Annotated in this window: 83 protein-coding genes, 1 tRNA gene, 3 rRNA genes, 1 other RNA gene and 1 riboswitch (2 of these 89 cut by a window edge); of the genes, 61 read left to right on the top strand and 27 right to left on the bottom strand. The window is 53.6% G+C overall.

Annotation, left to right across the window (positions count from 1 at the left end):
• The 5 genes from ACXAGQ_RS05950 to metA form a co-directional block, all read left to right on the top strand.
• Positions 1-1,100, top strand: a 23S ribosomal RNA gene (locus ACXAGQ_RS05950) (it extends 1,788 nt beyond the left edge of the window).
• An 83-nt stretch (positions 1,101-1,183) separates the two neighbouring features.
• Positions 1,184-1,299 (top strand): 5S ribosomal RNA (gene rrf, locus ACXAGQ_RS05945).
• Positions 1,300-1,347: 48 nt separating this feature from the next.
• Positions 1,348-1,423, top strand: a tRNA-Thr gene (locus ACXAGQ_RS05940).
• A gap of 8 nt (positions 1,424-1,431) precedes the next feature.
• Positions 1,432-1,547 (top strand): 5S ribosomal RNA (rrf, locus tag ACXAGQ_RS05935).
• A 244-nt stretch (positions 1,548-1,791) separates the two neighbouring features.
• Positions 1,792-2,733: a homoserine O-succinyltransferase MetA gene (metA, locus tag ACXAGQ_RS05930; RefSeq protein ID WP_475252542.1), complete on the top strand. Its 942-nt coding sequence runs from the start codon at positions 1,792-1,794 to the stop codon at positions 2,731-2,733.
• 50 nt (positions 2,734-2,783) lie between these two features.
• On the opposite strand, the gene ACXAGQ_RS05925 is transcribed toward metA, so the two are convergent.
• Entirely contained in the window at positions 2,784-4,073 is a 1,290-nt protein-coding gene (locus ACXAGQ_RS05925; protein WP_475252540.1) for a cation:proton antiporter, read from the bottom strand.
• Between the two features lie 203 nt (positions 4,074-4,276).
• Between ACXAGQ_RS05925 and metH the strand changes: the two genes are divergently transcribed.
• Entirely contained in the window at positions 4,277-7,948 is a 3,672-nt protein-coding gene (gene metH / locus ACXAGQ_RS05920) for a methionine synthase (RefSeq protein ID WP_475252538.1), read from the top strand.
• Positions 7,949-8,027: 79 nt separating this feature from the next.
• Here metH and lysC read toward each other — a convergent pair whose 3' ends face one another.
• Positions 8,028-9,410: a lysine-sensitive aspartokinase 3 gene (lysC, locus tag ACXAGQ_RS05915; RefSeq protein ID WP_475252536.1), complete on the bottom strand. Its 1,383-nt coding sequence runs from the start codon at positions 9,408-9,410 to the stop codon at positions 8,028-8,030.
• 107 nt (positions 9,411-9,517) lie between these two features.
• Positions 9,518-9,705: riboswitch (Lysine riboswitch) on the bottom strand.
• Between the two features lie 256 nt (positions 9,706-9,961).
• Here lysC and ACXAGQ_RS05910 point away from each other — a divergent pair.
• Positions 9,962-11,080, top strand: a complete 1,119-nt coding sequence (locus tag ACXAGQ_RS05910) for a pyridoxal-phosphate-dependent aminotransferase family protein (protein WP_475252534.1) — start codon at positions 9,962-9,964, stop codon at positions 11,078-11,080.
• Positions 11,081-11,133: 53 nt separating this feature from the next.
• Here ACXAGQ_RS05910 and ACXAGQ_RS05905 read toward each other — a convergent pair whose 3' ends face one another.
• Both ACXAGQ_RS05905 and uvrA read right to left on the bottom strand, forming a co-directional pair.
• Positions 11,134-12,891, bottom strand: a complete 1,758-nt coding sequence (locus ACXAGQ_RS05905; protein ID WP_475254675.1) for a PglL family O-oligosaccharyltransferase — start codon at positions 12,889-12,891, stop codon at positions 11,134-11,136.
• Positions 12,892-12,994: 103 nt separating this feature from the next.
• Positions 12,995-15,823: an excinuclease ABC subunit UvrA gene (gene uvrA / locus ACXAGQ_RS05900; RefSeq protein ID WP_475252532.1), complete on the bottom strand. Its 2,829-nt coding sequence runs from the start codon at positions 15,821-15,823 to the stop codon at positions 12,995-12,997.
• A gap of 268 nt (positions 15,824-16,091) precedes the next feature.
• Here uvrA and ACXAGQ_RS05895 point away from each other — a divergent pair, with 268 nt between their 5' ends.
• The 6 genes from ACXAGQ_RS05895 to ACXAGQ_RS05870 all read left to right on the top strand — a co-directional run bounded on the left by ACXAGQ_RS05895 (position 16,092) and on the right by ACXAGQ_RS05870 (position 23,075).
• Positions 16,092-16,646, top strand: coding sequence for a single-stranded DNA-binding protein (locus ACXAGQ_RS05895; protein ID WP_475252530.1), 555 nt, complete (start codon positions 16,092-16,094; stop codon positions 16,644-16,646).
• A 223-nt stretch (positions 16,647-16,869) separates the two neighbouring features.
• Entirely contained in the window at positions 16,870-17,727 is an 858-nt protein-coding gene (locus tag ACXAGQ_RS05890) for a HesA/MoeB/ThiF family protein (RefSeq protein ID WP_475252528.1), read from the top strand.
• The gene (locus tag ACXAGQ_RS05885) at positions 17,728-18,450 is read left to right on the top strand and encodes a hypothetical protein (RefSeq protein WP_475252526.1); all 723 of its coding nucleotides are present in this window, start codon (positions 17,728-17,730) and stop codon (positions 18,448-18,450) included.
• Between the two features lie 32 nt (positions 18,451-18,482).
• Positions 18,483-21,035, top strand: a complete 2,553-nt coding sequence (locus tag ACXAGQ_RS05880; protein WP_475252524.1) for an efflux RND transporter permease subunit — start codon at positions 18,483-18,485, stop codon at positions 21,033-21,035.
• Between the two features lie 10 nt (positions 21,036-21,045).
• Positions 21,046-21,825, top strand: a complete 780-nt coding sequence (locus ACXAGQ_RS05875; RefSeq protein WP_475252522.1) for an outer membrane lipoprotein-sorting protein — start codon at positions 21,046-21,048, stop codon at positions 21,823-21,825.
• Positions 21,826-21,836: 11 nt separating this feature from the next.
• Entirely contained in the window at positions 21,837-23,075 is a 1,239-nt protein-coding gene (locus tag ACXAGQ_RS05870; protein WP_475252520.1) for a DUF1302 domain-containing protein, read from the top strand.
• Positions 23,076-23,161: 86 nt separating this feature from the next.
• Here the strand turns inward: ACXAGQ_RS05870 and ACXAGQ_RS05865 are convergent, their stop codons facing one another.
• Both ACXAGQ_RS05865 and ACXAGQ_RS05860 read right to left on the bottom strand, forming a co-directional pair.
• Complete coding sequence (locus ACXAGQ_RS05865) at positions 23,162-23,872, bottom strand: helix-turn-helix transcriptional regulator (protein ID WP_475252518.1); 711 nt, start codon at positions 23,870-23,872, stop codon at positions 23,162-23,164.
• 143 nt (positions 23,873-24,015) lie between these two features.
• The gene (locus ACXAGQ_RS05860; RefSeq protein WP_475252516.1) at positions 24,016-24,918 is read right to left on the bottom strand and encodes a LysR family transcriptional regulator; all 903 of its coding nucleotides are present in this window, start codon (positions 24,916-24,918) and stop codon (positions 24,016-24,018) included.
• A 251-nt stretch (positions 24,919-25,169) separates the two neighbouring features.
• On the opposite strand from ACXAGQ_RS05860, the gene csrD reads away from it, so the two are divergent.
• The 25 genes from csrD (at position 25,170) to tldD (ending at position 56,301) form a co-directional block, all read left to right on the top strand.
• On the top strand, positions 25,170-27,140 hold the full coding sequence (gene csrD / locus ACXAGQ_RS05855; RefSeq protein WP_475252514.1) for an RNase E specificity factor CsrD: 1,971 nt from the start codon (positions 25,170-25,172) through the stop codon (positions 27,138-27,140).
• A gap of 128 nt (positions 27,141-27,268) precedes the next feature.
• Entirely contained in the window at positions 27,269-28,762 is a 1,494-nt protein-coding gene (locus ACXAGQ_RS05850) for a PilN domain-containing protein (protein ID WP_475252512.1), read from the top strand.
• Entirely contained in the window at positions 28,759-29,394 is a 636-nt protein-coding gene (locus ACXAGQ_RS05845; RefSeq protein WP_475252510.1) for an MSHA biogenesis protein MshJ, read from the top strand. Before ACXAGQ_RS05850 ends, ACXAGQ_RS05845 begins: the two co-directional genes overlap by 4 nt.
• A complete protein-coding gene (locus ACXAGQ_RS05840; RefSeq protein ID WP_475252508.1) occupies positions 29,387-29,716 on the top strand; it encodes an MSHA biogenesis protein MshK in 330 nt (109 codons plus the stop codon). The genes ACXAGQ_RS05845 and ACXAGQ_RS05840 overlap by 8 nt, the downstream gene beginning before the upstream one ends.
• Positions 29,717-29,733: 17 nt before the next feature.
• Positions 29,734-31,410, top strand: a complete 1,677-nt coding sequence (gene mshL, locus ACXAGQ_RS05835) for a pilus (MSHA type) biogenesis protein MshL (RefSeq protein ID WP_475252506.1) — start codon at positions 29,734-29,736, stop codon at positions 31,408-31,410.
• 3 nt (positions 31,411-31,413) lie between these two features.
• Positions 31,414-32,256 carry an ExeA family protein gene (locus tag ACXAGQ_RS05830; protein WP_475252504.1) on the top strand — a complete coding sequence of 281 codons (843 nt, stop codon included), beginning with the start codon at positions 31,414-31,416 and terminating at the stop codon, positions 32,254-32,256.
• A gap of 3 nt (positions 32,257-32,259) precedes the next feature.
• On the top strand, positions 32,260-33,420 hold the full coding sequence (locus tag ACXAGQ_RS05825; RefSeq protein WP_475252502.1) for a tetratricopeptide repeat protein: 1,161 nt from the start codon (positions 32,260-32,262) through the stop codon (positions 33,418-33,420).
• A gap of 2 nt (positions 33,421-33,422) precedes the next feature.
• Entirely contained in the window at positions 33,423-35,138 is a 1,716-nt protein-coding gene (locus ACXAGQ_RS05820; RefSeq protein WP_475252500.1) for a GspE/PulE family protein, read from the top strand.
• A 26-nt stretch (positions 35,139-35,164) separates the two neighbouring features.
• Positions 35,165-36,385: a type II secretion system F family protein gene (locus tag ACXAGQ_RS05815; RefSeq protein ID WP_475252498.1), complete on the top strand. Its 1,221-nt coding sequence runs from the start codon at positions 35,165-35,167 to the stop codon at positions 36,383-36,385.
• A complete protein-coding gene (locus ACXAGQ_RS05810; protein WP_475252496.1) occupies positions 36,366-36,854 on the top strand; it encodes a hypothetical protein in 489 nt (162 codons plus the stop codon). The genes ACXAGQ_RS05815 and ACXAGQ_RS05810 overlap by 20 nt, the downstream gene beginning before the upstream one ends.
• 37 nt (positions 36,855-36,891) lie before the next feature.
• Positions 36,892-37,488 carry a prepilin-type N-terminal cleavage/methylation domain-containing protein gene (locus ACXAGQ_RS05805; RefSeq protein WP_475252494.1) on the top strand — a complete coding sequence of 199 codons (597 nt, stop codon included), beginning with the start codon at positions 36,892-36,894 and terminating at the stop codon, positions 37,486-37,488.
• A gap of 24 nt (positions 37,489-37,512) precedes the next feature.
• Entirely contained in the window at positions 37,513-38,040 is a 528-nt protein-coding gene (locus ACXAGQ_RS05800) for a prepilin-type N-terminal cleavage/methylation domain-containing protein (protein ID WP_475252492.1), read from the top strand.
• 111 nt (positions 38,041-38,151) lie between these two features.
• On the top strand, positions 38,152-38,688 hold the full coding sequence (locus ACXAGQ_RS05795; RefSeq protein ID WP_475252490.1) for a prepilin-type N-terminal cleavage/methylation domain-containing protein: 537 nt from the start codon (positions 38,152-38,154) through the stop codon (positions 38,686-38,688).
• Positions 38,672-39,361: a type IV pilus modification PilV family protein gene (locus ACXAGQ_RS05790; protein WP_475252488.1), complete on the top strand. Its 690-nt coding sequence runs from the start codon at positions 38,672-38,674 to the stop codon at positions 39,359-39,361. The genes ACXAGQ_RS05795 and ACXAGQ_RS05790 overlap by 17 nt, the downstream gene beginning before the upstream one ends.
• The gene (locus ACXAGQ_RS05785) at positions 39,361-40,107 is read left to right on the top strand and encodes a PilW family protein (protein WP_475252486.1); all 747 of its coding nucleotides are present in this window, start codon (positions 39,361-39,363) and stop codon (positions 40,105-40,107) included. Before ACXAGQ_RS05790 ends, ACXAGQ_RS05785 begins: the two co-directional genes overlap by 1 nt.
• Positions 40,097-40,531 carry an MshP protein gene (locus ACXAGQ_RS05780; RefSeq protein WP_475252484.1) on the top strand — a complete coding sequence of 145 codons (435 nt, stop codon included), beginning with the start codon at positions 40,097-40,099 and terminating at the stop codon, positions 40,529-40,531. Before ACXAGQ_RS05785 ends, ACXAGQ_RS05780 begins: the two co-directional genes overlap by 11 nt.
• Positions 40,521-45,326 (top strand): DUF6701 domain-containing protein, encoded by a 4,806-nt coding sequence (locus tag ACXAGQ_RS05775; protein WP_475252482.1) that lies wholly within the window; start codon positions 40,521-40,523, stop codon positions 45,324-45,326. Before ACXAGQ_RS05780 ends, ACXAGQ_RS05775 begins: the two co-directional genes overlap by 11 nt.
• 115 nt (positions 45,327-45,441) lie before the next feature.
• Entirely contained in the window at positions 45,442-46,485 is a 1,044-nt protein-coding gene (gene mreB / locus ACXAGQ_RS05770; protein ID WP_039464726.1) for a rod shape-determining protein MreB, read from the top strand.
• A gap of 40 nt (positions 46,486-46,525) precedes the next feature.
• The gene (gene mreC, locus ACXAGQ_RS05765) at positions 46,526-47,386 is read left to right on the top strand and encodes a rod shape-determining protein MreC (RefSeq protein WP_475252480.1); all 861 of its coding nucleotides are present in this window, start codon (positions 46,526-46,528) and stop codon (positions 47,384-47,386) included.
• Positions 47,376-47,864, top strand: a complete 489-nt coding sequence (mreD, locus tag ACXAGQ_RS05760; protein ID WP_475252478.1) for a rod shape-determining protein MreD — start codon at positions 47,376-47,378, stop codon at positions 47,862-47,864. The genes mreC and mreD overlap by 11 nt, the downstream gene beginning before the upstream one ends.
• A gap of 107 nt (positions 47,865-47,971) precedes the next feature.
• A complete protein-coding gene (locus ACXAGQ_RS05755) occupies positions 47,972-48,550 on the top strand; it encodes a Maf family protein (RefSeq protein WP_475252476.1) in 579 nt (192 codons plus the stop codon).
• Positions 48,551-48,558: 8 nt separating this feature from the next.
• Positions 48,559-50,028, top strand: a complete 1,470-nt coding sequence (gene rng / locus ACXAGQ_RS05750) for a ribonuclease G (protein ID WP_475252474.1) — start codon at positions 48,559-48,561, stop codon at positions 50,026-50,028.
• Positions 50,029-50,042: 14 nt separating this feature from the next.
• A complete protein-coding gene (locus ACXAGQ_RS05745; RefSeq protein WP_475252472.1) occupies positions 50,043-53,921 on the top strand; it encodes a YhdP family protein in 3,879 nt (1,292 codons plus the stop codon).
• 63 nt (positions 53,922-53,984) lie between these two features.
• A complete protein-coding gene (locus ACXAGQ_RS05740) occupies positions 53,985-54,809 on the top strand; it encodes a carbon-nitrogen hydrolase family protein (RefSeq protein ID WP_475252470.1) in 825 nt (274 codons plus the stop codon).
• A 43-nt stretch (positions 54,810-54,852) separates the two neighbouring features.
• Positions 54,853-56,301, top strand: a complete 1,449-nt coding sequence (gene tldD / locus ACXAGQ_RS05735) for a metalloprotease TldD (protein ID WP_475238171.1) — start codon at positions 54,853-54,855, stop codon at positions 56,299-56,301.
• 172 nt (positions 56,302-56,473) lie between these two features.
• Here the strand turns inward: tldD and yjgA are convergent, their stop codons facing one another.
• Entirely contained in the window at positions 56,474-56,998 is a 525-nt protein-coding gene (gene yjgA, locus ACXAGQ_RS05730; RefSeq protein ID WP_107299995.1) for a ribosome biogenesis factor YjgA, read from the bottom strand.
• A 170-nt stretch (positions 56,999-57,168) separates the two neighbouring features.
• Between yjgA and pmbA the strand changes: the two genes are divergently transcribed.
• Positions 57,169-58,512 (top strand): metalloprotease PmbA, encoded by a 1,344-nt coding sequence (gene pmbA, locus ACXAGQ_RS05725; RefSeq protein ID WP_475252468.1) that lies wholly within the window; start codon positions 57,169-57,171, stop codon positions 58,510-58,512.
• Positions 58,513-58,671: 159 nt separating this feature from the next.
• Here the strand turns inward: pmbA and mgtE are convergent, their stop codons facing one another.
• From mgtE to ACXAGQ_RS05665, 12 genes are all read right to left on the bottom strand, one after another.
• Positions 58,672-60,030, bottom strand: a complete 1,359-nt coding sequence (mgtE, locus tag ACXAGQ_RS05720) for a magnesium transporter (RefSeq protein WP_475252466.1) — start codon at positions 60,028-60,030, stop codon at positions 58,672-58,674.
• A gap of 208 nt (positions 60,031-60,238) precedes the next feature.
• On the bottom strand, positions 60,239-60,514 hold the full coding sequence (locus ACXAGQ_RS05715) for an HPr family phosphocarrier protein (protein WP_475252464.1): 276 nt from the start codon (positions 60,512-60,514) through the stop codon (positions 60,239-60,241).
• Positions 60,511-61,362 (bottom strand): RNase adapter RapZ, encoded by an 852-nt coding sequence (rapZ, locus tag ACXAGQ_RS05710; RefSeq protein WP_475252462.1) that lies wholly within the window; start codon positions 61,360-61,362, stop codon positions 60,511-60,513. Before rapZ ends, ACXAGQ_RS05715 begins: the two co-directional genes overlap by 4 nt.
• Before the next feature lie 39 nt (positions 61,363-61,401).
• Positions 61,402-61,851, bottom strand: a complete 450-nt coding sequence (ptsN, locus tag ACXAGQ_RS05705) for a PTS IIA-like nitrogen regulatory protein PtsN (RefSeq protein ID WP_475252460.1) — start codon at positions 61,849-61,851, stop codon at positions 61,402-61,404.
• 4 nt (positions 61,852-61,855) lie between these two features.
• Positions 61,856-62,143, bottom strand: a complete 288-nt coding sequence (gene hpf, locus ACXAGQ_RS05700; protein WP_475252458.1) for a ribosome hibernation promoting factor — start codon at positions 62,141-62,143, stop codon at positions 61,856-61,858.
• 26 nt (positions 62,144-62,169) lie between these two features.
• Complete coding sequence (gene rpoN, locus ACXAGQ_RS05695; RefSeq protein WP_475252456.1) at positions 62,170-63,660, bottom strand: RNA polymerase factor sigma-54; 1,491 nt, start codon at positions 63,658-63,660, stop codon at positions 62,170-62,172.
• A 108-nt stretch (positions 63,661-63,768) separates the two neighbouring features.
• The gene (gene lptB / locus ACXAGQ_RS05690) at positions 63,769-64,494 is read right to left on the bottom strand and encodes an LPS export ABC transporter ATP-binding protein (protein WP_475252454.1); all 726 of its coding nucleotides are present in this window, start codon (positions 64,492-64,494) and stop codon (positions 63,769-63,771) included.
• Between the two features lie 7 nt (positions 64,495-64,501).
• Positions 64,502-65,005 (bottom strand): lipopolysaccharide transport periplasmic protein LptA, encoded by a 504-nt coding sequence (lptA, locus tag ACXAGQ_RS05685; protein WP_475252452.1) that lies wholly within the window; start codon positions 65,003-65,005, stop codon positions 64,502-64,504.
• On the bottom strand, positions 64,992-65,549 hold the full coding sequence (lptC, locus tag ACXAGQ_RS05680) for an LPS export ABC transporter periplasmic protein LptC (RefSeq protein ID WP_475252450.1): 558 nt from the start codon (positions 65,547-65,549) through the stop codon (positions 64,992-64,994). The genes lptA and lptC overlap by 14 nt, the downstream gene beginning before the upstream one ends.
• Positions 65,546-66,097: a 3-deoxy-manno-octulosonate-8-phosphatase KdsC gene (gene kdsC, locus ACXAGQ_RS05675; RefSeq protein ID WP_475252448.1), complete on the bottom strand. Its 552-nt coding sequence runs from the start codon at positions 66,095-66,097 to the stop codon at positions 65,546-65,548. Before kdsC ends, lptC begins: the two co-directional genes overlap by 4 nt.
• On the bottom strand, positions 66,097-67,068 hold the full coding sequence (locus ACXAGQ_RS05670; RefSeq protein ID WP_475252446.1) for a KpsF/GutQ family sugar-phosphate isomerase: 972 nt from the start codon (positions 67,066-67,068) through the stop codon (positions 66,097-66,099). Before ACXAGQ_RS05670 ends, kdsC begins: the two co-directional genes overlap by 1 nt.
• A gap of 14 nt (positions 67,069-67,082) precedes the next feature.
• On the bottom strand, positions 67,083-68,051 hold the full coding sequence (locus ACXAGQ_RS05665) for a calcium/sodium antiporter (protein WP_475252444.1): 969 nt from the start codon (positions 68,049-68,051) through the stop codon (positions 67,083-67,085).
• 417 nt (positions 68,052-68,468) lie between these two features.
• Here ACXAGQ_RS05665 and mlaF point away from each other — a divergent pair, with 417 nt between their 5' ends.
• The 7 genes from mlaF to murA are packed head-to-tail and all read left to right on the top strand — an operon-like array spanning position 68,469 to position 73,092.
• Complete coding sequence (mlaF, locus tag ACXAGQ_RS05660) at positions 68,469-69,293, top strand: phospholipid ABC transporter ATP-binding protein MlaF (protein ID WP_475252442.1); 825 nt, start codon at positions 68,469-68,471, stop codon at positions 69,291-69,293.
• Positions 69,290-70,072 (top strand): lipid asymmetry maintenance ABC transporter permease subunit MlaE, encoded by a 783-nt coding sequence (gene mlaE, locus ACXAGQ_RS05655; protein WP_475252440.1) that lies wholly within the window; start codon positions 69,290-69,292, stop codon positions 70,070-70,072. The genes mlaF and mlaE overlap by 4 nt, the downstream gene beginning before the upstream one ends.
• A gap of 37 nt (positions 70,073-70,109) precedes the next feature.
• Positions 70,110-70,586 carry an outer membrane lipid asymmetry maintenance protein MlaD gene (mlaD, locus tag ACXAGQ_RS05650; RefSeq protein ID WP_475252438.1) on the top strand — a complete coding sequence of 159 codons (477 nt, stop codon included), beginning with the start codon at positions 70,110-70,112 and terminating at the stop codon, positions 70,584-70,586.
• Positions 70,587-70,598: 12 nt separating this feature from the next.
• Positions 70,599-71,243, top strand: a complete 645-nt coding sequence (gene mlaC / locus ACXAGQ_RS05645) for a phospholipid-binding protein MlaC (protein WP_475252436.1) — start codon at positions 70,599-70,601, stop codon at positions 71,241-71,243.
• Entirely contained in the window at positions 71,236-71,547 is a 312-nt protein-coding gene (locus ACXAGQ_RS05640) for an STAS domain-containing protein (protein ID WP_475252434.1), read from the top strand. Before mlaC ends, ACXAGQ_RS05640 begins: the two co-directional genes overlap by 8 nt.
• A 20-nt stretch (positions 71,548-71,567) precedes the next feature.
• Positions 71,568-71,825, top strand: a complete 258-nt coding sequence (gene ibaG / locus ACXAGQ_RS05635; protein ID WP_475252432.1) for a BolA family iron metabolism protein IbaG — start codon at positions 71,568-71,570, stop codon at positions 71,823-71,825.
• Positions 71,826-71,835: 10 nt separating this feature from the next.
• The gene (gene murA / locus ACXAGQ_RS05630; protein ID WP_475252430.1) at positions 71,836-73,092 is read left to right on the top strand and encodes a UDP-N-acetylglucosamine 1-carboxyvinyltransferase; all 1,257 of its coding nucleotides are present in this window, start codon (positions 71,836-71,838) and stop codon (positions 73,090-73,092) included.
• Between the two features lie 190 nt (positions 73,093-73,282).
• Here the strand turns inward: murA and degS are convergent, their stop codons facing one another.
• The 3 genes from degS to zapG all read right to left on the bottom strand — a co-directional run bounded on the left by degS (position 73,283) and on the right by zapG (position 76,456).
• The gene (degS, locus tag ACXAGQ_RS05625) at positions 73,283-74,350 is read right to left on the bottom strand and encodes an outer membrane-stress sensor serine endopeptidase DegS (RefSeq protein WP_475252428.1); all 1,068 of its coding nucleotides are present in this window, start codon (positions 74,348-74,350) and stop codon (positions 73,283-73,285) included.
• 175 nt (positions 74,351-74,525) lie between these two features.
• Positions 74,526-75,893 carry a Do family serine endopeptidase gene (locus ACXAGQ_RS05620; protein WP_475252426.1) on the bottom strand — a complete coding sequence of 456 codons (1,368 nt, stop codon included), beginning with the start codon at positions 75,891-75,893 and terminating at the stop codon, positions 74,526-74,528.
• A gap of 110 nt (positions 75,894-76,003) precedes the next feature.
• The gene (zapG, locus tag ACXAGQ_RS05615) at positions 76,004-76,456 is read right to left on the bottom strand and encodes a Z-ring associated protein ZapG (RefSeq protein ID WP_475252424.1); all 453 of its coding nucleotides are present in this window, start codon (positions 76,454-76,456) and stop codon (positions 76,004-76,006) included.
• 243 nt (positions 76,457-76,699) lie between these two features.
• Here zapG and zapE point away from each other — a divergent pair, with 243 nt between their 5' ends.
• The 8 genes from zapE to sspB all read left to right on the top strand — a co-directional run bounded on the left by zapE (position 76,700) and on the right by sspB (position 83,164).
• Positions 76,700-77,797, top strand: coding sequence for a cell division protein ZapE (zapE, locus tag ACXAGQ_RS05610; RefSeq protein WP_475252422.1), 1,098 nt, complete (start codon positions 76,700-76,702; stop codon positions 77,795-77,797).
• A gap of 285 nt (positions 77,798-78,082) precedes the next feature.
• The gene (rplM, locus tag ACXAGQ_RS05605) at positions 78,083-78,511 is read left to right on the top strand and encodes a 50S ribosomal protein L13 (protein ID WP_107300019.1); all 429 of its coding nucleotides are present in this window, start codon (positions 78,083-78,085) and stop codon (positions 78,509-78,511) included.
• A 15-nt stretch (positions 78,512-78,526) separates the two neighbouring features.
• Positions 78,527-78,919, top strand: a complete 393-nt coding sequence (rpsI, locus tag ACXAGQ_RS05600; protein WP_107300020.1) for a 30S ribosomal protein S9 — start codon at positions 78,527-78,529, stop codon at positions 78,917-78,919.
• 437 nt (positions 78,920-79,356) lie between these two features.
• Complete coding sequence (gene petA, locus ACXAGQ_RS05595) at positions 79,357-79,947, top strand: ubiquinol-cytochrome c reductase iron-sulfur subunit (RefSeq protein ID WP_475252420.1); 591 nt, start codon at positions 79,357-79,359, stop codon at positions 79,945-79,947.
• Entirely contained in the window at positions 79,947-81,212 is a 1,266-nt protein-coding gene (locus ACXAGQ_RS05590) for a cytochrome b (RefSeq protein WP_475252418.1), read from the top strand. The genes petA and ACXAGQ_RS05590 overlap by 1 nt, the downstream gene beginning before the upstream one ends.
• A complete protein-coding gene (locus ACXAGQ_RS05585) occupies positions 81,209-81,946 on the top strand; it encodes a cytochrome c1 (RefSeq protein WP_475252416.1) in 738 nt (245 codons plus the stop codon). Before ACXAGQ_RS05590 ends, ACXAGQ_RS05585 begins: the two co-directional genes overlap by 4 nt.
• An 85-nt stretch (positions 81,947-82,031) precedes the next feature.
• A complete protein-coding gene (sspA, locus tag ACXAGQ_RS05580) occupies positions 82,032-82,670 on the top strand; it encodes a stringent starvation protein SspA (RefSeq protein ID WP_475252414.1) in 639 nt (212 codons plus the stop codon).
• 2 nt (positions 82,671-82,672) lie between these two features.
• Positions 82,673-83,164 carry a ClpXP protease specificity-enhancing factor gene (gene sspB, locus ACXAGQ_RS05575; protein WP_475254674.1) on the top strand — a complete coding sequence of 164 codons (492 nt, stop codon included), beginning with the start codon at positions 82,673-82,675 and terminating at the stop codon, positions 83,162-83,164.
• A gap of 79 nt (positions 83,165-83,243) precedes the next feature.
• On the opposite strand, the gene ACXAGQ_RS05570 is transcribed toward sspB, so the two are convergent.
• Genes ACXAGQ_RS05570 through ACXAGQ_RS05555 form a run of 4 tightly spaced genes read right to left on the bottom strand, consistent with a single transcriptional unit; the run spans position 83,244 to position 86,578 of the window.
• The gene (locus ACXAGQ_RS05570) at positions 83,244-83,783 is read right to left on the bottom strand and encodes a BON domain-containing protein (protein WP_475252412.1); all 540 of its coding nucleotides are present in this window, start codon (positions 83,781-83,783) and stop codon (positions 83,244-83,246) included.
• A gap of 22 nt (positions 83,784-83,805) precedes the next feature.
• Entirely contained in the window at positions 83,806-84,396 is a 591-nt protein-coding gene (locus tag ACXAGQ_RS05565; protein WP_475252410.1) for a phosphoheptose isomerase, read from the bottom strand.
• A 3-nt stretch (positions 84,397-84,399) separates the two neighbouring features.
• Complete coding sequence (locus tag ACXAGQ_RS05560; RefSeq protein WP_475252408.1) at positions 84,400-84,768, bottom strand: YraN family protein; 369 nt, start codon at positions 84,766-84,768, stop codon at positions 84,400-84,402.
• On the bottom strand, positions 84,752-86,578 hold the full coding sequence (locus tag ACXAGQ_RS05555) for a penicillin-binding protein activator (protein ID WP_475252406.1): 1,827 nt from the start codon (positions 86,576-86,578) through the stop codon (positions 84,752-84,754). The genes ACXAGQ_RS05560 and ACXAGQ_RS05555 overlap by 17 nt, the downstream gene beginning before the upstream one ends.
• A gap of 61 nt (positions 86,579-86,639) precedes the next feature.
• On the opposite strand from ACXAGQ_RS05555, the gene rsmI reads away from it, so the two are divergent.
• The gene (gene rsmI, locus ACXAGQ_RS05550; protein ID WP_475252404.1) at positions 86,640-87,500 is read left to right on the top strand and encodes a 16S rRNA (cytidine(1402)-2'-O)-methyltransferase; all 861 of its coding nucleotides are present in this window, start codon (positions 86,640-86,642) and stop codon (positions 87,498-87,500) included.
• Between the two features lie 247 nt (positions 87,501-87,747).
• Here rsmI and ACXAGQ_RS05545 read toward each other — a convergent pair whose 3' ends face one another.
• On the bottom strand, positions 87,748-88,782 hold the full coding sequence (locus tag ACXAGQ_RS05545; RefSeq protein ID WP_475252402.1) for an IS110 family RNA-guided transposase: 1,035 nt from the start codon (positions 88,780-88,782) through the stop codon (positions 87,748-87,750).
• Positions 88,783-89,006: 224 nt separating this feature from the next.
• On the opposite strand from ACXAGQ_RS05545, the gene rnpB reads away from it, so the two are divergent.
• From rnpB to murF, 6 genes are all read left to right on the top strand, one after another.
• Positions 89,007-89,395, top strand: an RNA gene (rnpB, locus tag ACXAGQ_RS05540) — RNase P RNA component class A.
• A gap of 278 nt (positions 89,396-89,673) precedes the next feature.
• Positions 89,674-90,621, top strand: a complete 948-nt coding sequence (rsmH, locus tag ACXAGQ_RS05535; RefSeq protein WP_475252400.1) for a 16S rRNA (cytosine(1402)-N(4))-methyltransferase RsmH — start codon at positions 89,674-89,676, stop codon at positions 90,619-90,621.
• On the top strand, positions 90,618-90,938 hold the full coding sequence (gene ftsL / locus ACXAGQ_RS05530; RefSeq protein ID WP_475252398.1) for a cell division protein FtsL: 321 nt from the start codon (positions 90,618-90,620) through the stop codon (positions 90,936-90,938). Before rsmH ends, ftsL begins: the two co-directional genes overlap by 4 nt.
• A complete protein-coding gene (locus tag ACXAGQ_RS05525) occupies positions 90,938-92,716 on the top strand; it encodes a penicillin-binding transpeptidase domain-containing protein (RefSeq protein WP_475252396.1) in 1,779 nt (592 codons plus the stop codon). Before ftsL ends, ACXAGQ_RS05525 begins: the two co-directional genes overlap by 1 nt.
• A complete protein-coding gene (gene murE / locus ACXAGQ_RS05520) occupies positions 92,703-94,214 on the top strand; it encodes a UDP-N-acetylmuramoyl-L-alanyl-D-glutamate--2,6-diaminopimelate ligase (RefSeq protein WP_475252395.1) in 1,512 nt (503 codons plus the stop codon). Before ACXAGQ_RS05525 ends, murE begins: the two co-directional genes overlap by 14 nt.
• Positions 94,211-95,543 carry the 5' portion of a UDP-N-acetylmuramoyl-tripeptide--D-alanyl-D-alanine ligase gene (murF, locus tag ACXAGQ_RS05515; protein ID WP_475252394.1) on the top strand. 56 nt of this gene lie beyond the right edge of the window, so only the first 1,333 of its 1,389 coding nucleotides appear in the window; the start codon lies at positions 94,211-94,213; the stop codon falls past the right edge of the window. The genes murE and murF overlap by 4 nt, the downstream gene beginning before the upstream one ends.

Raw genomic sequence — 95,543 nt, 5'->3', positions numbered from 1 at the left:
GAAAGATGACGTATACGGTGTGACGCCTGCCCGGTGCCGGAAGGTTAATTGATGGGGTTAGACTTCGGTCGAAGCTCTTGATCGAAGCCCCGGTAAACGGCGGCCGTAACTATAACGGTCCTAAGGTAGCGAAATTCCTTGTCGGGTAAGTTCCGACCTGCACGAATGGCGTAATGATGGCCACGCTGTCTCCACCCGAGACTCAGTGAAATTGAAATCGCAGTGAAGATGCTGCGTACCCGCGGCTAGACGGAAAGACCCCGTGAACCTTTACTACAGCTTGGCACTGAACATTGACCCTACATGTGTAGGATAGGTGGGAGGCTTTGAAACCGAGTCGCTAGATTCGGTGGAGCCGTCCTTGAAATACCACCCTTGTAGTGTTGATGTTCTAACGTCGCCCCGTTATCCGGGGTGCGGACAGTGCCTGGTGGGTAGTTTGACTGGGGCGGTCTCCTCCCAAAGCGTAACGGAGGAGCACGAAGGTGGGCTAATCACGGTCGGACATCGTGAGGTTAGTGCAATGGCATAAGCCCGCTTGACTGCGAGACTGACAAGTCGAGCAGGTGCGAAAGCAGGTCATAGTGATCCGGTGGTTCTGTATGGAAGGGCCATCGCTCAACGGATAAAAGGTACTCCGGGGATAACAGGCTGATACCGCCCAAGAGTTCATATCGACGGCGGTGTTTGGCACCTCGATGTCGGCTCATCACATCCTGGGGCTGAAGTCGGTCCCAAGGGTATGGCTGTTCGCCATTTAAAGTGGTACGCGAGCTGGGTTTAGAACGTCGTGAGACAGTTCGGTCCCTATCTGCCGTGGGCGTTGGATGATTGAGAGGGGCTGCTCCTAGTACGAGAGGACCGGAGTGGACGAACCTCTGGTGTTCGGGTTGTGTCGCCAGACGCATTGCCCGGTAGCTAAGTTCGGAATCGATAACCGCTGAAAGCATCTAAGCGGGAAGCGAGCCTCGAGATGAGTCATCCCTGAACCTATAAGGTTCCTGAAGGGTTGTTGGAGACTACGACGTAGATAGGCAGGGTGTGTAAGCGTTGTGAGGCGTTGAGCTAACCTGTACTAATTGCCCGTGAGGCTTAACCATACAACACCCAAGGGGTTTTACGGACTCCACGAACACTTGGATGAGTGTCGAGAACATCAGCTTTTTAGATTGTAAGAATTTTGCTTGGCGACCATAGCATTATGGACCCACCTGATCCCATGCCGAACTCAGTAGTGAAACGTAATAGCGCCGATGGTAGTGTGGGGCCTCCCCATGTGAGAGTAGGACATCGCCAGGCTTCCAATTTCGGAAATTCGCAAACGCGGGTTTCGACGCAGAATTGCGTGCTGGTATAGCTCAGTTGGTAGAGCGCACCCTTGGTAAGGGTGAGGTCCCCAGTTCAAATCTGGGTACTAGCACCACGATTTTGTTCAGCGACAATAGCACAGCGGTACCACCTGATCCCATGCCGAACTCAGAAGTGAAACGTTGTAGCGCCGATGGTAGTGTGGGGCCTCCCCATGTGAGAGTAGGTCATTGCTGAACACTTCTTCAAAACCCAGCCTAACGGCTGGGTTTTTTCATTTCTGACGATAAATAAATCGTACCTCTTCCATACCTACCTTACTTCATGAGCATTTCTCACCTTTACGTGCCACATCATCTATTCTTTTAATCTTGTTTTGCTTGCACCTTGGTGTGATCTCTTATAGTTTTATTTAGAAATCTGGACGTCTAAACATCTCTGGTGAGAAAGAGCAGACGGAAAAACGTTTAAGGAGAAGCACCCATGCCGATTAAGATCCCTGACAAATTACCTGCAACCGATATCCTACGGGGAGAGAATATCTTCGTGATGTCGGAAGCCCGTGCATCGAGTCAGGAAATCCGTCCTTTGAAGGTGCTGCTGCTAAACTTGATGCCGAAGAAGATCGAAACGGAAACCCAGTTCTTGCGTCTGCTTTCTAATAGCCCACTGCAGGTTGATGTTGAACTGCTCCGTATCGATAATCGGCCGACCAAGAATACCCCGACCGAACACCTTGATACCTTCTACCGCCAGTTCGAAATGGTGAAAGACCGTAACTTCGATGGCTTGATTGTCACAGGTGCCCCGCTAGGCTTGGTGCAGTTTGAAGATGTGCTGTATTGGGAAGAAATCCAAACCATCATGAACTGGGCCAAAGAGCATGTGACCTCGACGCTGTTTGTCTGTTGGGCTGCACAGGCAGGATTAAAGTTGCTGTACGATTTGCCTAAACGTACCCGCAAAGAGAAGCTGTCAGGGGTGTATTGGCACCGTACCCATGATTGTCATAACCCTATCTTGCGTGGGTTTGATGATTCTTTCTTAGCACCACATTCGCGCTATGCCGATTTCTCGCCGGAATACCTAGCTGAGCATACGGATCTGGACATTCTTGCGACGTCTGAGCAAGCTGGGGTGTACTTAGCTGCAACAAAGGACAAGCGTAATGTCTTTGTTACTGGTCACCCTGAGTATGATGTCGATACCCTGCATAACGAATATACTAGGGATGCAGGAGAAGGAATGGAGCCGAGTATACCGGTGAATTACTATCCGGACGATAACCCGCAGAAGCCGCCGATTGCCAGTTGGCGCAGCCATGGCCACCTCTTGTTTGCGAATTGGCTTAACTACTGTGTTTACCAGCAAACCCCTTACGATTTGGATCACTTCTCGGAAGCCAACTTCACCACTGATGAATAGTTTGTTGTCGAATAAAAAAGACCTGCCGGAGCAGGTCTTTTTTATCGTAGCTATTTACTTGGGCTATTTTCGGCTTCCCACAATTTGGCTTTGTGGATCAGCGGGGTAATCGTCGAACCCTGAATCAATATAGAGAACACGACCACTGAGTAGGTCATCACCAGCATAATTTCCCGCACATCAATGTTCTTGTCAGGGATCACCATAACCCCTGCCGGTACTGCCATGGCCATCGCAAGGGCAAGGCCGCCGCGCAAGCCACCCCAGGTCAGGATCTTGACTGACATCGGGTTGTAGTCGCGGTAGCGGTTGAAGCCGATATAGGACAGTTTGATACTGAGGTAGCGGCTGAATAGCACTAGCGGTACGGCAATGACCATCAGCACCCAGTCTTCTTGGTGGAAGCTAAATTGCAGCATGCTCATACCAATCAACAGGAACAGCACGCCGTTGAGGAACTCATCGACCAATTCCCAGAAATGGTCGAGGTGATCTTCACTTTCCTTGGAAAAACCAATGTAGCGGGTCCAGTTGCCGATCATGATACCTGACACCACCATCGCCAATGGGCCAGAAACATGGATGACATCGGCAAACACGTAGCCAGCGGTCGGGATACCTAAAGTTAGCAGTAGCTCCATTGAGTGGTCATTGGTGGAGCTGATCAGGTAATGGAATATCAGGCCCAGTGCGAAGCCGTAGGCGATACCGCCTATGGCCTCCTGCAGGAACAGCTGGCCGACACCAAGAACGGTAGGGGCTTCGTTACCAAAAGCGATGGTAAATAGGGTAACGAAAATGACAAGGCCAAAGCCGTCATTGAATAAAGATTCGCCCTCAATCTGGGTAGAGATACGCTTTGGCGCATCGAGTTTTTTTACAATGGCGAGTACGGCAATCGGGTCAGTCGGTGAAATCAGCGAGCCGAAAATCAAACAATAGATCAAATCAAGCTGGATACCGAGCGCCTGGCAAATCCCCCATAGGGAAAACCCGATGAAGAAGGTCGAAAATAACGTGGCGGCAAGGGCCAGGGTGGTGATTTCCCACTTTTGATCTTCTAGGTGAGGCAGTTTGATCCCCAGGCCGCCCGCGAACAACAAGAAGCCCAGAATACCCTTGAGCAAGAAGTTCTCGAAGTTGATCTCGCCAAGTTGGCTTGCTGCAATGTCTTCTAAGTGGAACCAGCCATTATGGCCGGCAACAATGATGCCCAGAGATAGCACCAACGCCCCAGCAGTGATGGCGATAGTGGTCTGCATTTTTCCTATTTTACTGTTTACAAAGGCGATAAGCATTGCTGCTGCCGCCAGGAAACAGAGGGTGCTGTAAACTGACATCCAGTGACCTCGATGGTGTTTGAAAGTAAAGCTGAAAATTGTGTCAAAATATAAATCTATCGCTGCCCGATAGCTATCTTTAATTTCTTACAATGAGTTAAAAATTAATCAACGAAAAGCCCTTTAGACGTCTAGATTTCCATTTTTGCTATGGTAGGATGTGAATTAGCTGTAACAATAGATAAGGAAGTAAAGCGGTGTTGATGGGCAAGGATTTACTAAATAAGCGCTTGGCAGAGCAGATCCTGATCATTGATGGTGGCATGGGCACCATGATCCAGGATTATAAGCTGGAAGAGCAAGATTACCGTGGTGAGCGTTTTGCCGACTGGCACATGGATCTTAAGGGCAATAACGACTTACTGGTACTGACACAACCGCAACTGATCAAGGATATTCATGCCTCATACCTCGAGGCTGGTGCTGATATCCTGGAAACCAACACCTTCAACGCAACCACGATCGCGATGGCCGATTATGAGATGGAAGCGTTGAGTGCCGAAATCAACCTCGAAGCGGCCAAGCTTGCCCGTCAAGCGGCTGATGAGTGGACGGCAAAGACACCGGATAAACCACGTTTTGTGGCTGGTGTATTGGGCCCGACCAACCGTACCTGTTCGATTTCGCCAGATGTGAATGATCCCGGCTTCCGTAATGTTACCTTTGACCAACTAGTCGAGGCGTATTCCGAATCGACACGTGCTTTGATTGAGGGTGGCTCGGACATCATCCTTATCGAAACTATTTTCGATACCCTCAATGCCAAAGCCTGTGCCTTCGCGGTAGATACCGTGTTTGAAGAACTTGGCCGTTCGCTACCAGTAATGATCTCCGGTACGATTACCGATGCTTCCGGCCGTACGCTATCGGGCCAGACTACCGAAGCCTTTTACAATGCACTTCGTCATGTAAGGCCTATTTCCTTTGGCCTTAACTGTGCGTTGGGCCCTGATGAACTACGCCCGTATGTCGAGGAGCTTTCCCGTATTTCCGAATGTGCGGTATCTACCCACCCTAACGCAGGTTTGCCAAATGCCTTTGGTGAATATGATTTGTCACCTGAAGAGATGGCAGAGCATATTAAGGAATGGGCCGAAAGCGGCTTCCTTAACTTGGTCGGTGGCTGTTGCGGTACCACGCCAGAACATATCCGACAGATGGCTGAAGCAGTAGCTGAGGTTGCCCCTCGAGCCTTGCCTGATCTCCCTGTGTCCTGCCGTTTGTCCGGCCTAGAGCCGTTGACGATTGAAAAGGATACCCTGTTCGTCAATGTGGGTGAGCGTACCAACGTGACGGGCTCAGCCCGCTTTAAGCGTCTGATCAAAGAAGAGTTGTATGACGAGGCATTGGAAGTTGCCCGTCAGCAGGTCGAAAATGGCGCCCAGATCATCGATATCAACATGGATGAAGGGATGCTGGATGCTGAAGCATGCATGGTTCGATTCCTCAATCTGTGTGCGTCTGAGCCTGAAATCTCCAAAGTGCCTATTATGGTCGATTCCTCCAAGTGGGAGGTTATCGAAGCTGGCCTGAAGTGTATTCAGGGCAAGGGGATTGTTAACTCTATCTCGCTCAAAGAAGGCAAAGAGAAGTTCGTTGAGCAGGCCAAGCTGATCCGCCGCTACGGCGCCGCTGTTATCGTCATGGCCTTCGATGAAGTAGGGCAGGCGGATACCCGAGAGCGCAAGCTGGAGATTTGTACCAATGCCTACCGAATCTTGGTTGATGAAGTCGGCTTCCCGCCGGAAGATATCATTTTCGACCCGAATATCTTTGCCGTTGCGACAGGTATTGAAGAGCATAACAACTATGCCGTCGATTTTATTGATGCCGTCGGCGATATCAAACGTGACTTGCCGCATGCGATGATCTCCGGTGGTGTCTCGAACGTCTCTTTCTCGTTCCGTGGCAATAACTATGTCCGTGAAGCTATCCATGCCGTGTTCCTGTACCACTGTTTCAAGAACGGTATGGATATGGGTATTGTGAACGCCGGCCAGCTTGAAATTTATGACAATGTCCCGGAGAAGCTGCGTGAAGCGGTTGAGGATGTGATCCTGAACCGCCGTGACGATTCGACCGAGCGCCTGTTGGATATCGCTGCTGAGTATGCCAATAAAGGTGTTGGCAAGGAAGACGATGCCTCAGCACTTGAGTGGCGTACCTGGCCGGTTGAAAAGCGCCTTGAGCATGCATTGGTCAAGGGGATCACCGAGTTTATCGTCGAAGATACCGAAGAAGCCCGTCTCAATGCGTCCAAACCGCTCGAGGTGATCGAGGGGCCGTTGATGGACGGCATGAACGTGGTCGGTGACCTGTTCGGTGAAGGTAAGATGTTCCTGCCGCAGGTGGTGAAATCAGCCCGGGTAATGAAACAGGCGGTTGCCCACCTAGAGCCTTATATTAATGCTGCGAAACAAGCGGGTGCGACAAACGGTAAGATCTTACTGGCAACAGTAAAAGGCGATGTTCATGATATCGGCAAGAACATTGTTGGCGTAGTCTTGCAGTGTAATAACTACGAAATCATCGATCTCGGTGTAATGGTACCTTGCGAGAAGATCCTCAAAGTCGCCAAGGAAGAGAATGTCGATATCATTGGCCTGTCTGGCCTGATCACACCTTCTCTGGATGAGATGGTGCATGTGGCGAAGGAGATGGAGCGCCAGGGTTTTGATCTGCCACTGCTAATTGGTGGTGCTACAACCTCCAAGGCTCACACCGCGGTGAAGATTGAGCAGAACTACAGCCATCCTGTGGTGTATGTGAACAACGCCTCCCGTGCGGTGGGTGTGTGTACCTCGCTGCTGTCTGACGAGTTGCGCCCTGCCTTTGTTGAAAAACTGGATGCTGACTATGTCAGGGTTCGTGACCAGCATAGCCGCAAGCGCCCTAAGACTAAGCCGGTTACCTTGGATATCGCACGTGCAAACAAGGTGGCGATTGACTGGGATAACTATACCCCGCCGGCACCGCTGAAATCTGGTGTGCAGGTGTTTGATGACTTTGATGTTGCCACCCTACGCCAGTATATCGACTGGACGCCTTTCTTTATGACCTGGTCGCTGATGGGCAAATACCCAGCCATCCTTGATCATGAAGAGGTCGGCGAGGAAGCGCGCCGCTTGTTCAAAGATGCTAACGACTTGCTTGATAGGGTTGAGCAGGAAGGTTTGCTCAAGGCTCGTGGTATGTGTGCCATGTTCCCGGCCAATAGCGTCGGTGATGATATCGAGGTGTACACCGATGAATCGCGTACTGAAGTTGCCAAGGTATTGCACAACCTGCGCCAGCAAACCGAGAAACCGAAAGGCTTCAACTACTGCCTGTCGGACTACATTGCACCGAAAGAAAGCGGCAAGGCCGATTGGATTGGTGCCTTTGCAGTAACCGGTGGTATTGGTGAGCGCGAGTTGGCAGATGCCTACAAAGCAGCAGGCGATGATTACAACGCAATTATGATCCAGGCAGTGGCCGACCGTTTGGCCGAGGCATTTGCCGAGTATCTTCATGAGCAGGTCCGCAAGGATATCTGGGGTTACTCGCCGGATGAAGATTTGTCCAACGATGATCTGATCCGCGAGAAATACCAGGGGATCCGCCCGGCACCGGGTTACCCAGCGTGTCCTGAGCATACCGAAAAAGGGTCGCTGTGGGAGCTGTTGCAGGTCGAAGAAACCATCGGTATGTCACTGACAACCAGCTATGCCATGTGGCCGGGGGCATCGGTCTCCGGTTGGTACTTCTCCCACCCGGACTCGCGCTACTTTGCGATCGCCCAGATCCAGGATGATCAGCGTGACAGCTATGCTGATCGCAAGGGCTGGGATTTGGTCGAAGCCGAGAAATGGCTGGGGCCGAACCTTAATGGCTAATAGGTTTTCTCAACAATAAAAAAGGCGCTCATTGAGCGCCTTTTTCTTTTCTGAGAATCAGAAACTTATCTGTATCAGCTTACTCGAACAGACCGTGGTGCAGAACCTTGATCACTTCGCGTGACTCTTCTGTTTTCACTAGGAAGCACAGGTTGTGGGTGCTGGCGCCGAAGCAGATCATGCGCGGGCTGTAGTCATCCAGGCGACTGAATACCTGGGTTGCCGCGCCTGGGGCATCACCAAGCTCGTTGCCGATCAAGGCAACTAGGCAGAGGTCTTGCTCGACTTCCACGCGACACAGCTTGCTGAGTTGTTCCATTGCCGTGGCTGGCAGGCTAGGGGCACCACCACCGGTATCGGTTTGATCCAGGGTCAGTGACACGCTAACTTCCGAGGTAGTGATCAAATCAACCGAAATTTTATGCTCGGCCAGAATACGGAATACTTCTGACAGGAAGCCGTAAGCGTGGAACATATTCAGGCTGGTCAGGGTAACCATGGTCTGGTTGCAGCGCAGTGCCAAGGCCCTGAATTTCGGTGGCTCGCTGACTTTCTGGCGTATCCAGGTACCGCCTTGCTCAGGCGCTTTTGAGGAGCCGATGAAAACCGGGATCTGCTGGCGGACCGCTGGTAGCAGGGTCGAGGGGTGCAGGATCTTGGCGCCGAAATTGGCCATTTCAGAGGCTTCGCTGAAGCTGATCTCGCTGATTGGCTTGGCATTGGCAGTGATACGCGGGTCGGTCGTGTACATGCCCGGTACGTCAGTCCAGATCTCAAGGGTTCCGGCACTGATGGCCTCGGCTACAAGGGCGGCGCTGTAATCACTGCCACCACGGCCTAGGGTCGTGGTTTCACCGTTGCTGTCTGAGCCGATAAAGCCTTGGGAGACGATTACCGCCTCGCCTGCCAGCAGGGGCTGGAGCTTGTCATCAGCCAGCTGGCGGATGGTGTCGACTTCCGGGATGGCTTTGCCGAACTGGCTGTCGGTACGCATGACAGAGCGAATATCGAAACGTTGGGCAGTCGCCCCCATTTCGTTGAGAATTTGGGTAAATAAGTGCGTCGACAACAGTTCACCATGAGCAACCAGCTGATCGGTCAGCTTGGTCGATGGTGCTTCGGCGGCCTGTTCGGCTAGGCTTGCCACGTTATTGATAAGTTGTTCTATGTGGCCAGCAACAGTACCTGGCTGAGCCAGCTTGTCGATAATGTCCTGGTGGATAGAGGTCAATTTATGTAGCCGTTGGGAGCGCTGCTCGTTATCGGCAATTCCGTTTGCAAGTTCAACTAACAGGTTGGTAACGCCGGAACAGGCACTGATCAAAACTACTTTGGCAGCAGGGTTGTCCTTGATGATCGAGGCACTTCGGCTCATGGCGGCATGATCGGCTACGCTAGTACCGCCAAATTTCGCTACGGTTATCGGTGGAGGAACAGTAAAGTTATTTTCGACAAAGCTCACAACGAGTCTCCCAGTAATAAAGAGTATAAACGCAATTAACAGGGGGCTCGGGATGGTGATCCCGACAAAAGTCAGGAGAGCAAAACGGTAAGATGTAAACCGGTACAACAACCAGAAGCTCCCCATCTACTCATTACCATGATGAATAGATGACAGCCAGAAGGATTCAACCTTCGTAGCCGATACACCATGCCCCCTGTCATGCTGTATCTCGGCGTTACTCCCCCTCTCCAGACTGCTTCGGGGTGGGGCCCCGCAATCCTAGATACCTGGGTAACGCTCCTCTTCTGTCTTCACCTGGGGAAAACCTTTCCTCAGGATGAACAAAAAACGATCTACATTGAACCGGATTTGCAGGTATGTTGTCAATTACATAGAAATAAAATATGCATAAATTTTGCAAAAAATTGTCACAAATATTGAAGGAATCTATGTGCTAGAAGGTAGTTACGATTTGGTATAAGCATAATTAACCTATTGCTGATATAGTCAATCAGTACCTTACAATAACGATTGACTGTCCATGCTTACCGCCAGGGAGGAAAACAATAATGACCATTGGTAGCTTCTACCCACCACAACGAACCTTGATGGGACCCGGCCCGTCTGATATCTATCCGCAGGTACTGCAGGCGCTGAGCCGTCCGACCATCGGGCATTTAGACCCGCTATTCATCGGTATGATGGATGAACTCAAACAGCTGCTGCAATATGCCTTCCAGACCCAGAATACCTTTACGATCGCGGTCTCTGCCCCGGGCAGTGCCGGGATGGAAGCTTGCTTTGTGAACTTGGTCGAGCCTGGCGACAAGGTGATTGTCTGCCGCAATGGTGTGTTTGGTGACCGGATGCGTGAGAATGTCGAGCGCTGCGGCGGCGTTGCTGTGATGGTCGATAATAATTGGGGCGAGCCGGTTGATCCCGGTTTGGTCGCCCAGGCACTGGAAAGCAACCCAGATGCGAAAATCGTGGCCTTTGTCCATGCCGAGACCTCTACCGGTGCACTGAGCGATGCCGAGGCGATTGCCAAACTAGCCCGTGAGCATGACTGCCTGACAATCGTGGATGCGGTTACCTCGCTAGGTGGCGTCCCGTTGCTGGTGGATGAGTGGCAGCTGGATGCCGTGTATTCAGGCAGCCAGAAATGCCTGTCTTGTGTTCCGGGATTGTCGCCACTGACGTTCTCCGAAAAAGCGGTGGCTAAAATCCAGGGCCGCCAGGCCCCGGTACAGAGTTGGTTCCTCGACCAGAGCCTAGTCTTAGGCTACTGGAGTGGTGAAGGCAAGCGTAGCTATCACCATACTGCGCCGGTCAATAGCCTGTATGCCCTACATGAAGCTTTGGTATTGCTGCAAAACGAAGGGTTGGAAAATGCCTGGCAGCGCCACAAAGATGCCCACCTAGAACTTCGTGAAGGTCTGGAGCAGTTAGGCATTGAGTTTGTGGTGGATGAAGCCCACCGCCTGCCGCAGCTGAATGCGGTTTATATTCCTGATGGTATTGATGATGCCGAGGTAAGGAAGACCTTGCTCGAGCGCTATAACTTGGAAATTGGGGCTGGCCTTGGGGCTTTGGCAGGAAAAGCCTGGCGTATCGGTTTGATGGGGTACGCCGCCCGTAGTGAAAACGTTGCCTTGTGCCTGCGTGCACTGGAAACGACCCTGAAGTAATTCCGCCATGCTGGAATAATAAAAAGGCTACCGAGAGGTAGCCTTTTTTGTCATTAAGGTGCTGGTTTACCCGCTTCGCTATCTGCTGCTTGCGCCTCTTCTATGGCAGCCAAGGCAAACTGGTGTCCAGGGTAGAGATACTGTGCCTCATCGAGGATCTGGGCGGCATGTTGATCTTGTTCCAGTAGCTTATATGCAGTGATCAAGTTTTGGTATAGATCAGGGCGAGGCCATTGTTTGGCTTTTTGCTGGGCCCAGTTGATGTATTCCTGGATCAATACCGGGTTCTCGCTGGAGATGCCAAGCCGCAGTTGGGTGAGGTGCAAATCCCATTCGAAGCGGTTTTGCCACGCCCATGGATTGTTGACCCGCAGCAGGTAATCCACATTGGCCGGGTGGCTGGTTTCGTATTTGGTAAGCTGGGCACCTGAATAGAGGGTCGTCACCATAAAACCGGTAGTGATCAGCGGCACCATCAGCACCAGTGCCCGAATCGATAGGATATAGTCCATCCGCTTCTTGTAGTACTTGGCCGTCAGGTTATCGACCCAGTATATCAGCAGGATGAAAACCACCCAGTGGACCAGTGAATGATAGAACGGGTACTCCAGTTGGGAATGCAGCACGATAGGAAAAAACAGGCCGACGAGTGCCAGTTGGGTACCTTCCCTAGCTTTTTTGATTTTGAGGAACACGGCTGCTGCGGCTGCTAACAGTGCAAGCAAGGGAATAATCCCCCCTTCGGCAGCCCAGAATACCAGCTCGTTGTGCGGATGGGTGAGGGCAGGCATACCTGCTGGGTTGCTTGGATTTTCGTTGTGCCATCTGGCTGTCTGGGTAATGTAGCTGACCTCAAACGTGCCGTATCCGTAACCGGTCAAAGGTTCGGCGAGGAACATATTGACCGCTTGCGGGATATGCATCGCACGGGCACTGACTAAACTCAGGCGGTTTTCCTGAGGTGACCAACCTGCTGAGCTGTTGATGTGCCAGGAAACACTGAGCCCCAGAGCTATCATCAGCAACCACATTCGCCATTGTGCCTTGGCGGCAAAGCGGCGCAGATACGGAATCAACAGCAGGGTGCCGACCACGGCACCGAGCCAGCCTGTGCGCGAGCTCAGGACAACCAGCAGCGGCAGGGTGACAACCGGTGTCAATAGCAAGAAACATTGCTGCCAGCTCCACTTTCCCCGATACATAGGGATACGCGCCAGCAGGTAGCCAGAGAGCACTAGGCCGGTGGCGAGAAAGCTGGCCATGACGTTGGGCTGCTGGAAAATACCGTAGGGGCGGTTGGCGACGGTGTCGTAGCCGATAGGGTTGCCCGGTTCGAGGAGCATGAACTGTACCCAGCCAAAGCCTGATTGGATCCAGACGGCGGCAAGGACAAACCACAGCATTCGCTGGCGCCGCTTGTGGTTAAACGAAAATTGCTGTAAGCCAACGAAAAAGAGCAGGCCGGCCCACAAGCCAAGTAGCCTTGGCAGGCTCTGGCCGACATCGGCATTGGGGTAGAACACCGGAAGGGTAAGCAGGACGCAGCAAACAGCCAAGACAATGGTCAACCGCGAGTAGCGCCATACCCGCTGGCGGCAAATTTCCAATAGGCCAAAGGCAATGGCAAAGCTGAACGGGATCCAGCTCATCGTGTTGAATGAGAGCTCCAGCCCGGAGCCGCCGGGATTATGCTGGAAGTAATGAATCGCGAGCAGGAACAAGATCCCGAGAGACACCAAGAAGGGCTTTATCATCGGCTTGCTGATCCCTTTCTCGGCAAGGTTGGTGCCTTTTACATATAACACTGTCATGGTGGTTGCGCGGATCTCACTGTCGTAATCAAACAAAACCGGGCTTGAATGCAAGCCCGGTTTATCGTCGTCGCTTAGGTTGCCAGAGCTATTGTACTGGCGTTCACTCCGGCAGCAAAGGCTTGAGGAAGCGTGCAGTATGCGATCCTGCGATCTGCGCCACTTGTTCTGGCGTGCCAGTTGCAATGATTTCACCACCACCGCTGCCGCCTTCCGGGCCAAGGTCGATGATCCAATCGGCGGTTTTGATCACATCGAGGTTGTGCTCGATCACCACGATGGTGTTGCCGTGGTCACGCAGGCGATGGAGGACATTGAGCAACTGCTGGATATCATGGAAGTGCAGGCCGGTGGTCGGCTCATCCAGGATATACAGAGTCTTGCCGGTATCGCGCTTGGACAGTTCGCGCGCCAGTTTGACCCGCTGTGCCTCACCGCCCGACAGCGTAGTCGCCGCCTGGCCCAAACGAATGTAAGACAAGCCAACATCTATCAAGGTCTGCAGTTTTCTTGCAATAGCCGGAACCGCATCGAAGAACTCGCGGGCGTCTTCGACCGTTAGCTCCAATACTTCGTCGATGGTTTTGCCCTTGTAGCGTACCTCCAGCGTTTCGCGGTTGTAGCGCTTGCCCTTACAGGCATCACAAGGCACATAGACATCCGGCAGGAAGTGCATTTCTACCTTGATAACGCCGTCGCCCTGACACGCTTCACAGCGGCCACCCTTGACGTTAAAGCTGAAGCGGCCCGGTTTGTAACCACGTGAACGTGATTCCTGGGTGCCGGCAAACAACTCACGGATCGGGGTGAAGATCCCGGTATAGGTGGCCGGGTTAGAGCGTGGCGTACGGCCAATCGGGCTCTGGTCGATATCAATGACCTTGTCGAAGTGCTCGAGATCTTGGATATCACGATACGGCGCAGCCTGGCCTGATGTCGCCCCGTTGAGCTGGTGGTGGGCGATTTGGAAGAAGGTATCGTTGATCAGGGTCGATTTGCCCGAGCCGGATACCCCGGTAATACAGGTTAGCAGGCCGACAGGGATCTCAACATCAACATCTTTCAGGTTGTTACCTGTTGCACCGAGCAGCTTGACAGTTTTTTCTGGATCCATAGCTACCCGCTGCTCCGGTATCGCAATACATTTCTTGCCGCTGAGGTACTGGCCTGTCAGCGAGTCGCCGTTGGCGACGATATCGGCCAGCTTGCCTTCGGCAATCACATTACCGCCATGGACACCGGCTCCCGGGCCGATATCGATCACATGGTCGGCCATCCGGATAGCATCTTCATCGTGCTCGACCACAATCACGGTATTGCCGAGATCGCGCAGGTGGGTCAGGGTTTTGAGCAGGCGCTCGTTGTCGCGCTGGTGGAGGCCGATTGACGGCTCGTCCAGTACGTACATCACGCCCACAAGGCCTGCACCGATCTGGCTAGCCAAACGGATCCGCTGGGCTTCGCCGCCAGACAGGGTTTCTGCGCTGCGGGACAGGTTGAGGTAGTTCAGGCCGACATTGACCAGGAAGCTCAGCCTGTCATTGATTTCCTTCAGGACTTTCTCGGCGATTTTGGCTTTTTGCCCGGTCAGTGCCAGTTGCTGGAAGAAATCCATCGCTTCGCTGATGCTCATCTCGCTCACGGTCGGCAAGGTGGTATCGGCAATAAAGACGTTGCGGGCTTCAAGGCGCAGGCGCGAGCCGCCACAGCTGCTGCATGGTTTGGTCGAGACGAACTTGATCAGGTCTTCCCGTACCGAGTTGGATTCGGTCTCGCGGTAGCGGCGCTCCATATTATTGAGGATCCCCTCGAACGGATGGCGGCGTACCGTGATATCTCCCCGGTCATTGATGTACTTGAACTCGATATCGGTCTTGCCCGAGCCGCTGAGGATCACGCTTTGGACTTTTTTCGGCAGGCTATCGAATGGTGCTTCGACATCAAAGCCATAATGCTCAGCCAGTGACTTGAGCATCTGGAAGTAATAGAAGTTGCGCTTGTCCCAGCCGCGGATTGCTCCGCCAGACAGGCTCAGCTCGCCATTTTGTACCACGCGCTCAGGGTCAAAGAATTGCTGCACCCCCAAGCCGTCACAGGTACCACAGGCACCGGCCGGGTTGTTGAAAGAGAATAGGCGTGGTTCCAACTCCTGCATGCTGTAGCCACAGTGCGGGCAGGCAAAGTTGGCCGAGAACACGATCTCTTCATGCTCGCCGTCGGTCATCGGGCTGACAACCACGGTACCGCCAGACAACTCCAGTGCGGTTTCGAAAGATTCGGCCAGGCGCTGCTGCAGATCATCGCGGACTTTGAAGCGATCCACTACAACTTCGATGGTGTGCTTCTTGTGCAGTTCCAGCGGCGGTGGATCGGACAGATCACACACCTCGCCATCGATACGGGCGCGGATATACCCCTGCGCTGCAAGATTGGCCAAGGTTTTAACGTGTTCACCCTTACGCTCTTTGACGATCGGTGCCAGCAACATCATCTTGCTGCCTTCCGGCAGTTCGAGCACTTTGTCGACCATCTGGCTGACGGTTTGGGCGGCTAACTCTACATGGTGGGTCGGACAGCGTGGCTCACCGACACGGGCGTAGAGCAAACGCAGGTAATCGTAAACCTCGGTAATGGTTCCGACCGTAGAGCGCGGGTTGTGCGAGGTCGACTTCTGCTCGATGGAAATCGCAGGGGATAGCCCCTCGATATGGTCGACATCCGGCTTTTCCATCAGTGACAGGAACTGACGGGCGTAGGCCGACAGTGATTCGACGTAGCGTCGCTGTCCTTCGGCATACAGGGTGTCGAAAGCCAGAGACGACTTTCCCGATCCCGACAGGCCGGTGATAACAATCAGCTGATCCCGAGGCAGCGTGAGGGAAATGTTCTTGAGGTTATGGGTACGGGCACCCCTGACTTCAATGTTATCCATATCGATGAGCTTTATTGACTAATTTATGACTGCGGCATTATTGCACAGGGCTCAGAGCCTTGAAAGAAAAAGCTGTATAAAAACACAGTGAGCTGGTTATAATAGCACCATTGTGTGTCACTTCTTCGCGTGGCTGTTTGCTGTATTTTACTCGGATTCAACCCTGTTCGATCAGGGGTGAAGCATGATAGACTGCGCGATTAAGTATAAACTTTCAATAACGGTCGCTGGCCTTTTCCCAGCACCGATAATGAGATCGGAGTGAACTATGGCCAGTCGTGGCGTAAACAAAGTTATCCTTGTCGGTAACTTGGGTAATGATCCGGAAATCCGTTACATGCCAAGTGGTGGTGCAGTAGCAAATATTACCATTGCCACTTCTGAAAGCTGGCGTGACAAGAACACTGGCGAGCAGCGCGAGAAAACTGAATGGCACCGTGTGGCTCTATTCGGCAAGCTAGCAGAAGTCGCTGGTGAGTACCTGCGCAAAGGTTCTCAGGTATACATCGAAGGCCAACTGCAGACGCGTAAGTGGCAGGACCAAAGCGGCCAGGACCGCTACACAACAGAAGTTGTGGTTCAGGGCTTCAATGGCGTTATGCAGATGCTTGGCGGCCGTCAGGGCGGTGGCCAGGGTATGGGCGCACCAATGGGTGGCCAACAACAGCAGCAAGGTGGTTGGGGTCAACCTCAGCAGCCTGCAGCGGCACCTCAGCAGAACTTTGCCCCGCAGCAACAGCAACAGGCACCTCAGCAGCAGGCTGCACCTCAGCCTCAGTACAATGAGCCGCCAATGGATTTCGACGACGACATCCCGTTCTAAGCGAGCCGCGAACTAAGAGTCAGATTTGACTCCTAATCAGAAAACCCAGCTTCCATGCTGGGTTTTTTGTACCTGCCGTATCTGCCCATTCATCTTTTAGTTATTAACTTTCATGGCTTTACCTCTTTTTTGAAGATTTCACCTGTCCTTTTGGGCAGTTGAGGGCGAGCCCTATTTCGCTAACATCTTGCGAAAATAACAAACATGTCAGGTTAGGCTAAAAATGAAATTTGAAGAGTTCTACACGGAGTTTACGCTTCGCAATCACGGGTTTATTTCCGACCAATTACAACAACGTATACAACAGGCCAATGTGCTTGTCGCAGGGTGTGGCTCTACCGGGGGAGGTGCGATCGAACTTCTGGCAAGAACCGGCTTTATGACCCTCTATCTTGTAGATAATGGCGAATACGAGCTCAATAATATCAACCGCCAAAGGATGGATATCGAAGATATCGACAAGAATAAAGCGGCGGCGCATGCGGAAAAGGTTGCGAAGATAAACCCGAATCTCACCATAGAAGTTGATACTCAGGGGATCACTGCGGATAACGTTGAGTCATTTGTCTCCCGTTCGGAAATCATCGTAGACGGGGTCGATGTGACGACGACCAAAGGGCTTGAGGCAAAATACCTGCTGCACGAGACGGCCAAGAAGTACCGCAAACCCGTTATTTCCGGTTACGACATGGATGCCACCCAGTATGTCGCGATTCACGACTACCGAAATAGCGATGAACCTATCTTGCGCGGCCGGGTCAGTCTAGCAGATATCGCCCAGTTCGATCCGCTGACGATCTGCGTCATGCTGATCACGCCGGACTATTTGCCGCTAGGCATATTGGAAGAGCTCGAGCGTCATGAGAACAAACAAAAAGACTTTATTTCCCAGCTAGGTATTGCGGCCAATTTATTTGGTGTGATTGCTGTTGCTGCCGCGGTGAAAATACTCGATAACAAGCAGCCTGCCAGCGACATCTACATTGACATGTGGGAACAACTTGGGGTGTATCAGCCGCAAGACTTGGTGAAGCGCGATCTGTACCGCGATGTTTGGAGAAATAAGCTAGGGGCAAAATAAATGGAAAACTACCAATTGTTTGTTCTTGATCGAGTCAGTTACTCCGAGCTAAACACTTTTGAAGAAAATATTTTGGGGTCGTTGTTAACATTAAGAATAAAGGGCTATTTCGATTTCCACGGGCACAATGTGATGCCTGTGGACCCGCACGATCATTACTGTACCAATTTGCTGCTGTGCGAAAAAAAGGGTGATGAATATTATCCGCTCGCCTGTGCAAAAGTCATTAAATACAGTGATTGCGAAGCACGTGGATTGAAATTCCCGCCCGTTGATATTTTGGAAAACTCGCAAAATAAAGAAGCCTTGGCCAGCGTCAATAAACTGATAGCGGACGCCAGCGAGGCCGGGGAGGATATCACTTATGATTGCTCCTTTACGATTTGCCCTGGCAAAAGGGGCAACCATAACTCGGCTCAGGTAGCGAAGTACCTACTCGCGTCTTGGCTAAGCTACCACCATAACTGCGACATTAACCAGTTTATTCTCTCGGCGACAATCAAAACAAAAACAGACCGGACATTTTCCCGCCTAGGCTGCATTCCTGTCTGCAGTGATGCTTTTTATGAGCTCTACAGCATTAACTATGAGCAGGCATTGATGATGCACTTTGACGATTATTCTCCGCAGGCGAAGCGGTGGATAAAGGATGCCTGCACCCTGTGGGAAAACAGGATTGAAATAGGGCAAACCGAAACCAAAAAAGCACTCGATGTTGCCTGAGTCATGAATAGTGAAAAAGGAAAAGTAAAGAAATGGATATTTTGACCCGCTACTGCCAATTGGTCGCCGCGCGCTACCGGTTGTTTGTTGCCGGCGTCGTGATGATAACCCTAGCCATGGTTTATATGACGACACACCTCGGCATTAATGCGACGCCCTATTTTCTCGAGCCATCCCATCCTAGCCGGCTGGCCGATAAACATCTGAAGGAAACCTTTACCGGCAGTGGCGAAAACCTGATGGTTGCGACGGTGACCGAGCAGCCATCTATTTTCACCCCGGAATCTCTGGCAGAGCTGCACCGCTTCACGCTGGCGCTGGAGCAGTTGTCGCTGACAACTGCCGCAGATGCTGAGGCAGTGCATCAATACTTGGTTGAGTGGGAAGGGCTGGGTGCCTTGAACCAGGAGGCCAAGTCCCTGAAAGCCAGGCTGGAGACCTACCTGGGCGGCAGCCAGAGCGCGGCCCCGTTCAGTGCGACTGATTACAGCCAGCTCAAGCGCTTAAAGGATCAGCTTGGGCACAATGGTTTGCTGACACTTGAGCAGCAGGCTAGCTACAGCGATTTCTTGATCCGGGTTGCGCCGATCCACAAAGTACGTAGTATCGTGCGTATCGAAAGTGTGACGGCTAACGGCGACGAGCTGGATATTCACCCTATGATGTTCCAGGTGCCTGAAACTGAGGCTGGTATTGCGGCGCTGAAAGAAGAGGCGAATGCCAATCCGCTATTAAGGAATATCCTGTTCTCCGACAACCCTCAGGTTATCAACACCCTAGTTGAGCTAGCGATACCACAGGATGATGCGCCGAACATGCGCCGTATTTACAATGCGATTTCAGCCTTGGTTGAGCAAGATGGTTACAATAACAGCTACCACTTGGGCGGTCCCCCTGCCATTTTTGCCCAAACGTCGGCCACCATGGAGAATGACAGCAATACCTTTTTCCCGGTCGTTTTTGCGGTAGTGATGCTGCTGCTGTACATCTTGTTCCGAAATGTCAGGAATATGCTGCTGCCGGTGCTGGTCGCGGTGATCAGTGTGATCTGGACCATGGGCACGATGGCGATTTTTGGGGTGCAGCAAAATATCGTTAGCACCATGCTGCCTGTTTTTCTTATTGCCATTGGGGTCGCAGACAGCATCCACTTCCTGTCTGAATACCGCTCCCGAGCGCAGAAAGGCGAAGAGCGCCCTGTTGCTGCGGTCGTCGGCGTACTGTTCAGGCCGATGCTGATGACGTCGGTGACTACTATGGTCGGGTTCTTGTCCCTGACTTATACGCCGATCCGTTTTATTCAGGAATTCGGTATCTTTGTCGCTGTCGGGGTGGGTTACGCTTTTGTGATCACTATGGTATTGCTACCGGCACTTCAGTTCTGGCTCAAGCCGGAGAAGGTGACGAGCCTCAAGAAGTCCCCGCTGATGACGGGGTGGGTCAAGGGCAATGTTAACCTAGTCGTGAACCATCCGCGCCGTATTTGGTTTGGCGCTGCCCTTGTCTTTGTCTTCTCCGTCGCTGGGATCACCCGCCTTACCATCGACAATGAAATGATTGGGTATTTCTCCCCGACCACCAAGGTGTACCAGGACAATGAAGTCTTCAAGCATGACTTGGCTGGGGGCGGTGTGATTGAGTTTATCGTCTCGGCGGAGCAGGCGGATTACTTCAAGCAGGCTACTGCTGTCGAAGGGCTGGAGCTGGCATCGCAAAAACTCAAGGGCTTACCTTATGTGGGGGATGTCTATGATCTGCCCGCTTTCATGAAGCTGATGAACAAAGCGCTTCATGGTGATGATCCAGCGGCTTACCAATTGCCGCAGGGTGTAGAGGACATCTATGCCCAGTACCTGTTCCTGTACGAAAACAGCAACGGCGATGAAATCTTCAATGTGGTCAGCGAGGCCGGTGACGAAGCCAGGATCATCGTCTTTGTCCGCTCGGACAAGACCTCGGTGATGGATAACATTTCCAGCACAATTGTTCCGTTTATCGAGCAGCAGCTTCCCGGTGTCAGCGTAACGCCGGCCGGTTTCGGTGAAGTCCTGATCGCGACAAGGGATGAAATCATTTACAGCCAGATTTCCAGCCTCCTGCTGTCGTTTGGTTTTGTCTTCCTGGTACTTCTGGGGCTGTTCCGTTCGCTGGCTTATGCTGTGATAGGTATCGTCCCGTTGCTGCTGACGGTAACAATTAATTTCGCCATCATGGGCTGGAGCGGGCTGTTCCTCGATGTGGGGACGGCCATTGTCGCGCCGATTGCGATTGGCATCGGAGTGGACTACGCCATTTACTTCATCAATAGTTGCCGCCGGCAAGGGGCAGTTACTGCCGAAACCCTGCAGAATACCTTGAGCCACCTGTATCCGCCGATTGTATTTAATACCTTGGTGCAGGGCTGTGGCTTCCTGGTACTGGCCTTATCAAGCCACCAGGCATTGATCAACCTGGGGATCCTCGTGTCATTGACCATGCTGGTGACTGCCGTTGTCACTCTGCTGATGCTGCCATCGATCATGCTGTTGCTGTTTGGCGACAAGCAATCATCGGTAACGCCAGCCGAAGAAGCCACGGTATCTTGAGGAGAAAGGGATGCATAAGACAATAATCGCCGTTTGGTTTGGCATGTTTACGGCAGCTGCCCAAGCCGCCGATCCCAACGCATTGATGGAGAAGGTGAAATGGCGTGAGGACGGGGTGTCCCGTACCGCTGCAGTCACCCTGTGGCTGACTGATGACCGTGGCAATGAGCGTCAGCGGGAGGTGGCTTTCATTGAGAGGGATCGCGACAATATCCGCGAAACCAGGCTGCTGATCCAGCAACCACTCGATGTGAAGGGAACGGCAATCTTGCTCAAGAGCGATGCTGATAAGGTTTCTTCGGAGGATGATATCTGGCTTTATTTGCCAGCGCTGAAGAAGGTCAAGCGACTGTCGGCAGCGAATAAGCGAGGCCGCTTTGTGGGCTCTGAGTTCAGCTATACCGATCTTGAGTGGCTGCGGGTCGAGGATTTCAGCTACCAGCTCTTGGCTGAAGAGACCTGGCAGGGGGCGCCGGTATACAAGCTTGAAGCCTTGCCGGTGGCACCCGAAGTGATAAAGAAAACCGGGTATAGCAAGAAAGTACTCTGGCTGAACCCGGCCTACGACATGATTGTCAAAGCGGTCTACTTCGATGAGCGCGAGCGTGAGCTCAAGACCATGCAGGTGGATGAGATCAGCAAGCACCAAGGCTATTGGACGGCGATGGTACAAACCATCCATAACCTCCAGTCAGGCCGGACGACGAAGATGGTCGTCAATGAGATTGAGTATGACACTGCCATTCCAACCAAGCACTTCAAGCAGCAGAACCTAAAGCGTGCACTATGAGTGGATCAAGGATGCTGTTTTGTCGAAGCTTGTTCGTTGGCGTTGGATTGTGGGCAGCTGCTGCAGAGGGGGGAGAAGCCTGGCTGGAAGGCCAGTTTGATCTGAGGGCCGGCTACGGCACCAGTAGCCATCAATGGCAAGAGCAGAAAGCCCAGCTGCAGTTGGCCGCTCAATGGGAGAGCGATAGTATCGGTAGTTTCAGGCTCGCAGGGCTGGGGGTGTATGATCATGCCTACAGCCGTTCGCAGTATGATGGGACGCCGGCCGAGGATCTCCGCAACGACAGCGAGCTCAAGGAGGCCTACTGGCTTTACGAGGGGGATAACTATGCCCTGACACTCGGCAGCCAGCAAGTCACCTGGGGTGAGGCTGACTACTATCGGGTGCTGGATATCATCCACCCCCTTGATGTCCGCTATTACCTGCTCAATTACATCGATGATTTTGCGCTGGCCAAGCAGTCCCTGGCCATGGCTAACCTCGAATGGTTCGGTGACGAATGGACCCAGCAATGGCTGTGGATCCCTGAGTTCAAGGAGACGCTGCTGCCGCCGTCGATGAGCCGCTTCGCCTCCCCGAGCCTGGAGCAGGTCTATCAGGTTTCGCAGGGGCTGGCGGAGGATCAGCCAGCTGAATTCTCGTTCGAGGACTCATCTGCCGGGGTCCGGTTAAACCGTGGCTTCGACTGGGCGGATTTGGCTCTGTATGGCTACTATGGCTGGAATGGTGATCCGGTCATCGGCAGGGAAGTGACCTGGCAAAGGAGGACCATGCTTGGCCTATCCCTGTCACGCCCGGTTGGCTCATGGGTCTTGCGCAATGACAGTGCGGTATGGCTGGATGACGCGGTGGGTTTTGACGGCAGCCATATTGTCGAACGAGACCGTGCCCATATATTGCTCGGGGCTGACTTGGTGGAAACATCATACAGTGTCAGCCTGCAGGCTTACCAGGCATGGGTTATTGATCCTGCTCCGGATGCTCAGCTTCAGGTCCCAGCCCATGAGCTGGCTGTTTCCCTGTATGGTGATTACCGCTTGCTCGGTGATGATCTGATGCTGAGTGCGTTGGTATTGCATACTTTCGACACGGAAGTTGGCTTGGTGGAGCTCAAAACAGAATACCGCTTGCGGGATGACATGGTGCTGTCGGCGCTGCTGGATCTGTTTTGGGGCGACGGTGAGCACACCCTGCTGGGAGGCTACCAGGATCAGAACCAGCTGACGGCAAAGATCAGCTATTACTTCTAGTTGCCGGCTAGAATTAGCGGGAGGGTATATCATTCCTTAGCCCGCCAGTGTCAGGGTTGCGAGTGATAATGTTGCTCGTGCCGGGGTTAATGATCGATCAACCGGAACTGGATAGCTTTTGCCAGGGCATGGGTCCGGTTGGACGCGTTAAGCTTGTGGCATAGGTTCTTGATATGGAACTTGACGGTCCGCTCGGAAATCGACAGGATTTTGCCTATCTCCCAGGTCGATTTCCCTTCTTTTAGCCACTGCAGTACATCATATTCCCGCGGGGAAATCTTTTCGTCCAGCTCAAAGGGGCTGCGCCGGATTGCCTCATGTAAACTGGGCAGCAGGTATTTGACGATTTCGGAAAAAATTTCCGATGCCTCGTTACGGCTGCACTCGAGTGTCAATACGGTATTGGTACTTTTGCCGGGGGAAGAGAATGACGCGATCAGGTTCTCCTGCCCCAGGATACCAAAATCACACTTCCCCGTGTGGTTGAGCCAAAAGGGCTTCTGCTGGTTGAGTGCAAAGTAGAGATCTGGATTGTTGAGCAGATACTCCGGCGGGGCTGGATCTGTTTGTACATTGTACTGGGTGTTTTTGCTCACCACTTTCAGATCGTATGCCGATGGCCGTTGCGTGGCCTGTGTGTTGGATGCGAGATGAATTAATGTCGCCTTTTCAAAGGGAAGTAGCTTGTGCATGGTATCAAAAATTGCATTGAACTCTTCGTCTTTGTTGACATGCACAAGTGCCATATTCAAATCGAGAATCGCTTGCATCTCTGACTTTCTAATTTGCTGCTGCATGATAGACATCCTGTCTCTTTCGTTCCTGAGCCAATTATATGGCAAGGATGCATTGATAGAAGAGCGCAGCGGCGGCTGGCAAATGTTTCCTGCCTTTAAAAGCAAACCTTCCGACTGACTTCACAGTCTGTTGAAACTGATAATCATATTACCCTGCTGCTGGCATCTACCGGGTTGGACTTAGCCTTGATAAAGTCAATGAAGAGCTTGGTTTTAACATGGTTGTAGTCAAGTTTTGGGTAGTAGGCATAGGCTGAATTGACGGGTTGTTTTAGCTTAGGTAATACCGGCACCAGCAAGCCTTTGCTGAGCTCGCGTTTGACCGTGTTTTCCCCCGCTAGGATGATCCCCATGCCCGCCACGGCAGCGGCAACCAGCGCTTCCGGGTTTTGGGTGGTTAAGTTTCCCTTGAGCCGCAGGCGAATATCGTTTTCGAACAGGTGCTCCTGCTCGTGGCCGTGGGTGCCGTACATCAGGCAATTGTGCTGGGTGAGTTGCTCTGGTCTTTCAATTAGCGGCTTATCGTCTAGATAAGACGGAGAGGCATAGAAGCCATTGGTGTAGTTAAACAGCTTGGTGGCAATGTAGCTCGATGAATTGAAGTCGGCCAGCTCCTTGCTGATGAACACATCCAGGTTGAGATCCGGTAATTGGCCAGGGGTAATGGTATGCAGCTCGACCTGGATATTGGGGTATTCCTCGATAAACTCGGCCAGGTAGTTGACCAGCAGCCGGCTCCCTACGGCAAGCGGCGCGCCAATCCGCAACACCCCGCTTACTTCGCCATAGGTTGAGGTCGTTTCAGCAAGCATCTGCTGCCAGTCATCCAGCAGGCGGGCACTGCGCTGGTAGAACAGGCGGCCGGCATCGGTCATGGTCAGGCTGCGGGTGGTGCGCTTGAGCAACTGTACCCCTAACTGCTTTTCCAGCCAGGCGAGCCGTTTCGACAGCGCCGAGCTGGACGTGTTGAGCTTGGTCGCGGCCTGGGCGAGGGAGCCTTGGTCTACCACGGTGACAAAGCTTTTGGTACAGGTGATCCAATCCATGTTGTCAATTACCTTAATCGCGCTGGAGGGGTGCCGAAATTGCCTTTTCTCTACATTACCATGAGTTTATGTCCGTTCAGACTGTTTCTGAATCTGTTGGGTTTTAAAAAATTGTTAATTTGTCGACTTTGGCACTGACAGCATGATCAATAGAATGGTATTTTGCTTGCAATATACAACCGTACTTTGGCTTGGCGATGATGTCTGTTGGCAAGGTATCTGATTGACTAATTGAATATTTTTGGCTGCTTATGAGAAAAGCTTCAGGGATGCGCCTAACCAACCGGTTGGTTGCCTTCGTCACTTTAATTGTGATTTGCGCGATTTTCGTCATATTTATCGGCGGGGCGGTAAGTTTTCGCAAGTTGGGACAGGATTACCTCACCCATTACCTGGATGGGGTCGTGGAAGTGATCGATCAGGAGCTGGCCGATCCGCAAGGCTCCCAGGCCATTTCGCGTTGGCTGCCGAAATTGCTCAAGGCCAGCAATGTAGTCGAGCTGGAGGTAGGCAGCACGGCAGGCGTGGTGTATTCCTTCCAGGGGCTTCAGCCGCTGACAGACCGGAGTATTCTCCATGAGAGCCGGTATGATCTCGAGCACAACCCCGGCTTCACCGTGACCATGAAGTCGATCCCGCCCTATACCGAGTTTACTTATTCTATCGGGGCGATGTCTTCGATCAGCCTGGCGATTGCCATCATCATCCTCGGGCTGGTCTGGGGAATGGACTGGCTCCGCCGCCAGCTGCATGGCTCCGAATTGCTTGAGCACCGGGGGCGGCTGATCTTGGCTGGCCGGGTCGAGGACAACGAAGTGGGCGATGAGCGGGAATGGCCGGCGACTGCCAGCCTGGCGCTCGACAAGATGATTGCCGAGCTGAAAGATGCCCGCCAGGAGCGAAGCCGGTTTGATACCTTTATCCGCACCCATACCTTCCTTGATCAGCTGACTGGCGCGGCGAACCGGGTACTGTTCGACAGCCGCCTGCAGTCAATGCTGCAGGATCAGGAAACCCATGGTGCGGTGATCCTGATCCGTATTACCGACTGGGAGGAGCTGCTGGCCGAGAAGGGCAAAGCCGAAGCCGACGAGCTGATCCAGGATGTTGGCGGGATCTTGTCTAATTTGATCCAGCGCTATCCTGATACCGTGCTGTCGCGCTACTTCGATGCTGAGTTTGCCATCCTGCTGCCACAGCAGCCGGCCAAAGAGGTCAAGCAGTTCAGCCATGCGATGATGAATGCACTTGAGAGGCTGTCACCACCGGATCCCTTGGAGCCGGATAACTGGTGCCATATCGGTGTGACTTACTGTGCCAGTGGCGAACGCCGGGGCCGGATCATGGACGAGGCGGATATGGCCCTGCGCAGCGCACAATTGCAGGGCACCAATAGCTGGTATGCGTTCAAGAAGGATCAGCAGTTTGAAGATGCCCGTGGCAGCGTACGCTGGCGTACCCTGCTGGATGCGATCTTCAGCAGCGGCGGCCCGGTGTTGTACCAGCAGCCGGTTCAGCTGGTTGATGGCAGCCCGTTGCACCGGGAGCTGCTGTCACGGATCAGGGATGAGAATGGCATGCTGATCAAAGCCTCCCGTTTCCTGACCGCTGTCGAGCAGGTCGGCTTCAACGCTCGGATGGATCAATGCGTGGTGACTAAGGCGCTGCATATGCTCAAGAGCGAGCCTATCACCGAGTCGATTTCGGTTAACCTCAGCGTCGAGGCGCTGCTTGAGAAGAATTTCGTCAAATGGCTGCGGGATGAGCTGCTGCAGACCCCGCGTACGGTGCTCAACCGCCTGTCGTTTGAAATTCCTGAAGGGGGGCTGGTCAAACACCTCGATGCCATGCGCCCGGTGACCCGGATGTTGGTTGGGCTTGGCTGCAAGCTGGTGGTGGACCAAGCGGGAAGGACTATTGTCAGCACCCACTACATCAAAGATATCCGTGCCGACTACATCAAGCTGCACCGTAGCTTGGTGCGGGAGATCAACTTGCGCCAGGAGAACCAATTATTCGTCAGGAGCATGCTGGGGGCTTGTGCTGACTCCGATGTTCAGGTGATAGCGGTCGGCGTAGAAAATGCCAATGAATGGCAGGTTCTTAAGCAGTTAGGGGTAAACGGTGGCCAGGGCCGGTATTTCTCACCTGAAATTTCTGCAGAACATGAGTCTGAAAGTAAGAATAACACACGGAAATTGTTTGGAAAAAATACAAATTAGAGCAAAAAAATACTATTCATTAAGGGAATTATCATTATAATGGTCAAAATATTGACACAGTCTTGTCAAGAATTCTGAGTACCTGCAATTTTTCCTGATATAAGCCCGTTAATCCCAAGAAGCCTGAAATGATAGTAAATAAATTGTTTAGGAAGAAGACACATTCTCCTGCGGTGGGGATAGCGCTGTTCTCCGATAGCGTGGCCTTGGTGTATCAGGAAAATAAAACCTGGGTCACCGATGAGCTGCCTGTTTCCGGGCTTGTCGGGTGGCCAGATGCGATTAAGTCACTGACTGAAAAGCACCAGCTCAAAGGTGCGGAGCTGCGCCTGGTGTTGGGGCATGGCCTTTACCAGAGCATGTTGATTGATAAGCCGGAGCTGCCACGGGAGGAATACCCGACAGCCCTGCCGTTTTTGGTCAAGGAGCTGGTCAATGAATCACCGATGGAGCTGGTGGCAGATGGCTTTGTTGCACCGCTTAAAGATCGCCTGCAGGTGTTCTCGACCCAGAAAAAACAAATCGAACAGCTGGAAAAAGCCTGCCGTGAGGCTGGTTGTGAGTTGCTGTCTGTGTCTGCCGAAGAAGTGGTATGGGGGCAATTGACTGCCTTTGAGCGCAGTCAGTTGGTGCTGCACCGCCGCGGCAAGAGTAATTTGCAGCTATCGGCTTTCAAACAACAAGTGCTGTGCTTCCAGCGCCAGCTGCGCGGTTTCGGCGTGCCATTGCTGGCAGCGGATGAATCGCAGGCGTTGGAAAAAGGGCTGCAGCTTGACGGTTTGGCGCTGGAGCTACAGCGATCGCTGGACTTCCTCAGTGCCCAGCTGCGCGATGCCCCGGTCACCCAGCTGCTGATCTCTTGTGACGACGATGATGATGCCGAGTTGGCCCTAGCCCTGAGCCAACGCCTGAATGTTAAGGTTGAGGCGGTCACGCCCTGCCACCCGTCCTTGGTTAGCAATGCCACCCGTGTTGCCTATTGTGCTGTTATCGAGCCAGAGCATATCGGGATCAATTTCTACAGTGATGCCCTAAAGCCCAAACTCGACTTGCTGACCCTGCCCAATCTGGTAATGAGCTGGGTTGCGATCGGTGTGGTGCTGGGAGCGCTGGCGGGCTGGTTCAGCTGGCAGGGCTATCAACAGCAACAGGATTTGGCTGCAGAGCAGCAACGCCTGCAGCAGAAAACCACCGAGGTCGAAAGGGCCAAAGCGGCCTTGGCGAAGAAATTGCCGAGCCAGATCAAGGTCGAAGCCGCCAATGGCTTGGAGCAGCATCTGGCCGATAAAAGGGCTGCCCTAGAAGCCATTGCTTTGCATGACAGCAGCCTGCAGGTTGGCTATGCCGGCATGATGCAGCAGCTGTCGGCGGCAGCCAGTGGCGATATCTCCGTCCAGCACCTCAGGGTCAGAGGACCGCAGCTCAACCTGGAAGGCTTGGCCCGTACGCCGGATTCCGTGCCGGCCTGGCTGCAGCAGTTTAAGCAATACCCGTCGCTGTCGGACCGCCGCTTCAAATTGATGTCCCTGGGGCGGGATAAAAAGAATATCGTGACTTTCAAATTGCTGGCAGAAAGAGACCAGCCGCCAGTGCAGGCGCTGACCGCGGGGGGAGCACAATGAAACAGTGGCAAACCCTATGTGACAAATTTGACCTGCTGACCCAGCGGGAGAAGTGGCTGATCGCGATATCGGGCTGGGTGGCATTGCTGTTTGTCGGCTTTGTGGTCGTGATTGAGCCCCAGGTTAAAGCGCTGGATGCAGCCAGGGGCCAGCTTCAGTCGGTGAAAAACGCACTGGTGACCAACTCCAACCAGCTGCTGGTGATGGAGCGCAAGCTCAAGGCCGATCCTGATGCCGAGGTTGACGAGCAAATCACCTTGCTTGAGCAGCAAAGTGCTGAACTGGATGCCCAGCTGGATGGTCGGGTTGCGAGTTTGGTGACCCCGGCACAGATGTCGTCACTGATGGAAAAGGTGCTCCAGCATTCGCGTCAGCTCAAGCTGCTGGCGCTGGAATCCCTGCCCCCCGTCCAGTTAGTCGGCGGGGAAGACCAAGGCTACTACATTCACCCGGTCAGGCTGACATTACGTGGCCGCTATTTCGATTTGATCCGCTACCTCGAGCAGCTCGAAGCGCTGCCGGTCCAGTACTACTGGCGTAGCCTGGATTACAAAGTGACAACCTACCCGTGGGCCGATATCCAGCTGGAAGTCTACACACTCGGGGCAAGCGAGGATTTTATTGGTGGTTAGATTAGCAGTGATGGCTATGGCATGGCTGGTAATGTCATTGGCAGCGGCACAGGCGGCGCAGGATCCGACAGCGCCACTGGGCTGGCAGGCACCGGCAGCCAAGGCAGCGCCATCGCGGGCACGCCTGCCGCAGTTGCAGGGCATATTTTGCGATCAGGATGGCCAGGCATGCCGGGCGATTCTTAACAGTGTGTCGGTCGGGACCGGCGGGCGGATCAGCGGTTATACCTTGAGCCAGGTGACGGATGATTTCGTCATCCTGCAACGGGGTGGTCGGCAGTGGCGACTGGATATGTTCGCCGATAACGTAAAGTCAGAGTAGAACAAGAAGTGGTAAACATGCGTGGATTAATAATAGCCGTTGTCATGGCTTCCCTGGCAGGATGCTCGACCAATATGGGGCACCGTGACCCGGTGGAAATGAAAGGTGCCCTCAACCAGGCCGCCAACGAAGCGAACAGCCGGCCTCTGATGGACTTGCCGGCGGCAGTCAGCAATGATTTGATGCCGGGCCTTGACGGGATGGACTATGCCAGCCAGTCCGTGCTCGAGAAGCGCTTCCGGGTCAATGCCCGCAATGTCGAAGCCAAAGCGTTTTTCGGCAGCTTGGTGAAAGGTACCCCGTTCAACATGGTGATCCACCCTGAAGTTCAGGGTCGTATTTCCCTGACTCTGCGAGATGTCACTTTGGATGAAGTGTTGTCTGTGGTTTCCGACATCTACGGCTATAACACCACCCGCAAAGGCAATATTATCCAGGTTTTCCCCGCGACGTTGCGCACTGAAGTGATCCCGGTTGACTACCTCCAGCTACAGCGCCGCGGCGTCTCCCTGACCACGCTGACAACTGGCTCTATCACCAATAGTGATACTGGAAACTCGGGTAGCTCCGGTAATAGCTCGAACAGCAGCAATAACAACAGTAACAACAACAGCGGCAGCAACAATAACAGTTCGAGCACGACCACCGGTGGCACCACGATCCAGACCACATCAGAAAGTGACTTCTGGGCCCAGCTTGAGAAAGCGGTTCAGGCGATGATTGGCAGCGGCCAGGGCCGCAGCATTGTGGTCTCACCGCAGGCAAGCTTGATCTCGGTCCGTGCCTACCCGAACGAATTGCGCGAAGTTAAAGAGTTCCTTGGAGTGTCTCAAAAACGCCTAAAACGCCAGGTGGTGCTGGAAGCCAAGATCATGGAAGTCACCCTGAGTGATGGCTACCAGCAGGGCATCAACTGGAGCAATATCACCAAAACAATCGGTGGGACTGAGATTATTTTTGGCCGCGGTGACATTAGCAACGGCAATATCCCGACCTTGCCGGGGGCTGACCCGATTGCAGCCCTGCTCGGCGGCCAGACCAACATAACCATTTCTGATGGCAACTTCGATGCGGTTCTGAGCTTCTTGGATACTCAGGGTGACCTGAACGTGCTATCCAGCCCGCGCGTGACTGCGGCCAACAACCAGAAAGCGGTGATCAAGGTCGGTAGCGATCAGTATTTCGTGACCGATGTGTCCGGCGGTGAAGTTAACAGCGACGGCGGTACGGCCTCGCCGGATATCGAGCTGACGCCTTTCTTCTCGGGGATTTCTTTGGATGTAACGCCGCAGATTGGCGATGAAGGTAGCGTACTGCTGCATGTGCATCCTGCGGTGATCGATGTTGAAACCGAGATCCGTGACATTGCACTGGGCGAGACGTTCGGCACCTATCAGCTGCCGCTGGCCAAGAGCTCTATCCGCGAATCTGATTCGGTGATCCACGCCCGCTCCGGCGATGTGGTGGTGATCGGCGGTTTGATGAAATCAGCAACGTCGGATCAAGTATCGAAGGTGCCGCTGCTGGGTGATATCCCGATGCTGGGCCACCTGTTCCGCAACGTGAACAAGCTGCAGACCAAAACTGAGCTGGTGATCTTGCTTAAGCCGACCGTGGTTGGCGAACAAACTTGGCAGCAGGAAGTTGAGCGTTCCCGCGCGCTGATCAACGAGTGGTTCCCTGAAGAGGGCTAAACCATGTACCTCGGGCATTTCGCTATGGTGTCAGCGCCTTTTGGCCTGACACCCAACACCCACTTTTTCCATGCCTTGCCGCCGCACCTGGAAGCGATAGATACCACCTTGGCGGCGCTGGAAATGGGCGAGGGGATTATCCAGATCGCCGGGGAAGTGGGTACCGGAAAAACGCTGGTGTGCCGGATGCTCATCAACCAGCTCCCTGAGCATTTTGAACTCGCCTACCTGCCAACCCCGGCAGAGAGCGGCCCGGCGCTGCGGGTTGCCCTGTCCCGGGAGTTGGGCTTGGCAGGCGAGGGAGACAACAGCCTGTTGGCTGACCAACTGCAGCAGGTGCTGCTAGCCCGCAAGGCGGCTGGCAAAACCGTCGTGGTGCTGATCGATGAAGCCCAGGCACTGCCTGATGATGCCCTTGAGGCAATACGGCTGCTGGGCAACCTGGAAACTGAGCAGGAAAAGCTGCTGCACATCGTGTTGCTCGGACAGCCTGAGCTCGATAAGCAGCTGGCTCGACAAGAGCTGCGCCAGTTCCGCCAGCGCATCACCTTTCGCTGTGAATTAAGGCCATTGAACCTGGCTGAAACCGTCGCCTATATCGAGCATCGTCTGCAGACAGCAGGCGTCGATAAAGAAGTGTTTGCCCTGCCGCAGGGCAAGGCAATCTGGCAGGCCAGTGGTGGCATTCCTCGACTGATTAACCAGCTGTGTCACAAGGCGTTGATCGCCGCATACAGTGAAAACAAATTGACGGTTGGGCGTGATGAGGTACTCGTGGCTATCCGCGATACCTTGGGTGCGCGCCAGCCAAAATGGACATACCCGGTACTGTGGGGATGGCAATAAACCATGAGTGAACTGAACAAAAAGCTGAGTGCGCTAAGCCGCCAGCAGAGCCTACAGAAAGGTATGGCATACAGTGATATCAAACCGGCAACCATCAAGCCGGTAAAGCAATCCAACCTCAAACCCTGGGCAGCACTTGGCGTGCTGGGCCTTGGTGCTGTGATGGGTATCGGCGGCTGGCAGCTGTGGTCGAGTGACAATACTGTCGGTGAAGTCGTGATGGCGGTTAGCCCTGTGGCTCCAGCAGAAGCTGCTTCAGTGCCATTGGCCGAAGAGGCGCCGGTTATTGCAGAAGTATCCCTTGAAAAGGTTGAGCCCAAAACCACGGTAGTTGCTGCTAAACCAGTAGCCAAAGTTGAACCTAAACCCGCTCCCGTACATCAGCCAGCAAAAGCGCCTGTTGCCCAAGAGACTGTTGCTAAAGTGCCTGTTGCTAAGGTGACGGCTCCCAAAGTGGCTGTCGTTGAAGAGCCAGCTGTTTCCGAGCCAGCAGTGACTGCGAGTCATGGCACTGAAACTTATGAAATTAACGGTATGGAAATGGCGGACGGTGAAGAGAGCTTGATGATTGAAACCGTCGAACTCGATGCTGGCCAGCTGGCCCGTATTGAATACAAAAAAGCGGAAAAGGCGTTAAAACAAGGCGATAGCCGCAAGGCAATTAGCTACTTGGAGTCAGCCGTCAAATACAACCCGGAATGGATCACTGCCCGCCAGAAACTGGCAGCACTGTATTACGGCCGGGGGGAAACCCGCCGCGCAATGGCGTCCCTGCAGCAAGGTCTGGCGTTGGACTCGGGCCAGCCAGAACTGCGTTTGACCATGGCAAAACTACTGGTGAATGAATCACAGCAACAGGCGGCATTGAGTGTGCTCAGCCAGATGCCGCCTTATACCCATAGCGGTTATTTGGCGATGCGTGGCGCTTTGGCCCAGCAGCTTAACCAGAATGATCTGGCACTGAGCAGTTACCAGAACCTGGTAAAAGCCGAACCGTATGACGGCCGTTGGTGGCTGGGTCTAGGCGTTGCCCTCGAGCGCGGGCAGGACTTGGCGCAGGCCGAGGAAGCCTACCAGCAAGCATTGCGCATGGGGCAGATTTCCGGTGCCACGCAGCAGTTTATTCGCCAACGCCTAGCCGTGCTGGCAAAAAGTAAGGGGTAACAATGGCACTTCGACTACGTAAACGCCTTGGTGATCTGCTGATTGATGAGGGTATTGTCTCTCCGGACATGCTCGAGCAGGCGCTGGACAACCAGCAATCGACCGGGCGCAAGCTCGGCGATACCCTGATCAGTATGGGCTTTTTGAGCGAGCAGCAGATGCTGCAGTTCCTCTCCCGCCAGTTGGATATTCCCTTGGTGGATCTCAACCGTCTGACAGTCGATACCCATGCGGTGGCGTTGCTGGCTGAAGTGCATGCCCGCCGCCTGCGGGCGCTGGTGATCAGCGAGCAGGACGGCATGGTAAGGGTCGCCATGAGCGACCCGGCGGACTTGGCCGCGCAGGAGGCGGTCTACGATCAGCTTGGCCACTACCGTATTGAGCTGGTCATTGCTTCCGAGCGGCAGCTGATCACTGCTTTTGACCGCTACTACCGCCGAACCCAGGAAATCGTCTCTTTTGCCGAGCAGCTCCAGGCAGAGCACCAGCACCACTCGGAATATGCCTTTGGCCTAGATGACAACGGCAATGACGAAGTCACCGTTGTTAAGCTGATTAACTCGCTGTTTGAAGATGCTATTCAGGTCGGTGCGTCGGATATCCATATCGAGCCTGACAGTGATGTGCTGAGGATCCGCCAGCGTATCGATGGCGTGTTGCACGAGACCTTGCTCAAGGAGTCCGGTGTGGCATCGGCATTGGTGCTGCGCCTCAAGCTGATGGGCAGCCTGGATATCTCCGAGAAGCGCCTGCCGCAGGATGGCCGCTTCAACGTATCGGTGCGCGGCCAATCGGTGGATGTACGACTCTCGACCATGCCGGTTCAGCACGGCGAGTCGGTGGTCATGCGTTTGCTCAACCAGTCGGCGGGGATCCTCAGCCTTGAGCAGATCGGGATGCCGGAAGATATCCTTCTGCGCTTCCGCCGCCAGTTGCGCAGGCCGCATGGCATGATTTTGGTTACCGGCCCGACAGGCTCGGGTAAGACCACCACCTTGTACGGTGCACTCAGTGAGTTGAACCAGCCGGGCAAGAAGCTGATCACCGCCGAAGATCCGGTGGAATACCGTTTGCCTCGGGTTAATCAGGTGCAGGTTAACAGCAAGATCGGCCTGAGCTTCTCGTCGATTCTGCGTACTTTCCTGCGCCAGGATCCCGATATCATCCTAGTCGGTGAGATGCGCGACCAGGAAACGGTGGAAATTGGCTTGCGATCTGCTCTGACCGGCCACTTGGTCCTTTCCACCTTGCACACCAATGATGCTATCGACAGTGCCTTGCGGATGATCGACATGGAAGCGCCGGGCTATTTGGTTGCCAGTGCAGTACGTGCGGTATTGGCCCAGCGCTTGGTGCGTAGGGTCTGCAAGGACTGTGCGGCCGATCATGAGTTGGAACCAGATAAACAGCAATGGTTGATGGCCCGCTTCCCGCACCAGGCCGCAGCGACTTTCCGCAAAGGGCGCGGCTGCCAGACCTGTAATTTCACCGGCTACCGCGGCCGCGTAGGTGTCTTCGAGCTGCTGGAAATGCGCCCGGACATGATGGATGCCCTGCGTGCCGGTGATGCGGTGCATTTTAGCCAGATAGCCCGCCAGTCGCCGGGGTATAAGCCGCTGGTTGAATCGGCGATGGATTTGGCATTGCAAGGTGTTACCAGCCTTGATGAAGTGTTGCTGCTCGGCGAGGGCGATGAACACAACAGCTACGTGTTGTAACGGCAGCTAGGGCATAGGTGGTATAGATGGCAGTATTTAATTATCGCGGGCGAAGTGGCCAGGGCGGCATCAAGCGGGGGCAACTCGAAGCGGCTTCCCTGGACGCCGCAGCCGATATCCTGATGCGCCAGGGGATCATCCCGCTGGAAATCCGTGAAGGCAAAGCCAAGTCGGGTGGCCTGGATATCGACCGCTTGTTCAAGAGCCGGATCCCGCTCGAGGTGCTGGTGATCTTTTGCCGCCAGCTATATAGCCTGACCAAAGCCGGTGTGCCATTGCTGCGTGCCGTTCGCGGCCTGGGGCAGAGCGCCAGCCATCCTTTGATGCGTGAAACCCTGGATGCCGTGGTGATCGAGCTGACCAACGGCAAATCGCTGTCCGCTTCGATGAAAGAGCACCCGAGGGTGTTCTCCGAGCTGTTTGTGTCGATGATCAGCGTCGGTGAAAACACTGGCCGCCTGGATGAAACCTTGCTCCAGCTGGCACAGTACTTCGAGCAGGAGATGGAGACCCGCCGGCGGATCAAATCGGCGATGCGCTACCCGACCTTTGTGATCATCGCCATTACCTTGGCGATGGCCGTCCTTAATATCAAGGTGATCCCGCAGTTTGCCTCTATGTTCAGCCGCTTCGGCGTTGAACTGCCGCTGCCGACCCGCATCCTGATTGCCACCTCGAACTTCTTTGTCCATTACTGGCCTTTGATGCTGGGGGGCGTTGTTGTGACATGGATTGCTGTGAAGGTCTGGCGCCAAACCCCTGCCGGTGGCGAGAAGTGGGATAGATTCCGGTTAAAAGTGCCCATTGTGGGCGATATCGTTAACCGTGCCCAGCTATCGCGCTTTTCCCGCACTTTCTCACTCATGATACGCGCAGGTGTTCCCCTCAACCAGGCGATCCAGATGTCGGCGGAATCATTGGGTAATAACTACCTCGAAAACCGTTTGATCGAGATGAAAAACGGCATCGAGAGCGGTAGCAGTATTGCCGCCATGGCTCGCCAGTCTGGGGTATTCACGCCTTTGGTGCTGCAGATGATCGCTGTCGGCGAAGAGACCGGCCAGGTGGACGACCTGTTGCTCGAAGTCTCCGATTTCTATGACCGGGAAGTCGATTACGACCTCAAGACCCTGACGGCACGCATCGAGCCTATCTTGCTGTTTATCGTTGCGATTATGGTGCTGGTACTGGCACTGGGTATCTTCCTGCCGATGTGGAGCCTGCTTGATGTTGCGCGCGGTGGCTAATCTCAAATACTTCGGCCATGTGCGGTGGTTTTTGTGGGGCGGTGTCATTTTCTTGGTGCTCTGGGCGCTTCTCGTCGAGTGGCACCGGGTAAATGAAGAAGCCGAGCGCACAAGGGTCAAATTATTGGCGCAAACAATGAGCCGCAGTGCTTCCACATTACGCCAGAAATGGGAGCTGGAAAATAAACCGAGTTATTCCAAAGCGAATGGCATTGGGTACTCATTTACCCATAAAGGCTGGCCGATAATTATACGGAATGAGCATATTGATTGCGCTGGAATGTGGGACTTATTGTCTTCAAGGCAGAAACCGGTCGGTTATATAAGCCTTGTTGATAAAAAAAATGTGAGATCAGAGCGTTATAATTCGTGTTATTTCCAAATTACTGACGGAAAATGGCTAGCATTATTTTATGAAAATGAGACAATACACACCAACAGTTTTTTGACGCTTACCGAAAGGCGGTGACGTCGATTTGACAATAACAAAAAAAGGGTGAGTAAAGATGAAAAAACAAGCCGGATTTTCGTTGGTGGAATTGGTGATTGTCATTATCGTGGTCGGCCTGCTAGCTGTAGCCGCTCTTCCTCGGTTCCTGAACGTCACGGACGAAGCGAAAAAATCATCCATTGAGGGTGTAGCAGGTGGTTATGCCACTGCAGTACTGTCTGCCCGTGCCCAGTGGGAGGCGAATGGCCGCCCGACAGCAATCATTAACAACAAGAACGTGAACAGCGTGGACTATGACGGCTCGACCTTCATGCTGACAGCGGAACAAGACGGTGTCCGTGTGGGCTACCCGATCCATTACGGCAAAGACAACAGCGCCACAATCGGCGGCTTGAACAATAGCGAATGTAAAGTGTTGTTCGAGCAGCTAATGCAAAACCCTCCTCAGGTAGCAGTAATTAACGATCAAAATATCCTAAATGGTAAATACCAATATGCTGCCCGAAAAGATTCAAGTGGAAATAATGCAACCTGTACTTATTTCCAATTGGCATCGGCACCGGCTAATGCTGGCGGTGTTGAGCAAATTACATCGGCACACTCGTTTACCTATACGCCTAAGTCAGGCTCAGTTGTCGTTAACATTCAATAATAAAGTTGTATTTGGAGAAGTAGTATGAAACGTCAAGGCGGTTTTACGCTAATTGAAATGGTCGTTGTGATCGTAATTCTGGGCATCCTGGCAGTAACAGCGGCGCCTCGTTTTTTGAACCTGCAAGGTGATGCACGTAACTCTGCCCTTCAGGGCCTGAAAGGTGCGGCAAACGGTGCAGCTGGCATTGTGTACGGCAAGGCGGCGATTGAAGGTCTAGAAGCTGCTGATTCAGCAGAAACAGTCGGTGATGTTGAAACTATTTTCGGTTACCCGACAGCTAGCGAAAATGGCATCGTAGCCGCTATTGCCAACTTTGATGAAGACTGGGTTATTGTTGATGGTGCAGAAGGTGATGATCAAGCGGGAACTGAAATCAAGCTGACGTTGAAAGAATATGCTGGGAAGTCTGATATTCCTTACGCATGTTACCTAACCTACACTGCTGCAGAATCTGCCACAGTGGGCGCAGTAGTTTCAGTGACTCCTGAAGCTTGTAAGAAAGATAAGGTAACACCACCACCAGCAAATGGTGGTAACCAACAAGGCTAATAATACAAGCCATTATTCAAATAGCGCTCCCCGGAGCGCTATTTATTCAGGGCGTTAACCATGGTTATTTCCCTGAATAAATAGAGACCACAATAACCTTCCGGGTGATCCATGCCCCGTCAGCATTACGGAAAAAGCACCGCTAAAAGCACCGGCTTTACGCTTATTGAACTCATCATTGTTATCGTGCTGGTTGGTATCATCAGCGTGGTGGCCGCCTCGCGCCTGCTCGGCAGCAGTGCCTTCGATGCCACCCTGGCACGCGACCAGGCTATTTCCATCGCCCGGCAAATCCAGTTGGTGGGTATGAACAGCCCGGTAGACCCTGCCAACCCAAATAGCTGCCTTGCCCTTCAGATTAGCACCACCGAGTTTGGTTCAGATAATTGCGCCAGTAATAGCCAATCCACTCGCAAGCTGACTTTTGACAATGATAGGGTGAGGTTCGCCTTTTTTGATGGGGCTAACCCGCAAACTTCAGCGGCCATTTATTTCGATATGCTCGGCCGCCCTTCCGTCGTGAGCAATCAGCAATTACAGCGCATCTGTATTGGTGAAAATTGTAAGGTGACCATTACTTCGCGTAATGGAGAGCAGGCGAGTTTGTGTATCAATAGCGAGGGGTACATCAATGACTGCTCAATCTAACTCCCCCCTGCGGCAAAGCGGCTTCACCCTGATTGAAGGTATTATCACTATAGTGATCCTGGGTATCGCGATGGTGACCCTCACCAGCTTTTTATTCCCGCAGGTCGAGCGTTCGGCAGCGCCGTATTACCAGGCCCGCGCAGCTGCTATCGGTAATGCCTTCCTCAATGAAATCCTGTCGCGCAAGTTCGATGAAAATTCAGACCCGTTTGACAATAGCGTGGTGCGCTGCGGTGAAACCCATAAAGGCCAGCTTTACGCCTGCACCGAGCCTGGGGAGTTTGGCGTTTGGCCGCGGGATAATAATGAATACGAAAAGTATGAGCACCCAATCACAGGCAATGTGCACTGGTTGTTGAAGACACGTATTGCCAATGATGTCGATGATTTCCACGGCTGCTGGGGCGACAGTGAGTTATGTGATGACCGCTACAGCTTTACCCAATTTCCGTGGCGCGGCGTGATAGAGAACATCACCGGTGAAGATATAGATAAAGAAAGCGAGACCTACAAAAACATCACCGTCAGCGTCGAGGTGAGCTATGACGCCCGCTTCAACACAACTTACCCAGAAGACACGCCTTTCCCCCATCAGCACAAGCGTATTGTGGTGGAGGTCGATACTGGTCGCCACGGCAAGTTTGATTTTGTCGCCTACCGGAGTAACTACTGATGGCTAGTTGGACTTCAATCAAGGCCAGCAGGGGCTTTACGCTGATGGAAATGGTCATCGCGCTAGTGATCCTCGGTATTCTTGCGCTAGCCATTGGCAGCTACCTTCAGCTTGGGGCGAAAGGCTATGTCAGCAGCGTCAGCCGCGATCGCGTCCAGTCCCAGGCCCGTTTTGCCCTCGAAAAAATGACCCGTGAAATCCGCCACGCAGCGCCCAACAGCCTGGCTTCTTCGGGAAGTTGCATCAGCTTTTACCCGATCCACCTGGCCGGGTTTACCCTTGGTGATACCCAAACTCTCACTGTTGAGTTAGTGCCCACTATCGGAAAAGCCTTAGAATGGCAGGCGATCACCAGCGATGACAACCTAGCCATCGCCGCTGGGTTGGGCAGTGCCGCCGACTATGCCGCGCAACCCTATAAAATCGGCCGGGTGGATGCCGGGCCGGGTGGCAGCGGAACCGTACGGGTGAGTGTTTCCGCACCGCTCGACAACCGCTCTCCGGCTAACCGGGCTTATGCCTACGGCCTGCCGGTTTCCTACTGCCTGGAAGCCGGCGTGCTGCGGCGCAAAACGGCAGGCTCTTCAGTGGCCATTGCCGAGCAAGTAGCAGGCTTCGATGTGGTGGTGAGTGGCACCGGGTTGGAAAGCAACAGCATGGTGCACATAACGTTGGCGTTCCACGATAGCCGGACGGGTGAAAATTTCAGCTACGAGCACACAGTGCAGGTGATCAATGTTTTATAGCAGGCAGCGCGGCAGCGCATTGGTGATATCGCTGTTTATTATTACGGTCATGGGAGCCTTTGCCGCTGCCATGATCCGCATTGACTGGTCTGGTCAGGATACCACTGCCCGCGAGGTGTTCTCGATCCGCGCCTGGTACGCGGCGCACTCAGGCAACGAAATTGTCTTGGGCAAGCTATTCCCGCTTGGGCAAACAACATCTGACCCTCAAGCCTGTGATCAAACATACGACTTAGACCAGCAGGCTGGGTTATTCTCATGTCAGACATTACAGGTCAGTTGTAAAACTCATAGTTACAAAGAAAACGGCCAGCCAGCCAATAAATATCAATTAGAAAGTACGGCAACTTGCGGCACTGGGCAGTTTAAAACCACCCGCACCCAAGAAGTGTGGGCAAAGGATCTGAATAATAATGAACAGTAACTCGATATTTCGTCTTGGGCTGTGGCTTGCCTGCTGCTTGTTTTCAACGGTTGCCAACAGTGCGATAGATTTTAAGCAATGCCCGTTTACCGGCCCAGCCCAAACGTGGGCCAATAGCGGTAAAGCCAAGATCGATGATGATGATGCCCGTATATTTGGTGCTGTTGATGGGAAGTACTTAGGTTTCAAGCATGTTGATTCTGAAGATGATAGCTGTAATGGACAAAGGGAGTGTAAAGCCAAGTCCAGCCTGATGGTTAGCAAGCCGAATTTTATTAACTTTTCGGAAGATAAAAATGAGCGAAAGTTCGAGTCTGATGGCGAGCTGACCAATGATAAGCGCTATAAAAAAGTTGAAGTACTTAAGTCGGCAGCGGTAACGCTCCGCGCTGGGGAGTACTGGGTTGATGAGTTCGTCATAAAAGAGAACTCGACGCTATATATTTCGGGGAAAGTTACCCTGAATGTCAACAAGCTGATTCTAGATGACTCGGCGAGAATCAACCACTCGGCATCACCATCAGGGTTTATCATTATCGCTCATAAAAAAGACGGTGTCGTGGAGCTGAAAACAGAGCGTCGACAAGCGTTCAACGCGTACATTTTTGCAGACAAAGAAGTGAAAATTTCTGGCGATACTAAGCTTCGTGGCTCTGTTACTACAAAATACCTAGAGGTAAAGGAAGATGCTTGGCTGACTGCAGATTTAAGCGGTTGTGATGAGAAACCGCTGCCACCGGAATACAACGAAAACGCCCAATTCGAATTCGGCTCGGCCTATTGCTCGTCTGATAGCTGCAGCTTTGAGTTGCACAAAAACTACCTCTATGAGCCGGTAGTGATTTTGATGCCGACTATCGGCAAGCAGGCGGATAATGCCAATGGCGAAAGCCCGGACAGTGATGCGCCGGCCTCAGCCTTTGTCACCGACATTGATTTGAGCAAAAAGCAGGTGAGCTTTGATATTCGCAAGCCCGAGCGGGTTGCCGGCAGTGTCCAGCAAATGACCAAGGTAGATTACTTGGTTGTGGAGCCGGGTATCGCCGATTTCAATGGCCGCACGGTGGTAGCTGGCTATGTCGAAACAGACAAGCAGGTCTATATCAACGGAGGGGGCGAGTCCAATGAGTCGGCATGGGCTTCAGTGTCGTTTGCTGATTTTGGCTTATCAACACCTTTCAGTTCCAGCCCTGTTGTCTTGGCGCAGGTACAGTCTGACCGCAATAACAAGTGGCTGACTGCCGCGATGCGCGGGCAGGACAAGATGACGCAACTGTCGAGCAACGCGGGGACCGAACTCTCGCTGGAGTTGTCACGCTCCCGGGAAGGAACTAGCTACCAGGCTGAAAAGATAGGGTTTGTTGCGGCACTAGCAGGAAGCGGCCACATTGATGGCTTCAATTATCATTTCGGCCGCCTGACCACACCGCATGTCACCGGCAATAAGCCACTCGAGCAAGGCTGTTCGACTTTCCATGATCTCCAGGTTGAGAGCATATCTGGGGTGGTCGCCAAGAAAATGGAGCGAAACGGCGGCCATGGTGGCTGGCTGCGGCGTTGTCGCATAAACACCAACCAAGCCAGTTTCGTGGTGGACGAGGATCACCTAGAACGCAGCCATTTGCCCGAAGTTGTGGGTTACTTTGCCGTTGACCAGGATTACCAGCTGCCCGAACACTGTGAGTTTTTCCCCGGTGCCGCTCAGGCCCACGGTTCGTCAGGTAAAATTGAAATTCATAATCACTCCTTCGTTCATCAGCCTGGTAATGTGTTCAAGCTGGGCTTTACCGACATCAACGATGGCTCCGGTCTGGGGGATGCTTCCTGCCGGACAGACAGCACCTCCTGGAAGTGTGAGATCAACCCGGGCGGCATGGTTGGTTCGATAACCCTACCGAGTTTTCCCGGCGGGGGGATCAGCCGCTCTTATTATGATGGCAACACGTACGAGTTGTCATCGGAGGATGTATACAGCCGGTTGGAAGCCGGTTCGACGACCGTATTGCAGCTGAACAAATCTGGTGATTACTGGATCCGTAACCTGACCTTAAATGGAAATGCCAAGTTAGAAGTGGCGAGTGGCATCAAGATCCGGCTGTTTGTCGATCAACTGCAGACAAATATAGATTCCTCAATCAACCACAGCGGCGAGCCAGATAATTTCATTTTGATCGGGGTGGGCAGCAATTCCAGAATCCACTTGACCGGGTTAACGACCTTTAATGGGATGGTATATGCGGAAAATGAAGTCAGGCTTAATTCCAAGTTCACGTTTGATGACGACATCTCGAACATGCCTGCCACCATTACCGGGGCGGTGACCGCCAAGCATATCTTTATGTCCGATCAGAGCAACATTCGTGCTGGCGGGCAGTGCTTTACCCCAGTTGAGCCTGAATATCAGGTTGTTGCGCTCGATCCCCAGGACTTGTCCCTAACCTGCGATAGGCAATTAGTACGGTTCCAGGTACAGGATAAGTCAGGCCAGCCCGCTGGCAGCTACAGTGGCAAGGTCAATGTATCGACCAACCTCAATACGGCCAACAAAGCCTATTGGTACCTGCAGCAGGAGGGCGGGGAGAGCGGCAAGCTGGATGTTAGCCAAACGCACGCCTTCTCCGTTGATAGCAACGGTATCGTTTCGCTGTGGCTGCAGAGTGATGCCGTCGGCACCATAGTCGCGACCGCAAGCCTGTCGGTTGATGCCGATGAGAATGACTCCGGGCGGTACAGCTTTGTGCCGTTCAAGTTTGATATCAACAGCGGCCATATCCCCGCTGTTGCTGGCAAACCGACCGATATCACGATTACCGCGAAATCTTGTAGTGATACAGACGGGGCAAACAAGGATAAAGTCGCTGTCGGTTACGAAGGCAACAGAACCCTGAAGCTTTCGACGGCCTACATTGCGCCAAGCCAAGGGCTGAGCAGCAGCAATAGCCATCAGCTGGAGCTGAGAAAGCCGGTCATTAATGACCTGGACAGCGGCTGGAGCGTTGAAGAGGTAGAGCTCAACTTTGACAAAGGAGTTGCTGATGCCCAGCTACGTTACCTGGATGCGGGCAAGACGTCGTTAACCATCCATGACCCTAATTGTACCTTGGACAAAGGCTGTGAAATCTTGCCGCAGGGCCAACTGTTGAGTAAAGCCAGTATCGGTGACTGGACCCGCTTGGAGGGTACCCAGTCGGTTTGGTCACGCCCCTATACTTTTGCCTTGTGTAATGCAGGGGAGTACTCAATTGAGTCGGCAACGGGTACCGCATCAACCGGCAATGCCTTTATCCCTGCGGGCAAGGAATTCAATGCCAAGGTGAAGCCTGTTATCTGGCTCAAGGACGATTTGGATAACAGTGATATCGATGACAATGGCAACGCCACAGCGATGGTGGATAGCCGGAGCTTATGCCAGAGGGCAGTTACCCAGAATTTTTACGCCAGTGATGCCCCGCAGGCTACGGTGGCGCTTTCTATTCCTACCGGGGACGGTGTAAGACCACACTCACCGGACAAGGCGGGAGCGGTCAGCGGGAACCTGACCAGCACATCACTGAGCAACGTAGCCATAAAAGACAAGGCGTTCACAGCCAAGTGGAATGAGGTCGGTAGCATCAAGTTGCAGGCATCGACCCAAGGTGAATACCTAGGAATGACGCTAAACACGGGCTATCGACCGGTAGGTCGCTTCTATCCGGATGCTTTTGCTATTGTTTCGGCCAATAGTGATAAGCAGTACCCAGCTGGTCAATCTTTTGTTTACATGAACCAACCTTTTTCTGCCTGGTTCAAGGTGGAAGCGCAGAATGCTGATGGCAGGCCAACGAACAACTACGGCGAATTTGAGCCAAGCAAACAAGTCGGCTTGGAAATCGCGGCGATAGATACGGCGGCTGGCTACCCACTGTCTAACGACCTTACCGGTCGGGTCGATTGGGGGAGTTCGCTCAAGAAAAGCGGTTGGCAGAAAAGCTGGAACGGCGCCTACATTACGGTGGACAGCTTCAACCTTGCCTTTAAGCGCGATGTCAAAAGCGTCGCTTCACTAGGTAAGGCCGAAACGACACAGCCTGACGGGCCGTATGATGTCGCGCTGGGTATCCTGCGCGAAGAATTAAGTGCCAGTGAGGCTGACGCTATTGGCTACCCCGAAATCGACGCGGATATCACGCTGCAGCCTTGTGATGCCAGCAAGGATGGGTGCTCTGATGCCAACTCCAGGGGGGCAATGGCATTTGCCACCTTCCATACCCGCTATGGCCGTATGGTGCTGGATGATGTCTCCGGCCGCTTCGATAGTCGACTGTCGATCCCGCTTCGGGTCGAATACTGGGATGGGGGGGATTTTGTGACTAACAAACTGGATGGTGTGTCGGCCTTTGATGGCAGCCTGTCTTGCAAACAAATTCTTTCCCACTCTGACATTGCCGTGACACGTGCCTCGTACACTGACGGGTCAGGAAATGTAAAATCAGGGGTAACCCAACCGGGGCAATTTGTTGCTGTACCTGCCATCCCAAAGGATGATGGGAATGGGAACAAGCCGATTTACCGTGAGCAGGTGAAGTTCTGGCAGAAGGTTATCGGTGATAGCCCAATGGCGATAGACGGCGAGCCGGACATTGCCTGTAAAAGCGGCCCTTCCGGCGAACACAGCAATTATCAGCCATGGTTGACCTTCGATTGGCGCGGTAAGGGCGACGAAAGCCCGCACGCGACAGTGACCTTCGGTGCCTACCGGGGTAACGATCGTGTGCTCTACCGCGGTGAAAAGGGCATTAATACAATGCTCAATTAAATAAAATGCCGATCTGTGGCAGGTTTGACAATCCTTGCCTTGTCTCGATCCGCACCCCTTGATACATTTAGCGCAATTTAACGAATTTGTGAGCTTGCAGGATTAGCCGAAGACTATGTTTAAAAAACTTCGTGGCATGTTTTCTAATGACCTGTCTATTGACTTGGGTACAGCCAATACCCTTATTTATGTCAAAGGACAGGGCATCGTACTGGATGAACCATCAGTAGTAGCGATCCGCCAGGATCGTGCCGGAGCAACCAAGAGTGTGGCCGCAGTCGGTCACGACGCCAAGCAGATGCTGGGCCGTACTCCGGGTAATATCGCGGCAATCCGTCCGATGAAAGACGGTGTAATCGCGGACTTTTACGTTACTGAGAAAATGCTGCAGCATTTTATCAAGCAGGTGCATGACAACAGCCTGCTGCGTCCAAGCCCACGAGTTCTAGTTGCGGTACCTTGTGGCTCGACTCAGGTTGAGCGCCGTGCTATCCGTGAATCTGCGCAGGGTGCAGGCGCGCGCGAAGTGTACTTGATTGACGAGCCAATGGCGGCAGCAATCGGTGCAGGTATGCCAGTTTCTGAAGCAACCGGTTCGATGGTGATCGATATCGGTGGCGGCACCACTGAAGTGGCGGTTATCTCGCTAAACGGTGTGGTGTACTCATCATCAGTACGTATCGGTGGTGACCGTTTCGACGAAGCGATCATCAACTATGTGCGTCGTAACTACGGCAGCCTGATCGGTGAAGCGACGGCTGAGCGCATCAAGCACGAAATCGGCTCGGCCTACCCGGGTGACGAAGTGCGTGAAATCGAAGTACGCGGCCGTAACCTGGCTGAAGGTGTGCCACGCAGCTTTACCCTGAACTCAAACGAAATCCTAGAAGCGCTACAAGAGCCGCTAACAGGTATCGTATCAGCCGTGATGGTAGCACTGGAGCAGTGTCCGCCAGAGCTAGCATCGGATATCTCCGAGCGCGGTATGGTTCTGACTGGTGGTGGTGCGCTACTGCGTGACCTGGACCGTCTACTGACCGAAGAAACCGGTATTCCAGTGGTTGTGGCCGAAGAGCCGCTAACTTGTGTTGCCCGTGGTGGCGGCAAGGCTCTGGAAATGATCGACATGCACGGTGGCGATCTATTCAGCGAAGAATAATGCCCGCCCGGGCATGTCGACAAACAGGTTATAGTGTTACATGAAACCTATCTTTGGCAGGGGCCCTTCCCTGCAACTGCGCCTGTTTCTAGCCATTTTACTGTCGGTTGGCCTTATGCTGGCCGACAGTCGTCTTGACGCCTTTGCCAACGTCCGTTACCTGCTCAACTCGGCCATTTCCCCGTTGCAATATGCAGCTAACCTGCCGCGTGATTTTCTCGGTGGTGTTTCCGGACAGTTCAGCTCCCATCGGCGTCTTCTGGCAGAAAACAAAGCCTTGCAACGTGATCTGCTGGTTCAGCAGAGCGATGTCTTGCTGCTCGAGCAGCTAAAGCAAGAAAACCAGCGCCTGCGTGAGCTATTGGGCTCGCCGTTTGTCCGTGACGAGAAGAAGCTTATCGCCGAGGTGATGGCGGTGGATTCAGATCCATACAGCCACCAGGTGATGATCGACAAGGGCCGGGTAGACGGGGTCTACGAAGGCCAGCCGGTGATCAACGAAAAGGGGATTGTCGGCCAGGTTGCCTATGTGGGCGCCCACAACAGCCGGGTCTTGCTGCTGATCGATCCGACCCATGCGATCCCGGTGCAGGTGGTGCGTAATGATATCCGGGTGATTGCCTCTGGCAGCGGCCAAATTGATCAGATCCAGCTTGAGCACGTCCCGAGCAGCACTGACATACAAGTGGGTGATCTGCTGGTGAGCTCCGGCTTGGGGGGACGCTACCCGGAAGGCTACCCGGTTGCGAACGTGACCGAGTTTTCGTTCGACAACAAGCGCCCGTTTGCCCAAATCAAGGCAAAGCCGACGGTGCAATTCGATCGCCTGCGTTACCTGTTGCTGGTATGGCCGACCCCGCGTGAGACCTTGACAGAGGGAGAGTTCAACAGTGGCGAATAGTCGCGCTAATGGCCGAATTTGGATTTGGCTTTCGTTTTTGATTGCGCTGATCCTGCAGGCTGCCCCTTGGCCGGGGGAGCTGGAGCCGTTCCGCCCATCCTGGGTGGTTCTGGTCGCGTTTTACTGGGTACTGGCCTTGCCCCACCGGGTCAATGTCGGTACGGCATTGATTTTGGGCCTGCTGTGGGATTTGATGCTCGGCTCGACGCTGGGCGTGCGGGGGCTGATGATGTCGGTACTCTGCTACATCGTTGCGCTAAACTTCCAAGTATTGCGTAACCTTTCATTATGGCAGCAGGCGATGCTGGTGGCCTTGTTGACGCTCGGTGGCAAGCTGGTCGAGTTCTGGGCCGAATACCTGGTCTCGGTGATCACGTTTGATCCGGAAAGGCTGTGGGCTGTTCTTCTTAACTTCTTGTTATGGCCTTGGTTATTCCTGCTGTTGAGGCGGATGCGTCGCAGGCTCTCAATTCGTTAAATTAGTTTCCAAATGGGATCCGTTCAGTGCTAGGGTGTATCCAGACACATCGTACGTGCTTGAATGGATCGTATTGATTTATCACACAAAACCAAATGAATGATATCATGTCGACACCGCAACTTTACTTGGCCTCGGGCTCGCCGCGCCGCAAAGAACTCCTGACCCAGCTCGGCTACCAGTTTGAGCGGGTCGTGGTGGATGTTGAAGAACAGCACCAGGTTGGCGAATCGCCGGCAGATTATGTTCAGCGCTTGTCTGTCGATAAGGCGTTGGCTGGCGTTGCGGCTGTCGATGGCAAGGCGCCGGTATTGGGCGCAGATACTATTGTGGTGTCGGGTGATCGTATCTTGGAAAAACCCAAGGATTTTGACGATGCCCGGCAGATGCTTCGCCTGCTGTCAGGTAAGCGCCATCAGGTGATGACGGCAGTGACTGTCGCCAGTGATGAGCGCCGGGAAACACGCTTGGTCGTGACCGATGTGTGGTTCAAAACACTGTCAGATAAAGAAATAGAAGACTACTGGCAAAGTGGTGAGCCGCAAGACAAAGCAGGGAGCTACGGCATTCAGGGGATCGGCGGCAAGTTCGTCGAACGTATCGATGGCAGTTATTACGCTGTGGTGGGGTTACCCTTGGTGGAAACCGACATCATGGTTCAAGACTTTTTAGATTTATCAATTTAGAGGCAACCATGAGCACAGAGCTGCTAATTAACGTGACCCCGAGTGAAACTCGTGTCGCAATGGTCGAGTCGGGAACCCTGCAGGAAGTTCATATTGAACGTGAGTCCAAGCGCGGGATCGTCGGCAATATTTATAAAGGGCGTGTCAGCCGCGTTCTCCCGGGAATGCAGGCGGCCTTTGTTGATATCGGCTTGGAAAAAGCGGCGTTCTTGCACGCATCTGATATTGTTCCGCATACCGAGTGTGTGGCGGAGAACGAGAAGCAGCAGTTTCAGGTGCGCGATATTTCTGAGTTGGTCCGCCAGGGGCAGGACTTGGTGGTGCAGGTGGTCAAAGATCCGCTAGGTACCAAGGGTGCCCGTCTGACGACGGATGTGACGTTGCCATCTCGCTACTTGGTGTTCATGCCGGGGGCAAGCCATGTCGGCGTTTCGCAGCGTATCGAGAGCGAGGAAGAACGCGAGCGCCTCAAAGCCGTAGTCAATGAGTACTGCGACGATCTGGGCGGTTTCATCATCCGTACCGCTGCTGAAGGGGCGACCGATGAAGAAATGGCGCAAGATGCGGCTTTCCTCAAACACCTATGGCGCAAAGTGCTTGAGCGCCGTGCTAAGTATAAGCCGAAATCCATGCTTTACGGAGAGCTTGGTCTAGCGCAGCGTATTTTGCGTGACTTTGTTGGCACCGAGCTTGATTGCATCCAGGTCGATTCCCGCTTGGGTTTCGAGAAGCTAAAAGAATTTACCGATGAGTTTGTGCCGGAGCTCAGCGAAAAGCTGGAATACTATGCCGGCGAGCAGCCAATTTTTGACTTGTTCGAAACGGAAAATGAAATCCAGCGCTCGCTGGACCGCAAGGTCGAGCTGAAGTCTGGTGGTTACCTGATCATCGACCAGACCGAGGCGATGACCACGGTCGATATCAACACCGGTGCCTTTGTCGGCCGCCGCAACCTTGAAGAGACTATCTTCAATACCAATATCGAAGCCACCAAGGCCATTGCCCGCCAGCTTCGCCTGCGTAACTTGGGCGGGATCATCATCATCGACTTTATCGATATGGCCCACGACGATCACCGTCGCCGGGTGTTGATGGCGCTTGAGCAAGCCTTGTCCTACGATAGGGTTAAGACCAACATCAATGGCTTTACCCAGCTGGGCTTGGTCGAGATGACACGCAAGCGTACCCGCGAGAGCATCGAGCATGTGTTGTGTGATACCTGCCCGACCTGTGAGGGGCGTGGCACTGTGAAGACAGTGGAAAGTGTCTGCTACGAAATCCTGCGTGAAATCACCCGGGTTAACCGTGCCTACGACGCAGACCGTTTCGTTGTCTATGTGTCCCCGGCGGTGGCCGAAGCACTGGCCGGTGATGAGTACCATGCCCTTGCCGAGCTGGAAGTCTTCATTGGCAAGCAGGTGAAAATCAAGGCAGAGCCGCTGTACGTGCAAGAACAGTTTGATGTCGTGATGATGTAAAGCGGAGCAATAGAGTGACAACAGTTCCAGTTCGACTGGCGCGTGGATTGATGTGGCTGGTACTGACAGTGTTGGTACTGGCCGCTGTTGCGATTAGCGGTCTGCGATTTTTCCTTCCCCAGCTCAATGAATACCGCGAGCCGATCCGCCAGTGGGCCTCCGAGCAAATCGACATGGATCTCGACCTAGAGCTGGTCGAGGGCCATTGGCGTAACTTCGGCCCGTCGCTGGTGCTGCAGGGCGTCAAAGTCAACCTGCCGGGCGCACCCGAGTCGCTGGTCAAGGTCGGCGATGTCTCGATGCAGCTTGATATGCTGGGGTCGGTACTCAGCCTTAGCCCAGTCTTCCAGGACATCCGCATTGACGAGCTGAGCCTGGATCTTACCCGCCTGTCGGGCAGTGACAGTCGCAATAGTGCCAGTTCAGATCAAAGCCAAATGGCAACTGTCGAGCGGCTGGAAGAGCTGCTGTTTGTCCAGCTTGGCCAGTTCTCGGTCCGCAACTCCGATATAACCTTGATGTCGCCAGCAGACGAGAAGCTGACGGTCGATATCAAAGAGCTCAAGTGGGATACCCACAACCGCCAGCGCCGGGCGGAAGGGATTGTCAGTATCGCCGACACCCACTTCAGCCAGATGCAAGTGATTGCTAACCTGTCCGACAACCGCTCTTGGGCCAAGATGTCCGGTGATATTTACCTGCAGGCACGTAACCTGTCTGTGACGCCATGGCTCAACAAGCAGCACCTCACCGATGCCAATATTACCGGCAGCAACCTCAATGCCGAAGTTTGGCTGACCCTGTCGGGCGGTAAGTTGAAACAGAGCTTGGTCAAGCTTGATGACAGTTTCCTGCGTTGGCAGCTGGGCGAAGACAAGCACCAGTTCCGGGTCCGCCAGGGCTTGGTGCAACTCGAGCCGCTAGCAAACCAAGACGGTGAGCCGGGCTGGCGCATTGACAGCGACCAGATGGTGTTGGAGACCGATGACACGCTCTGGCCGGCATTTGATATTGCTGCCAGCTGGTTGCCAGGCGGCTGGAAGTTGGCTGCTAGCCACCTTTCCCTCGAGAACCTCCAGCCGTTCGTCACGTTTTTGCCCGATGACAGCGAGTTGGTTGACGTATTGTCGACGCTGCAGCCGTCAGGGCAGATCAGTGATATCCGCGCGGCTGCTACTGGCAGCGATGCACCTGAATTTTCTTTCCATGTCAGCCAGCTAGGCTTGAAACAATGGGAGCTGCTGCCTGGGATCCACAAGTTGGATGCTGTAGTGGCAGGCAACACCCAAGGTGGCCGCGCTATTGTTAGCCTGCAAGATGATGAGCTGCCCTATGGCGAAGTCTTCCAGGCGCCGCTAAACATCAAAGCGGCAGATGTGACGGCTTATTGGCAGGTCGGTGAAGGTGGTTGGCGTTTGTGGAGCGACAAGATTGATGTCGCGACTCCGCACCTCAAGGTGGATGGCCAGTTCCGTTTGGACTTCCCAGCTGATGCACCGTCCTGGCTGTCATTCTACGGCGAAGCCAGCCTGAACAATGCCGGTGAAACATGGCGCTATTTGCCAACCTTGGCGCTGGGCCGCAGCCTGACCGATTACCTGTCGGCGGCGATCCGCGGCGGGCAGGCCGAGTCGGCACAGCTGCTGTGGTACGGCGAGCTGTCGGATTTCCCCTACGGTAACCATGACGGGGTATTCCAGGCGTTTGTTCCACTGCGCCAAGGCAAGTTCAGCTTTGATACCGCTTGGCCAGAGCTGACCGACCTCAAGCTGGATCTGCTGTTTGAAAACGATTTTATGTACCTCGATGCCACGCACGCCAAGACCATGGGGGCGACGGCCTCCAGGGTGACTGGCGATGCCGAGCTCAGCAGTGACGGCCACCTGAAACTGACCGTCGATGTAGCCGCCGAGGGTGAGCAGGTGCGAGATTACATGTTGGCGACCCCGTTGGTCGACTCGGTCGGCGCAGCATTGACAACGGTGCAGGTCAGCGGCCCGGTGACTTCTCGGTTCAAGCTCGATATTCCTTTCGAGGGTGAAGATGTCAGGGCATGGGGTAGCGCCGAACTGGCGGGCAACCGGGTACAGCTGGATGCGCCTCCGCTGGTTCTTGAAGGGGCAACCGGCACCATTGAGTTTGATGACGACAAGGTGTCGGCCGAGAGCATTACGGCCAACCTATTGGCACAACCGGTCAATGTCGGCTTCACTGGCAACAGTGTCGACGAGGGCTACCGGGTTGATGTCGCGCTGGATGGCGACTGGCAGGTAGAAACCCTCCAGCAGCAGGTGCAAGATCCACTGTTGGCGAAAGTAACTGGGCGGAGTCGCTGGCAAGGCACGGTCGGGGTTGATCTCAATGATACCGGTTTTGAATACCAGGTCGGTATTCAGGCCGCGCTGAAAGAAGCGGTGAGCAGTTTGCCTTACCCATTGGCATTCAATGCCGGCAGCCCTGATGCCTTCAAACTTGATGTGACAGGCAACGGCCAGTCGCTGGAGGGCAAGGCACATCTGCCGGGCGTGGCTTACCAGGCCAAGATCAACCTGGCCGGCGACAAGCTCAATATCGATGCCAGCCAGATGGCAATCGGCAAAACGGCCTTGCACCCGCTCAAGCATGGTGAACATGGCTTGGATATTGTGGCTGACAGAGTTGATGGTGACCGCTGGGTTGATTTGATCTCGGCGGTACATGATAAAGTGGAAGCGGATGCCGCCTCTGGCAGTGCATCAGCGAAGCCGGATATCCCTTTGCCAACCCGCATCGAGGCGAACGTGCGTCAGATAAAGCTGGCCTCGCTGGACTGGAACCGGGTTAATTTTTCTGCCAAGCAACTTGCAGATACATGGCAGTTCCATCTGGATAGCCGGGAGGCGAAAGGCCAGGCCCGCTGGCCGAAGGGCCAGCCTTTGGATTTGGCGGTTGAGACCTTCCACCTTAACCTGCCTCAGGTGGACGTAGAAAAGCCGAAAGAGAAATACAAGCCGCAGCGAGATATCCCTGCGGCGACGGATTTTGACCACAGCATGATGGCCAACATGCCTGAGATTGATTTAATGTTGCGTGATGCCTGGCTGCAGGGTTACCGCCTCGGGGAGGTTTCCGGCAAGCTGCGCCGTGAAGGCAACATGCTAGAGTTGAGAAACTTTACCGTTGATTCTGGGGCAACCTCACTGAATCTGGATGGTCACTGGAGCCTCGATGGCGATCGCAGTGAAACCCAGATCGCCTTTGATATCGATGGCCAGAACAGCTCTGACTTGATGGGGCGCTTTGGCATTACAGGCGGGATCCAGGGGGCTAAATTCAGTACCTATGCCTCTATTCAGTGGCAGGGCGCGCCATGGTCGATGCACCGAGAGACATTGACGGGTGAGCTCAAATCGGAAACCGGGCAAGGGGTTATCAGTGATATTGGCGGGGCGGGCCGTTTGCTTGGCCTGTTCAGTATCGATTCGCTGATCCGCCGGATGCAGCTTGATTTCTCAGGGATTTTTGACGAAGGCTTGGCCTTCAACTATATCCGCGGCAGCGGTCGGATAGAAAATGGCCGGTTTGAAACTGACAATATTAAAATGCAAGCACTTGCCGGCGACATGTTTATCCGCGGAAGTGCTAATCTTGTCAATGAGACAGTAGATGCGAAGGTGAGATTTATCCCTGATTTTACATCAGGTATTCCCGTCCTGACCGCGTTTGCGGTGGCACCTCAGACAGCAATATATGTCTTTGCTATATCAACGGCACTGTCGCCCGTTCTGGATGTATTTACCCAAGTTAACTATGTGGTGAAAGGGCCGATTGATTCGCCGTTGGTGACCGAGCAGTCGCGCTTCACGGGCGAATACAATGTCTCTGAGATGCTCAAAGACAAAGAAGGGAAATAACAACAATATCCGCCAGGCGACTGTAATTGGTGGCTTGATAGCGGCAGCAAAGGGAGAATGCAGATGGCTAAATTCGGTATTGTACAAATGACTTCGGGGGCGGATCCTGAGATAAACCTCAAGCACCTGAAGATGAAACTCAAGGGCCTGCAGCTACAGGGTGCCAAGCTGGTTGTCACGCCGGAAAATTGCTTGGTATTTGGTTCCCGCGAGGACTACCAGACCCACGCCGAGCCACTGGGCGAAGGCCCGCTGCAGGCGCAAGTGGCCGCTTTGGCCAAGCAACTGGGGATCTGGGTGCTGATAGGCTCTATGCCTATCCGCCAGCATGATGGGGCGATCACCACGACGGCTTTGCTGTTCGATGATCAGGGTTTGCTTCAGGGGCATTACGATAAGCTGCATATGTTCGATGTGGAGATCGACGATGCCCATCACAGCTATCGTGAATCTGACACCTTCCGGGCTGGCCGCGAAACCAAGGTAATCCCTACGCCGTATGGCAATATTGGTTTATCTATCTGTTATGATGTCAGGTTCCCACAACTTTATGCGGCATTGCGTGAGCAGGGAGCTGACATTATTGTCGTACCTGCTGCCTTTACCAAGGTAACCGGTAAGGCGCATTGGGAGCTACTGCTGAGGGCCCGTGCTGTTGAAACCCAGTGTTGGATGGTCGCTGCCGCTCAGTGGGGTGAGCACAATGAACAGCGTGAAACCTGGGGCCATTCAATGATTGTTGACCCGTGGGGTCAGGTCGTTGCTTGCCAGCAACAGGGGACGGGGGTCATGGTGGCCGATATCGACCTTGATTTGTGCAAGGCGATCCGAACAAATATGCCACTTGTTGAGCACGCGCGATTTAGTGTTCAGCATCGTGAAGGCTGACCGGCAGAGGGGCCGGGTGGCAATGAATATAAGAGCAAATTAAATGACGCTGGAAACTGTAGAAAACACAATGCTGGCCCAATCTGGGTTAGGACGTGAAGAGCTTAATCAGGTATTGGGACTGGTGGCGGCACGCAATGTTGATTATGCCGACATCTATTTCCAGTCATGCTGGCATGAGTCTCTGGTGCTTGAAGACAGCATCATTAAAGATGGCTCGTTTAACATTGACCGAGGTGTCGGTGTAAGGGCGGTGTCTGGCGAGAAGACAGGCTTCGCTTACTCTGATCAAATCAACCAGCTTGCCTTGCAGCAATCTGCCAAAGCGGCCCGTGGTATTACCCGTAGCGGTGGTAATGGTCAGGTCAAGGCATTTGCTCCGATAATGGCCAATGGCATCTATGCGCCAGTCAATCCGTTGGACAGCTTCGACAAGCATCAGAAGATTGCTCTGCTGGAAGAAATCGACCGTTACATCCGCACCAAAGAGCCTTTGGTTAAGGAAGTGTCTGTCAGTATCAATGGCGTTTACGAGCAGGTGCTGGTGGCGGCGTTGGACGGCACCTATGCGGCGGATATCCGTCCGTTGGTTCGCCTGTCTATCAGCGTATTGATTGAGAAGGGTGACAAGCGTGAGCACGGTAGTGCTGGCGGTGGTGGTCGTTATGGCTACGAATACTTCCAGACCGAAGAAGCCAACGGCAAATCGGTGGCTCTGAACTATGCCGATGAGGCTATCCGCCAGGCGCTGATCAATATCGATGCCGATGAAGCACCGGCAGGAACCATGCCAGTGGTACTCGGTGCAGGTTGGCCGGGCGTATTGCTGCACGAAGCGGTCGGTCATGGCCTCGAAGGCGATTTCAACCGCAAGGGATCGTCGATGTTCTCGGGTCAGATGGGCCAGCAGGTAACATCAAGCCTATGTACCATTGTCGATGACGGCACCCTGAAAGATCGTCGTGGCTCGCTCAATATTGATGACGAAGGTACTCCGGGCCAGTACAACGTGTTGGTGGAGGGCGGTAAGCTCAAAGGTTATATGCAGGACAAGCTTAATGCTCGCCTGATGGGCGTCGCGCCGACGGGTAACGGCCGCCGTGAGTCTTACGCACACTTGCCGATGCCGCGTATGACCAATACCTACATGCTACCAGGCGAGCACTCGCCGGAAGAGATCATTGCCAGCGTCAAGCAGGGTGTTTACGCGCCGAACTTCGGTGGTGGTCAGGTTGATATTACCTCTGGTAAGTTTGTGTTCTCGGCATCGGAAGCTTACTTGATCGAAAACGGTAAGATCACCCGTCCAATCAAAGGTGCAACCCTAATTGGCAGTGGCATCGAGGCGATGCAGCAGGTGTCGATGGTCGGTAATGACTTGGATATCGACCGTGGGGTCGGTGTCTGTGGTAAGGCGGGGCAGAGTGTTCCTGTCGGCGTTGGTCAGCCAACCCTGAAAGTCGAGTCGATGACAGTCGGCGGTACCCAGTAAAAGAAAAGCCAGCGTCAGCTGGCTTTTTTTATCCGACACTTTGTTATCGCTTTGAGCCAAGACTTGATATCAAAGACGCATAAATACTTCCTTGTAGCTCTAACCCGCCGTCCATGGCGGGTAAGCTTTGAAATCAAGCCTTGCCCCAAGCTTTAAAATGGGGTGTCTGATTTTAGTCTTCCAGATACAGCTCTTTTAGGTACTGGAAGATTTCGCGGTAGGCTTTTGCTGGCTTGTTCTGGGCCTTTTCTTTATTGGCCTGGCGAACTAGCTGGCGTAGGCGCTGGCGGTCTGCATCAGGGTGATCAACCAAGATGGCATTGATCATGCTGTCGCCGTTTTCAATCAACTTTTCACGCTTTTGCTCTAGCTTCTTCAGCTCAGCTGTCGCTTGGTTGTGTTTGTTGTTGATCTTGTCCAGTGCCGCTTGGATAGGCTCAACTTCAACTTGGCGCATCAGCTTACCGATACGCTGTAGTTGGCGACGGCGGGCTTCTTTGTTGAAGCGCTGCGCGTCTTTGACCGCTTCAAGCATCTCTTCATCAAGAGGCACTTTCGCCAAGGCATTAGGCTTGAGGTTAACAAGTTCCTCTCCTAGCTTTTGCAGGGCTTCCATGTCGCGCTTCATCTCGGATTTACTTACCCAGATGATTTCTTCTTCCGGTTCCCATGGGGCTTTTTGGTTTTTACGGCTCATAACTGGCTCATGAATTTTGCATTTGGTTTTTATTTTACCAGTTTAATCGTGATTTGGGGCGCAAAATCCACCTGTGCAGTGTTATCCTAAGAGTAATACCAATTTCATTGGCTTACCTCGTGCGTTGCTATGCAGCGATATAGGTTGGGGCCATTATTGAGATAATAATTATGGACGTGAGAGAACAGGTTGCTCAGCAGCGTGTGGAACTAGAGGCAGCGGTGGCAAAAGCGCTGGAAGTTGCCGGTCAGCAAGCCGATGCAGCAGAAGTGGCCATCAACAAAACCACAGGGATCAGCGTATCGACCCGGATGTGCGAGGTCGAGAATGTTGAGTTTAACAGTGACGGTGCCCTTGGCATCACGGTATACCGTGGCCAGCGTAAAGGTAGCGCTTCGACGTCTGACTTGAGCGAGAAGGCGATTGCCCAAACCGTGGCAGCTGCGCTGGATATTGCTCGTTATACATCGGAGGACCCGTTTGCAGGGCCTGGACCGGCTGAGTTGATGGCCAAGGATATTCCTGATCTGGACCTGTTCCACCCGGATGAGCCAGAGCCTGATCATGCTGCCGAAATTGCTGCCCGAGCTGAGCAGGCCGCACTAGAGTTCGACCCTCGCATCAAGCAGAGTGATGGTGCCAGCTACGACAGCCACTATGGTATTCGTGTGTACGGTAACAGCCACGGTATGCTGGCGAGCTATGCATCCAGCCGTCACAGCACCAGCTGTTGTGTGATTGCCGAAGGCAAGAACGGTGAGATGGAGCGTGACTACAGCTACACCACGGCACGCCGTGCTAATGAGCTATGGACACCTGAGCGAGTTGGTCAGGAAGCGGCTGAACGTACCGCTAGCCGAGTCGACCCGCAGAAACTGTCCACTCGCGAAGCACCGGTGATGTTTGCCGCCGATATTGCGACCGGTATGTTCGGTCATTTGGTGATGGGTATCAGCGGCTCGAACCTGTACCGCAAGTCATCATTCCTGCTTGATAAGCTGGGAGAGCAAATTTTCCCTGAATGGCTGAACATTAGCGAGCGCCCGCATATCCTGCGCGGCATGGCCAGTACGCCGTTTGACAGCGAAGGCTTGGCAACCAAAGATCTGGAGATCATCCAAGACGGTCGCCTGCAGTCTTACCTGATGACCAGCTACGCAGCCCGCAAACTGGGTCGCCAGCCAACCGGCCATGCCGGTGGTATCCACAACTGGTTGGTGAACTCAACTGGCGAGAGCTTCGAGCAGATGCTCAAGAAGATGGATCGCGGCCTGCTAGTGACCGAGCTGATGGGACAGGGTGTTAACATCGTCACTGGCGACTACTCACGCGGTGCAGCCGGTTTCTGGGTGGAAAACGGCGAAATCCAATACCCGGTAAGCGAAATCACCATTGCCGGTAATCTTAAAGATATGATGCAGAACATCGTGGCGATCGGTAGCGATACCGAAACCCGCAGCCAGATCCAAACCGGCTCGATGCTGCTTGAAAGCATGAAGATTGCGGGCGAATAAGCCCTCGGGATCCTAGATTATAGATCCTAGTTCCTAGAAGAGGCTGTTTCTAGGGTCTAGGTTCCAGGAACTCGTTACTAGAGTTACAAAAAAGCGAGAGCATTTCTGCTCTCGCTTTTTTATATGTGCCGTTCGGGCTTGGCGATTTACACAAACTGTTTAGACAAGAAAGAGGGTCGCCAAGCCGAGGAAGACCGACAGGCCGACAATGTCGGTGATGGTGGTCAGGGCCATCCCGCCAGCCAGTGCTGGGTCGATGTTCATCTTCTTGAGCAGGATCGGGATACAGACCCCGGCCACACCCGCAACCAGCAGGTTGGTCAGCATCGCGCCGGCAATGATGGCGCCCAGCAGCAGGTTGCCTTTCCACAGCACGACCACACCGCCGATGATCGCCGCCCACAAGATACCGTTGAGCAGGCCGACACGCGCTTCTTTGCTCAGCAGCCAGCGGGTGTTGGTTTCACCGATATGGCCTACAGCCAAACCCCGGATCACCAATGCCACGGTCTGGTTGCCGGCAACACCACCCATCGAGGGAACAATGGTCATCAGGATGGCAATCGCTGCCATCTGCTCTAGCGTGTCTTCGAACAGGTTGGAGACGGATGCCGCGGCCAGCGCAGCCAGCACGTTGACCCCGAGCCAGATGCTGCGTCGCTTGGCCGATTTGACCACCGGCGCAAAGGTGTCTTCATCGTCATCCATACCGGCCATACTCATCATCGAGTGCTCGGCATCTTCACGGATAATATCAACCACGTCATCGATGGTGATACGGCCGACAAGCTGGTCGTCGGCATCGACAACCGGGGCCGAGAGCCAATTTCGGCGCTCGAACAGGTTGGCCACTTCGCCATCGTCCATATCAACCGGGATCGCCTCGTCGGCATCGTCCATCACATCATGGATTTCGGTATCCGGCTGGGTGGTGATCAGGGTTGCCAGTGACAGGTGGCCGATCAGTTTCTCGTTCTGATCCACCACGTATAAGGCGTCGGTTGCTTCCGGCAGCTCGCCTTTCATTCGCAGGTAACGCAGTACCACATCGGCGGTGACATCACTGCGGATGGTGATGAAGTCGGTGCTCATGATCCCGCCGGCCGTTTCTTCCGGGTAGGCTAGCGCTTTCTCGACCCGGTGCCGGTCGGTGGCATCCATCTGGGCCAGCACTTCCTGATATTTGCTATCAGGTAGGCTACGCAGCACGTAGGCAACATCATCGGTTTCCATGCCTTCGGTAACCGCCGCCAGTTTGTCTGGCGCCATCTGGGCAACAATGCCGTCCTTGACGTCTTCTGACAGCTCGTCGAGGATTTCGCCCTGTTCTTCGGGATCGGTCAGTTGCCACAGAACCTGGCGTTCTTTGGGGGGGGAGGCCTCCAGCAGGTGGGCGATATCTTCCGGCTCCATATCCTGGAGCATACGGCGGACATGGACAAACATGCCGTTTTCTAGCGCCTGGTTGACTTCTTGCAGCGTTTGGTGAGTTTGATCTTGATCGATGACATCGGCCATTGTATGCAGTACCCCAAATGACTCGGATGTGAAATACCCCAGTGTATCCTGAATGCAAAGGGTGGATGACTGGACGGTATAACAGCGCAATAAATTGAATTTTAACGCAATCGTTAGGGTGTTGTCTCACCAGATGTGAGAGGAATTGATGAATTATTGAAGAATTGCCTGCCCAGAGGAAGATGGGCAGGGAATGTGTTGCCGCGGGCTAGCTTTCTTCGTCGAAGCCGGCTTCGATCAGGGTACTGACGGCATTGATTGCTTGCTCGGCATCGCCGCCCTCGGCACACACCAAGACTTGCTGGCCCTGGGCCGACTCAAGCATCAGCAGCCCCATCACACTGTCGGCCGTCGCGCTTTTCTCGCCATTGCTAATGGTGATACAGGACTCAAAGCTCTGTGCCAGCTCGACCAGCTTGATCGCGGCCCGGGCGTGCAGGCCCAGGCGGTTCTTGATAAACAGCTCGCGCGAAAACACGGTCATGACTTGGCTTCCAGCGTACGGTGTCTCACCTGGACCTGGTGACCTTCATAGCGGAAGTATTCGGCCAGCTGCTGGGTGATGTAAACCGAGCGGTGTTGGCCGCCGGTGCAACCGATCGCGACGGTGAGGTAGCTGCGGTTGTTCTTTTCCAGCATTGGCAGCCAGGTTTCGATGAAGTTGCGCACCTGGTAGATCAGCTGGCTCACTTCCGCATGGCCTGACAGGTAGTCTTTGACTTCCTGGTCTAGCCCGGTCAGTGGCTTGAGCTCGGGGATCCAGTGTGGGTTCGGCAGGAAACGGACATCAAACACATAGTCAGCATCGTTCGGCAGGCCGTGCTTGAAGCCGAATGACTCGAACACCATGATCAGCTCGCGTGACTCGCGGCCGAGTACCCGGGAGCGGACGGTTTCGCTCAGGTCATGAATTGACTTGGTCGTCGTGTCGATGACGAGATCAGCCCGCGCCTTGAGGCTCGAAAGCTGGGTACTTTCCGACTGTATGGCCTGCTCCAAGGTCATGCCATGGCGGGAGAGCGGGTGCAGGCGACGGGTTTCGCTATAGCGCTTGACCAGGGTTTTGTCATCGGCATCGAGGTAAATCACATTGACATCGACATCATCACCGAGGGTATCAAGGGTATGGCTGATTTCCTCGGGATCCTCCGGCATATTGCGCACATCAATACTGACGGCGATATTTTGCTGGTTGCCTTGCTGGGTCTCGATGAATTGAGGCAGCAGGTTAACCGGAAGGTTATCAACACAGTAGTAGCCCAGATCTTCCAATACCCGCAGGGCAATGGATTTACCTGAGCCCGAGCGTCCGCTTACGACCATTAACATCATGGTTGGCAGTCCTTAACATTCATCGATGGTGTAGGGTCATTATGAATCACAGGTGAGTATTTGATAAAGCTCTTCGTCACTTTTTGCGGTGCGGAGCTGCTTACAAACCTGCTTGTTGCTGAGCTTTTCAGCCATGCTGGATAGGGTTTTGAGGTGCAGTTGGCATTGCTCATCGGGAACCAGCAAAGCAAACAGCAGATCGACAGGCTGGTTGTCGATAGCATCGAACTGGATCGGATCCTGGCACTGGATAAGCACAGCGATGGCTTGGTCACTGCTGCTGATCCGGCCATGCGGGATCGCAATACCGTTACCAATACCGGTACTGCCCATCTTCTCGCGGCTGAGCATACACTCGAACAGCGGCTGGGGATTCTGGTCTAGGTGCTTGGCAGCGACTTCGCTGATGATTTCCAAGGCGCGTTTTTTACTGGAGCAAGGGACTGCACTTTTGGTGCAGTCCAGGCTCAATACATTACTCAGTTGCATGATATCAGTGGCTGTTGAGCTTATCTTTGTGTTTGTTAAGTTGACGAACCAGTTTATCAGTTAATGCATCAATAGCGGCATACATATTTTCAGAATCCGCTTTTGCGTGGATTTCTCCAGCGTTAATGTGCAAGGTCGCTTCGGCGACCTGCTGCAATTTTTCCACGTTCAAGATGACATGGACATTATTGATTTTATCGAAAAACCGCTCTAGCTTGGTGAACTTCGTCTCCACGTACTCACGCATGGATGGGGTGATTTCAACATGGTGGCCAGTGAGATTGATTTGCATAGACATCTTCCTTCTTTTGGCGTCTGTTAGAGCAGACGTTTTCGCTGATTGGACGGCGGAATGCCCAGCGATTCACGGTATTTGGCAATGGTCCGTCTTGCTACCATGATCCCTTGTTCCGCCAGTAATGTCGCTATCTTGCTGTCACTAAGCGGTTTGGCCTGGTTTTCGGCGGCAACCAGCTTTTTCACCAAGGCCCGGATAGCGGTGGATGAACACTCGCCACCGTTGTCGGTGCTGACGTGACTGGAAAAGAAGTATTTCAATTCAAAAATCCCGCGCGGTGTGTGCATGTATTTCTGCGTCGTAACACGGGATATGGTGGATTCATGCATATCGACCGCCAGCGCGATATCGTTGAGTACCATTGGCTTCATGGCTTCCTCGCCATATTCGAAGAAGTCCTGTTGGTGCTCGACAATACAGCGGGCGACTTTCAATAAGGTTTCGTTGCGGCTTTCTAGGCTCTTGATCAGCCATTTCGCATCTTGCAAATGGGTGCGGATGAACTGGCTGTCCGCCGAGTTACGGGTATTTTTGCTCAGGGCGGCGTATTGCTGGTTCACCTTGATACGCGGCACGCTATCAGGGTTGATAGTGACCACCCACTTGCCATGGTCTTTGAATACCGATACATCCGGCACCACATACTCGGTGTCGGAAGCGACCACGCGGTTGCCCGGGCGTGGGTCAAGGCCGTGGATAAGCTGCATTACCTGCTTGAGCTCTGGCTCTTTGAGCTTGGTGTCGCGCATCAGCTGACGGTAATCGCGGTTGGCGAGCAGGTCGATGTAGTCAGTTAGCAGTATCCGGGCTTCGGCGAGCCAGGGGGTATCTGGCTGGAAGGTGGCCAGCTGCAGCATCAGGCATTCCTGCAGGTTGCGCGAGGCAACACCGAGCGGGTCAAATTGCTGCACTCGTTTGAGCACGGCTTCCACTTCGTCGAGCTCGACATCGTCGTCGCCCATGCTTTCAAGGATATCTTCGGCAGAGCAGGTCAGGTAGCCTTTCTCGTCGATGGCATCAATGATCGCCGTGGCAATGGTGCGGTCAGTTTCGCTAAATGGCGTAAGCTCGACCTGCCACATCAGGTAGTCTTGCAGGCTTTCGGTCGTTTCGCCCTGGTAAACCGGCATATCGTCATCAAGGGCGATACCGGTATTGCCGGTACTGGCGCTGTAGACATCGTCCCAAGTCGTATCGACAGGGAGGTCTTCCGGCATTTCCTGTTGTTCAATGGCATCGGACGTATCGAAGGTTTCGGTATCGGCAACGTCGGACAAGCCGTCGTCATTGTTGCTGTCGCTAGCCTCGGCCGTTGCGGAACTGCTGTCGTCTTCGCCGTTGGTGGCTTCAGGGGTTCCTTCTTCCAGCTCGAGTAACGGGTTTGCATCCAATGCTTCCTGGATTTCCTGTTGCAAATCCAAGGTAGAAAGCTGCAGCAAGCGGATAGCCTGCTGGAGCTGCGGCGTCATTGCCAATTGTTGACCAAGTTTAAGCTGGAGCGAGGTTTTCATATTATTGTATGTACCTTATTCTTATCGCTGGTTCTTGCTGCCTAATACCCAAAAGGTGAACGAATCCTCTGCTGCCACTCCGACGCCCATGACGCCTCTATAAATTAACTATAGACGGAACTGGTCACCCAGATAGACTCGTTTTACATGTTCATCATTAAGCACTTCTGATGGCGTACCATGGGCAATCAGCTGCCCCTGGCTAACAATGTAAGCTTGCTCGCAGACATCCAGTGTTTCCCTAACATTATGATCGGTGATCAGTACGCCAAGCCCACGATCGCGCAAATGTTCAATGATTTTCTTGATGTCGATCACAGATATAGGGTCAACGCCGGCAAAAGGTTCATCCAGCAGGATGAATTTCGGGTTGGCTGCCAGTGCCCGGGCAATTTCTACCCGTCGGCGTTCCCCCCCAGATAGTGCCATACCCAAGCTGTTACGAATGTGCTGTATGTTGAATTCATCCAACAATTCTTCCAGTTTTTCCTGTCGTTCCCGCTTGGAAAGCTCCTTGCGGGTTTGCAGCACTGCCATCAGGTTATCGTGGACTGACAGCTTGCGGAAAATCGAGGCTTCCTGCGGCAGGTAGCCGATACCCATCCGCGAGCGGTTGTGCATTGGCTGCAGGCTGATGTCGGTATCGTCGATGGTGATGGTGCCTTCGTCGCGGGCGACAAGGCCGACAATCATATAAAAAGACGTGGTTTTACCTGCACCATTAGGACCAAGTAAGCCGACAATCTTGCCTGACTCTACTTCTAGGCTGACATCAGAAACCACTTTGCGGCCGCTGTAGCTCTTGGCCAGGTGTTGTGCTTTTAAGGTTGCCATAACGTGGTTACTTCTTGTCGTTGTTCAGCTGGTTTGGCTGCAGGATGGTCGTTACACGCTGTTTCTTGCCGCTTTCGGCGACCAGTTTTTGCTGGTCGATGCGGTAACTGATCACATTGCCTTTAATCTCACTACCTTCCTGGATCAGGATCGCTTCCTCGGTCATCTTGAGGAATTCGGTTGCGGTCTCGTAGCGCATTTTCTTGGCTGAGCCGTCTATTGGTTTGCCGTCATCCATGATCTGGTGGAATGTCGCCGGGTTGCCGTAGGCATCAATGGTTTCCTTGCCTTCCTGGCCCCCTGGGCGGGTGACAACGACTTTGTCGGCACGGATATCGATACTGCCTTGGCGCAGGATGACATTGCCGGTGAAGGTGACGACATTCTTCTGAATATCTAACTCTTGGTTGTCTGAGTCGATATAGATAGGCTGCTCGGTGTCATTACTCAGTGCCCAGCTGGCCGTGCTCAGGCACAGGCAGAGCAGGGTAGTTAATTTATAGCGCTTCATATCTACCTTTTACATTATTCAATAAGGTGGCGATGTTACGGTCCATGTTGCCTTTCATGCCTGTTCCTTCATTCTGGAAGGCATCACCGGTAATAATGACATGATCCGGTGTGTCGAAGTCCTTGCTGATCAAGTCCAGCCGCAGGGTATCGGTTTGGATGACACGAACAGCAGAGTCCGGTAACAAGTTGAATATACGGACATTGCCTGTCATTTGCAGGATGTGTTCTTTGTCCAGCCGTGCCTCGTTGGAGCTGATCCGCCATTCGGTTTCTTTGCCGTCTTTGTAGACCCACAGTACCGGCTCGACAAAATCGGTATTGCCGCTTTGGCTGAAATGCTCGAGGTGGTCGGCATCTATCTGGTAGCTGCGCAGTCCAGATTCATTGTAGGACGTATTGACCACAGCCTTTCCGGTAAAAATCGGTTTTTCTGCATCCGGGGAAACCTGGACATCGTCGGCCCAGTGTTTCTCCAGCAGGTAGTAGCCGGTCCACGCACAGATAACAATCAGCAGTGCATAGAGTAGCCGTTGTAGGGTCATATACTTAAGCCTTTATGTTTGTCTAATTCTCCCCGGGCTTCCAGGATCAGATCACAGACTTCGCGCACGGCACCGAAGCCCCCCTGGATACGGGTGACAAAATCGGCACGCTGGGCTAGCAGAGGGTGGCCGTCGGCCACACAGACGGACAGCCCGATCTTTTCCATCACTGGCCAGTCAATCAGGTCATCGCCGATGTAGGCGGTGTGCTCTGGAGAGATACCCAAGTTAGCCATGATATCTTCATAGGCGGCCAGCTTGTTGTCCTGACCTTGGTAGACATGCTTGATACCCAAGGCGGACATGCGGTTCTCGACAATCGCTGACTTGCGGCCGGTGATAATGGCCACTTCAACACCGGCACCCATCAGGGATTTGATGCCATAGCCGTCACGGGTATGGAAGGTTTTCAGCTCCTCGCCGTCGTTACCCATGTAGATACGGCCGTCGGAAAACACACCGTCGACATCACAGATCAGTAGCTGGATGGTGCGAGCACGGGAATAAACAGCCTGGCTCACGGGCCCGTACAGGGTTTCGATTTGCATTACATTACTCCCGCTTTCAATAGGTCATGCATGTTTAGTGCCCCAACAAGCTTGCTGTTGTCGGTAACCAGCAGGCCGCTGATCTTGCGGTCTTCCAGCATCTTGAGCCCTTCGGCTGCCAGTACGTCGGCGCTGATAGTCGCCGGGTTGCGGGTCATCACCTCGCCGATGGTCGTAGTATGGATATCGACATGGTTGTCTAGCAAGCGGCGCAGGTCGCCATCGGTAAAGATACCAAGCAGTTGCTGTTCTTTATCAATGATAGCTGTCATTCCCAAGCCTTTGCGAGAGACTTCCATTAGCGCATCTTTGATCAGGGCTTGCTCTGTGACAGCCGGCAGGCGCTCGCCGGTGTGCATGATATCGCTGATTCGCAGCAGTAATTTTCGACCCAGTGCGCCGCCGGGATGCGACAGGGCAAAGTCATCGGCGGTAAAGCCACGCGCTTCCATCAGGGCAATCGCCAGCGCGTCTCCCATTGCCAGCGTCGCCGTGGTGCTGGAGGTCGGTGCCAGGTTTAGCGGGCAGGCTTCCTTGTTCACGGTGATCTGCAAATGGATCTGGGACAGTTTGGCCATGCTTGACTCGGGCTTGCCGGTCATGCTGATCAGCGGGATGCCCAAGCGTTTGATCACCGGAAGCAGGGTCAGGATTTCAGAAGCTTCTCCGGAATTGGAAATGGCAAGTACCACATCGCCTTTTTCGATCATTCCCAAGTCACCATGGCTGGCTTCGCCAGGGTGAACGAAAAACGCAGGGGTACCGGTGCTGGCGAGCGTCGCCGCCATTTTATTGCCGATATGGCCTGATTTTCCCATTCCCATGACAATGACCTTGCCATCGCATTGGCTGATCAGCTGGCAAGCTTGTGTGAAGCTGCCATTGATGTAATGGGTCAGGCCTTTGAGAGCTTCTGCTTCAATTTCAATAACTTTGCGGCCAATTTCGCAATAATCAAACGCTGTAGACATAATATTCCTCTCGGTTAGGCCGCTAGATTATAAAACAGATAACCTTGATAGGCGATAAAGGTCGCCAATAGGATGAAACCTTCTACGCGGTTGATTCGGCGGCGTTTTCCAAGTGCCATCAGTACCAGCAAAATAGAGACACCCAACATTACATAATAGTCACGGCCCATGGCTAGCGGGCTCAGGGTCGATGGGTTCAGTAGGCCCGGGATCCCCATCACGGCCAGGATGTTGAATACATTGGAGCCGATAATGTTACCCACTGCCATGTCATCTTCGCCCTTGAACAGGCTGGCTACTGAAGCGGCCAGTTCAGGCAAGCTGGTGCCAATGGCGATGATCGTCAGGCCGATAACCAGGTCGCTCATGCCGAAATACTTAGCGATGGTGACGGCAGAGTCAACCAGCATGCTGGCCGCATAAGGGAGTAGAACCAAGCCGATGAGTGTCCACATGATGGCTTTCGGGTTGCTGACACCGTCAGGGATGTCTGACTCCTGCTCGTCAACCAGCGGGTCACCGCCGGTTGCCTTGGCGTTGCGGCTGATTTTTAGCATCGCCAGCAAGAAAATCACGAACAGTACGACCAGCAGGACACCTTCGAAGAAGCCGAGGTGGCTGTCCCATAGCAATACGCCGGCAACCAGGGTTACCCCCATCATCAGCGGCAGTTCGCGGCGGATGATTCCCGAGCTGATAGACAGCGGCTTGATAAGTGCAGTGATACCCAGGATAAGCGCAATATTGGCAATGTTGGAGCCCAGCACATTTCCGACGGCTGTGTCTGTTTTGCCATCAAGGGCTGCGGTGGCCGATACCATCATTTCAGGAGCAGAAGAGCCCATGGCAAGGATGGTCATACCAATGACAAGTGGCGTGACACCAAGATTTTTCGCAAGCGCTGCAGCGCCGTAAACAAGTCGATCTGCGCTCCATACCAGTAAGGTCAGGCCGATACAGAGAAACACGATGGCTTCGAGCATTGTTATCCCTTTTGTAATAGTGTGCTGGATTGAATCACGACTGCATGCCGGGAGGGGCAGTGATCCAATTGGGGTGATAAATGTAAGAGACTAATTTTGACGGTTCGGCCATGAAAAAGAAAGCAAAAGGGATGAGAAATTCATGAATAGTGTAGGATTTCTATCCCCCTTGATACGGGTAGCTGGCGGGCGGGGCGGATCCGACCCAAACAGGCCCGGAGATTAGGGCTGTGGGAAGTATCAATGGCAGTTTGCACCGAGAAATCACAGACTTCTTACAGTTCATCTCTTGAGTTGGTTGCATAATCTACCTATCATCAAAGACATAAAGATAACTAATTAATTCTATTCATATAATGTCGCTTGTTATGGTTACAGGACGGCATTTTGACAGGCAGGATAGCCTAAAAGGTAACTATGGAGCAGACAGAAGCGCAGGTTTCCATCCGGCAAATGACCTTCTCCCGTGGCGATCGCAAAATATTCGACGATGTTTCGCTGGATGTGCCGAAAGGCAAAGTCACGGCGATTATGGGGCCTTCGGGGATCGGCAAGACCACCTTATTGCGCCTGATGGGAGGGCAGATCGTGCCGGATAGCGGTGAGATTTGGTTCGAAGGCTGGAATATCCCAGCCTTGGGGCGCAGCGAACTGTACCGGGCACGCAAAAAAATGAGCATGCTGTTCCAGTCAGGGGCGTTGTTCACCGACATGACCGTATTTGACAATGTGGCATTCCCGCTCCGCGAGCATACCGATCTGCCGGAAGACTTGCTGCGCACTTTGGTGCTGCTCAAGCTGGAGGCGGTGGGTTTGCGCGGGGCAGCCCAGCTGATGCCGAGTGAACTGTCGGGCGGTATGGCTCGGCGGGCAGCCCTAGCCCGGGCAATCGCCCTGGACCCGGATCTGATCATGTATGACGAGCCTTTCGTCGGCCAGGATCCGATCACCATGGGGGTGCTGGTCAAATTGATCCGCGATCTCAACCAGGCGCTGGGCACCACCTCGGTGATTGTTTCCCATGATGTGCCGGAAGTGATGAGTATTGCAGACTACGTCTACATCCTCTCCGGCAGCCAGATCATCGGCCAGGGGACGCCGCAGCAGCTGCTGGAAAACGCTGATCCCCGTATCCGCCAATTTATCGATGGCGATGCCGACGGGCCTGTTCCTTTCCGCTACCCTGCCCAGTCGATGGAGCAGGATTTGTTTGCAATTGACGGCAAGGAGCAGCAAGCATGATCTCTGATTTTGTTTCCCGTCAGGGCCAGCGGGCAATGGATATGTGCCAGACCATGGGGCGGGCTACCATGGTGCTCTATGGGGCGCTGGTCAGCCGGCCTCAGCCTGGCAGAATGTTCCCGCTACTACTGCGCCAACTGTACTCGGTGGGTGTCTTGTCGGTGGCGATTATCCTGGTTTCCGGCTTGTTCATCGGCATGGTGCTGAGCTTGCAGGGCTACATCGTACTGGTGGACTTCGGCGCCGAAACCAGCCTTGGGCAAATGGTCGCCTTGTCCCTGCTGCGTGAACTGGGACCGGTGGTGACTGCCTTGCTGTTCGCTGGCCGGGCTGGCTCGGCGTTGACGGCTGAAATAGGCTTGATGAAAACCACCGAGCAACTGTCGAGCATGGAGATGATGGCGGTTGACCCGCTGCGCCAGGTCATAGCTCCGCGCTTCTGGGCTGGGGTGATTTCAATGCCGTTGCTGGCGATGTTGTTCTGCGCCGTCGGGATCTGGGGCGGGCAACTGGTAGGCGTCGACTGGAAAGGGATTGATCACGGCAGCTTCTGGTCGGTGATGCAATCTTCGGTCGACCTTGGTTATGACATTGGCAACAGCATTATCAAGTCAGTGGTGTTTGCAATCACAGTCACATGGATTGCGGTGTTTAACGGGTATGACTCGGTACCGACTTCCGAAGGGATCAGCCGGGCAACGACCCGTACCGTGGTGAATTCGTCTTTGGCAGTCTTAGGCTTGGATTTTGTCCTTACTGCCTTGATGTTTGGCAACTGACACAGCCGCAATGCGGTAATACAACAGGAATTAACTGATGCAGCAAACGAAAAAACTAGAATTATGGGTAGGCAGCTTTGTATTGGCTGGCCTTGCTGCCCTGCTGGTCTTGATCTTCAAGGTTGCCGATGTCCAGAACTTGGGTGGTTCGGAGACTTACACCCTCGAGGCTCATTTTGACAATATCGGCGGTTTGAAAGTGCGCTCGCCGATCAAGGTGGGTGGGGTAACGGTGGGCAAAGTATCCAGTATCACGCTGGATACCGACACCTATGTGCCGGTGGTGACCTTGGCGATAGAGAAAAAATTCGGCTACTTTCCAGAAACCAGTTCCGCCGCCATTTTGACGTCGGGTCTGCTGGGTGAGCAGTACCTTGGCATTTCACCGGGCTTTGTTGATGAGGACATCGATATGCTGGGCGAGGGGGATTTGATTGAAGACACCCGTTCGGCACTTGTTTTGGAAGATATGATTGGCCAGGTGCTGTATAGCATCGGCGGAGACAGTAACTAAGAGAGCTGTATTATGAAATGGTTTCGCTATGTACTAATGATGTTCGTCTGCCTGCCGCTGGTTGCACAGGCTGCGGTAATCGATAAGACCAACCCTTACACCATGATGGATCAGGTATCGCAGAAGACCTTTGCCCGCCTGAAGTCGGAGCAGAGCTTGATTCAGCAGAACCCTGAGCGTCTGCGTACCGTGGTGCGACAAGAGCTGCTGCCTTATATCAATACCCGCTATGCAGCTTACAAGGTATTAGGCCCGCAGCTGAAGAAAACCACGGCGCAGCAGCGCAATGATTTTGTGGCGGCGTTTACTGACTACCTAGTGGCCTCCTATGCTCAGGTGCTGACCCAGTACACCGACCAGGACATCGAAATCGAATCACCTAAGTCGATCCCGGCCAACCGCAGTGTGGTGTCGGTCCGGGTTGATATTGTTGATACCAAGCGCCCGCCGATCCGCCTTGATTTCAAGCTGCGCAAGAACAAGAAAACCGGTGAGTGGCAGGGCTTCGATATGGTCGCCGAAGGGGTCAGCATGATCTCTACTAAACAGAGCGAGTGGAGTGGCCAGCTGCGTAGCCAGGGAGTGGATGCGGTGACCCAGGATCTGAAGCAACTGGCGGCCAAGCCAATCCGCCGTGAGTCTGAAAACAATGACTAAGCAAAAGATTGGGTGGCAAGCGCAGGAAAATGGTCTTTACTGCTTGTCAGGGGCATTGGAACGTGACACAGTTCCAGCTTTTTGGCAGCAACGCCATGAATGGATGCCGCAGGATAGCAAAGTGCAGTTGGATCTTGCTGCGGTCGGGCGGATCGACTCCGCCGGTATGGTGATGCTACTGCATTTATATCAACAGCTGGATCAAAATGGATCTGAGCTGAAAATATTGAACGTGCCGGAGCAGCTCGTCACGCTGCTACGCCTAAGTCACGTCGAATCAATGTTAGCTGCTTGCATCGAGTGAGCCGCGAAAGAGGATAGCTTGTGGAAATCTCTGAAATTAAAGAAATTCTAGAAAATGCTCTGGAGCTTGACGAAGTGATCGTCAAGAGCGAAGGCAGCCACTACGAAGTGATTGCTGTTGGCGCCATGTTCGACGGTATGAGCCGAGTTAAAAAGCAGCAGGCAATTTACGCCCCGCTGATGGGACAGATTGCAGCGAATGAAATCCATGCGCTGAGCATCAAAACTTTCACGCCTGACGAGTGGGCGCGTGATAAAAAATTGATGTCCCTGTCTTAAGAGGTTAGTGATGCAGAAGTTTCGAATCCAGGGCGGTGGCCCATTGTGTGGCGAAGTCTCCATTTCTGGTGCTAAGAATGCAGCATTGCCTATTTTGTTTGCCGCCTTGCTGGCCGAAGAGCCGGTAGAAGTCGCAAACGTTCCAAAACTACGTGACATCGACACCACCATGGAGCTACTTGGCCGCTTGGGTGCCAAGGTATCCCGCAATGGTTCAGTGCATGTTGATGCCGGTCCGGTCAACGAGTTCTGTGCGCCGTATGATTTGGTGAAAACCATGCGCGCATCAATCTGGGCACTTGGCCCACTGGTAGCCCGCTTTGGCCAGGGTCAGGTATCCCTGCCTGGTGGCTGTGCTATCGGCGCGCGCCCAGTTGATTTGCACATCCACGGCCTTGAGCAGCTGGGGGCAACAATCACCCTGGAAGAAGGTTATGTCAAAGCCTCTGTTGATGGCCGCCTGAAAGGTGCTCACATCGTGATGGACAAGGTCAGCGTCGGTGCGACCGTGACTATCATGTCTGCGGCAACGCTGGCGGAAGGCAAAACCGTGATTGAGAATGCGGCTCGCGAGCCTGAAATCGTCGATACGGCTGATTTCCTGAATACGTTGGGTGCGAAAATCACCGGTGCAGGTACTGACACCATCACTATCGAAGGTGTTGAGCGCTTGGGCGGCGGTTACCATGAGGTGGTTGCAGACCGCATCGAAACCGGGACTTTTCTGGTTGCTGCTGCAGTGTCTGGCGGCAAGATCATGTGTCGCAATACCCGCCCGTCATTGATGGAAGCGGCGTTGGCCAAGCTGGAAGAAGCGGGCGCCAAAGTTGAAACCGGTGATGACTGGATCAGCCTCGACATGACTGATCGTGAGCTGAAGGCGGTCAATATCCGCACGGCTCCTCACCCGGGCTTCCCGACAGACATGCAGGCGCAGTTCTCGCTGCTGAACCTGATTGCCAAGGGCACGGGTATTATCACCGAGACGATCTTTGAAAACCGCTTTATGCATATCCCTGAGCTGATCCGTATGGGGGCTCATGCAGAAATCGAAGGCAACACAGTGATTTGTGGTGATACCGAAGGCCTGAGCGGTGCCCAGGTAATGGCAACGGACTTGCGTGCGTCTGCCAGCCTGGTGATTGCGGGTAGCATTGCCAAGGGCGAGACGATTGTGGACCGTATTTACCACATCGACCGTGGCTACGAGCACATCGAAGACAAGTTTAGCGCCCTAGGCATGAACATTGAGCGCTTCAGCGAATAAAAGCGGTTCTGCTTCAGAGCAATAAAAAACCAGCCATATGGCTGGTTTTTTATTGCTCTGAATCGGGTTCCTAGATCCTTGTTCCTAGAAAGAGCCAAAGCATTTTTCGAGACATAGCGAGCTTGCAAGATTGCTCTAGGTTCTAGGTTCTAGGTTCTAGGTTCTAGGTTCTCGTTCCCAGTACCTGACTCTAATACCCATTCGGCTCATCGCCGATCTGCACGTTCAGCACGGTCGGCTCGCCGTTGCGCAGCACCTTCATGTCGACTTCGGTACCCGGGCGAAGCTCGGTTACGATATCCAGTACATTGCGGCGGTCAGTGACCCGCTTGCCGTCTATCTCGATTAGGATATCCTGGACCTTGAAACCAGCCTTGGCAGCAGGCCCGTTGGGATCCATTGCCATGACGATGATCCCGCTGATCTGCTCGGCATCGTAAAGCCGTGCCATAACCGGGTTGATATCTCGCGCTTCAAGGCCGATATAGCCCCGGATCACCCGCCCGTCGGCGATCAGCTTATTCATGATTTTCTGGGTCAGCTCATAGGGAATGGCAAATGAGATGCCGTAGGTTTCAATATCGGTGGCCTGCTGGAAGGAAGCTGTATTGATGCCGACCAGTTCGCCGCGGGTGTTGACCAGCGCACCCCCGGAGTTCCCCTCGTTGATCGCTGCATCGGTCTGCAAGAAGTCCTGGCGGCCGAAGAAACTCATGCCGGAGCGCCCGGTGGCAGAGATTATTCCATAAGTCGTTGTTTGTCCAAGGTTGTATGGGTTGCCGATAGCAAGCACTACGTCCCCGACCGCTGGGCGGTAGTCGGGGCTAGTCGGGATCACCGGGAGGTTCTCAGCCTGTATTTTCAGTACCGCTAAGTCAGTACGCTGATCTTTACCGATGAGCTGGGCGGTAAGAATGCGCCCGTCTTGCAATGCCACGATGACTTGATCGGCTTCAGCGACAACGTGGTAATTAGTCACGATGTAGCCTTTATCACTCATGATCACCCCGGAGCCAAGGCCCTGGGTGCTGAGCTGGAGGCGGTCTTCGGCATTGTAGCGCCGGTTATAGATATTCACCACCGCAGGGGAGGCCCGGCGTACCGCATAGTTGAAAGACACTTGGGTCTGGTTTACTTCAACCGGGGCTAATACCTGGGGTGTATCGAGCATTTGGGTGCGGAGATCAGGGAAGATCAGCAGCAGGGCGATGGCCGTAACGACACCAAGCAAAATGGATCTAGCCAAAAAAGCCAGCATGTTCGCTCCCTTGAATGAATAAACTACTGATAATAGTCGAAGAGGGTATCATTACCTTAGACAAGATACCAAATATTGGCTGTGTATTTTATTGAATAAAGTAATGAAAGTGCAGCGCTGGCTGGAAGGGGGCTTATGCAGCAGGCAGCCGGGCACCCGGCTGCCTGTTGGGTGGTTAGCGGATGATGAGGTAAAGGATGTTGTTATCTCGTTTTACCTCAAGAGCCAGTACGTTTGGCTTCTTGTCGAGGGCTTTCCTTAATTCACCCAGGTTGCGAATTGGCTGGCGGTTGACACCCAGGATAATGTCACCCTGACGCAAGCCGTAACGGGCGGCTTCGGAGTTCTCTTGCAGGCTGGTGACCTTGACGCCTTTGGCGTCGTCACTTGAGGTGGTGTTGGCAAACTCAGCGCCGGCTAGCCCCTCATGCAGGCTGTCTGCCTTGACTTTGTTGACCGAGGCCTCCTGCAATTTGGCGGTGACGTCCATGGCTTTGCCGTCACGGACAATACCCAGTGACACATCTTTGCCAGCCCCGAGGGTGGCAATCTTGGCCCTTAGCTCACCGAAGGTGCGAATCTGCTTGCCGTTGACCGAGACGATGATATCGCCAGCTTTCAAGCCTGCTTTCTCGGCTGCTGAGTCAGGCATGACTTGGTTGATAAAGGCACCATGGTTGGTTTCGTAGCCGAAGGCTTCGGCCAGCTCAGAGGTGAGCTCACCGCCCTGAACGCCAAGGATACCGCGCTTGACCTCGCCGAACTCAATGATCTGCTCGGTCAGGTTTTTCACCATATTGACCGGGATCGCAAAACCAATCCCGACGTTGCCGCCGTTGGGGCCAAGGATGGCAGTGTTGATCCCGACTAGCTCGCCATTGAGGTTGACCAGGGCGCCGCCTGAGTTACCACTGTTGATGGCCGCATCGGTCTGGATGAAGTTTTCGAAATTCTCGATATTCAGGCCGCTGCGGCCTAGGGCGGAGATGATCCCTGAGGTGACGGTCTGGCCAAGGCCAAACGGGTTGCCAATGGCCACCGCGAAATCACCGACACGCAATTTATCGGAGTCGGCCAGTTTGATCTCAGTGAGGTCGTCGATATCGTTTAGTTTGAGCAGGGCGATATCCGACATTTCGTCGCTGCCTATCAACTCTGCGGTCACTTCGCGGCCATCATGCAGTTGAACCATGATTTTATCCGCCCCACCGATTACGTGATGGTTGGTGACGATATAGCCCTTGTCGGCATCGACAATTACCCCTGAGCCCAAGCCGCGGAACGGGCGCTCGCGCATTTGTTCTTCAGGGAAGTCGGGGCCGAAAAAGAAGCGGAATGTTTCTGGTAAGCGCTGTCTGGATACTTGTTTTCCTTCAACGGCAATGCTGACGACAGCTGGGGTCACTTGCTCTAGCATCGGGGCTAGGCTGGGCACCTGCTGATTGTTGACTGACTGGGGAAGGGCGGCGGTCGCCGTCACAGGGGTAATAACTGAGCTGATGCCGATGGTTAGGGCACTTAAAACAAGTAATGTTTTTTTCATTATTACTAAACTCCGGTTTTCAAGTCCAATCGCAGGCATACACCCTAGTGTATTGATATGCCTGCTTAATCTCAGACTTGAAAACCGATGTTTAGTTCCTAAGAATTTTATTAGCTTGCTTTAGACTCTTCGGCTTCAGGCTTTTTCGGCTCTTCGGCAACCACTTCTGGTTTTTGGTCTTTCAGCAGGCCCGTTGCGCCATTGGCGTAATCGCGAGGCTGCTCGTCTTGGTTTTCTTTAACCTCTTTTACCGCTTCCAGTGTGCTGATACGGCGGGCAAACGGATTGTCCTGCTCTGGTAAGTTTGGCATCAGCTCGGTAGAGGTTTTCGCCATGTGCTCGTACAGTTTGCTGTAATCCTTGGCGATATTATCAAGTAGGTCTGAGCTCTGGGCGAAGTGATCGACCAGCTCCTGGCGGAATTGCTCTAGTTCGTATTTTGACTTATCCAGCTCTTTTTTCAGTTCTTTTTGCTGTTTCAAGCCTTTGTTGCTCAGCCTCGTGGCAAAGGCACCGACAATGGCACCGGCAATGAAAATCAGCAGCGCATAAATCCAAGCCATGAAAAACTCCTTTTGCTCTTCTCTTATATAGGGACAGGGGGGATAACGTACCATGGGCAGGCAAGCCTGCAGGGGGATTGTGTACGTACATCATCATACCTGTTGTATAACATCGAGATTTAATTGGTGCTGAATAGCACGTCAACTTCATCTGCTCATCAACTTGTCTAGATACTATACATGTACATGGGGCAGCATGGTACTATCTCGAATACGGAGAATGACTGTTTGGGCTTTGCAAGGATGACCCCACAACAAAAATACCAACAAGATCTTAAGCGTAGCGATTTCGTTGCCGACCCGGCCCAGGCAATGGCCGTTGGTCACCTTGATGATTTGTACCATCGCCTCCAAGCGCCGAAGCCGGAGGCCACCCGAAGCTGGGTTGACCGCCTGATGCGCCGCCCGGCCGAGCCGGTAGTACCGGTAAAAGGGCTGTATTTCTGGGGCGGTGTGGGGCGGGGCAAGACCTACCTGGTCGATACGTTCTTTGATTGCCTGCCAACAGAGCGCAAGATGCGGGTCCACTTCCACCGCTTCATGCATCGGGTGCACCAAGAAATGAAGCAGCTCGAGCAACAAGCCGATCCGCTGGAGGTGGTGGCCGATCGCTTTGCGACTGAAACCGACGTAATCTGCTTCGATGAGTTCTTTGTCTCGGATATCACCGATGCGATGATCCTCGGTACCCTGTTCGAAGCCTTGTTCCGCCGTGGGATCACGCTGGTGGCGACCTCGAATATCCCGCCTGATGAGCTGTACCGCAACGGCCTGCAGCGCGCACGCTTCCTGCCGGCCATCGAGCTTATCAAGGCCTATTGCGAGGTGGTGAATGTCGACTCGGGGGTGGATTACCGCCTGCGAACCCTCGAACAGGCTGAAATCTACCATTACCCGCTCGACGGGCAGGCCGAGCAAAACATGCTGCACTACTTTCAGCATCTGGCAGCCGGCCAGCACCGTACCGGCGGCACGATTGAGATAAACAACCGTGATTTGCCGATACGTCAGGAAGGCGAGGGGGTGATCCATTTCGACTTTGCCACATTGTGCCAAAGTGCCCGTAGCCAGGGTGACTATATGGAGCTGTCGCAGATCTACCATACCGTGTTGATGTCTGGCGTTACCCAGATGCAGGAAGATGACAGTGATTCCGCCCGTCGCTTTATTGCCCTTGTCGACGAGTTCTATGAGCGCAATGTAAAATTGATCATCTCCGCCGAAGTCGAGCTGGCGCAACTTTACCAGGGCGAAAGATTGGCTTTCGAGTTCAAGCGTTGCTGCTCAAGGCTTATCGAGATGCAGAGCCATGACTACTTGGCCAGCCCGCACATCCCATAATGTCAGTCTGTGCTTGACGATGCTCAGCGGTGGGGAAATAGCTTGAAAAAGTGGTTTGTAACCTGCTGTTTTGAGGCTTAAGCCGCCCCAGAGAAAAAATCGCAATTTTTTTTCAAAAAAAGGTGATTTTTTCTCCACCCTTCCCTATAATCTTGCGACCCACCGTACCTGTAACGGCAAAAGCCGGGAGTGCCAACCACTCGAAGGGGTGATGAGAGGGCTCTGTACAGAGGGAGCATTATGCTCCTATGAAGTGAAACTATTTAATTTTGGGTAAGAATTAGCATGAAAACTTTCGTTGCTAAACCAGAAACTGTAAAACGTGACTGGTATGTTGTTGACGCTGAAGGTAAAACTCTTGGTCGTCTAGCAACTGAAATCGCATCTCGTCTACGTGGTAAGCATAAGCCGGAGTACACTCCGCACGTTGACACTGGTGACTACATCGTAGTTATCAACGCTGAAAAAGTTGCAGTAACTGGTGCTAAGCGCACTGACAAGATGTACCACCACCACACTGGCTACATCGGTGGTCTGAAGTCTATCAGCTTCGACAAGCTTCTTGATAAGAAACCAGAAATGATTATCGAGACTGCTGTTAAAGGCATGCTTCCTAAAGGTCCTCTAGGCCGTGCTATGTACCGTAAGCTGAAAGTTTACGCTGGTACTGAGCACAACCACGCTGCACAACAGCCTAAAGTTCTAGACATCTAATTGGGGAAGATGACAATGGCAGAGAATCAATACTACGGCACTGGTCGCCGCAAAAGCTCAGCTGCTCGCGTTTTCATTAAACCGGGCACTGGTAACATCGTAATCAACAAGCGTAGCATCGAAGAATACTTCGGTCGCGAAACTGCTCGCATGGTTGTTCGTCAGCCACTTGAGCTAGTTGAAATGATTGAGAAACTAGATCTATACATCACTGTTAAAGGTGGTGGTATCACTGGTCAATCAGGCGCTATCCGTCACGGTATCACTCGTGCACTTATGGAATACGATGAGACTCTACGTCCAGCACTACGCGCAGCGGGTTACGTAACTCGTGACGCACGTAAAGTTGAGCGTAAGAAAGTTGGTCTACGTAAAGCACGTCGTCGTCCACAGTTCTCTAAGCGTTAATTTTACGCTTCAGAATTTATTCTGGAAACTGTGTGCAAAAGCTCAACCTTCGGGTTGGGCTTTTTTATTGCCTGAAAAAACCATCCTCTTGTCACATCTAAGCAACAATCCGGCTGCCCCAGCCCCGTATCGCCCACCTTTGTTTGCTCTTTTTCCCAGTTTAAATTGGCTGTACAACAGCTGTTTGCATTACACAAAGTAACAAAAAGAACATACCTCTCACATTTGTTGCGAAAAAGTAGCTTTATCTTGTCATAAAGTGGGGTTTTCTTTATCATTTGGCGTGATAAGCAACAGCTTTACACTGCCACTTTAACCTTCCGGGTTGGAAGGGGTTGCTGCTGTTGTTTCTTTCCGTTTGAAAGTTAGCCGTAAGCTCCAGGGACGCACAAGGACATAATAATAATCCAGAGCGGGAGCACATGGGAGAATGTTGGATGAGCAATGCGCCAGTAAGTAACGGCCGACGCCGCTTCCTGACTGCGACGACTTCGGTTGTTGGAGGCTTAGGTGCAGCCGCTGTAGCCGTGCCTTTTATCAAATCTTGGAACCCGAGCGCGAAAGCAAAAGCCGCGGGTGCGCCAGTCGAAGTTGATATCAGCAAGTTGGAAGAAGGCCAGATGGTTCGCGTCGAGTGGCGTGGTAAACCTGTCTGGGTAGTCCGCCGTAGCGATGCTGTTTTAAATGAATTGGGTGGCCATGATGGCCAGCTTCGTGATCCGTCTTCGGCGGAACCGCAGCAGCCCGAATATGCCCAAAATAAATTTCGTTCAGTTAAACCTGAAATCTTTTTAGCCGTAGGTATTTGTACCCACCTAGGCTGTTCACCTACCTATTTGCCAAATACCTTCAGTGAGCAGGTTAGCGGTATTTCAGCCGGTTTCTTCTGCCCATGCCACGGGTCGAAGTTCGATATGGCAGGCCGGGTTTTTTCAGGCGTGCCAGCACCATTGAACCTGGTAGTGCCGCCTCATACGTTCCTGGATGACAATACCATTCTGGTCGGTGTAGATGAGGAGGTTGCCTAATGGACTCTTTACTTGGATGGGTTGAAAAACGCCTGCCGATGATGAATGCCTATAAGAAGCATTTGTCGGAATACCCGATGCCGAAGAACTTCAACTTCTGGTATCTGTTTGGATCCTTGGCCATGCTGGTACTGGTAAACCAGATCATTACCGGTATTTGGCTGACCATGAACTATGTCCCTTCCGGCGACGGAGCATTTGCCTCGATCGAATACATCATGCGTGATGTCGAATACGGATGGCTGCTGCGCTACATGCACTCGACTGGGGCCTCGGCCTTCTTCGTGGTGGTGTACTTACACATGTTCCGTGGCCTGATCTACGGTTCTTACCAGAAACCGCGTGAGCTGCTGTGGCTATTTGGTATGCTGATCTTCCTGGTACTGATGGCAGAAGCCTTTATGGGCTACCTACTGCCTTGGGGCCAGATGTCTTACTGGGGTGCACAGGTAATCATCTCGCTATTCGGCGCGATCCCGGTGATCGGTGATGATCTGACGCTGTGGATCCGTGGTGACTACGTGATCTCCGGTGCAACCTTGAACCGCTTCTTCGCGCTTCACGTTATCGCACTGCCAATCGTGCTGCTGCTACTGGTTGTCCTGCATATTCTGGCGCTGCACGAAGTCGGTTCCAACAACCCTGACGGTATTGAAACCAAGCTACCGAAAGGCACCAAGGGCGACGACTACAAGACCCAGTTCCCGTTCCATAGCTACTACAGCAAGAAGTACGACATTATCGACTCGATTCCTTTCCACCCGTACGGGACAGTGAAGGACATGGTCGGTATCGCGGTATTCGCCTTCTTGTTCAGCTACGTGATCTTCTTCAACCCGGAGATGGGCGGCTTCTTCCTTGAGCCACCTAACTTTGAAGCGGCCAACCCACTGAAGACTCCAGAGCACATTGCTCCGGTTTGGTACTTCACACCGTTCTACGCCATCTTGCGTGCGGTACCGGACAAGCTGTTAGGTGTTATTGCGATGGGAGCCTCGATTGTGGTGCTGTTCCTGCTGCCTTGGCTTGACCGCTGTAAAGTACGTTCATACCGCTACCGCAGCAAGCTGCATCTGGCCAATATTGCCCAGTTCACTATCAGCTTTATCGCCTTGGGTATTCTGGGTGCACTGCCGGCTACGCCGACGTACACCATTCTGGCGCAGATCTTCAGCTTTGCGTATTTCATGTTCTTCGTCCTGCTGTTCTTCTACAGCAAGCGCGAAGCAACCAAACCGCTACCAGAGAGGGTAACATTCAAATGAAGAAGTTGATTGTCATGCTATTTGCCCTGCTGCCTTCTCTGGCCATGGCGGCGGGCCCATCAGTACCGCTCGACAAAGCCAACAATGACTTGTCGGATAAGGCGTCGCTACAACGTGGTGCCCAGACCTTCATGAACTACTGTTTCGGCTGTCATGCGACCCAGTACCAGCGCTATGAGCGAGTTGCTACGGACTTGGGGATCCCGGCAGACCTGATGATGGATAACTTGGTGTTTGATCCCGAAGCTAAAATCGGTGATCTGATGGTCAATGCTATCCCGACCGAGTACGCTGCCGCGTCTTTCGGTGCCCCGGCACCGGATCTGACCATGGTAGCCCGTGTCCGCGGGACCGACTGGCTATATACCTACCTGCGTTCTTTCTATGCCGACCCGAGCCGCCCGTTCGGGGTTAACAATGTGGTCTTCCCGAGCGTGGGTATGCCCCATGTGCTTGAAGAGCTGCAAGGCGTGCCGAGTAAAGTGTACGAAACCCGCCTGATTGACGGCGAGGAAGTAGAGGTATACGTCGGCATCGAGTCGGATGGTACCGGTGAGCTGAATGACGAGGAATATGACGAGGCCGTCCGCGACCTGGTGAATTTCCTGGAATACTCTGGTGAGCCGATGAAACTGGAACGTCAGCGCCTGGGCTACTGGGTAATGGGCTTTATCGTTGTATTCTTTGTACTAACATTATTGTTGAAGAAAGAATATTGGCGTGATGTCCACTGATCAGGTAATCTAGTGGGTTAGAATCTCGCAATGGGGGCCGGTGCCCCCGTTGCTTTTTGTGTATTTAAGTATACTGGAGGGGTTAATGGCTGTTGCTGCCAATAAACGCTCTGTGATGACTCTGTATTCTGATGCTTCTGACATCTACAGCCATCAGGTGCGTATCGTACTAGCAGAAAAAGGTGTAAGCGTTGAAATCGAGCTGGTTGACCCAAACAACCTGCCTGAAGATTTGCTAGACCTAAACCCGTACAACTCTGTGCCGACTTTGGTTGACCGTGAGCTTGCACTTTACCAAGCAAGCATCATTATGGAGTATCTGGATGAGCGTTTCCCTCATCCACCATTGATGCCTGTTTACCCTGTTGCTCGTGGTAATAGCCGTTTGATGATGTACCGTATCGAACGTAACTGGTACACACTGGCAGAAAAAATCAACAAAGGCTCTGCTGACGAAGCTGACAAAGCTCGTAAGCAACTGCGTGAAGAGCTAATGGCTCTTGCCCCTGTATTTGCTGAATTCCCTTACTTCATGAGTGAAGAGTTCAGCCTGGTTGACTGCTACCTGGCTCCGCTGTTGTGGCGTTTGCCTGAAATGGGTATCGAGCTGACTGGCGCAGGTGCCAAAGAAGTTAAGAACTACATGACCCGCGTTTTCGAGCGTGATTCATTCCTGGCTTCTTTGACTGAAGCTGAGCGTGAAATGCGTTTGGCTGGCAACTAATGATGGACATCGACAACATGACACCGCGTCGCCCGTATCTGCTGCGCGCTTTCTATGATTGGTTGGTAGACAACGATCTGACGCCGCATTTAGTGGTGGATGCTACGCTGCCAGGTGTCAAGGTTCCGATGGAATTCGTCAGTGACGGTCAGATTGTCCTGAACGTTGCCCCGCGTGCAGTGGGTAACCTTGAGCTGGGCAATGAAGCGATTAGCTTCAGTGCCCGCTTTAGCGGCCGCCCGCACTCGGTGATTGTCCCGCTGTATGCGGCTATGGCTATCTATGCCCGTGAAAACGGCGCTGGAACCATGTTCGAGCCTGAGCCGGCTTATGCCACTGATATGGCGGATATCGAAGACGTGGAAGGTATTACAGAAGACCAGCAGGATGCGCTAGCACCTGTTGAGCCTGTGCCAGAAGCTGTTTCAGATATCGAGCCTGACGATGAGCCGCCTCGCCCTCGTGGCCGTCCAAGTCTGCGAGTTGTGAAGTAATCTCATAGTTTGCTAACCGCATAAAAAAACGCAGCTTTTGCTGCGTTTTTCTTTTCTAGCGAAACCCTTTCAGTCGCCGCTAGTCATCTGGGTATTCGAACACCTTGACGACTTTTTTGACACCAGAGACATTGCGGGCGATATCGGCGGCAATGTTGCCCTGCTCGCGGCTGACATAGCCGAGGAGGAAGACTTCCTGGCCCTCGGTGATCACCTTGATCGTCGCATCGCGCAGCTGCTTGCTGCCGATCAGCTGTGCTTTGACCTTAGTCGTCAGCCAGCTGTCTTTGCTCACCTCACCGAGCTGCGGTAACGGGCGAACCTGGAGCTGGTTGTAGACGGTATCGACGTTTTTCAGCTCTCTGACTTGCTGTTCCAACTGATGGCTATAAGTCTGTTCAGTGGCCTGCCCGACAAGCAGTACCTTGCCTTCGACTGAAATGGCGTTAACGCGGGTATGCTGGCGGTAAGGCGGTTTGTTGGCGAGCCCTCCCACTTCCATTTCAATTTCTTGGTCATACCATTGCTGTTTGGTCGAGCGGGTATCGGCCGGGTTTAACATCGCACATGCCTGCAGGCCGAAAGCCAGCAGGAGGACAATAAGCGGACGCCAGTTCATGGTGCACCTTCCTTGATGAAACTTATCCTTCGTGGTGGGGGAACAAGACCTTGTCGATCAGGTCACACAGGCAGTGGACAACCAGTAGCTGGCCTTCCTGGATACGCGCAGTACGCTGCGACGGGATACGGATCTCGACATCCTGGATGCCAAGCAGGCCGGCCATCTCGCCACCGTCTTTGCCGGTAAGGGCAATGATGGTCATATCACGGGTCAGTGCGGCTTCCATCGCCTTGATAATGTTCTTGCTGTTGCCGCTGGTAGATAACACAAACAGGATATCGCCAGCCTGGCCAAGCGCCCTGACTTGCTTGGAGAAGATCTCATCGTGGTGGTAGTCGTTGGCGACTGCCGTCAGGGTTGTGGTGTCCGCCGTTAGCGCCAAGGCTGGCAGGCTAGGGCGTTCGGTTTCAAAACGGTTGATCAGGCAGGAGGCAAAGTGCTGTGAGTTTGCCGCCGAACCGCCATTCCCGCAGCAGAGGATCTTGTTGCCGTTGAGCAGGCTTTGCACCATGACCTGGGCTGCCTGGGAAATTGCGTCTGGCAGGGCCTCGGCGGCGGCAATCTGGGTTTGGATGCTTTCGGTGAAACTTTCTTTGATGCTCTCTAGCATGGATTAACCTTCTACTAGGGTGTTGGTAAACCATTCGATTTGTGGCGGCTGCCCTTCAAGCGAGACCACATCAAACCGAAACTCTGTATGTTCAATGGCAAAGCCATTTTTCTTTAGCCAAAACAAGGCCGCACGTTTAACGCGCTGCTGCTTGCGCCAGTTTACCGCTTCTGCGGCCGAACCGTAATGGTTGTTTTTGCGGAATTTGACTTCGACAAAGACCCAGCACTGCTGGTGGCGCATGATCAGGTCGATTTCGCCACTGCGGCATTGGAAGTTGCGGGTATGGGATTGCAGGCCATGGCGGCAGAGGTACTGCTCGGCCATGGCCTCGTAGGTTTGCCCTTGCTGGCGCTTATTGGGCTGCTTCAATACCGTTCCCGGTATAGATGGCCCAGCTTAGCTGGCGTTGGATCACGCACTGGTCATCCAGGCTCAGCTGGCCAGTATTGCCCTGGGTCGAATAGTTATCGACAACGCGCATCTGAGGCAGCTCGGACACCATTTTGTAGGCATCCATACCGAAGGCATGGAGGCGCACATCGGTATTTCTGCTGTCAGGCCAAAGTTCTTCATAACGGTTCATGAAGTTATGGTTGGCGTCGACCAGCAGCGGGATATCACTGAACTCGATACCGCGTATTTCCGAGGTGTCTGCATTGCGATCCGGGTAGCTGCGCGAGCTGGCATACAGTTTCGGCTGCGAGGCATCCGGGTTGATAGCCACTTCGATAAACGGCTTGAGCAGGGTCAGCTCGTTGACATTGGCGATCAGGTATACCGCATCAGTATCGCGGCGGCTGCGTGGCTCGGCTTCCAGCTCCATGCCCAGCACTTGTTGCATCTGCTTGATGCGGGCCTGGCTTTCGGTTAGGCCGAATACTGCGGCAATTTCCTGCTGGATTTGCTTGCGAGAGCTGAACTGGCGTGTTGCCGGTGTCTTGCCGGTTAGCTGCTGCCACTGCTCAATAAAGGCATTGCTGACACGGCCGCCGAAGCTGTTGCCCGGTGCCAATACCATAGGGTACTGGTGCCCTTTGGCAAACAGGTGGCGTGCCGCCTGTTCGGCTTCCTGCTCGGGTGAGAGCGAGAAATAGCAAGCGTTGTCCTGGGTGAGCTGGCTTGGGTCTGGTTCGTTCAGGGCCAGCAGGGCAATGTTGCTGCTGTTGGCACGCTGGAACTCGGTGATCTTGTTCTTGCGCAAGGGACCGATCACCATTTCGACACCGCTTTGCTCAAGCTTGGCCATGATTGAGGCCATGCTTTCCGCCTCGGTGTCGTAGACAGTCAGTTCAGTCTCGGCCTCGCGGCCGGTGTCGTCGAGCATGGCATTGATAAAGCCGTCACGCACGGCCTTGCCTGATTGCTCGAAACGGCCGGTAAGCGGCAGCAACAGGGCAACATTGTCGAGCTGGGCGATTTCCAGCGACATGATGCTGCCGAGATCCGCCGGCAGGTATTGGTTGGCTGGGTGGTATGGGTTGCTAGCCAGCCATTCTTCGACCATGCCCTTTAGCTTAACAGGGCGCTGGGAGTATGTGTTTTTCAGCACCGCCAACTGGATCCAGCCACGAAGGACTTCCTCGTCACCGGCAAGGGTAACAGACTGGAGCTGGTTGTTGCTGTAGTTGGAGAGATCCTGCCACAGGTTCTGCCAGTTGGCCGCTTTCTTGTCATTGCCCAGGTACTGATCCAGCGCGGTGCGGGAGCGGGCTGCATTGAGCGACTGGTTGGTCTGGCGGAACAATTCTGCACGCAGCATGTGGTAGCGCAGGTACTGGCTGTCGGCCAGTGTCCACCACGGCTGGAAGTTGAGAGAATCGAGGGCGGCTTTAGGCTGGCCCTGCTGGTAGCGCAGCGTCGCACGGGCTAGCTGCCACTCGGCCATCTGCAACGGGTCCATATTCATCCGGCTCAGGCGGGTTGCCAACTGTTCGGCTTGGCTCCATTGGCCATCCTTGATCAGGGCCTTGAGCGCCATGATATTCCAGTTGATGCTTTCGGCACCTTCACTTGACTCGGCTTTGATCAGATAATTGGCGGCGCTATCAGTAGCGGCTGCTGTAATATCGGTGGCCACGACAGGCTGGTTAGAAGTACTACAGCTTGCCAGAAGCACGGCAAGGGCTACAGGCGCTAACAGTCGTGATACACTTTTACGCTTATGGGTAAAATTGAGCATTGAATTCATTCAACTGTGACAAATTACTCTCTATATTAATTGCAGATGAGATCTTAGACAAATGAGTGAGACCAATTCATGCACGGTAGATGTCGCAACTTTGTACATCGTACCTACTCCAATCGGTAATTTGGCGGATATTACACAGCGTGCATTGGACGTTTTGGCAAATGTCGACTTGATTGCCGCCGAAGACACCCGGCATACCTCGCGCCTGCTGACCCATTTTTCGATCTCGACCCGCACCTTTGCGCTTCACGACCATAACGAGCAGCAAAAAGCTGACTACCTGATCGAAAAGCTTCAGGGCGGAACCAGTATCGCACTTGTGTCCGATGCCGGGACGCCGCTGATCAGTGATCCAGGATACCATCTTGTCAACCGTTGTCGTCAGGCGGGTGTTAAAGTTATCCCTCTTCCTGGCCCGTGTGCCGTTGTCACCGCGCTGAGCGGCGCCGGCCTGCCGTCGGATCGCTTTAGCTTCGAAGGCTTCTTGCCGCCAAAGAGCAAGGGGCGTCGTGACCGCTTCCAGGAGCTGGCCGATGACGAGCGAACCATGATTTTCTACGAGTCGCCGCACCGCATCATGGACTCTCTGGCGGACATGCTGGCTGTTCTGGGCGCTGAGCGCCAGGTGGTGCTGGCCCGCGAGCTGACCAAAACCTACGAGACTATCCACGGCGCACCGCTGGGTGAGCTGATTGACTGGCTGAATGAGGACAGCAACCGCACCCGTGGTGAGATGGTGCTGCTAGTCGCTGGCCACCGTGCCGAGAAAGAGGCCCTGCCGGCCGATGCCCTGCGTACCTTGGGGCTGCTGGTCAAGGAGCTGCCGCTCAAGAAAGCTGCTGCACTGACGGCTGAAATCCACGGCGTGAAGAAAAACGCGCTGTACAAGTGGGGGCTGGAAAACCTCGATTAATTATTGGGGGGAGAGCCTAGTTCCTTATATGGACTCCCTTGAGAAATCAACAAAGGAACAAAATCAAAACAAGGTATAGATGCGCACTTATATACGGGCTTCTTTGGGGAGCTACCCCGCCCTAAAATGTAGTCGCACCAGTAAGCTAACCCTAGAAAGCGGTATCTAAGCACCTCAGGAACCATCTAGCTTTTACTGGTCGGTCTTACCTGTTTTACATCGCTCTTTGTTGATTATGACCAGTGTACTAAGCCAATCCAACAGGCTGGTACACTGAGTCATTTTTTAATATCGCATACGCTGTACGCACTGTCTTATTGGCGAGGGCTACAGCAGCTATCTTCTGCCCCCTTCTCATGACTAATGCTTGGAGCCATTGCTCTTTATGCGTTCTTGCTGGGCGTTTCATTATCTGAGTAATGACTGAAAGCGCTCCTTGAAAAAGTGTTGAACGAAGTCGCTTGTCTGCACTGTACTTTGAGATATTACCTATCCGTTCTTGGCCACCAGAACTATGTTGCTTCGGAGTGAGACCTATATTGGCAGAAGCCTGCCTGCCGTTTGCAAAGTTCTCCCCTCGTCCTAGTTTTACTGCCAAACCTATCGCACTTATCGGCCCGACGCCTTCCAACTTCATCAGCTTCTGGCAAACATCGTTCGATTTTACCGCTGCTTCAAGCTGCTTTTCTAAGGATTCGGTATGCTCAATCTGGGCAAGGAAGTGCTCCCATAACCGGTGTAACATTTCCCTAAAACTACCAGGTAACCGGTTATCCCCATCTTCAAGGATATAGGGTATTTGCTCTCTCAAGCTTTTGAGCCCTTTTGGAACGACGATACCAAACTCGGCTAATAGCCCTCGAATTTGATTACTTTGTGCAATTTGATGGGAGGTTGCTAATTGGCGGGCTCGCTCTAAGGATTGCAGTGCCTGTTCATCGGCCGATTGGACACGGATATTAGGGATATGCTCCTGAGTAGCTGCAACAGCTATTGCCAATGCATCATTCTTGTCTGTTTTCTGCTTGATTTGGAAAGCTTTAACAGCCCTGGCATTAATGACTTTCACTTCATGCCCAAGCTCAACAGCATACCTCGCCCAATAATGGGAACTACAGCAGGCTTCCATTGCGACTAAAGCCCCTTTCTCTTTAGCAAGAAGCTCCTTAAGCTTTGTCCGGGTCATTTCCCGATTAAAGAAGACTTTGCCTTGCGGGCTTCGCTTGCAAACTTGGAAAACATTCTTTGCTAAGTCGATGGCCAATGTATTAAGGTCGTTCATGTATGGACTCCTTTTGGCTAATCTTTCGTCGGATTAAGACCGTAACTCCTCAGGGAGAGGGAGTCCATACATCTGGATCCTTGTTCCTAGGAGCAGTGGGCCCTAGGAAAAAATGGTCCTCGCTCCTAGGACCCAGGACCCTCTTGCTGCCTTTTCCACCGGTTCGTGCTTTTGTCGGCTTTTTCACTGGTAACTGTGAGCCAAGTCCTATACAATCGCCCGCCTGAGTTGGCCAGGTAACCGCTGCCTCGTTGATGTCCTTTGGGAGACTGACGGGGGGGAGGAAAGTCCGGGCTCCACAGGGCAGGGTGCCAGATAACGTCTGGGAGGCGCGAGCCTACGACCAGTGCAGCAGAGAGCAGACCGCCGATGGCCCATTCTTCGGAGTGGTGCACAGGTAAGGGTGAAAGGGTGCGGTAAGAGCGCACCGCGCGGCTAGTAATAGTTCGTGGCACGGTAAACTCCACCCGGAGCAAGACCAAATAGGTCCCTAATGGCGTGGCCCGCGTTGGGGACGGGTAGGTTGCTTGAGCCTGTGAGTGATTGCAGGCCTAGAGGAATGGTTACCACCGCGCAAGCGGGACAGAACCCGGCTCATCGGCCAACTCACCCCTTTAAGTACGAAAGGTGATGTGAGGTCTCAAGCGAGGCTTTGCATCACCTTTTGTCGTTTTAGCCCCGCAATAAATATCAAGTGATTGTTAGAATTGCGGCCCTCGGCTTGACATCTTTTTTATCAAATACGTACACTTTGCGGTGGGAATTCGCGGAAAACGCTTTTAAAACAGTGTTTTAATGGCCTAAGTTAATGAATTTCCACTGTTACTGTATTTTCTGCCAGCTTGTTGCTAGACGGGTTGGCTCGCTTTTACAAGAGCTGAATATTTACTTATGTCTGAACAGTTTGAGCACGTCTCGGTTTTACTTCATGAATCTGTTGATGGTTTGGCTATCAAACCAGATGGTATCTACATCGATGGAACATTTGGTCGCGGTGGCCACAGCCGCCTGATCCTATCCCAGCTGGGTGAAAACGGACGCCTTTACAGTATTGACCGCGATCCCCAGGCTATCGCCGAAGCCCAGAAGATTGATGATCCTCGCTTTACCATTATCCATGGCCCGTTTTCAGGCATGGAAAAATACATGGAAGAGCGCGATCTGATCGGCCGTGTTGACGGTGTCCTGCTGGATCTCGGGGTGTCCTCCCCGCAGCTGGATGATGCCGAGCGCGGCTTTAGTTTCATGCGCGATGGGCCGCTTGATATGCGTATGGACCCGACATCGGGCATTTCTGCCGCTGATTGGCTGGCGGAAGCGGAAGCGGATGACATCGCATGGGTACTCAAAGAGTTTGGCGAAGAACGTTTTGCCAAGCGAATTGCCCGTGGCATTGTGGCCTACCGTGAGGATCCTGAGAACGAACCGCTGACCCGTACCACTCAGCTGGCTAAGCTGATTGCCGATGTATCGCCGTTCAAGGATAAGCACAAGCACCCGGCTACGCGTAGCTTCCAGGCAATCCGTATTTATATCAACAGCGAGCTGGAAGAGATTGAAACAGCGCTCAAAGGTGCGGTGAGCATCTTGGCAACCGGTGGCCGCCTGTCGGTGATCAGTTTCCACTCGTTGGAAGACCGTATGGTGAAGCGCTTTATCCGCAAGCAGAGCAAAGGGCCGGAAGTCCCTGCCGGTTTGCCGCTGACGGAAGAGCAGATCAAGGCGCTGGGCAGTGCCGATCTCAAGCCGGTTAGCAAGGCCATCAAGCCATCGAAAAATGAAGTGAGTGATAACGCTCGCTCCCGTAGTTCTGTATTGCGCCTGGCTGAACGCCTATGAACCAGCGACCGGAACCAACGGACAACCTGGCCCAGATAATTGGCCGGGACTTGTTATCTGTCGGTCGTATTCCGGTGGTATTGTTGGTTTTGGTAATGGTTTCAGCTCTGGGGGTGGTGCTCATTACCCACCACTCCCGTCAATTGATTGCCCAGCAGGAGCAGCTGCTGATCGAGCGGGATCAGCTCGATATCGAGTGGCGTAATCAGATCCTTGAAGAAAGCTCGCTGGCCGAGCACAGCCGGATTGAACGTTTAGCCGAACAGGGGATGGATATGCAGCGTCCGTCACGTGATAGCGAAGTTATCGTCAAATAATGAATAAACCGAAATCAATCAAGCGTTCTGACAAACAGAATCAGCGTCGCCAGAAAGCGCCACCGGCATTTATCCCGTGGCGCTTTGGTGTAATTTGCGGATGTATTTTATTGGCTTTGGTAGCCCTGGTGGGGCGCTCTGCCTATATTCAGGTGCTTGAGCCCGGCAAGCTGATCCAAGAAGGTGACTTGCGCTCGCTGCGGGTCAAGGCGCTCCCTTCTGCCCGCGGCATTATCTCCGACCGCAACGGCGAGCAACTGGCCGTCAGTGTGCCGGTGCAGGCGGTGTGGGCCGACCCGGTCCAGATCTTCAAAAATGGCGGCTTGGCCCAGCCTGAGCGCTGGTATGCCCTGGCGGATGTGCTGGGGCTGGATCGCCAAGGCCTATTAAACCGCCTCGAAAAAAACAGCAAGCGGCGTTTTATTTATTTGCAACGGCAGGTCAGCCCTGCCATGGCGGCTTACGTCGGCAAGCTCAAGCTGCCGGGGGTTGGCCTCAAAGACGAATCCCGCCGCTTTTATCCAGCCGGGGAGGTCAGTGCCCACCTGATCGGGGTAACAGGCATCGACAGCCATGGCCTGGAGGGTGTTGAGCGCACCTACGATGGCTGGTTGACCGGCGAGCCGGGCCGCCGCACCGTGCGTAAAGACCGCTACGGCCGGGTAGTCGAAAATATTTCCCTCAAGAAACGCGAACCGGGCCAGCCGCTGAGCCTGAGTATCGACCAGCGCCTGCAGGCCGTGGCGTACCGTGCGGTGAAGCAGGCAGTTGCTGACTACCAGGCTACCTCGGCATCGGTGGTGATGGTCGATGTACGGACCGGTGAAATACTGGCGATGGTCAACGCGCCATCCTATAACCCCAATAACCGTGACCAGCTGCAGAGCTTCAGGATGCGTAACCGGGCGATCACCGATGCGATGGAGCCGGGCTCGACCATCAAACCCTTTGTGGTATTGGCTGCGATGGAAAACGGTGTGGCCGATGAGGAGACGGTGATTGATACCGGCAACGGGTTGATGCAGATCGGCGGTAGCCGGGTGCGCGATGTTTCCCGCGTAGGCAAGGCCGACCTCGCCAAGATCCTGCAGAAATCCAGTAATATCGGTGTCAGTAAACTATCACTGGCGATGCCGGTCGATGCCGTGCTGGGCATGTATAGCAGCGTTGGCATGGGGGATGAGTCTGGAATCAACCTGATCGGCGAGGCGCAAGGCTTCTTCCCTGATCGCCGACGGTGGTCGGACTTCGAGCGGGCCACGCTTTCGTTCGGCTACGGTATCTCTGTTACCCCAATCCAGCTGGTAAGGGCCTACGCGACCCTGGGCGCAATGGGCGTCAACCGTCCGCTCTCTATCCTCAAGACCGAGTCGGTGGTGCCGGGGCGCCAGGTTGTGTCAGCAGAAAACACCCGCAAGCTGCTCGATATGCTTGAGCTAGTTACCCATAAAGGTGGCAGTGCCCGCCGTGCCGCTGTGCCTGGTTACCGTGTCGGTGCCAAAACCGGTACCGCGAAAAAAGCGGCTGCGGGCGGTTATAGTGATGAGTACGTCGCCATGACTGCTGGCCTGGCTCCTATCAGCAACCCGAGGCTGGCGATGGTGGTGGTGGTCAACGAACCACAGGGTGATGCCTATTACGGCGGTGCGATTGCCGCGCCGATTTTCTCCGAAGTGATGGAGAGTGCCTTGCAGATTTTGAATATCCCGCCGGATGCGGGAACACTTGATGATTTAAACGTTGTGAACCTCAGAGGCAAGACCCATGCCGGAACCTAAATTATTACACTCCATTGGCGAGTTGCTAGCGCCATGGCTTGAGGGCTTTTGCCTGCCAGAACCTGTGGCAGCGATTTCCATTGCGGGGATGACCCTTGATAGCCGGCAGGTAAAGCCTGGCGAGATGTTTGTTGCTGTTAAAGGCCACAGTGTCGACGGCCGTCAGTTTATTGCCAAAGCGCAGCAAGCCGGTGCCGCAGTGGTGTTGGCTGAAGCGGATGCTGAGCAGCCTTCGGTTGAGAGTACTAGTGGCACCGCCGTGATTTATCTCCCAGCCCTTGGTGACTCGCTGTCGGCAATTGCCAAGCGCTTTTACGGCGCACCGGATGAGCAAATTGATGTGGTCGCCGTCACGGGGACCAATGGCAAAACCACGATCAGCCAGATCCTGGCTCAGTGGGTGATGCTGCAGGGGAAGCCTGCTGGGGTGATGGGAACCACTGGCAATGGCCTGCTGGGTGACATCCAAGCGGCGACCAATACCACCGGCAGTGCGCTGGAAATTCCATGCGTGTTGGCGCAGATGGTTGGCCAAGGCGCAAGCTTTGTTGCCATGGAGGTCTCTTCCCATGGTTTGGTGCAGGGGCGGGTGAAAGCCCTGGACTTCAAGGCCAGCATCTTTACCAACCTAAGCCGTGACCACCTCGACTACCACGGTGATATGGCCAGTTATGCCGAGGCGAAGAAAACCCTGTTTACCGAGCATCAGTGCGGTGTGGCGGTGGTTAATGCCGATGATCCGGTAGGTCGGGAATGGCTCTCTGATCTGCCGCAGGCTGTCGCCGTCGCCATGGAGCGCAAGCACCTAGCAGGCCATCAGGGGCAAATGCTGTGGCTGGAATCGGTTGAGTACAGCGCGCAGGGCGTAACTGCCGCCTTTGATTCAAGCTGGGGCGCTGGCCAGTTTACCGCACCTTTGGTTGGGGCATTTAACGTCACTAATTTGCTCTTGTCACTGGCCACCTTGCTGGCAACTGGCCATGAAATGGCGGCTTTATTGGCGGTGGCACCGCAGCTTCAGGCGGTGACAGGGCGGATGGAAGTTTTTCAAAAGCCTGACAAACCCATGATGGTTGTTGATTATGCTCATACCCCAGATGCACTGGAAAAAGCCCTGCAGGCGCTGCGCGTACACTGCCACGGCGAACTCTGGTGCATTTTTGGTTGTGGTGGTGACCGTGACCGCGGCAAGCGCCCATTGATGGCGGTGGCAGCGGAAAGCTTGGCGGACCGGGTGATCCTGACCGATGACAACCCGCGCAGTGAAGCCCCTGGAGCCATCATGGCCGATATGCTGGCGGGCTTGGCGAAGCCGGATTTGGCCCTCACTATCCACGACCGACGCGATGCGTGTCAGTGGGCACTTACCCATGCCAGTGCAGGTGATATCGTGCTGGTGGCAGGCAAAGGCCATGAAGACTACCAAATCTTGGCTGACCGCACTATTCACTATTCAGACCGTGAGACGGTCGCCGAATTGCTGGAGGCAAAGGGATGATCCCGGTTCAACTCTCTCTATTGGCTGACGTACTGGGCGGCCAGTTGATCGGCACTGACACCTTAATCTCAGCGGTATCCACCGATACCCGCCAAATCGAAGGTGATACCCTGTTTATTGCTTTGATTGGTGAGCGCTTTGATGCCCATGACTTTTGCCAAAATGCCAAAGAGCAAGGCGCAGCAGCCCTGTTGGTAAGCAAGCACTTACCGGTTGAGCTACCACAGCTGGTGGTTGAAGATACCCACCAGGCGTTAGGCCAGCTTGGTGCTTGGCTAAAAGCCGAGATGGAGCAGCATCATGGCCTGAAGGCGGTCGCACTGACAGGTAGCTGCGGCAAAACCACCGTCAAGGAGATGGTGGCGGCTATCCTGGCGCAAAAAGGCAAGGTGCTGGCAACGGGCGGCAACTTCAATAACGACATTGGCGTGCCGCTTACCCTGCTTCGGCTGGAGCCTGAACATGAGTTCGCGGTGATTGAACTTGGTGCCAACCACCAGAAAGAGATTTCTTACACCACCAACCTCGTCAAGCCGCAGGTTGCGCTGATCAACAACCTGGCTGCCGCCCACCTAGAAGGGTTTGGCTCGCTGGACGGGGTGGCAAAAGCCAAGGGCGAGATTTTCGAAGGGTTGGAGCCGCGCGGCAAAGACGCCGTTGCCATTATCAACCTAGACTCGCATGCCCAGGAAAGATGGCAGCCGATGTTAGAACAACATCAGTTGCAGACTTTTTCGGCCACTCAGCCAGAAGCAGATTTTCACGCCGTTGACATAAGTATTAACAGTATGGGCCGTGCTTGCTTTACAATGCGCACCCCCTTGGCAACATTTCCGGTCAGCTTGACGCTGGCGGGTGGCCATAATGTGGCCAATGCCCTAGCTGCCGCCGCGCTGGCGATGGCAATGGGAGCGACGCCTGAGCAGGTACAGGCCGGTTTGGGCGGCGTAGCCAATGTGAAGGGCCGTGCCGATGTGACCGAGCCGCGTCCTAACCTGAGGTTGGTTGATGACACCTACAATGCCAGTGTCGCGTCTGTTAAAGCCGCGATTGACTTGCTGGCCGGTTTTGACGGCCAGCGTTGGTTTGTATTAGGGGATATGGCTGAGCTGGGTGATGACAGTGCAGCACTGCACCAAGAAGTTGCAGAGTATGCGCTTTCGCGTCGCCTTGATAAGGTACTGACATTTGGTCAAGCGAGCCAAATCGTCAGCACTCTTAATAACGGCCAGCATTTTAACGATAAAACAGCATTGATTGAGACTTTGCAGCAGCAGCTTGATCCTTTGCTCAATGAAGACAATACCCAAGTGACAGTGCTAGCAAAAG

This window comes from Photobacterium sp. ABD4_091 (genome assembly GCF_056160145.1).
Note: the sequence above shows the minus strand (reverse complement) of the source record. Positions and strands in the feature narration are given on the sequence as shown.

What these genes read in the sequence shown, in the direction of transcription:
- murE (WP_475252395.1), top strand. Translation starts at nt 92,703, where the DNA reads ATGCCGGAACCTAAATTATTACACTCCATTGGCGAGTTGCTAGCGCCA.
- ACXAGQ_RS05640 (WP_475252434.1), top strand. Translation starts at nt 71,236, where the DNA reads ATGACTAAGCAAAAGATTGGGTGGCAAGCGCAGGAAAATGGTCTTTAC.
- rplM (WP_107300019.1), top strand. Translation starts at nt 78,083, where the DNA reads ATGAAAACTTTCGTTGCTAAACCAGAAACTGTAAAACGTGACTGGTAT.
- mgtE (WP_475252466.1), bottom strand. Translation starts at nt 60,030, where the DNA reads ATGGCCGATGTCATCGATCAAGATCAAACTCACCAAACGCTGCAAGAA.
- ACXAGQ_RS05845 (WP_475252510.1), top strand. Translation starts at nt 28,759, where the DNA reads ATGAAACAGTGGCAAACCCTATGTGACAAATTTGACCTGCTGACCCAG.
- mreC (WP_475252480.1), top strand. Translation starts at nt 46,526, where the DNA reads ATGAAACCTATCTTTGGCAGGGGCCCTTCCCTGCAACTGCGCCTGTTT.
- sspA (WP_475252414.1), top strand. Translation starts at nt 82,032, where the DNA reads ATGGCTGTTGCTGCCAATAAACGCTCTGTGATGACTCTGTATTCTGAT.
- ACXAGQ_RS05910 (WP_475252534.1), top strand. Translation starts at nt 9,962, where the DNA reads ATGACCATTGGTAGCTTCTACCCACCACAACGAACCTTGATGGGACCC.
- rng (WP_475252474.1), top strand. Translation starts at nt 48,559, where the DNA reads ATGAGCACAGAGCTGCTAATTAACGTGACCCCGAGTGAAACTCGTGTC.
- mshL (WP_475252506.1), top strand. Translation starts at nt 29,734, where the DNA reads ATGCGTGGATTAATAATAGCCGTTGTCATGGCTTCCCTGGCAGGATGC.
- ACXAGQ_RS05865 (WP_475252518.1), bottom strand. Translation starts at nt 23,872, where the DNA reads ATGCAGCAGCAAATTAGAAAGTCAGAGATGCAAGCGATTCTCGATTTG.
- ACXAGQ_RS05810 (WP_475252496.1), top strand. Translation starts at nt 36,366, where the DNA reads ATGTTGCGCGCGGTGGCTAATCTCAAATACTTCGGCCATGTGCGGTGG.
- ACXAGQ_RS05890 (WP_475252528.1), top strand. Translation starts at nt 16,870, where the DNA reads ATGAAATTTGAAGAGTTCTACACGGAGTTTACGCTTCGCAATCACGGG.
- ACXAGQ_RS05790 (WP_475252488.1), top strand. Translation starts at nt 38,672, where the DNA reads ATGACTGCTCAATCTAACTCCCCCCTGCGGCAAAGCGGCTTCACCCTG.
- yjgA (WP_107299995.1), bottom strand. Translation starts at nt 56,998, where the DNA reads ATGAGCCGTAAAAACCAAAAAGCCCCATGGGAACCGGAAGAAGAAATC.
- ACXAGQ_RS05850 (WP_475252512.1), top strand. Translation starts at nt 27,269, where the DNA reads ATGATAGTAAATAAATTGTTTAGGAAGAAGACACATTCTCCTGCGGTG.
- ACXAGQ_RS05545 (WP_475252402.1), bottom strand. Translation starts at nt 88,782, where the DNA reads ATGAACGACCTTAATACATTGGCCATCGACTTAGCAAAGAATGTTTTC.
- ACXAGQ_RS05820 (WP_475252500.1), top strand. Translation starts at nt 33,423, where the DNA reads ATGGCACTTCGACTACGTAAACGCCTTGGTGATCTGCTGATTGATGAG.
- murA (WP_475252430.1), top strand. Translation starts at nt 71,836, where the DNA reads ATGCAGAAGTTTCGAATCCAGGGCGGTGGCCCATTGTGTGGCGAAGTC.
- ACXAGQ_RS05670 (WP_475252446.1), bottom strand. Translation starts at nt 67,068, where the DNA reads ATGTCTACAGCGTTTGATTATTGCGAAATTGGCCGCAAAGTTATTGAA.
- lptC (WP_475252450.1), bottom strand. Translation starts at nt 65,549, where the DNA reads ATGACCCTACAACGGCTACTCTATGCACTGCTGATTGTTATCTGTGCG.
- uvrA (WP_475252532.1), bottom strand. Translation starts at nt 15,823, where the DNA reads ATGGATAACATTGAAGTCAGGGGTGCCCGTACCCATAACCTCAAGAAC.
- mreB (WP_039464726.1), top strand. Translation starts at nt 45,442, where the DNA reads ATGTTTAAAAAACTTCGTGGCATGTTTTCTAATGACCTGTCTATTGAC.
- tldD (WP_475238171.1), top strand. Translation starts at nt 54,853, where the DNA reads ATGACGCTGGAAACTGTAGAAAACACAATGCTGGCCCAATCTGGGTTA.
- ACXAGQ_RS05740 (WP_475252470.1), top strand. Translation starts at nt 53,985, where the DNA reads ATGGCTAAATTCGGTATTGTACAAATGACTTCGGGGGCGGATCCTGAG.
- ACXAGQ_RS05785 (WP_475252486.1), top strand. Translation starts at nt 39,361, where the DNA reads ATGGCTAGTTGGACTTCAATCAAGGCCAGCAGGGGCTTTACGCTGATG.
- petA (WP_475252420.1), top strand. Translation starts at nt 79,357, where the DNA reads ATGAGCAATGCGCCAGTAAGTAACGGCCGACGCCGCTTCCTGACTGCG.
- ACXAGQ_RS05715 (WP_475252464.1), bottom strand. Translation starts at nt 60,514, where the DNA reads ATGACCGTGTTTTCGCGCGAGCTGTTTATCAAGAACCGCCTGGGCCTG.
- metA (WP_475252542.1), top strand. Translation starts at nt 1,792, where the DNA reads ATGCCGATTAAGATCCCTGACAAATTACCTGCAACCGATATCCTACGG.
- ACXAGQ_RS05780 (WP_475252484.1), top strand. Translation starts at nt 40,097, where the DNA reads ATGTTTTATAGCAGGCAGCGCGGCAGCGCATTGGTGATATCGCTGTTT.
- hpf (WP_475252458.1), bottom strand. Translation starts at nt 62,143, where the DNA reads ATGCAAATCAATCTCACTGGCCACCATGTTGAAATCACCCCATCCATG.
- ACXAGQ_RS05800 (WP_475252492.1), top strand. Translation starts at nt 37,513, where the DNA reads ATGAAACGTCAAGGCGGTTTTACGCTAATTGAAATGGTCGTTGTGATC.
- lptA (WP_475252452.1), bottom strand. Translation starts at nt 65,005, where the DNA reads ATGAAGCGCTATAAATTAACTACCCTGCTCTGCCTGTGCCTGAGCACG.
- ACXAGQ_RS05860 (WP_475252516.1), bottom strand. Translation starts at nt 24,918, where the DNA reads ATGGATTGGATCACCTGTACCAAAAGCTTTGTCACCGTGGTAGACCAA.
- zapE (WP_475252422.1), top strand. Translation starts at nt 76,700, where the DNA reads ATGACCCCACAACAAAAATACCAACAAGATCTTAAGCGTAGCGATTTC.
- ftsL (WP_475252398.1), top strand. Translation starts at nt 90,618, where the DNA reads ATGAACCAGCGACCGGAACCAACGGACAACCTGGCCCAGATAATTGGC.
- rpoN (WP_475252456.1), bottom strand. Translation starts at nt 63,660, where the DNA reads ATGAAAACCTCGCTCCAGCTTAAACTTGGTCAACAATTGGCAATGACG.
- ACXAGQ_RS05885 (WP_475252526.1), top strand. Translation starts at nt 17,728, where the DNA reads ATGGAAAACTACCAATTGTTTGTTCTTGATCGAGTCAGTTACTCCGAG.
- degS (WP_475252428.1), bottom strand. Translation starts at nt 74,350, where the DNA reads ATGCTGGCTTTTTTGGCTAGATCCATTTTGCTTGGTGTCGTTACGGCC.
- ACXAGQ_RS05815 (WP_475252498.1), top strand. Translation starts at nt 35,165, where the DNA reads ATGGCAGTATTTAATTATCGCGGGCGAAGTGGCCAGGGCGGCATCAAG.
- metH (WP_475252538.1), top strand. Translation starts at nt 4,277, where the DNA reads ATGGGCAAGGATTTACTAAATAAGCGCTTGGCAGAGCAGATCCTGATC.
- ACXAGQ_RS05805 (WP_475252494.1), top strand. Translation starts at nt 36,892, where the DNA reads ATGAAAAAACAAGCCGGATTTTCGTTGGTGGAATTGGTGATTGTCATT.
- ACXAGQ_RS05565 (WP_475252410.1), bottom strand. Translation starts at nt 84,396, where the DNA reads ATGCTAGAGAGCATCAAAGAAAGTTTCACCGAAAGCATCCAAACCCAG.
- ACXAGQ_RS05795 (WP_475252490.1), top strand. Translation starts at nt 38,152, where the DNA reads ATGCCCCGTCAGCATTACGGAAAAAGCACCGCTAAAAGCACCGGCTTT.
- mlaC (WP_475252436.1), top strand. Translation starts at nt 70,599, where the DNA reads ATGAAATGGTTTCGCTATGTACTAATGATGTTCGTCTGCCTGCCGCTG.
- rpsI (WP_107300020.1), top strand. Translation starts at nt 78,527, where the DNA reads ATGGCAGAGAATCAATACTACGGCACTGGTCGCCGCAAAAGCTCAGCT.
- ACXAGQ_RS05570 (WP_475252412.1), bottom strand. Translation starts at nt 83,783, where the DNA reads ATGAACTGGCGTCCGCTTATTGTCCTCCTGCTGGCTTTCGGCCTGCAG.
- zapG (WP_475252424.1), bottom strand. Translation starts at nt 76,456, where the DNA reads ATGGCTTGGATTTATGCGCTGCTGATTTTCATTGCCGGTGCCATTGTC.
- ACXAGQ_RS05880 (WP_475252524.1), top strand. Translation starts at nt 18,483, where the DNA reads ATGGATATTTTGACCCGCTACTGCCAATTGGTCGCCGCGCGCTACCGG.
- ACXAGQ_RS05585 (WP_475252416.1), top strand. Translation starts at nt 81,209, where the DNA reads ATGAAGAAGTTGATTGTCATGCTATTTGCCCTGCTGCCTTCTCTGGCC.
- ACXAGQ_RS05925 (WP_475252540.1), bottom strand. Translation starts at nt 4,073, where the DNA reads ATGTCAGTTTACAGCACCCTCTGTTTCCTGGCGGCAGCAGCAATGCTT.
- ACXAGQ_RS05555 (WP_475252406.1), bottom strand. Translation starts at nt 86,578, where the DNA reads ATGCTCAATTTTACCCATAAGCGTAAAAGTGTATCACGACTGTTAGCG.
- ACXAGQ_RS05905 (WP_475254675.1), bottom strand. Translation starts at nt 12,891, where the DNA reads ATGACAGTGTTATATGTAAAAGGCACCAACCTTGCCGAGAAAGGGATC.
- ACXAGQ_RS05825 (WP_475252502.1), top strand. Translation starts at nt 32,260, where the DNA reads ATGAGTGAACTGAACAAAAAGCTGAGTGCGCTAAGCCGCCAGCAGAGC.
- ACXAGQ_RS05870 (WP_475252520.1), top strand. Translation starts at nt 21,837, where the DNA reads ATGCTGTTTTGTCGAAGCTTGTTCGTTGGCGTTGGATTGTGGGCAGCT.
- ACXAGQ_RS05895 (WP_475252530.1), top strand. Translation starts at nt 16,092, where the DNA reads ATGGCCAGTCGTGGCGTAAACAAAGTTATCCTTGTCGGTAACTTGGGT.
- ACXAGQ_RS05620 (WP_475252426.1), bottom strand. Translation starts at nt 75,893, where the DNA reads ATGAAAAAAACATTACTTGTTTTAAGTGCCCTAACCATCGGCATCAGC.
- mlaF (WP_475252442.1), top strand. Translation starts at nt 68,469, where the DNA reads ATGGAGCAGACAGAAGCGCAGGTTTCCATCCGGCAAATGACCTTCTCC.
- ptsN (WP_475252460.1), bottom strand. Translation starts at nt 61,851, where the DNA reads ATGCAACTGAGTAATGTATTGAGCCTGGACTGCACCAAAAGTGCAGTC.
- mlaD (WP_475252438.1), top strand. Translation starts at nt 70,110, where the DNA reads ATGCAGCAAACGAAAAAACTAGAATTATGGGTAGGCAGCTTTGTATTG.
- ACXAGQ_RS05665 (WP_475252444.1), bottom strand. Translation starts at nt 68,051, where the DNA reads ATGCTCGAAGCCATCGTGTTTCTCTGTATCGGCCTGACCTTACTGGTA.
- mlaE (WP_475252440.1), top strand. Translation starts at nt 69,290, where the DNA reads ATGATCTCTGATTTTGTTTCCCGTCAGGGCCAGCGGGCAATGGATATG.
- ACXAGQ_RS05755 (WP_475252476.1), top strand. Translation starts at nt 47,972, where the DNA reads ATGTCGACACCGCAACTTTACTTGGCCTCGGGCTCGCCGCGCCGCAAA.
- pmbA (WP_475252468.1), top strand. Translation starts at nt 57,169, where the DNA reads ATGGACGTGAGAGAACAGGTTGCTCAGCAGCGTGTGGAACTAGAGGCA.
- rapZ (WP_475252462.1), bottom strand. Translation starts at nt 61,362, where the DNA reads ATGATGTTAATGGTCGTAAGCGGACGCTCGGGCTCAGGTAAATCCATT.
- ACXAGQ_RS05525 (WP_475252396.1), top strand. Translation starts at nt 90,938, where the DNA reads ATGAATAAACCGAAATCAATCAAGCGTTCTGACAAACAGAATCAGCGT.
- lptB (WP_475252454.1), bottom strand. Translation starts at nt 64,494, where the DNA reads ATGGCAACCTTAAAAGCACAACACCTGGCCAAGAGCTACAGCGGCCGC.
- ACXAGQ_RS05875 (WP_475252522.1), top strand. Translation starts at nt 21,046, where the DNA reads ATGCATAAGACAATAATCGCCGTTTGGTTTGGCATGTTTACGGCAGCT.
- rsmI (WP_475252404.1), top strand. Translation starts at nt 86,640, where the DNA reads ATGAGTGAGACCAATTCATGCACGGTAGATGTCGCAACTTTGTACATC.
- ACXAGQ_RS05590 (WP_475252418.1), top strand. Translation starts at nt 79,947, where the DNA reads ATGGACTCTTTACTTGGATGGGTTGAAAAACGCCTGCCGATGATGAAT.
- kdsC (WP_475252448.1), bottom strand. Translation starts at nt 66,097, where the DNA reads ATGCAAATCGAAACCCTGTACGGGCCCGTGAGCCAGGCTGTTTATTCC.
- ACXAGQ_RS05775 (WP_475252482.1), top strand. Translation starts at nt 40,521, where the DNA reads ATGAACAGTAACTCGATATTTCGTCTTGGGCTGTGGCTTGCCTGCTGC.
- csrD (WP_475252514.1), top strand. Translation starts at nt 25,170, where the DNA reads ATGAGAAAAGCTTCAGGGATGCGCCTAACCAACCGGTTGGTTGCCTTC.
- sspB (WP_475254674.1), top strand. Translation starts at nt 82,673, where the DNA reads ATGGACATCGACAACATGACACCGCGTCGCCCGTATCTGCTGCGCGCT.
- rsmH (WP_475252400.1), top strand. Translation starts at nt 89,674, where the DNA reads ATGTCTGAACAGTTTGAGCACGTCTCGGTTTTACTTCATGAATCTGTT.
- ACXAGQ_RS05830 (WP_475252504.1), top strand. Translation starts at nt 31,414, where the DNA reads ATGTACCTCGGGCATTTCGCTATGGTGTCAGCGCCTTTTGGCCTGACA.